This is a genomic window from Delftia sp. GW456-R20 (assembly GCF_001622915.1).
In the GTDB taxonomy this organism is placed as follows: Bacteria; Pseudomonadota; Gammaproteobacteria; order Burkholderiales; family Burkholderiaceae_C; genus Comamonas; species Comamonas acidovorans.
The window spans coordinates 1515001-1626779 of record NZ_LWCN01000004.1 but is presented as its reverse complement, the minus strand read 5'-3'; the positions used below and the strand labels follow the sequence as shown (position 1 = coordinate 1626779).

Here is a 111779-nt window from a genome sequence, read left to right as displayed (position 1 = left end):
GTCGAGTTCTTCTGGGATGACCAGGTGCTGAACTTCCGCCGCCTGCTGGACCGCCAGCTGGCGCAGGAAAAGGGCCGTGTCGTGCTGCACCAGACGCCGGGACTCGGCTTCAATTTCGACGAGGCGCAGGTGTCCCGGTTCGGCCGCTGGACCTCGGTGGCGTAAGACCGCCGCCAGCCCATCATCCAAGGAGACAAGCCATGCAACGCAGACAGTTCCTGACCTCGGCCGCCGCAGCCGCCGCCCTGCATGCCCATCCGGGCTTTGCACAGGCCAGGCCGCCGGCGGGCCCGGTCAAAATCCTCGTCGGCTTCTCGGCAGGCGGCGGCACGGACATCCTGGCGCGGATCATCGCCAACCGGCTCAACCAGCTGTGGGCCATTCCCGTCATCGTCGAGAACCGGCCAGGCGCGGCGGGGCTGATTGCCGCTGCCGAGGCCGCCAGGGCCGCGCCCGATGGGCAGACGCTCATGATGGGCCACATCAACGCGCTGGGCATTGCCCCTGCGCTCAACCCCAGGCTCGGTTTCTCGCCGGAGCGGGACTTCTCCGCCATCGCCCTGGTGGGCCAGACCCCGCAGGTCCTGGTTGCCAGCCCCAAGGCTTCCGCCACCATGCAGGGCCTGCTGGCCGCGTTGAAGCAAAAGCCGGGGGAGGTCAGCTTCGGCTCCTCGGGCACGGGGTCGGCCCAGCACCTCGCGCTGGCGCTGTTCGAGCAGACTGCGGCGGTGTCCGCGCTCCATATCCCGTACAAGGGCGCGTCGAACGTGATGACGGATCTGCTGGGCGGCCAGATCGACTATGCGTTCGAGGGGATGACCACGGCGGCACCCTTCATCAAGGGCGGAAAAGTCCATGCCGTGGCTCAGACGGGTGTGAAGCGCGCCAAGGCCTTCGCGGAGATTCCCACCGTGGCGGAGCAGGGCTATTCCGGGTTCAACGCGAGCATCTGGTTCGGCCTGGTGGGCCCCGCAAGAATGCCCGCCGATCTGGTGGCCCGCATCAATGCGGACGTCAACCGCATCCTGGCCATGCCCGATGTGGTGGCCAAGCTCGAAGAGTTCGGCGCAGAGGATGGAGGGGGGACGCCGCAGCGCTTTGACGCCTTCATGCGCGATGAACGGGCGAAGTGGGCCCGGCTGATCCAGGCGCGCGGAATCAGGGTGGAGGGCTGAGGCGGGTTGCCGAGGTGGCCCGGCGCGGCCCTCAAACCGCCTCCAGAAAAGACCTCACCAGCAGGCTGTCGCTGCGCTCGCGCATGCAGTAGACATAGGTGGTGGTGCTGGCCGGGTCGCCCGCGATGCGCAGCGGGCGAAAGCGCGGGTCGGGGATGAATTCGGCTTCGGACACGGCGCCCAGTCCCAGGCCGCGCGCCACGGCCTCGCGTATGGCTTCGCGGCTGCCGATCTCCAGCTCGGTGCGCGGCTGCACCCCGGCGGCCTGCAGCACCGATTCCAGCGCGGTGCGCGTGGTCGAGCCGTGCTCGCGCAGCAGCAAAGGCTGGCCCTGCAGTTCGGACAGCGCGATTTCGCTGCGCCGCGCGAAGGGATGGGCCACATGGGCGAACAGCACGATGGCGTGGCGCGCGTACTCGCGTGCCAGCAGCTCCGGGCGGTCGTAGAGGCCGGCGAGCACGGCCACGTCGGTGTCGTAGCGTTCCAGGTCGGCCAGCACCTGCTGCGAGTTGCCCATGCGGATGGACAGCTGCATGCCCGGGTGCCGTGCGCGGTAGGCGGCCACCATTTCAATCACATGGAAGGGCCCCACGGCGCCGATCTTGAGCTCGCCCTGGTGCAACTGCCCCGAGTCGCGCAGGAAGAACTCGGCCTCGGCCTCCAGCGCCATGATTTTCTGCGCCATGGGCAGCAGTCTGGCGCCTGCGCCCGTGAGCGTCATGCGGTAGCCGCGGCGGTGGAACAGCTCGATCTGGCTTTGGCGCTCCAGCGTGGCGATCTGGGTGGAGATGGTGGGCTGGCTTACGCCCAGTGCGCGGGCGGCGGCGCTGAGGCTGCCATGGTGGGCGACGGCGATGAAGGCGCGGTAGCGGGCGTTGCTCACGAAAGTCGGTATCTCAAGGTTTTGTCTATGGATGCTGTCAAAACCGATTCTGAAACTTTCACATGGCAGAAATATGTCGCTCCTAGCATTCAGCCATCCCCACCCGCCTGGCGATTTGGCCGGCGATTCACGGATCCACCGATCTGCCGATGTGCCTGACCTGATGCAAAGGAACGCTCCCATGAAGATGAACCGCAAGACCTGGCTGCGCCATGCCGGCGCCGTGCTGGCCCTGGCCGCCACCGCCGCCACCGCTACTGCTGCCGCCTTTGCCCAGAGCGCCGAGCTGCGCGTGGGGCTGATCCCCTCGGAGGACGCGCAGGCCATGATCCGCGCCAGCCAGCAGGTCATGGACCAGCTGGCCACCCGCACCGGCATGAAGGTGCGGCCCTTCGTGGCCAATGACTACAACGGCGTGATCGAGGCGCTGCGCTCCAACAAGATCGACATCGCCTTCCTCGGCCCGTTCTCGTACGTGCTGGCCAGCCAGGTGGCAGGCGCCGAGGCCTTTGCTGTGGCCGTGACCAAGAAGACGGGCAAGAGCGCGTACCACAGCATGGTGATCTCCCGCAAGGACAAGGGCCCGGCCAGCGTGGCCGATCTCAAGGGCCGCAGCTTTGCCTTTGTGGACCCGACCTCGGCGTCGGGCCACCTGTTTCCCAAGGCCGGGTTGATGGCCGAGGGCTTCGATGCGGACAAGGGCTTTTCGCGCGTGATCTTCTCGGGCTCGCACGACGCCAGCATCATGGCCGTGGCCAACGGCAAGGTGGATGCGGCAGCCGTGGCCGACCGCATCTTCGACTCGGCCGTGAGCAAGGGCCTGGTCAAGCGCGAGGACTTCCAGATCGTCTGGCGCTCCCAGCCCATCCCCGAGTCGCCCATGACCTGGCGCAAGAACCTGGACGCCGGCACCAAGCAGAAGGTGGCTGCGGCCCTGGCCGAGGTCAAGGACCTGCCCTGGGGTGACCAGGGCGTGCTCGACGGCTTCGCGGCCACGGATGACAAGGCCTATGACGTGGTCCGCCAGACGGCCAAGGCCCTGAAGCTCGACCTGGGGAGCATGAAATGATCCGCATCCGCCAATTGCGCAAGAGCTATGGCAGCAACCACGTGCTGCATGGCATCGACCTGGATGTGCAGCCCGGCGAGTTCGTCGTCATGCTGGGCCTGTCGGGGGCCGGCAAGTCCACGCTGCTGCGCTGCATGAACGGCCTGGCCCGCGCCGACAGCGGCACGCTGGAGGTGGGCGGCATGGACCTGATGCTGGGCGGCGGCAGGCACAGCCGGCGCGAGCTGGCTCGCCACGTGGCCATGGTCTTCCAGCACCACAACCTGGTGTCGCGCCTGTCGGTGCGCAAGAACGTGCTGACCGGGCGCCTGGGCCAGACCGGCACCCTGGCCTCGGTGCTGCAGCTGTTCCGCGAAAGCGATATCCGCCTGGCCGACCAGTGCCTGGAGCGCGTGGGCCTGGCCCACAAGGCGCTGGAACGCACCGAGGCACTGTCGGGCGGACAGATGCAGCGCGTGGGCATTGCCCGCGCGCTGGCCCAGCAGCCCCAGGTCATCCTGGCCGACGAGCCCGTGGCCAGCCTGGATCCCAAGACCGCGCGCAGCGTGCTGCAGTACCTGCGCGATGCCACGCGCGAGCTGGGCATTGCCGTGGTCTGCAACCTGCACCAGGTGGACTACGCGCGGGAGTTCGGCGACCGTGTGCTGGGCCTGGCCCAGGGCCGCATGGTCTATGACGGATCGCCGCAGGCGCTGGACGAGGCCGCGCTGCAGGCCATCTACCATGCGCAGCCCACTGCAGGGCAAGGCGCAGGGCAAGGCGCAGGGCAGGGCGCAGAGCCGGACACACCACCGGGCACGGCGGCCATAGGGCCTGCCGGCCTGCATGCGCAGGCGCCGGTGCCTGCCTCGTGGATGCGGGCCAGCGCGCCCGCAGGAGGACTGTGATGAACAGCGCCAATTCCTGGAGCCCCGAGCCGCGTGACCGCTGGCAATGGACCGCGCCGCGCCCCCACGGCACCCTGGGCTGGACAGGCTATGCGGCTGCGGCCCTGGCCATCGCCTGGGTGCTGCACTGGAGCGCGGGCGGCGCGCAGATGAGCTGGGGCGAACTGGCGGCAGGCATGCCCCAGATCGCGGATTTCGTGGCGCGCTCCGTGCCGCCGGACTGGAGCATGCTGCCGCGCCTGATGGCGCCCGCGCTGGAGACGGTGCAGATCGCCATCTGGGGCACGCTGCTGTCCGTGGTGCTGGCGCTGCCGCTGTCCTTCATCGCGGCCAGCAACCTGCATGGCTGGCACTGGCTGCGGCGCATCACGCGGCAGTTCCTGAACGTGGTGCGCAGCATCAACGAGCTGATCCTGGCGCTGGTCTTTGTCTCGGCCGTGGGCCTGGGGCCGTTTCCCGGCGTGCTGGCCCTGGCGCTGCATGGCATGGGCATGCTGGGCAAGTTCTTCGCCGAGAGCATCGAAGAGATCGACGACGGCCCGCTGCAGGCCCTGCGCAGCGCAGGCGCCACGCAATTGCAGCTCATCGTCTTCGGCGTGATACCGCAGGCCATCACGGCCTGGATCGCGGTCGTGCTCTACCGCTTCGAGGTCAACCTGCGCTCGGCCACGGTGCTGGGCATGGTGGGCGCGGGCGGGCTGGGTTTCGAGCTGGTCGGCAGCCTCAAGCTGTTCCGCTACCAGGAGACGGCCACCTGCATCGTGGTCATCACCGTGATGGTGATCGCCGCCGATCTCGTCTCCCACTGGCTGCGCCGCCGCATCCAGCAGGGCACTCGCCATTGAGGGCTGCGCTTTTCCCGGCGCCCCCCGTTTCATTCAAAGGACCGATTTGTGTGGACCTATCACAACCCCGTTGCCATCCATGCCGGCCCCGGCCGCCTGGACCGCCTGCCCGAGCTGCTGGCCGGTCGCGACTGCCTGCTGGTGACGTTTCCCGAGGCCGAACCCCTGGGCCTGGTGCAGCAGCTGCGCCAACGGCTGGGCAGCCAGCTGCGCGGCGTGGTGGACGGCATTGCGCCCAACCCCGATGTGCAGTGGCTGGCCCCGCTGTATGACCGCGTGCACCGCGAATACGCCGAGGTCCCGTGCATCGTGGCCCTGGGCGGCGGCAGCGCCATCGACTCGGCCAAGGCGCTGATGTGCGCCACGCCCACGCGGCGTTTCGGCGAACTGCTGCAGGCCTTGGAGCAGGGGCTGGCCCTGCCGGCCGCAGGCCACAAGGCGCTGATCGCCATTCCCACCACGGCCGGCACGGGCAGCGAGGTCACGCCCTGGGCCACGATCTGGGACCAGGCCGCTGGCCGCAAGCACTCGCTGCACCAGCACTGGACCTGGCCCGAGGCCGCCATCATCGACGCGCAGCTCATGCAAAGCCTGCCGGCCGGCGCCACGCTGGCCTCGGGGCTGGATGCGCTGTCGCATGCGCTGGAGTCCATCTGGAACCGGCACCGCAATCCCGTCTCCACCACCTTGGCCGTGGGCGCCGCGCGCCGCACCCTGGCCACGCTGCCCGCGCTGATGCAGGACCTGGGCAGCCTGCCGCTGCGAAGCCGCATGGCCGAGGCCGCCCTGATGGCCGGCCTGGCCTTCTCCAACACCCGCACGGCGCTGGCGCATTCGCTGTCCTACGACATCACGCTGCGCCATGGCGTGGCCCACGGCATTGCCTGCTCGTTCAGCCTGCCGCTGGTGCTGGAGATGGCCCTGGGCGCCGACGACGAGGCCGACGCGGCCCTGCTGTCCATCTTCGATGCGTCCACGGGCGAGCTGGCCGTGCAGCGCCTGCGCAACTTCCTCGAAGGCCTGGGCGTGGCCACCGATCCCGCCCACTACGGCGTGCCTGGGGATGAGTGGCAGCAGCTGCTGCAGTCGGCCGCATCCGGCCCGCGCGGGCGCAATTTCATCCGCACGCTGGAATGAACAGGCGCGTGCGGCCCTCTTCTGTTTGAACCTCTTTCCTAGTCAAAAAGCACCATGAACCACACCACCGTCTCCACCGCCGCCGATCTGTCGCCGCTGCAGGCCGTCATCTTCGACTGGGCCGGCACCCTGGTCGATTTCGGCTCGCTGGCGCCCACGCAGATCTTTGTCGAGGCCTTTGCCAGCTTCGGCATCACCATCACCCTGGCCCAGGCGCGCGGTCCCATGGGACTGTCCAAGTGGCAGCACATCCACGAGTTGCTGCAGGACGAAGGCATCCGCGCGCAATGGCACAAGGCCTTCGGCCAGCAGCCTGGCGACGCCGACGTGGACGCCATCTACGCCCGCTTCATGCCCATGCAGATCGCCAAGGTCGGTGAGTTCTCGGCACCCATCGAAGGCGCGCCCGAGCTGCTGGGCTGGCTGCGCGCGCGGGGCCTGAAGGTGGGCTCGTGCTCGGGCTATCCGCGTGAAGTCCTGAACCAGCTGCTGCCCCAGGCAGCGGCCAACGGCCTGGCTCCCGACCATGTGGTGGCCGGCGATGAAATGGCCGCAGGCGGCCGCCCCGGCCCCTTCATGGCGCTGGCCAATGTGCTGGCGCTGGGCATCGGCGACGTGCGCGCCTGCGTGAAGGTGGACGACACCGTGCCCGGCATCGAGGAAGGCCGCAACGCCGGCATGTGGACCGTGGGCCTGACCCTGTCCGGCAACGAAGTCGGCTACTCCCCCACCGAACTGGCCGACGCCCCCGCCGAAGAAGTGCGCGAACGCGTAGCCCGCGCCGAGGCCAAGCTGCGCGCAGCCGGCGCCCACCACGTGATCGCCAGCGTGAAGGACCTGCCGCAGGTGCTGGAGCGTATTGCGCAGGACATGCGCGCTGGCCATAGGCCAGGTTGAGGCAATCTGCCCTGCACCTGTTGGGCTCATCACCCTTTGAAACTGGCGCGGCCAAAAAAACGGGGACGCCGAGCAAGAGCCGCCTCGCGGCGATGGCGTCGTCCCCCTCCCGCGAAGCGAGAGAGGGGGAAGGCGCGAAGCGCCTCAGGGGGTGTTCAGTTGTTCTGCATGATGGCGCAGATGGTCATCAATGAAGCTCTGGATGAAGTAGTAGCCGTGGTCGTAGCCGCCGTGGCGGCGCAGCGTCAGCGGCTGGCCGGCCTGGGCGCAGGCGGCCTCGAAGGCTTCGGGCAGCAGCTGCTTTTCGATCAGGAACTTGTCGGCCAGGCCCTGGTCCACGAGGATGCCGGCCGGGTAGGGCGCCTGGGTCTGCGCGGCCATCAGGCAACTGGCGTCATGCGCTTCCCAGGCCTTGCGGTCATCGCCCAGATAGCCTGAGAAGGCTTTCTGGCCCCAGGGGCAGTTGACGGGGTTGGCGATGGGCGCGAAGGCCGACAGGCTCTTGAAGCGGCCCGGATGGCGCAGCGCCAGCGTGAGCGCGCCGTGGCCGCCCATGGAGTGGCCGAAGATGCCCAGCCGCTGCGCGTCGATGGGCAGGCGTGCGGCGATCAGCGGCAGCAGTTCGCCCAGCAGATAGCTTTCCATGCGCCAGTGCAGTGCCCAGGGCTTGGTGGTGGCGTCCAGGTAGAAGCCCGCGCCCACGCCGAAGTCCCAGGCATCGGCCTCGCCGGGCAGGCCTGCGCCGCGCGGGCTGGTGTCGGGCGCGATCAGCGCAATGCCCAGCTCGGCGGCCAGGCGCTGGGCGCCGGCCTTGGTCATGAAAGTCTCTTCGGTGCAGGTCAGCCCGGCCAGGTAGAGCACGGCGGGCACCTTCTCGCCGGCCACGGCCTTGGGCGGCAGGAAGACCGAGAACTTCATGTTCAGGCCGATCTCGGCGGAGAAATGCTCGTAGAAACGCTGTGCGCCGCCGAAGCAGGCATGGGCGTTCTTGAGTTCCAGGGGCGGCAGTGCGGACATGGTGTTCCTCAAAAAGAAAAATGCTACGGGCACCTTGGCAAGCGGTGCGTGCAGCATTCAAAGATGGGAGTTGATACGCTATACACGGTCAACGGCCCATGAAACTGGCGCTGCCCGGGCGTGCAGCGCCTCAGGGGGAGCTTCAGTACACGACGACGGAGCGGATGGACTTGCCTTCGTGCATCAGATCGAATGCTTCGTTGATCTCCGGCAGGCCCATGGTGTGCGTGACGAAGGGGGCCAGCTGGATCTCGCCGCTCATGGCCTGCTCGACCATGCCGGGCAGCTCGCTGCGGCCCTTGACGCCGCCGAAGGCCGTGCCCAGCCACTTGCGGCCCGTCACCAGCTGGAAGGGGCGTGTGGAGATTTCCTGGCCCGCGCCGGCCACGCCGATGATGACCGACTGGCCCCAGCCGCGGTGGGCGCATTCCAGGGCGGCACGCATCACGTTGACGTTGCCGATGCACTCGAAGCTGTGGTCCACGCCCCAGCCCGTCATCTCGACGATGACCTGCTGGATGGGCTTGTCGAAATCCTTGGGATTCACGCAGTCGGTAGCGCCGAAGGTGCGGGCCAGGTCGAACTTGGAGGGGTTGGTGTCCACAGCGATGATGCGGCCGGCCTTGGCCAGCTTGGCGCCCTGGATCACGGCCAGGCCGATGCCGCCCAGGCCGAACACGGCCACGGTGTCGCCTTCCTGGACCTTGGCGGTGTTCTTGACGGCACCCAGGCCCGTGGTCACGCCGCAGCCCAGCAGGCAGACCTGCTCGGGGTTGGCATCGGGGTGGATCTTGGCCAGCGAGACTTCGGCGACCACGGTGTATTCGCTGAAGGTGGAGCAGCCCATGTAGTGGTAGATGGGCTCGCCGTTGTACGAAAAGCGCGTGGTGCCGTCGGGCATCACGCCCTTGCCCTGGGTGGCGCGCACGGAAACGCACAGGTTGGTCTTGCCGCTCTTGCAGAACAGGCATTCGCCGCATTCGGCGGTGTACAGCGGGATGACGTGGTCGCCGGGCTTGACGCTGGTCACGCCTTCGCCGACCTCGACGACGATGCCCGCGCCTTCATGGCCGAGCACGGCGGGGAAGATGCCTTCCGGGTCGTCGCCCGACAGCGTGAACGCGTCGGTGTGGCAGACGCCGGTGTGGGTGATCTTGATCAGGACCTCGCCCTTCTTCGGGGGGGCCACGTCGATCTCGACGATCTGCAGGGGTTCTCCAGCCTTGAAGGCGACGGCGGCTTTGGATTTCATGGGCGTGTCTTTCTGTCGGGGTGGCTCAGGAACGGCAGTGCGCGCGCTCCGCGAAGCCTTGAATGTAGGCCATGGCCGGGCGGCCCGGCCGCATCATGGCCGCAGCCCCAGGTGATATGTCCGAATCTGAGGGGTGTGGCCGGCTTCGGCCGGGCCTGCTGGCCGTGGGTGCTTGCGTCTTTTCGTATAGTCCGCCCCATTCTTTCCACCCTGACCGCCTCCGAGCCCGCCGTTTCCCATGGACCACCGCCACGCCAGCGCCCACCGCATCGATCTTGTCGTCTACCCCGGCTTCAAGGCGCTGGAGGCCATAGGGCCCATGTCGGTGTTCGACTATGCCAACGTGCACCTGCGCGCGCGCGGCCAGAGCGACGGCTACGAGGTGCGCGTGGTCTCGCAGCGGCAAGGGCCCGTGCGCTCGGACACGCTGATGTCGCTGGAGGCCACGCATACGCTGGCCGGGCTGGAGGCTGCAGGCATGGGCTGCACCGTGGTCGTCGTGGGCTCGCGCCATATCGAGCAGGTGCTGGGCGGCTCGGCCGAGCTGGTCGCCTGGCTGGGCCGCGTGGCGCCGCGCGTGCAGCGGCTGATTGCGCTGTGCTCGGGCAGCTTCTTCCTGGCCGAGGCGGGCTTGCTGGACGGCCGGCGCGCGGCCACGCACTGGAGCGTGACGGCGCAACTGGCACAGCGCCATCCGCGCGTGCAGGTCGATGCCGATGCCATCTACCTGCGCGAGGAAATCCGCGATGGCGCAGGCAGCCGCCAGCTGTGGACCTCGGCCGGCGTGACGGCCGGCATCGACCTGGCCCTGGCCGTGGTGGAGGAGGATTTCGGCCACGCGCTGGCGCTGGAGGTGGCGCGCGACCTGGTCATGTACCTCAAGCGTCCCGGCGGCCAGTCGCAGTTCAGCGTGCCGCTGGCGGCCCAGGCCGCGCAGCACGGCGGCGTGCAGGCCGTGCAGCAATGGGTGATGGCCCACCTGGCCGAGCCCCTGACCCTTGCGCAGATGGCCGAGCAGGCGCACATGAGTGAGCGGCACCTGCGCCGCGTGTTCCAGCAGGAAACCGGGCAAAGCCCCACGGCCTTTGTGGAGAGCGCGCGGCTGGAGGCGGCCAAGCAACTGCTGGAAAGCCAGGCCCATCTGCCGCTCAAGACCGTGGCCGCGCGCGTGGGCCTGGGCTCGGAGCAGGCGCTGCGCCACCTGTTCGTGCGCCACCTGGGCATTACCCCGGTGGCGTACCGGGATCGCTTTGGTGGGCGAGGCGGCGCGGGCTGAACCGGAAACGCTCAGTTCTTTTTTGCGGTCTCGGCTGCTTCGGCGGCCGCGGCGCGCAGCTTGTCCTTCTTGCTGGGGCGGCGACCCTTGATGCCGCCATTGCCGTCCTGCGCTACCGGAGGCGGCGGCATGGGCTCGGTGGGCTCGAAGCCCGGCAGCTGCTCCAGTTCAAGGTCCAGCTGGTTGCGCTTGCAGATCAGCGCCCAGTGCGCCTGGTCGGCCGGCGTGACAAAGCTGATGGCCGTGCCGTCCTCGCCCGCGCGGCCCGTGCGGCCGATGCGGTGCACATAGTCGGTGGCCGAGCGCGGCAGGTCGTAGTTGACGACCAGGGGCAGCTGGGTAATGTCGATGCCGCGCGCCGCCAGGTCGGTGGTGATCATCACCTGCCAGCGCTTGGCCTTGAAGTCGGCCAGCGCTTCCTTGCGTGCGCCCTGGCTCAGGTCGCCATGGAAGGCCGTGGCAAAGATGCCGGCCTTGTAGAGCTTTTCCGCCACCAGTTCGGCCGTGTGCCGCGTGGCCACGAAGACCAGGGCACGTTCGAGCGTGACAGGGTCGGTGCCCGCAGCGGTGTCGCCCTGCACCAGCTGGCGCAGCAATTGCGTGCGGCGGGCGCGGTCCACGGCAATGGCGCGCTGGGTGATGCTTTGCGGGCTGGCGGCATCCTGGCCTTCGGCGGCATCGACGCGGGCCTGAACGGGATCGTGCAGCAGGCCCGTGGCCAGCGATTGCACGGCGTCGGGATAGGTGGCCGAGAACAGCAGGGTCTGGCGTTGCTTCGGCAGCAGGGCCAGCACGCGCTGCAGCTCTTCCTGAAAGCCCAGGTCCAGCAGGCGGTCGGCCTCGTCCAGCACCAGGTGGCGCACGGCGGACAGGCGCACGGCGTTGTGCTCCACCAGGTCCAGCAGGCGGCCCGGCGTGGCCACCAGGAAGTCGGCACTGCCGCGCAGCATCATCATCTGCGGATTGATGGACACGCCGCCATAGACCACGCCGATGCGCGGCGGCTGCTTGAGCGCGCGGCCCAGGTCGGACAACGTCTCGCCGACCTGCTGGGCCAGCTCGCGCGTGGGCACCACGATCAGCGTGGTCAGGGTTCGCACAAAGCCGCCCTGGGCACCCTGGGCCTTGCCGCCATCCATCCAGCGCTGCAGCAGCGGCAGCAGGTAGGCGGCCGTCTTGCCCGAGCCCGTGGGCGCACAGGCCCAGAGGTCGCGGCCCGCAAGCACGGGGGCGATGGACTGGGTCTGTATGGGCGTGGGATCGACCAGGCCCAGGTCTTGGAGGCTGGAGACCAGCGCCGGGCTCAGGCCGAGGGAGGCAAAGTTCATGGTGTGCAGGGAGTGGCTGGGGCCGGAACCCCGGCGCAAGAAAGGGCCGGCCACGAGGGCCGGGGGGGCATTGTCGGCGAAACCGCGCCGCTGCGTGAAGCAGGGGGCTTGGCCCCGGTGCTCAGGCCAGGCGGCGCAGCCGGCCGGCGGGCTGTTCACCAGGCCACCTGCCGTTGCAGCCGGGTCGGTGGCGCGTGCCTGAGCGGGGATCGGGCATCGCCGAAATGAGTGCCCAGAAGATCGAATGGAGGTGGCTCATGGAGGAAGTCTTCCCTGCCTCTTCAGCTCCTTGAGCCGCCGTTCGGTTGCGCGGTCCAGGGCGTCCTGCAGCAGGTCCATCTTGCGTTTGTTGCAGGGTGGGCAGTCGTAGAAGCTTCCGGGTACTCCAATAGGGTCCAGCTTTTTGTTGGCCTCGAAAAGATTAATACGTCCTGTGGGCTCGATTCCCATGACGATGATTTTTCCGCTCTTGAACTTGACGGACGCCCCTCCTGAACACCCTGTTCTTTCCATATATTCACCGAAGTAGTGCTTCTCTGAAATTTTGCGCATGTGCTGCAGCGCATATCGCACATCCTCTTCGGTCAATATCACATCGTTGCAATCAAGCCAGTTTTTGTCTTCCCAAGAAGAGCCGCCTGAGGGCTCGATGATGTCGATTTTCTGTACTTGCCTGACTGGGTATCTGGCATCGGCCGCATGGAGCATCGATGCCATGGCCATTGCCGAAATCACAGTCACAGTGCGAATGAAAATGAAGCTCATGGTGCCATTTCCCAGTTTGCGCCTTCTGCCTCGGACAGGTTCTTCCGGCTTACTTCAGGGTGCTTGAAGACTTCACTGGGCGATAGTTGCATGGAATCTTGCAGTGCTTCAACCAGCCATGTCAGAGCACGGTTTTGTGCCTCAGTCGGTGTGGGGTAGACGCCAAATTCTCCCCGAATCCCTTCCGGACTCAGTTCCTTTCGCCGTTGAGGGGGCTTGAACCCTTTCGGCAACACAGCCCTGCCAACCATCTCGATGCCTATGGCTTCCATGTTGCTCGGATAGCGATCGCTAGGGGCTTTCATCATCTCGATGCGGTGCATTCCCTTTACGCCTGCTCCTTCATAGTCCCTGGCCTTGCATTTCCCCACAAGCAGGCACCTCGCCTTCAGCGGGCCCACATGGTTGGCACGCTGATAGATGGCAGCAGTCTGGTAGATGGTGCCGTCCTTGTCGATCAGGAAATGCGCCCCATTGGCCTTCGGGTTCCTGTAGCTATTGAGCGAAGACTGGGCCGTGTTGGCATCGGTCTGGTGCACGACGATGCCGGTAATGGCGGCGGTCCGCTTTCCTCTCTCGATGGCGGGGCTGCGCGCATTCCTGACGCGCGCATGGATGAGCATTCCGTCCTTGTTGATCTCGACAAGCATGTGAGTCCCGGGGTTGCGTTGAATGGCAGCGGGCATTGCGCTGCGGCTCCATCCCGTTTGAGGGAGGGTCAACGGCCACCTTAAGGTGGATAGGCTCAATCAATGGGCATGCCACTATAGGGGAAATGGTGTTCCTAGGACTGGCGCGGCCTTCTGGAGCGGTGGGCTCGCCCATGAAAAAAGCCCCATGCCAAGGCATGGGGCTTTTGGGTGCCGGGCCGCTGAGGCCCGGACCTGCGATCAGCGCTGGCCGATCGGCTTGACGTCGCGGGACACGGAGCCCGTGAACAGCTGGCGGGGACGGCCGATCTTGTACTCGGGGTCGGCCATCTGCTCGTTGAGCTGGGCGATCCAGCCCACGGTGCGGGCCAGGGCGAAGATGCCGGTGAACAGGTTCACGGGCACGCCGATGGCGCGCTGCACGATGCCGGAGTAGAAGTCCACGTTCGGGTAGAGCTTGCGCTGCACGAAGTAGTCGTCTTCCAGGGCGATCTTCTCGACTTCCTTGGCCAGGGCGAACAGGGGGTCCTTTTCCAGGCCCAGTTCGGCCAGCACTTCATTGCAGGTTTCCTGCATGAGCTTGGCGCGGGGGTCGTAGTTCTTGTAGACGCGGTGGCCGAAGCCCATCAGCTTGACGCCGCTGTTCTTGTCCTTGACCTGTTCCATGAACTCGCCGACCTTGGCAACGCCGCCGTTGGCCTGCAGGTATTCCAGCATGTTCAGGCAGGCTTCGTTGGCGCCGCCGTGGGCAGGGCCCCACAGGCAGGCCACGCCGGCCGAGATGGCGGCGAAGGGGTTGGTGCCCGACGAGCCGCACAGGCGCACGGTGGAGGTGGAGGCGTTTTGCTCGTGGTCTGCGTGCAGGATGAAGATGCGGTCCAGCGCGCGCTCGACCACGGGGTTCACCTTGAACTCCTCGCAGGGGTTGCCGAACATCATGCGCATGAAGTTGCCGGCGTAGCTCAGGTCGTTCTTGGGGTACATGTACGGCGCACCGATGCCGTACTTGTAGGCCATGGAGACCAGCGTGGGCATCTTGGCGATCAGGCGGATCGCGGCGATGTCGCGGTGCTCGGCGTTGTTGATGTCCATGTTGTCGTGGTAGAAGGCCGACATGCCGCCGACCAGACCCGTCAGGACGGCCATGGGGTGGGCGTCACGGCGGAAACCACGCAGGAAGAACTGCATCTGCTCGTTGACCATGGTGTGCTTGGTCACGCGCTCGACGAAGTCGGCCTTCTCGGACTCGTTGGGCAGCTCGCCGTACAGCAGCAGGTAACAGGTCTCGAGGTAGTCGCAGTTCTTGGCCAGCTGCTCGATGGGATAGCCACGGTACAGCAGCTCGCCCTTGTCGCCATCGATGTAGGTGATGGCGGACTGGCACGAGGCGGTAGAGAGGAAGCCCGGGTCATAGGTGAACATGCCGGTCTGCGCGTACAGCTTGCGGATGTCCACCACGTCGGGACCGACGTTGCCCTGGTAGACGGGCAGCTCGACGCTGGGAGCGCCGTTGCTGAATGACAGCGTTGCTTTGTTGTCTGCGAGTTTCATTTCCAAACTTCCTTCTCTAGATTGCCTAGCCTACTAGCGGGAGAGAACCGGGCTTGCGCTTGCGCACCAGTTCCAGAACTTCCCTGATTTCTTGGGTATCGAGTTCACCTTCAGGCTCCTTGCGGCGCAAGAAGAGGTCCATCAGGTCGTTGTCTGCCAGGTCCATCAAGGCAGACAGACCGCTCGCGTGTCTCCGCGTGAGCTGGTCTCCGTAGGTGGCGAAGAACTGCGCGATGAACAGGTCGTTCTCGACCAGGCCACGCCGGCAGCGCCAGCGCAGCAGGTCTCGCTCGCGTTCGTCGAGCAGAGTATTCGTCATGGTCATCAGATGGCCCGGCGGACCATCAGTTCCTTGATCTTGCCAATGGCCTGCGTGGGGTTCAGGTGCTTGGGGCACACGTCCACGCAGTTCATGATGGTGTGGCAACGGAAGAGGCGGTACGGATCTTCCAGGTTGTCAAGGCGGTCACCCGTGGCCTCGTCGCGGCTGTCCGCGATGAAGCGGTAGGCCTGCAGCAGGCCGGCCGGGCCCACGAACTTGTCGGGGTTCCACCAGAAGCTGGGGCAACTGGTGGAGCAGCTGGCGCACAGAATGCACTCGTACAGGCCGTTGAGCTCTTCGCGCTCTTCAGGCGACTGCAGGCGTTCCTTGGTGGGAGACGCGAAGCTGTCGTTCTGCAGGTACGGCTTGATCGAGTGGTACTGCTTGAAGAACTGCGTCATGTCCACGATCAGGTCGCGGATCACGGGCAGGCCGGGCAGGGGCTTGAGAACGATGTCGCCCTGCAGGGTCTTCATGTTCGTCAGGCAGGCCAGGCCGTTCTTGCCATTGATGTTCATCGCGTCCGAGCCGCACACGCCTTCGCGGCAGGAGCGGCGGAACGAGATGGAGGGGTCCATCTCCTTGAGCTTGACCAGGGCGTCCAGCAGCATGCGCTCGTGGCCGTCCAGCTCGACCTCGACGGTCTGCATGTAGGGCTTGGCATCCTTGTCCGGGTCGTAGCGGTAGATCTTGAAAGTGCGCTTCATTTGTCTGTTCTCTCGTGGGCTGCTGGATTAGAACGTGCGGACCTTGGGCGGCACGCTGTCCACCGTGAGGGGCTTCAGGTTCACGGGCTTGTAGTCCAGGCTGTTGGTGGCGCTGTACCACAGGGTGTGCTTGAGCCATTCCTTGTCATTGCGGCCCAGCGGGAACTCGGCGTGGTCGGCAGGATGCTCGTAGTCGTACACGGTGTGGGCGCCGCGGCACTCGTGGCGGGCAGCGGCCGAGATCATGGTGGCCTGGGCCACTTCGATCAGGTTGTCCACCTCCAGCGCTTCCATGCGGGCGGTGTTCCAGACCTTGGACTTGTCCTTGAGGGTCACGGAGCCCACGCGTTCGCGGATGGCGTTGATCTTGACTTCGCCTTCGTCCATGCTCTTTTGCGTGCGGAACACGCCGGCATGCTGCTGCATGGTGGCGCGGATGTCGCCAGCCAGGTCCTGGGCGTAGGTGCCTTCCTTGGAGTCGTCGAGCTGGTTCAGGCGCGTGAGCGTGCGCTCGGAGCCATCGGCCGGCACGGCCTTGTGGTCGCCGAAGCCGTTGACGAACTGCACGATGTGCTTGCCGGCCGACTTGCCGAAGACCAGCAGGTCCAGCAGCGAGTTCGTGCCCAGGCGGTTGGCGCCGTGCACCGACACGCACGAGCATTCGCCCACGGCATAGAGGCCATTGACCACGTTGTTCTGCTGGCCGTCCCACACCACGACCTGGCCGTTGATGTTGGTGGGAATGCCGCCCATCTGATAGTGGATGGTGGGCACCACGGGAATCGGTTCCTTGGTGATGTCCACGTTGGCGAAGTTGTGGCCGATCTCTTCCACCGAAGGCAGGCGCTTGCGGATGGTGTCTGCACCCAGGTGGTCCAGCTTCATCAGGATGTAGTCCTTGTTGGGACCACAGCCACGGCCTTCCTTGATTTCCTGGTCCATGGAGCGGGACACGAAGTCACGCGGTGCCAGATCCTTCAGCGTGGGAGCGTAGCGCTCCATGAAGCGTTCGCCTTCGCTGTTGAGCAGGATGGCGCCTTCACCGCGGCAGCCTTCGGTCAGCAGCACGCCCGCGCCGGCCACGCCGGTGGGGTGGAATTGCCAGAACTCCATGTCCTGCAGCGGGATGCCTGCGCGTGCAGCCATGCCCAGGCCGTCGCCGGTGTTGATGAAGGCATTGGTCGATGCCTGGAAGATGCGGCCTGCGCCACCCGTGGCCAGCAGCACGGCCTTGGCGTGCAGCTCATACAGGTCGCCGGTTTCCAGTTCGATGGCGGTCACGCCGACCACGTCGCCCTGGGTGTTGCGGATCAGGTCCAGCGCCATCCACTCCACGAAGAAGTTGGTCTTGGACTTGACGTTCTGCTGGTACAGCGTGTGCAGCATGGCGTGGCCGGTACGGTCGGCCGCGGCGCAGGCGCGCTGCACGGGCTTTTCACCGTAGTTGGCCGTGTGGCCGCCGAAGGGGCGCTGGTAGATGGTGCCGTCGGGGTTGCGGTCGAACGGCATGCCGAAGTGTTCCAGCTCGATCACGACGTTGGGCGCTTCGCGGCACATGAACTCGATCGCATCCTGGTCGCCGAGCCAGTCGGAGCCCTTGATGGTGTCGTAGAAGTGGTAGTGCCAGTTGTCCTCGCTCATGTTGCCCAGCGAAGCGGACACGCCGCCCTGCGCAGCCACGGTGTGCGAGCGCGTGGGGAAGACCTTGGACAGCGAGGCCACGGACAGGCCGGCGCGCGACAGTTCCAGCGCGGCACGCAGGCCGGAGCCGCCAGCGCCGACGATGACGACGTCAAACTTGCGCTTGGTGATGTTTGCTTTGGAGTAGCTCATTCTTAACCTTCAATCGTGGAGACCGCGTCTCTATCAGATACGCCACAGGATCTGGATGCCCCAGCCGGCGCAGCCGACCAGCCAGACCAGGGTGAAAACGTTCAGCACCAGGCGCAGGCCCACGGGCTTGACGTAGTCCATCCAGATGTCGCGCACGCCGACCCAGACGTGCCAGGCCAGCGAGACGATCACGGCGAAGGTCAGGAACTTCATCCACTGCGGGGCAAAGATGCCGGCCCACAGGTCATAGCCGACGGAGCCGGTGCTGAAGATCAGCTTGGCCAGCAGCACGATGGTGAACAGTGCCATCAGCACGCCGGTGACGCGCTGCACCATCCAGTCGCGGATGCCGTAGTGCGCACCGACCACGGTGCGCTTGGAGCCGTAATTCACGGACATGGTTCTTTTTCCTTATCGTGAGGGAGAGATCGTGAATCAGTACAGGCCGAACAGCTTGGCACCCAGGATCAGGGTCAGGCCAACGCTCAGGACCAGCACCACCAGGGCCGAGGACTTGCCGAACTGCTTGTTGACGGCGTGGTGGTTCACATCCATGAACAGGTGGCGGACGCCAGCGCAAAAGTGGTGCAGGTAGGCCCAGATCAATGCCAGGCACACGAGCTTGAGGAACCATCCGAAGGGACCCGCGAAAACCGAGGTGAAGCCGTCGAAGGAGATCTCCGAAGTCAGCGACATGTCCATCATCCACAGGATGAAAGGCAGCAGGATGAACATCAGCAGGCCGCTGATGCGGTGCAGGATGGACACGATGCCGGCCGGCGGCAACCGGTAGGTGGGGAGGTCCTTGAAGAAGTTGATGTTGCGGAACTCTGGCCGCTTTTTGGCTTGCTCAGTCATGGCAGGGTACTTTCGTGGATGTAACTGCTTCGTAATCGCTCAGGGGCGGCGATGCAAAATTCTATTGCAATGCAATAAAAACAGCTTTGCTGGGAATTGCGTATTTTCGCCCGCTTCTCTGGGGAACGGATCGTTCAGCTCAGCGCGTTGCGGTAGTGATGGGTGTCGGTGCGGTACAGGCCACGGCGTAACTCCATGGGAACATCGTTGTATGTGTAAGCGGTGCGCTCCACGCTCAGCAGGGGCGTGGTGCTGGGGACATCCAGCAGCAGGGCCTGTTCTGCCTCGGGCAGGACGGCGCGGATCTTTTCGTCGGCGCGCACCATGCGCACGCCGTAGTCCAGCTCGAACATGGCGTAGGTGGGGCCCTGGTAGGCGGACATCTGCTCGGCCGTCAGGCCCTTGAAGGCGTGGCCCGGCAGCCAGATGTCTTCCAAAATGGTCGGGATTGCGGAGAACGACAGCACGCGGCGCACATGCATCACGGCATCGCCGCTGCGCAGCGCCAGGCCGCGCGCCACGTCCGCCGATGCGCGCAGGCGCCGGCAGTCGATGATGCGGCGCTCGGCACGGCCCTCGCCCTGCTGGTCGCCGCCGTCGGGCTGCAGCTTGAGGAAGCGGTACTGCACATGCTGGGCCGCGTGGGTGGCCACGAAGGTGCCCTTGCCCTGGCGGCGCATCACCAGGTTCTCCGCAGCCAGCTCGTCGATGGCCTTGCGCACCGTGCCCTGGCTCACGCGAAAGCGCGCTGCCAGCTCCATCTCGCTGGGAATCAGTTCGCCGGGCCGCCATTCGCCTGCTTCAAGGCTCTGCAGTATCAGTCCCTTGATCTGCTGATACAAAGGGCTGAAGGCCGGGGTCGATGCGCCCGCGCCGATGGTGGGAGCGGCGTTGTCTGAGGCGAGGGGAGGCAGGACTGGCATGGAAAAGTTCGGGGTGGGGAGGCTCCCGGCGACGCAGATGAAAGACTTGGAAACAGACGTCGATCATATCTTATATAAGACATAAGACAAATTGACCGGGCTTCGAAATCGGGAGTACACTTTCGCGTTGTTTGCGGAGCACGGGCTGCTGGTTTCTGACGCTGGTGCGACCTGGCGCCGATAACACCTGATTTTTTCCCCATCCCTGGAGTTTCATCATGAGCAAGAAGCCCGTTCGTGTCGCCGTCACCGGTGCCGCCGGTCAAATTGGTTACGCCCTGCTGTTCCGCATCGCCTCCGGCGAAATGCTGGGTAAGGACCAGCCCGTCATTCTGCAACTGCTGGAGATTCCCGACGAGAAGGCCCAGAACGCGCTCAAGGGCGTGATCATGGAACTCGAAGACTGCGCCTTCCCCCTGCTGGCCGGCATCGAAGCCCACTCCGACCCCCTGCAAGCCTTCAAGGACACCGACTACGCCCTGCTGGTCGGCGCGCGTCCCCGCGGCCCCGGCATGGAACGTGCCGACCTGCTGGCTGCCAACGCACAGATCTTCACGGCCCAGGGCAAGGCGCTGAACGCCGCTGCCTCGCGCAACGTGAAGGTCCTGGTCGTCGGCAACCCCGCCAACACCAACGCCTACATCGCCATGAAGTCGGCTCCGGACCTGCCGGCCAAGAACTTCACCGCCATGCTGCGCCTGGACCACAACCGCGCTGCATCGCAGCTGGCTGCCAAGGCCGGCTTCAAGGTGGGCGACATCCGCAAGCTGACCGTCTGGGGCAACCACTCGCCCACGATGTACGCCGACTACCGCTTCGCCACCGTCAACGGTGAAAGCGTCAAGGCCAAGATCAACGACCAGGCCTGGAACAAGGACGTGTTCCTGCCCACCGTCGGCAAGCGTGGCGCCGCCATCATTGCCGCTCGTGGCCTGTCCTCGGCTGCCTCGGCTGCCAACGCTGCCATCGACCACATGCGCGACTGGGCCCTGGGCTCGGGCGGCGAATGGGTCACCATGGGCGTGCCCTCCAACGGCGAATACGGCATCCCCGCCGGCATCGTCTTCGGCTTCCCGGTCACCACCGAGAACGGCGAGTACAAGATCGTCGAGGGCCTGGAAATCGACGCCTTCTCGCAAGAGTGCATCGACAAGACCCTGGCCGAGCTGCAAGGCGAACAGGACGGCGTCAAGCACCTGCTGTAAGCCGCCGGCAAGCCATGCTCGACTGGAATCCCGCGCTTTACCTGCGTTTCGCCAATGAGCGTACGCGCCCCGCAGCCGAGCTGCTGGCGCGTGTGCCCTTGGCCCAGGCCCGCCATGTGGTGGACCTGGGATGCGGGCCGGGCAATTCCACCGAGCTGCTTGCACAGCGCTATGCCGGTGCCACGATCACCGGCATAGACAACTCCCAGGCGATGCTGGCCACCGCGCGCCAGCATCTGCCTGAGGCCCGCTTCGCGCTGGCCGACATTGCTTCCTGGACGCCCGCCCCCGGCGAGAGCGCTCCCGACCTGATTTATGCCAATGCCTCCCTCCAGTGGGTGGGGGAGCATGAAACGCTGATACCCCGCCTGTTCGCCCAACTGGCGCCAGGGGGCGTGCTGGCGATACAGATGCCCGACAACCGGCAGGAAGCCACGCACCGCGTGATGCGCGAGATCGCCAGCCTGCCCAAGTTCGCCGCCTACATCGGCGATGCCGCCAAGGTGCGGGCCGACATCCTGCCCATCCGCAGCTACTACGACCTGCTGGCGGGCCCGCAGGAGCAGGCCGGCGTCGAGGCCGGCGCCGTCGATGTCTGGCACACCGTCTACCAGCATCCGATGGACTCGGCCGGCGCCATCGTCCAGTGGCTGCGCGGCACCGGCCTCAAGCCCTTCGTCGAAGGGCTGCCCGAAGCCTTGCAGGCCGACTTCCTCACCGAATACGAAAACCGCGTGGACGCCGCCTACGGCGTGCGCGCCGACGGCCGGCGCCTGCTGGCCTTCCCCCGCCTGTTCATCGTCGCCCAGCGCAAGCCATGACCGCCGCCACGTCCACACCCTCTCGCGCACACCCGGCCCAGGTGCTGCTCGATGCGCAGGGCGGTGCCCTGCACCTGCCCGTCTGTGACCACTACAGCGGCGTGGAAGTGCGCATGCGCAAGAGCCTGCAGCTGCAGGCCGAGATGATGGCCGAGTTCGGCACCTGCGTCTTCGACGTCACGCTGGACTGCGAGGATGGCGCCCCCGTGGGCCAGGAGGCGGCCCATGCGCGCCTGGTGGCCTCGCTGGCGCGCGATGCCGCGCCCGGTGCCCGCGTGGCTGCGCGCGTGCATGCCGTGGACCACGCCAGCTTCGCGCAGGACTTGGACATCATCGTCGGCGAGGCCGGCGACCGCCTGTGCCACCTCATGCTGCCCAAGGTGGAAAGCGTGGACGACGTGCTGCTGGCCGAGCGGCATCTGGGTCGCCTGGGCTGCCGCGAACTGCCGCTGCATGTGCTCATCGAGTCGCCCGCCGCCGTGCACCGTGCCTTCGACATTGCCGCGCACCCGCGCGTGCAGAGCATTTCCTTCGGCCTGATGGACTTCGTCTCGGCCCATGGCGGTGCGATTCCTGCCTCGGCCATGGGCTCGGCCGGCCAGTTCGACCATCCGCTGGTCGTGCGTGCCAAGCTGGAGATCGCAGCTGCCTGCCACGCGCACGGCAAGGTGCCTTCGCACTGCGTGGTCACCGAATTCAGGAATCCACAGGCGCTGCAGGCCGCTGCCACACAGGCGTCACGGCGGCTCGGCTATACCCGCATGTGGAGCATCCACCCGGACCAGATCCGCCCCATCCTCGCCGCCTTCGCGCCCCAGGCCGACGAAGTGGCGCAGGCCGCACAAATACTTACCGCCGCCGAGGCCGCCGATTGGGCGCCCGTCAGCGTGGATGGTGTATTACATGACCGGGCGAGCTACCGCTATTTCTGGCAGTTGCTCACACGTGCCCACCAGACCGGCCAGGCGCTGCCCCCACAGGTGCAGCCCTGGTTTGCATCAGAATCACTTGCTTAGCCCACACCGGGAATTTGCAGGAGCCCAACGTATGAAGACAGCTATCGCCTCCATCCTGATCGCAGCCCCCTTGCTGGCCATGGGCCTGGGTGCCAGCGCCGCCGAGCCCGCCACCGCAAAGAAGGCACCGGCCAAGGCCGCTGCCAAGCCTGCGGCCAAGAAGGCCCCCGCCAAGAAGGCCACCACGGCCAAGGCCGCTGCCGGCGCTGCCGCCGTCGGCGGTGCGGCCGCCGTCGCAACTGCTGCCCAACAGCCGCTGTCCGCCGAAGACCTGGCCATTTCCGAGCGCGTGCACACCGGCCGCATCCCCTGCGAGCTGGGCGCCTTCGTCAATGTGACGGCCGACCAGGCCAACCCGGGTTACTTCAACATCGACGGCAAGGGCTTCAAGTACCACATGTCGCCCGTCAAGACCTCGACCGGCACCGTGCGCCTGGAAGACAAGCATGCCGGCGCCGTCTGGCTGCAGATCGCCAACAAATCGATGCTCATGAACCAGAAGGTCGGCCAGCGCCTGGCCGACGAATGCATGAGCCCCGATCAGCTTCAGGTGGCCGAGGCCATCAAGAAGAACCCGCCTCCCAGCCTGCTGGAAGCGCCCAAGCCCGCCGGCCAGTAATCCAGGCCCGGACCTGAGCGTCCCGCAAGCAGCCCCACTTTAGAAAACCATGGAGAGAGAATCATGTTGAAAGCCTACCGTGACCACGTGGCCGAACGCGCCGCGCTCGGTATCCCCCCGCTGCCGCTGGAAGCCAAGCAGGTTGCCGAACTGATCGAGCTGATCAAGAACCCGCCCGCTGGCGAGGACGCCTTCCTGCTCGACCTGCTCACGCACCGCGTTCCTCCGGGCGTGGACGATGCCGCCAAGGTCAAGGCCAGCTTCCTGGCAGCCGTGGCCCACGGTGACATCCAGGTGGCTCTCATCTCCAAGGCCAAGGCCACCGAGCTGCTGGGCACCATGGTGGGCGGCTACAACGTGCATCCCCTGATCGAGCTGCTGGACGACGCCGAAGTCGCCGGCGTGGCCGCCGATGCGCTGAAGAAGACGCTGCTGATGTTCGACTTCTTCAACGACGTGGCCACCAAGGCCAAGGCCGGCAACGCCAAGGCCCAGGAAGTCATGAAGAGCTGGGCTGACGCCGAGTGGTTCACCTCGCGCCCCGAAGTGGACAAGAAGATCACCGTCACCGTCTTCAAGGTGCCCGGCGAGACCAACACCGACGACCTGTCGCCCGCGCCCGATGCCTGGAGCCGTCCGGACATCCCGCTGCACTACCTGGCCATGCTCAAGAACACCCGTCCCGACGCGGCCTTCAAGCCCGAGGAAGACGGCAAGCGCGGCCCGATGCAGTTCATCGACGACCTCAAGAAGAAGGGCCACCTGGTCGCCTACGTGGGCGACGTGGTCGGCACCGGCTCCTCGCGCAAGTCGGCCACCAACTCCATCGTCTGGGCCACGGGCCAGGACATCCCCTTCGTGCCCAACAAGCGCTTCGGTGGCGTGACCCTGGGCGGCAAGATCGCTCCCATCTTCTTCAACACGCAGGAAGATTCGGGCTCGCTGCCCATCGAAGTCGATGTCACCAAGCTGGAGATGGGCGACGTCATCGACGTGCTGCCCTATGACGGCAAGCTGGTCAAGAACGGCGAAACCGTCGCCGAGTTCCAGCTCAAGAGCGACGTGCTGTTCGACGAAGTGCGCGCCGGCGGCCGCATCAACCTGATCATCGGCCGCTCGCTGACCGCCAAGGCCCGCGAATTCCTGGGCCTGTCTGCCTCCACCGTGTTCCGCCTGCCCCAGGCGCCCGCTGCTTCGAACGCCGGCTTCACGCTGGCCCAGAAGATGGTCGGCCGCGCCGTCGGCCTGCCGGAAGGCCAGGGCGTGCGCCCCGGTACCTACTGCGAGCCGCGCATGACCACCGTGGGTTCGCAGGACACCACCGGCCCCATGACCCGCGACGAGCTCAAGGACCTGGCCTGCCTGGGCTTCTCGGCCGACATGGTCATGCAGTCCTTCTGCCACACGGCTGCCTACCCCAAGCCCGTGGACGTCAAGACGCACCGCGAGCTGCCTGCCTTCATCAGCAACCGCGGCGGCGTGGCCCTGCGTCCCGGTGACGGCGTGATCCACTCATGGCTCAACCGCCTGCTGCTGCCCGACACCGTGGGCACGGGCGGCGACTCGCACACGCGCTTCCCCATCGGCATCTCCTTCCCCGCAGGCTCCGGCCTGGTGGCCTTCGGCGCTGCCACGGGCGTGATGCCCCTGGACATGCCCGAGTCCGTGCTCGTGCGCTTCAAGGGCGAAATGCAGCCCGGCGTCACCCTGCGTGACCTCGTGCATGCCATTCCCCTGTACGCCATCAAGGCAGGCGCACTGACCGTGGCCAAGGCCGGCAAGAAGAACATCTTCTCGGGCCGCATCCTGGAAATCGAAGGTCTGCCCGACCTGAAGGTGGAACAGGCCTTCGAGCTGTCCGACGCCTCGGCCGAGCGCTCGGCTGCCGGCTGCACGATCAAGCTCAACCCCGAGCCGATCAAGGAGTACCTGACCTCGAACATCGTTCTGATGAAGAACATGATCGCCGACGGTTACGCCGACGCCAAGACGCTGCAGCGCCGCATCGAGAAGGTCGAAGCCTGGCTGGCCAAGCCCGACCTGCTCGAAGCCGACAAGGACGCCGAATACGCTGCCGTGTTCGAGATCGACCTGGCCGACATCAAGGAACCCATCGTCTGCTGCCCCAACGATCCCGATGACGCCAAGTTCCTGTCCGAAGTGGCCGGCACCAAGATCGATGAAGCCTTCATCGGTTCGTGCATGACTAACATCGGCCACTTCCGCGCAGCAGCCAAGCTGCTGGGCGGCCAGCGCGACATCCCCGTCAAGCTGTGGGTGGCTCCGCCCACCAAGATGGACCAGAACGAGCTGATCAAGGAAGGCCACTACGCTGCCTTCGGCACGGCCGGTGCCCGCACCGAAATGCCGGGCTGCTCGCTGTGCATGGGCAACCAGGCCCAGGTCCGCGAAGGTGCGACGGTGATCTCCACCTCGACCCGCAACTTCCCCAACCGCCTGGGCAAGAACACCAACGTGTTCCTGGGCTCGGCCGAGCTGGCCGCCATCGCATCGCGCCTGGGCAAGCTGCCCACCAAGGAGGAATACCTCAAGGAAATGGGCGTGATCGATGCCGACAAGTCCAGCGTCTACCGCTACATGAACTTCGACCAGATCGAAGAGTATGCGGACGTGGCCAGGGGCGTGAGCGCCTGAGTCCGGCCTGATCCGGCTCCATGAGCAAAGCCCGCTTCGGCGGGCTTTGCTGCTTTCTGGCTCTGTACTTTCCGGTCTACGCAGTCTGCTTCAACCGCCCCAGCACCTCCTGCGTCTGCGCATCCGCCGGAAAGAACGACTCCACGGCCAGCTCCTGCAGCGTCACATCCACCGGCGTGCCGAAGATGGTGATGGTGCTGATGAAGTTCAGCCGGCCATGGTCGGTGTCCAGCGCGAAGGGCACGGCGATGTGGCTGGCAGGTGCTGCGCCATGCGAGTCCGCTTCATCTTCCTTGAACGGGTAGGCGGCAATCTCGTCGTGCAGCGCCTGCAACTGCGCATCCGACGTGGCGGCAATTTGCTGCTGCAGGCGGTGCAGCAGATGCGCGCGCCAATGGGCTGCGTTGGCCAGGCGCGGGCCCAGGCCTTCGGGGTGCAGGCTCAGGCGCAGCACATTGACAGGCGGCTCCAGCAGCCAGGGCGCCACGCCGGCCAGCAGCAGCGGCACGATGGCGTTGGCGGCCACCAGGTTCCAGTGCCGGTCCACGGCCAGGGCGGGATTGGGTTCGTGGCCCTTGAGCACCAGGTCCACGGCCTGGCGCGCGGCGGCCAGGTCCGGGTGGTCCAGCGGCCGGGCCTGGTACATGGGCGCATAGCCTGCGGCCACCAGCAGCGCGTTGCGCTCGCGCAGCGGCACGCCCAGGCGCTCGACCAGGCGCAGCACCATCTCGCGGCTGGGTTGGGAGCGGCCGGTTTCCACATAGCTCAGGTGGCGCGTGGAGATCTCGGCCTCCAGCGCCAGGCCCTGCTGGCTCAGGCGGCGGTGCTGGCGCCAGTGGCGCAGATGGTCGCCGAAGGGCGAGCGCGCGGACGGTGGATGGGCGGTGGAGGTCATGGTCCGCATCGTAGCGGCGGGGCCGGCGTGGCGGCCATGACCTGCGAGGTTATCGACCCTGTGCCGCCTGCGGCGGACCATGCAGTCCATGGCATGCACGGTGTGTGCCTGTTGCTCTCAAGGAGTTCGCCATGTCGATGTTTGCTTCCCCCCGTTTCCTGCCCCGCGTGATGTGGGCCGATGCTGCTTCCTGCGCCGCCTCGGGCGCCTTGCAACTGGTGGCGGGGCAGCCGCTGTCGGATGTGACGGGGTTGCCTCTGGCGCTGCTGCAGTCCACAGGCTGGTTTTTGCTGGGCTATGCGCTGCTGGCTGCGTGGATGGCGGCGCGCTCGCCTGTGCCGCGGCGGTTGATCGGGCTGGTGGTCGTGGGGAATTTCGGGTGGGCTGTGGGCTGTGTTGCGCTGTTGGCGTTTGGTGGGTTGGGGTTGTCTGCCTGGGGGGTGGCGTGGGTGTTGGGGCAGGCGTTGGTGGTTGTGGTGTTGGCTGAGTTGCAGTGGACTGGGTTGAGGCGCACGCGGGGTGTGGTTGGCGGTGCGCGTGTTGCCATGTCATGACTACAGCGGGCTTGTTTTGACCCTGCCGGGCCGTTGTTTTTCGAGACCGGGTCTCGGCCCGGCAGCCGACTGCCCTTTCTTGATTCGCCAAGAAAGGTCAGGCCAAAGAAGGCGACCCGAATGCCCGCGACCCCTTCGCTGCGCTGCGGGGCAACCTGCGTCGGGCCGCCTGCGGGGTTCGCCGTGAAACTCACTTCGCGCTGCGCGCTACGTTCAAACAATCACGGCGAGTCAGATCACGAGGCAGTCCTGTCCTTCGGCAGGACTGCAACCCCGCAGGCGGCCCGACGCAGGCGCTGGCATACGGGGAGCTGGTGCGGACCTTTGCTGCGCTCGGCCGGGTTCAGGGGGCTGTGCTGCTTTTGACGTGGTGGGAGCAGCCCACGGCGACGACTTCGCCGCTGGTTTCGCTGGCCAGCATGTCGGCGCTGTTGCGGATGGTGCGCAGGGCGCTGGCGAGCACGTCCAGGCGGTTGCTGGTCTCGGGCGTTTCCAGCCACAGCAGGGCCATGCGGGAGAGCGCCGAGATCTCGGCACAGCCTTGCTGCACAAGGCGGTCCACCTCGGTCACGACCTGGGTGAAATGCTCGGCGCTGGGTGGGGGTCTGGGTGTTATGGCTCGGCTCTCCGTGCAAAGGTGAGGCGGGCCATCGAGAGGGATGCGATGTACATGGTTCCGTGCTCCTATTCGAGACTGAACCACCAGGCCGGGTTTTCAAGCACAGCAATGGTGGACGGGATGTTGAAAACACGAGAATAGTCGTGCGGGCAGCCTTGCGGTGAGCCCCATCCCGTCCCAAACCGTTCGGATGCAGGCAAGCGCCCACGATCCAAGCAAATCAGACGTGACAAGGCCTCGCTATCGGGGAGGCCGCTCCGCTATTCTTCAAAGGTGTTTTCAAGCACCGGCCCCTTAACAGGGGGCTGGTGCGGATTGTGGCATAGCGACTGGAGTTGCTCCAGCGGGGCTGGCATGACCTGGCAGGTCATGGACTCGGGGTGCGGTGGCGGCGGAGCATCGGTGGGGCCGGCTTGCGAGGTGCATGCCCGGCAATCCACAAGGAGTGCTGATGCCGATGTTTTCCCATGCCCGTTTCCTGCCCCGCACCCTGTGGGCCGACGCCATCTGCTGCGCCGCTGCCGGCGCGGTGCAGCTGGCCTTTGCGCAGCCGCTGGCCGTTGTCACGGGGTTGCCGCAGGCGCTGCTGCTGGGCACGGGGTGCTTCTTGCTGGCCTGGGCCTGCGTGGCTGGCTGGGGCGCGTGCCGCATGCCGCGCAGCAGGGGGCTGGTAGCGCTTGCCGTGTTCGGCAACTTCGGCTGGGCCCTGGCCTGCGGGGTTGTGCTGTACAGCGGCGTGCTGGAGCCTGCGCCCGCAGGCTGGGCATGGGTGCTGGGCCAGGCGGCCATCGGCGTGGCGCTGGGCGATCTGCAGTGCGCGGGGTTGTGGCGCAGCAGGGCTTCGCTGGCCGGTTCGATGACAGCCCAGTGAAAGCCTGCCGCTTTTGCCGCGCGGACAGCGTTGTCCGCGTGTGACTATCGCCAATGGACCACAGCATCCGCGGGCACTTCTGGGCACAATGGAAATCAGAGTCTTGGTGCATGCCCAGCAGCCCGGAAAAGGCGGCGCGCATGTGCCTTCCCAGAGTTTCATCCAGGAGTCTCACGATGCGCCACGAATATGAAAACACCCTCAAGTCCTTTGCTGCGGCGGGGGGCAAGAAGGGCAAGTTCTTCTCCCTGCCTGAACTGGCAAGGCAATATCCACAGGTCCGGCGATTGCCCGTGTCGTTGCGCATCGTGCTGGAGTCCGTGCTGCGCAACTGCGATGGCAACAAGGTGACGCGCGAGCATGTGGAGCAGCTGGCGAACTGGAAGCCCCAGGCCGAGCGCGTGGACGAGATCCCCTTCGTGGTGTCGCGCGTGGTGCTGCAGGATTTCACGGGCGTGCCGCTGCTGGCCGACCTGGCCGCCATGCGCAGCACGGCCGCCAGGCTGGGCAAGAAGCCCAAGTCCATCGAGCCGCTGGTGCCCGTGGACCTGGTGGTGGACCACTCCATCATGGTGGACTACTTCGGCACCAAGAAGGCGCTGGACCTGAACATGAAGCTGGAGTTCCAGCGCAACAAGGAGCGCTACCAGTTCATGAAGTGGGGCATGCAGGCCTTCGACACCTTCGGCGTGGTGCCGCCGGGCTTCGGCATCGTCCACCAGGTGAACCTGGAGTACCTGGCGCGCGGCGTGCACAAGACCAAGGACGGCGTGCACTACCCCGACACCCTGGTGGGCACGGACAGCCACACGACCATGATCAACGGCATCGGCGTGGTGGGCTGGGGCGTGGGCGGCATCGAGGCCGAGGCGGCCATGCTGGGCCAGCCCGTGTACTTCCTCACGCCCGATGTGGTGGGCTTCGAGCTGTCGGGCCAGCTGCGCGAGGGCGTGACGGCCACCGACCTGGTGCTGTCGGTGACCGAGATCCTGCGCCGCGAGAAGGTGGTGGGCAAGTTCGTGGAGTTCTTCGGCGAAGGCACGCGCACCCTGGCGCTGCCCGACCGCGCCACCATCGGCAACATGGCGCCCGAGTACGGCGCCACCATGGGCTTTTTCCCCGTCGATGAAAAAACCATCGACTACTTCAAGGGCACGGGCCGCAGCAAGGCCGAGATCGAGGCCTTCGAGGGCTATTTCCGCGCGCAGGAACTGTTCGGCGTGCCGGCCGCCGGCGAGATCGACTACTCGCATGTAGTGCGCCTGGACCTGGGCACGGTGGCGCCCAGCCTGGCCGGACCCAAGCGCCCGCAGGACCGCATCGAGCTGGGCAATGTGTCGTCCAAGTTCGATGAGCTGTTCAGCGCCCCTGCGGCGCACAACGGGTTCAACCAGCCGATCGAACGGCTGGGCCGGAGCTTTCGCGTAGGCGGTGGCGGCGAGGGCGAGGTGGCGCCCGAGACGCCGGCCCATCCGCCCGGCGCGCAGCGCTCGCTGGCCGAGATGGAGGCCAACAAGCCCAAGCTGGAGGCCGCCCACAGCGAGGCGCCGGTCGATGCCCCCACGCCGCCCAAGCGCCTGAGCATCGCCAACGGCGACGTGCTGATTGCCGCCATCACCAGCTGCACCAACACCTCCAACCCCAGCGTGATGCTGGCCGCCGGCCTGCTGGCCAAGAAGGCGGTGAAGGCCGGGCTCACGGTGCAGCCGCACATCAAGACCTCTCTGGCGCCGGGCTCGCGCGTAGTGACCGAGTATTTGACCGAGGCCGGCCTGCTGCCCTACCTGGAAAAGCTGGGCTTTGCGCTGGCCGGCTACGGCTGCACCACCTGCATCGGCAACGCGGGCGACCTCACGCCGGAGCTCAACGAGGCCATCACCAGCAACGACCTGGTCTGCGCGGCCGTGCTGTCGGGCAACCGCAACTTCGAGGCGCGCATCCACCCCAACATCAAGGCCAACTTCCTGGCCAGCCCGCCCCTGGTCGTGGCCTATGCCATTGCCGGCACGGTGCGTCGTGACCTGATGACCGAGCCCGTGGGCCAGGGCAAGAACGGCCGTGACATCTACCTGGGCGACATCTGGCCGACCAGCGAAGAGATCCACGCGCTGATGAAGTACGCCATGAACGGCAAGGCCTTCCGCGAGAACTACGAGAAGGTGCGCTCCGAGCCCGGCAAGCTCTGGGAAAAGATCCACGGCGTGACGGGCGCCACCTATACCTGGCCCGAGAGCACCTACATTGCCGAGCCGCCGTTCTTCGACGGCTTCCGGCTTGAGCTGGAAGCGCCCGCCGCTGGCGCCGAAGGCTCCAACCCCTACGTGGTGCACGGCGCGCGCGTGATGGCGCTGTTCGGCGACTCCATCACCACCGACCACATCTCGCCGGCCGGCTCCATCAAGGAAAGCTCGCCCGCAGGCCAGTGGCTGCTGGCCCACGGCGTGCAAAAGGCCGACTTCAATAGCTACGGCTCGCGGCGCGGCAACCATGAGGTGATGATGCGCGGCACCTTTGCCAACGTGCGCATCAAGAACCTGATGATTCCCGCGCAGCCCGATGGCTCGCGCGAGGAGGGCGGCCTGACGCTGTACCGCGACGGCACGGGCCAGGTTACCAAGATGCCCATCTACGACGCGGCCATGAAGTACCAGGCCGAGGGCCGTGCCACCGTGATCTTTGCAGGCGAGGAATACGGCACGGGATCGAGCCGCGACTGGGCCGCCAAGGGCACGCAGCTGCTGGGCATCAAGGCCGTGGTGGCGCGCAGCTTCGAGCGCATCCACCGTTCCAACCTGGTGGGCATGGGCGTGCTGCCGCTGCAGTTCCTGGGCACGGACAGCTGGCAGACCCTGGGCCTGACGGGCGAGGAGTTCGTGGAAGTGATTCCCGCCGCCGACCTGGCGCCGCAAAGCGAGGCCCAGCTGGTGATCACCCGTGCCGACGGCAGCAAGCAGACCGTGGTGGTCAAGCTGCGCATCGACACGCCCATCGAGGTGGACTACTACCGGCACGGCGGCATCCTGCCGTACGTTCTCAGGCAGCTCCTGGAATGAAGTTGGAAACCCCCTGAACCGCTATGCGGCTTCCCCCTGGAAAGGGGACGACAGCCTGGCGGCGGGGCGGCCCTTGCTCGGTGTCCCTCGCTTTTGGGCCACGCCAGTTTTGGACATAGTGAACTGAGCAAGGGTGTGGCGTTTATGGCTGCTGCCCCAGCCTGCCCACGCTGTCGCGCAGGTGGGCCAGCAGCGATTCGACCAGGGGCTGCACATGGCCCGGATGCCACATGGCCTGCATCTGCGACTGCGGGTGCCGGCCCTGGATGGGCACGAAGGCCAGCCCCGGAAAGCCCACGCGCTGCAGGCAGGACGGAACCAGGGACACGCCCTGGCCCAGCGACACCATGGACAGCACCGACAGCCAGTGCCGCACCTCGTGGTGCAGGTCGGGCGTGAAGCCTTCGCTCTGGCAGATCTGCCAGATCTGCTGGTGGTAGTCGGGCGAGACCTGGCGCGAGAACAGCACCATGCGCTCGCCCGCCAGCTGGCGCACCTGCAGCCTGCGCTGGCCGGCCAGCGCGTGGCCCGCGGGCAGGCAGGCCATGAATGGCTCGCTCACCAGGGTGTGTGATTGCAGGCCTGGCGCGGGGCGCGTGGCGTGCAGCAGGCCCAGGTCCAGCCGTTCCTGCTGCAGGGAGGCGATCTGCTCTGCGCTGTTGAGCTCCAGCATGTCGATGCGCACCAGCGGGTGCCGGGTGCGAAAGCTCTCCAGCGCCTCGGGCAGCCCGCGGTAGATGGCCGAACCCACAAAGCCCAGCCGGATGCGGCCCTGCACGCCGTCGGCGATGGCACGCATGTCCTGGCGCACGCGCTGGGCCTGTTCCATGATGTCCTGGGCCTGCACGCGCAGGTGCTTGCCGGCGGCCGTGAGCCGCACCTCCTTGCTGGTGCGCTCGAACAGCTGGGCGCCCAGCTCTTCCTCCAGCTGGCGGATGGCCACGCTCAGCGGCGGCTGGGAGATGGACAGGCGCTGGGCTGCGCGGCTGAAGTGCAGCTCCTCGGCCAGCACCAGAAAGTACCTCAGTTGTCTCAGCTCCATGGCGTTCTATCCGGTTTGACTATTGATCAATACATTATCGATATTTGACTCGAATAGGACTGTTTCCAAAAATGGGGGCATCCCCAAGACCCGGAGCCCATGCGCCCGGGCCCGGTTCCCGCACAGGAGACAGACCATGAACCCCGAACCGCAGGCGCTGGCCGCCATGCAGTCTTCCCCCGCCCAGGCTTTCCAGGCCGTGCCCGACCGCCACGGCAGCAACCTGTACACCACCGATTCGCAGTTGCAGCCGCTGCTGGCGCTGTACCTGCCGCCCGAGGTGAACGCGCACCTGCAGCCCCATCTGGAGCGCATGGGCGCCCTGGCCGGCCGCGAGATCGATGAATGGGCGCTGACCGCCGACCGCAACCCGCCCGAGCTGGAGCACCGCGACCGCACGGGGCGCGATGCGCAGCGCATCGTCAAGCACCCGGCCTATGTGGAGATGGAGCGCATTGCCTATGGCGAGTTCGGCCTGGCCGTCATGTCGCACCGCACGGGCGTGCTGGGCTGGGATGGCAAGCTGCCGCCGCTGGCCAAGTACGCGCTGACCTATCTGTTCGTGCAGGCCGAGTTCGGCCTGTGCTGCCCGCTGTCCATGACCGACTCGCTGGCGCGCACGCTGCGCAAGTACGGCGAGCCGGCCCTGGTCGAGAAGTACTGGCCGCGCATGACGCAGCTGCGCTTCGAGGACCAGGCCCAGGGCGCCATGTTCATGACTGAGCAGGCGGCCGGCTCGGACATCTCCAACACCCAGACGCTGGCACGCCCGGCCGCCGACGGCAGCTGGTGCCTGTCCGGTGACAAGTGGTTCTGCTCCAACCCCGATGCCGACTTCGCCATGGTGCTGGCGCGCGTGGAAGGCGCGCCAGCGGGCATGAAGGGCATCTCGCTGTTCCTGCTGCCGCGCCGGCTGGACGATGGCTCGGCCAACCACTACCGCATCGTGCGCCTCAAGCACAAGCTGGGCACGCGCTCCATGGCCAGCGGCGAGATCGTGCTCGACGGCGCCGTCGCCTACCTGGTGGGCGAGCAGGGTCGGGGCTTCGTGCAGATGGCCGACATGGTCAACAACTCGCGCCTGTCCAACGGCGTGCGCTCGGCCGGGCTGATGCGCCGCGCCGTGGCCGAGGCCGAGTACGTGGCGCGCGAGCGCCGTGCCTTCGGCAAGGCCCTGCAGGACATGCCGCTGATGCAGCGCCAGCTCGACAAGCTGCGCATCTACTCCGAGCAGGCCCGCACCATGGTGCTGCAGACGGCCCAGGCGCTGCAGCGTTCGGACGCAGGCGAAGACGGCGCCTACGCGCTGCTGCGCATCCTCACGCCCATGATCAAGTTCCGCGCCTGCCGCGACGCGCGCAAGGTCACGGGCGACGCCATGGAAGTGCGCGGCGGCTGCGGCTACATCGAGGAGTGGAGCGATCCGCGCCTGGTGCGCGACTCCCACCTGGGATCGATCTGGGAAGGCACCAGCAACATCGTGGCGCTGGACGTGATCCGCGCCATCAAGCGCGAAGGCTCGCTGCCCGTGCTGCGCGACCACGCGGCCCAGCTGCTGGCCCAGACCGAGGCGGCCACGGACTTCAAGGCCGCGCTGTCGGCCAGCATGGACAAGGCTGCAGCCCTGGCCCTGCGCGCGGCCGAGGAGGGCGGTGACCGCCTGGCGCGCGCCGCCGCCTCGGGCCTGTACCACTGCTTCGCGGCCACGGCCATGGCCTGGGAGGCCTCATGCACCGGCAGCGCCGAGCGCATGCGCTGGGCCCAGCTGGTGCTGCTGCACCGCGTGCTGCCGCGCGACCCGCTGGCGGCAGGCGACCTGCCCGAAGGCTGGACACGCTGAGCCCATCGACCGCACCGACCCAGAACACACATCCCGTCCACAGGGATGACCGCACAAGTACCGGAGACAAACACCATGCCTTGCACTGACCCGAAGCCGTCCTTCCAGAAACGCCGATTCCTGTGGGCCTGTGCGCTCGCCGCCACCGCCGCACTGCCGGCCGCCGCCCTGGCCGAGCGCTTTCCCGAGCGGCCCATCAGCTTTGTCGTTCCCTTCCCGCCCGGCGGGCCCACGGACGCCATGGCCCGCACGCTGGCGATAGCGCTGACCGAGACGCTGGGCCAGAGCGTGATCGTGGAGAACAAGGCCGGCGCAGGCGGCAACATCGGCGCCGACTTCGTGGCCCGCGCCAGGCCCGACGGCTACACCATCATGTTCGGCACCTCGGGGCCGTTGGCCATCAACAAGCACCTGTACCGCAAGATCAACTACGACCCGCAGACCAGCTTCGCGCCCATCATCCGCGTGGGCCACCTGCCCAATGTGCTGGTGGTCAACCCGGCGACCAAGGCCACCACCGTGCAGGAGCTGATCGCGCAGGACAAGGCCAAGCCGGGCAGCCTGGACTATGCGTCCTCGGGCAACGGCGCCTCCTCGCACCTGGCGGGCGTGCTGTTCAACAAGATGGCCGGCACCTCGCTGCAGCACATCCCCTACAAGGGCACGGGACCGGCGCTCAACGACCTGCTGGCGGGGCAGGTGAACATGACCTTCACCGACATCCTCACCGCCATGCCCTACATCAAGGCCGGCAAGTTCAAGGCCATTGGCGTGGCCACGGAAAAGCGCTCTCAGGCCATGCCCGACATCCCCACCATCGCCGAGCAGGGCCTGCCCGGCTACGACGTGAGCGTGTTCTTCGGCGTGGTGGCACCGGCCGGCACGCCGGCCGACCGCATCGAGACGCTGAACGCGGCCTTCCGCAAGGCCCTGAGCAGCGAGCGCATCCGCAAGACCTTTGCCGACCAGGGGCTGGAGCCGGCTTCCGATCTTTCGCCAGCGGGGCTGTCAACCTTCATCGCGCAGGAAGTGACCAAGTGGAAGGCCGTGGTCGATGCCTCCGGCGCCAAACTGGATTGAATAGATGGAGAACACCCCCTGAGCGGCTACGCCGCTTCCCCCTCTCTCGCACGCGGGAGTGGGACGGCGCCTTCGCTGCGGGGCGGCCCTTGCTGGGCGCCCCAGTGGCTTGAAACACGCCAGTCTTGCACGTTGTGCCAATGAAGAAAGAAACTTTATGAGCAGAGCCAATGGTGCCCTCCAGGGCATCCGTGTCCTCGACCTCTCCCGCATTCTTGGTGGCCCGCTGTGCGGCCAGATCCTGGGCGACCACGGTGCCGACGTGCTCAAGGTGGAGCCGCCGCAGGGCGACGATACGCGCGCCTGGGGGCCGCCGTTCCAGGACGGTGTGTCCTCCTACTACCGGGGCCTGAACCGCAACAAGCGGCTGCAGTTCCTGGACCTGTCCCAGCCCGAAGGCCAGCAGGCCGTGCTGGCGCTGATGGAGCAGGCCGACGTGGTGGTGGAGAACTTCAAGATCGGCACCATGGAGAAATGGGGCATTGGCTGGGAGCAGCTGCGCGAGCGCTTTCCTCGCCTCATCTGGTGCCGCGTCAGCGGCTTCGGTGCCGATGGCCCGCTGGGCGCCTGGCCCGGCTATGACGCGGCCATCCAGGCCATGACGGGGCTGATGAGCGTCAACGGCGAGGCCGGCGGCGATCCGCTGCGCGTGGGCCTGCCGGTGGTGGACATGGTCACGGGCATGAACGGCGTCATCGGCGTGCTGCTGGCGCTGCAGGAGCGCCAGCGCAGCGGCCTGGGCCAGCTGGTCGATGTCTCGCTGTACGACAGCGGCATCTCGCTGCTGCACCCGCATGCGGGCAACTGGTTCATGAGCGGCAGGACGCCGGGGCGCTCGGGCAACGCTCATCCCAACATCTATCCCTACGACAGCTTTGCCACGGGCACCACGCCGGTCTTCCTGGCCGTGGGCAACGACCGCCAGTTCCGCCTGCTGTGCGAGCACCTGGGATGCCCGCAACTGGTGGCCGACGAGCGCTTTGCCACGGCCGGTCAGCGTTCGCACCACCGCGATGCGCTCAAGCCGCTGCTGGAGCAGGCCCTGCAGTCCTGCGACGGCCCCGCGCTGGCCGATGCGCTGATGGCCATCGGCGTGCCCGCCGCGCCCGTGCTGGGCGTGGACGCGGCGCTCAACCATCCGCATACCCTGCACCGCGAGATGGTGGTGGAGATGGAGGGCGGCTACCGGGGCCTGGGCGCGCCCGTCAAGCTCAGCCGCACGCCGGCCAGCTACCGGCATGCGCCGCTGGCCGAGGGCGACAGTTTCGAGTGAGTTGCCTGGTGCGCTCAGGGCACGATGGGGTGCAGTTGCGCGTCAGCCATGCCCACCAGCAGCGCACGCCCGTCGGGCTCCACGCGGAACTCGCCGTAGCGGGCCTGCTCCCAGCGCTGGCCATCGCCTTCGCGGAAGTACCAGGCATCGGTCACCAGCGTCCACCGGCCGCCGCGCGGGGTGAGTTCAAAGCGCTGTTCGCCGGGCGCCAGCGGCTCGCTGGCCGTGCCGGTGCGCAGCCACTGCACCACGCCCTGCCCATCGAGCTTGCCGATGGCGTAGAGGCGTCCGCCGCGCAGGTTCTCTTTCTCCACGTCCCTGTCCTCGGAAGGCAGGCGGAAGTTCAGGCGCATGTAGTCGCCCTGCATCAGGGAGCGCGGGTCCACCGGCGCCAGTTCCACGAACACCTTGCGGCCCTGGGCGATGGTGCGTTCCTTCTGCACAATGCCGATATTGGCCACCGCCAGCGTGCAGGCCGCCGTCAGCACCACCAGCCACGGCGCCCAGCGTTGCAGGGGCGCGGCGCCTGATGCGGCGGCGGTCTCCGCGCTGCCTGGCAGGGATGCGGCGCGCGGCCCTGCCCAGGCCAGCAGGCCCAGCAAGGCGCCGCAGCCGGCCAGCACCATGGCCTTCGTCGCCAATGGCCAGGCCAGCTGGTAGTAGAAGCTGCCCACGATCCAGGCCGCAGCCAGGGCGGCCGCTGCGGCCTGCCGCCAGCGGCCGCTGGTGCCGGTCACCGCCAGCGCCAGCAGGCAGGCGCCCAGCCAGGGCAGGAGGGCACTCAGCACGGCCAGCACCACGGCAGCCACGGCGGCGCGCGGCTGCCGCAGCGTGGGCCATGCGCGCTGGGCGAACCAGGCGGCTGCCAGGGCCAGCACGGCCGAGCCGGCCTGCGTCAGAACGCCCATGGAGATGTTCGGCGCGGCTTCCTGCGCCAGCTCGCCCGCCAGGCCGCCGCCCAGCACGCCGGCCACCATGAAGCTCCTGCCGGACAGAAAGGCCAGGCCAGCCAGCACCGCCAGCAGCCAGCCCGTGGCAAAGGGCTCCAGCGCCGCCGCCATGCGGGTCTGTGCCGCAGACTGCCCCAGCGCGCGCCACTGGGCTGCCAGCAGCAGCATCCAGAGCAGCAGCGCCGCATGCACGATGACCCAGGTCGGCAGGCCTGCGTACAGGGTGGATGGATCGTTGTCCGGCCAGAGCATGGTGCAAAACAGCAGTGCGCAGGCGGCGCCCAGCAACACGCGCAGCCAGGGCCTTGGAATGGCGGCCGTGCAGGCCAGCGCAATGGCCAGGCCTATCGCGCCCGCAGCCTGCCCCGACAGGTCGCGCGCCAGGCCAAAGCCCAGCAGGCCGGCGCCGGTCAGCATGGCAGGCAGGGCCAGCTGCTCCAGGAAGACGGGCAGCTCCTCGGCGCGCAGCACGGCCACGGCTGCGGCCAGCATCATGGCGCCGATCACATAGGTGCCGGCGCCGCGCTCTATCCAGTCGGACAGGGCAAACGCAAACAGAATCAGCAAGGGAAGAAGGGCCAGCCAGGCGCCCAGCGCCGTGAGCAGCACCACCGCCCAATGGCGGTCGTTGGCGGCAGGGCGGCGGTCCTGCAAGGCGGCAGGCGGCAGGATGCCCTGGTCCACGGCCTGGCGCAGCAGGGTGTCGTGTTCGTGGCTCATTGAAGGCCTCCTTCCGCGTTGCGTGACATTCGAAGCACCAGGCTGACCGTGGCCGCCAGCAGGCACGCAGCGCCCAGGCCCACGAGCAGCAGCATGCCCGTGAAGTCCGCCCCCAGTTTCTCCAGCAGCAGGTAGACCAGGCCGCACACCAGCAGCACGTTCAGGCCCAGCGCCGCACCGCTGAGCAGGAAGATGTCGAAATGCCTGCGCAGGCCCGCCAGCGCCGCCGCGCCTGCCAGCAGCACCAGCCCCAGCGGGTACTGCGGCGCCACCGTGCTGTGGAACAGGCCGCTGATGGCGGTGGAGGTGATCATCGCCAGCGCCAGCGCGCCCGCGCCGCGCAAGGCCCACAGCCCGGCGCCCGTGAAGCGCCGCAGGGCCGGTGCCATGACCGCGGTGACGGCAAGGGCGGCGCCCAGGGCCACGGCATGGACGCCCAGGTCGCGCGACTCCACCTCCCAGAACTGCGGCGTATGGGCCTGCGCCCACAGCGCAATGCCCGTCATGGCAACCACCACCCAGGGCACCCAGACGCCATCGCTGCGCGCCGCCAGGGCCAGCGGCAGGGTCAGCGCTGCCCACAGCGCAAACAGCTGCCAGGGGTCAGCTCCCGTCTGGTAGGTCTGCCCGAAAAAGGCGAACAGCGCACCCGTGCCCAGCAGCGCCAGCACCGACAGTGGCACGCGCGCCGCCGCGCGCCATGCCGCGCCAAGACACATCACGAGCACAAAGCCCTGCAGCAGGGCAAAGCGCTGCATGCGGCCCATGCTCTCCCAATTGGCGGCAATCCACAGCACGATGCCCAGCCCGCCCAGCGCCGCGCCCAGCAAGGCCACCACGGGCCACAGGCGGGTTCTGAGCGCAGCCGGTTCCTGCTCGAATCCCGCCAGTGCAAATAGCTGCACGGCGGCCTTGCGGTCCAGGCCATGTTGGCGGACAAGGTCATGCAATAGGGGGCGCAGGTTCATGGTGCGGACGTTCCTTGGCTTGAAGAGTCGGATGCCCGACTGTGCCAGAACCTCGCGTGCATGGATGGCGGCGCAGGACGGCATTCCGGCGAGCCGGGGGAGCCGTGGGAAGATCGCGGCCAGAGTCCTGCCATCCTCTTGCCATTGCTGCCTAGCCCAATCCTGCCGCCATGCCTTTCCTGCCTGCCCCTTGCCCCGGTGCGCAAACGCCCCCGCACCCGCATCTGCATCCGCACCCACAACCTGCAGGGCAGGCGCGATGAAGCGCGGCGATGCGCTGGACGGGCAGATCGAGTGGCAGCCGGTCACCCGGCCTGCCGCCATCGCGCTGACGGCCTTTGCCGCCTGGATCATCTGGGGCCACTTCCTCAGCCAGGGTCACTGGCTGCTGCTGCTAGACAACGCCAACCTGGCACTGCACGAAGCTGGGCATCCGCTGGTGGCCCTGTTCTCGCAGCATCTCTCGGTCTACGGCGGCACGCTGTTCCAGCTGCTGTTCCCGGCCCTGTTCATGCGCCATTTCCACAGGCAGGGCCAGCGCACGGGCTGGATTGCCGCGCTGATGTGGCTGGGAGAGAGCCTCATGAACGTGGCCCACTACATGAAGGACGCGCGCGCCCAGGTGCTGCCGCTGGTGGGCGGCGGCGACCATGACTGGACGGAGATCTTCAGCCGCTGGGGCGTGCTCCAGGCCGATGTGCGCATCGGCACGCTGACGGCGCTGCTGGGTCTGTGCCTGGTGTTGTGGGGGCTGCGGTTTGCCGTTGCGGCGCTGCGCGCGCCGCAGGCCTGACCCGCCATCTGATACGGTCGAATCCGCTGCATCTGCTGCTACCGCCAGGGCAGGGCGCTGGGCATAGTCCAGGCAGCCCCCGGCAATTCATGACAAGCCCGCATCAAGGGCGCACCGGCCGGGGCGAAGGCCCCGCATGTCAGAACGACCGAAACCGCTTCCCGATGAAACCGCCGCAGCCCCCCGGCCGCGGCCCGCGCCACGCAAGGTGATTCCCATCGCCGATGCCAGCGCGGACTCCCCGCTGTTCGAATCGCGCAGGAAGATCCAGCCGCGCTCCATCACGGGGCGCTTCACCCATTGGCGCTGGGCCATGGTCTGGCTCACGCAGCTGTTCTTCTATGGCATTCCATGGCTGCAGATCCATGGCCGGCAGGCCCTGCTGTTCGACCTGGAGCAGCGGCGCTTCTACGTCTTCGGCTGGCTGCTGTATCCGCAGGACTTCATCTACCTGGCGGTGCTGCTCATCGTCTCGGCGCTGGCGCTGTTCCTGTTCACCACGGTGGCGGGGAGGCTGTGGTGCGGATTTTCCTGCCCGCAGACGGTCTACACCGAGCTGTTCATGTGGGTGGAGCGCCGGCTCGAAGGCGACCGCAGCGCGCGGCTGCGGCTGGACGGCAGCGGCTGGGGCGCGGAGAAGATCGCGCGGCGCGGCGGCAAGCATGCGCTGTGGCTGCTGATCTCGCTGTGGACGGGGCTGACCTTCGTCGGCTACTTCGTGCCCATCCGCAGCCTGCTGCCCGAGGTGCTGGCGCTGACCGGCGCATGGCAGATCTTCTGGGTGCTGTTCTATGCGCTGGCCACCTACGGCAACGCGGGCTTCCTGCGCGAGCAGGTCTGCAAGCACATGTGCCCCTATGCGCGCTTCCAGAGCGCCATGTTCGACAAGGACACCCTGGTCGTCACCTACGACACCGCGCGCGGCGAATCGCGCGGCCCGCGCCACAAGGGGGTGGACTACCGGGCCCAGGGGCTTGGCGACTGCATCGACTGCACGCTGTGCGTGCAGGTCTGCCCGGTGGGCATCGACATACGCGACGGCCTGCAGTACGAATGCATCGGCTGCGGCCTGTGCATCGACGCCTGCAACAGCGTCATGGACCGCATGCACTACCCGCGCGGGCTGATCCGCCTGTCCACGCAGAACGGCGTGGCCCGGGGCTGGCGCCAGAGTGAGCTGGTGCGCCGCATCTTCCGCCCGCGCGTGCTCATCTACGGCACGGCGCTGGTGGCCATCTCCACGGCCATGGTGGCCAGCCTGGCCCTGCGCACGCCGCTGAAGGTGGATGTGGTGCGCGACCGGGGCACGCTGTCGCGCATCGTGGCCGGCGGCCAGATCGAGAACATCTACCGCGTGCAGATCGGCAATGCCACGGAGCAGGACCAGCGCTATGTGCTGTCGGCCTCGGGCATCGACGGCCTGCGCGTGGCTTCTGAGACCGAGGTGGACGTGGGCGCGGCCCAGGACCGCTGGGTCGTGGTGCGGCTGCAGGCGCCCTATGGCGCGGCCGGCCCTGGCTCGCACGGCGTGGAGATCACGGCCACGGCGGTGGGTGACCCGGCGCTTACCAAGCAGGCGCACAGCACGTTCCTGGTGCCGCGCTGAAGGGCCGGTTGGATGGATTGATTCAGGAGTACGGCGCAGTTGTTGTGCACGATGCCTGGTCCGCTGCAGCGCGGGCTGGCATCGGTTTTGAGGCCCCGGAAGTTTGTTCCGGGGCCTTTTTTTCCGTCCATCTGGCGCCGAAGGGCGGCTTCCCAGGCGACTCCCGGGCGACACGATCTGGTGTAAATGCTCATAGGGAAATCCGCAGACCCCGCTATGGTGGGCGGCTGTTTTCCGTCCCGCGTATGAACAAGAAACCTGCCTCCCCCGACAACGTCTTTTCCGAGTCCAGCGCCTCCGCATCGCTGGCCGCCTCCACCACCACAACCAGCACCACCGGCAGCAGCCCGGCAGCGGCCACGCCCACGCCCACGCCCACGCCCACGCCCTTTCGCTCCGCCCTGATCCGCTCCGGCACCATCCGTGCCACCACGCGCAGCTTCCTGCATGCCCTGGGCCAGGACGACGAAGACATGGAGCGCCCGCACATCGGCGTGTTCCACACGGGCGGGGAGATGAGCCCCTGCAACCTCAACCTGCGCGACCAGGCCCAGCATGCCAAGACCGGCATCTATGCCGGGGGCGGTACGCCGCATGAATGCCCGGTGGTGTCGGTCAGCGACGGGCTGACCATGGCGCATTCGGGCATGCGGTTTTCGCTGATCTCGCGCGAGCTGATCGCCGACAGCGTGGAGGCCTCGGTGCGCGGCCACCAGTGGGATGGCATCTTCGCCATCGGCGCCTGCGACAAGAACCTGCCGGGGCTGATGATGGGCATGGTGCGCTGCAATGTGCCCAGCGTCTTCGTGCATGGCGGCTCGGCCCTGCCGGGGCAGGCGCCCGGCGTGCACGGGCGCGACCTGAACGTGGTCGATACCTACGAGACCATCGGCCAGGTGCTGGCCGGCACCGCCACGGCGCAGGACCTGGAGGCCATGAGCCGCGCCTGCCTGCCCACGGCCGGCGCCTGCGCAGGCCAGTTCACGGCCAACACCATGGGCATGGTGAGCGAGGCGCTGGGCCTGGCGCCCATCGGCTCCAGCATGGTGCCCGCCGTGTTCAGCGAGCGCGCACCGCTGATGCGCCGCGCCGCCCGCCAGCTCATGCAGGCCGTGTGGGCCAGCGCCGAAGGCGGCGGCCCGCTGCCGCGCGACATCATCACGCGCCGGGCGCTGGAGAATGCCTGCGCCGTGGTCAGCGCCACGGGCGGATCGACCAATGCCGCCCTGCACCTGCCGGCCATCGCGCACGAGGCCGGCATCCGCTTCCACCTGGACGACGTGGCCGAGATCTTCGCGCGCACGCCGCTGATCGCCGACCTGCGTCCCGGCGGGCGCTTCCTGGCGCGCGACGTGTACTACATCGGTGGCGCCGGCGTGATCCTGCGCACGCTGATGGAGCAGGGCTTTGTCCACGGCGATGCGCTCACCTTCACGGGCCGCACCCTGGCCGAAGAACTGGCCGATGCCGCGCCGCCCGATGGCGAGGTGGTGCGCACGCCCGGCAATCCCATCACGCGCGACGGTGGCCTGACCGTGCTCAAGGGCAACCTCTGCCCCGATGGCGCGTTGCTGAAGACGGCCGGCCTCAAGACCCTGGTGCACCGGGGCCCCGCGCGCGTCTTCGAGTCCGAGGAACAGGCCCAGGCCGCCGTGCAGGCCATGCAGTACGCGGCCGGCGATGTCATCGTCATCCGCAACGAAGGCCCGCGCGGCAGCCCCGGCATGCGCGAGATGCTGGGCATCACCGCGCTGCTGTATGGCCAGGGCATGGGCGACAAGGTGGCCCTGCTGACCGATGGGCGCTTCTCTGGCGCCACGCGCGGCCTGTGCATCGGCTACGCAGGCCCCGAGGCCGCCGACAACGGCCCCATTGCCGCGCTGCGCGACGGCGACCTCATTGCCATCGACGCCCGCGCCGATGCGCGCAGCATCACGGTGGAAATCGGCGAGGCCGAACTGGCCGCACGTCTGGAACAATCGGCCGCCGCGCGCCGCCAGGCCCCGCCGCTGGGCGGCGTGCTGGAAAAATACGCGCTCACCGTGCGCCCGGCCCACCAGGGTGCGGTCACGCATTCGGGCCAGGTGGTCTGGCTGCGCGACGACAGTTGAAGCCGCCGGGCTGGCACGCATTTCCCCCGCTGTTCCCCCACTGTTTTTTTCAGAGTTTCAATTTCAACCGGAGACATACGCATGAACATCGACCGCCGCCAATGGCTGGGCACCGCTGGAGCGGGTGCGCTGCTGGCCAGCCTGGGCCAGCAGGCCTGGGCGCAGGCCCAGGGCCCCATCGAGACCCTGAACATCATCACCGGCTTCGCGGCCGGAGGCACCTCGGACGCCATCTGCCGCCGCGTGGGCACCAAGCTGTCGGGCTATGCCAAGACCGCCGTGGTGGAAAACCGCACCGGCGCGGGCGGTCAGATCGCCATCAGCTACGTCAAGGGCCGGCCCGCAGACGGCGCCACCCTGCTGCAGACGCCCACGTCCATGCTGTCCATCTACCCGCACATCTACAAGAAGCTGCCCTATGACCCGGTGGCCGACCTGGCGCCAGTCACCGTGGGCTGCATCTTCGACTTCGGCTTTGCCGTCGGCCCCGCCGTGCCCGCCAGCGTGACCACCGTGCCCGAATTCTTCGCCTGGGCCAAGGCCAACCCCGCAGGCGCCAACTTCGGCTCGCCCGCTCCCGGCTCCACGCCGCACTTCATCGGCGCCCTGCTGGGCCAGCATGCCGGCGTGGACTTCAAGCACGCCGGCTACCGCGGCACCCAGCCCGCGCTGCTGGACATGCTGGGCGGCAACGTCTCCGCCGTCTGCGGCCCCGTGGGCGACATGCTGCAGCACCTGGCCGGCGGCAAGATGCGCATCCTGGGCGTCAGCGGCGCCAAGCGCAGCCGCTTCGCACCCCAGGTGCCCACGCTGGTGGAGCAGGGCTACAAGGACATGGCGCACAGCGAATGGTTCGCCTTCTTCGTGCCCGCCAAGACCCCAGCCGAGACCGTGCAGCGCCTGAACGGCCACATGCGCAAGGCCCTTGCCACGCCCGACGTGGTGGACAGCCTGGCCACCTTCGGCCTGGACGCCCAATCCTCCACCCCCTCCGAACTGGCCGCGCTGCTGCAGTCCGAGCTCGCCAAATGGGGCCCCATCGTCAAGCGCGTGGGATTCACAGCTGAGGGCTGATCAAAACCAGCGGGCCGAGCGAAGCGAAGGCCCGCCCCATGCCCACCCCCGTATGTCAGCGCAGGTTGCCCGCAGCGAAGCGGAGGGGCGCGGACATTCGGGTCGCCTTCTTTGATCTGACCTTTCTTGGCGAATCAAGAAAGGGCAGTCGGCCGCCGGGCCGAGACCCGGCCTCAGAAAAATACCACCCGGCAGGGTCAAAAACAGACCCACGTAAACCAAAGCCTCAGAACGGCAACGTCCCCTGCACATACAACGTCCGAGGCATCCCCACATACTTGCCCCCGTTGTTATCCGTAGACCGCGTGTAGTACCTGCGATCGAACAGATTCTTGACCCCCACGGCCACCCGCAGATTGCTCAGCGACTTGCCAAAGTCATAGCCCGCACGCAGGCCCACGGTCGCAAACCCGGGAATATCACCCAGCCGCCCCGCAGCATCTTCCTGCGTCACATACTGCGTGCCCGACCCCGGAGAGCGCTGCTTCGATTGCGCGGCCAGGTCCGCATTCAGCGTCCACTGCCCCAGCGCATAGCGCGCCCACAGCTGGCCCGTGTGGCGCGAGTACAGCGGCAGGTCGCGCCCCGCGAAATCGCCGGCGCGCGAGACGGCCTCGGTATAGGTATAGGACACACCCGCCGTCAGTCCCTTGAGCGCGGCATTCCACTGGCCCAGGTCGTAGCGCAGCGAGGACTCGATGCCGCGGTGGCGCGTGGCGCCCAGGTCGGTCCAGATGCCGTCCACGCCCACGCGGGTCAGCAGCAGTTCCTTGTCGAAGTCGATGTTGAACAGCGTCAGCTCGGCGTTCAGCGCCGGGCTGTTGTAGTGCGTACCCACCTCATAGGTCTTGGCCGATTCGGGATGCAGGCCGCGCTCGGTCTGGGCCAGCTGTGCGTACTGCTGCGGGCCGAAGGACTTGCCCGCGTTGGCGAACAGCGACCACTGCGCATTCATGCGGTAGAGCACGGACAGCGTGGGCAGGAACTCGCTTGCATCGGCCTTGGGGAACAGCTGGCTGGTGACGGTGCTGCCATCGGCGCCCAGGTTGCTGACGTTGTTGAAGGAGTTGATGCGTTCGTAGCGCACGCCGGGCGTGATGGTCCAGTTGCCGATGTCGATGCGGTCATCGATGTAGAAGGCATGGGCCGTGGTGCCGCCCTGGCTGGTCTGGTAGGGCGTGATCGGCAGGGCCATGGCGTTGGCCATGGTGGTGGGGTTGTAGTAGGCGGTGCGCAGCGCGACCTCGGAACTGCTTTCCTTGAGGTAGCGGTAGCCCACGCTGACTTCCTGCACAACGGAGCCGGTCTCGAACAGGCGCGAGTAGCGCGGCTCGACGCCGAAATAGTGGTAGCTGCGCGGCGCGGCCGTCAGGCGGCGCTGGTTGGCGTTGTCCTGCTCGATGTAGCTGCCGCGGAACGAGTCCACGTAGTAGCCCAGCACCTCGAAGTTGTTGCGCCCGTCCTTGTGGTTGTACTTGAACGAGGCATCGGTGCGGCGGCCGTCGAAGCTGTCGTAGGAGCGCGTGGACTGGAACGGGTCGGCCGCGTACTGCGCCGTGGTCAGGCCGCCGGGCATGCGGCCCGAGCCCTCGAAGTGGTGCAGCGAGACGGCGATGTCGTCCTGGGCCGAGATGCGGTAGGCGCCCTTGAGCAGGATGTCGTCGATGTCGGTCTTGTCATTGCCTGCGCGCCAGCCGTCGCCATGCGTGCCCGAGTACAGCAGGGCCAGGCCCAGGCCGGATTCGTTGGTGCCGCCCACGAACAGGCTGGGCGTGGTCTTGGCATTGCCGCCGTGGCTGTAGATCTCGGTGCCCACCGAGGCCTCGGCCGCGAAGGTCTTGGGAATGGCGCGCGTGACGAAGTTGATGATGCCGCCCACGTTCTGGGGGCCGTAGCGCACCGAGCCCGCACCGCGGATCACGTCCACCGACTCCAGGTTGCCCAGCGACACGGGCGCCAGCGACAGCTGGGGCTGGCCGTAGGGCGCGTAGGAGACGGGCACGCCGTCCATCAGCACATACGAGCGCGGCGACAGGCGCGCCGTCAGGCCGCGCACGCCGATGTTCAGCGACACATCGCTGCCGCCCGTGCCGTTGCTGTCCTGCACCTGCACGCCGGGCACCAGGCGCAGCACATCGCGCAGGCTGGAGGAGCCGGTTTCCTCGATGCGCGCCCGTTCGACGATGGTGCGCGCGCCGGCATGGTCCAGCACCTTTTCCTCGGTGGGGTTGTCCAGCCAGTTGCCCGTGACGGTGATGGCGGACAGGCCGGCCTCGGGTGCGGTGGTGGTGGGGGATGGCGCCTGTGCCGACGCCTGCAGCGACAGCACGGCGGCGGCGACAGCGGCCGCGCAGCGTGTGAGCGTGGCGCAGTGATTGCTGGAAACCATGGAAAACTTCCTTTGTGCCTCTGGGATTGGTGCAGCGCTGAAGGGTCGGCTGGCAGGCTGCAGGACGCGTGGCGGCGGGCGAGGCGGAAGCAGGAGACAAGGACCGGTCAGCATGCATGGCGGCGATGCCGGTTCGGGGTGCGAGTCTAAATGAGAATCATCCAGCTTGCACCAGACTGACAGCAGCTGTGCCGGGCCGCGTTGCCCGGGCGCTACAGCGCAGCAGGTGCTGCCGGCGCAGCGGGCGCTTACCTTGCTGCTTTTGCTGTTGGACGGGGCTGCATTGCGCGGGCCAGCTCGCCCAGCGTGGCCAGGGCCTGCCCGGTCTCGTCGCTCCAGTCATGGCCGTAGTTCAGCCGCAGGCAGTGGCCGAAGGCCTGCGAGGCCGAGAAGATCGGCCCCGGCGCCACGCTGATGCCGCGCGCCAGCGCCGCGCGGTGCAGGGCCAGCGCATTGCAGTACGGCGGCAGCTCTATCCACATGAAGTAGCCGCCCTCGGGCCGCGTGGCCCGCGTGCCTTGTGGAAAGTGGCGGGCAATGGCCGATGCCATGTGGTCCCGCTGCAGGGCCAGGCTCTGGCGCAGGCGGCGCAGGTGGCGGTCGGCGCCGCCGCTTTCCAGGTAGTCGGCCAGCGCCTGCTGGGTGGGCGCATTCGTGGCCAGCGTGGTGGTGAGCTTTTGCCGGGCCACGGCGCGCGTGAAGCGCCCCGGCGCGGCCCAGCCCGTGCGCCAGCCCGGCGCCAGCCATTTGGAGAACGAGCTGCAGTGCAGCACCCAGCCTTCGGTGTCGAAGGTCTTGGCCGGCGGCGGGCGGCGCTCGCCGAAGTACAGCTCGCCGTACACATCGTCTTCGATCAGCGGCACGCGGTGGCGCGTGACCAGCTCCACCAGTGCGCGTTTGCGCGCCTCTGGCATGAGGCTGCCCAGCGGGTTCTGAAAGCAGGTCATCAGCCAGATGGCCTGGGGCCTGTGGCGCTGCAGTGCTGACTCCAGCGCGTTCAGGTCCATGCCCTCGCCCGGATGGGTGGGCACCTCGATGGCCGACAGGCCCATGCGCTCCAGCGCCTGCAGCGCACCATAGAAGCAGGGCGATTCGATGACCACGGCGCCGCCGGGCCGCGTGACGGCGGCCAGGCACAGGTTCAGAGCCTCCAGTGCGCCGTTGGTGATGACCAGATCGGCCGGCGTCAGCGCCAGGCCGTCGGCCAGGTAGCGGCGTGCGATCTGGCGGCGCAGCGCCAGGCTGCCGGGCGTGAGGTCGTCGATGGCGCTGCGCGGGTCGGCCTCGCGCGCGGCATGCGCCAGGCACTGGCCCAGGCGGCGCAGCGGAAACAGGCCCGGCGATGGAAAGGCCGAGCCCAGGGGCACGACATCGCGGTCCATGGCCGACTCCAGCACCTCGAACACGCGCTCGCTCACATCGACCACGGCAAAGCTGTCGCCCTCGGGCGAAGACGGCTCGGTAGGCTCGGGCGGCGCGCTGCGCGGGCGCTGGGCCACGAAGTAGCCCGATCGCTCGCGCGCGCGCACCAGGCCGCGCGCCTCCAGCAGGTAGTAGGCCTGGAAGACGGTGGAGGCGCTGACGCCGCGCCGCTCGCTGGTCTGGCGCACCGAGGGCAGCTTGTCACCTGGGCACAGAACGCCTGCGGTGATGGATGCCTCGATATCGTCGGCCAGCTCCTGGTAGCGCGTCATGGCGGCGTGCGTGCTTGGGTGCGGGCGCCGCTTCAGCCTTGCTCGGCCAGCAGTTCCTGCAGCGCCTTGATCTGCTGGCGCAGGCGCTCGTTCTCGGCTTCGAGTTCGTTCACGCGCTGCTGCAGCTCCTCGGGCGAGGCGGTCACGGCCGCGCCTTCGCCGTCGGCCGCTTCAGCTTCGGGCTTGGCGGCCTTGGGCTTTTTCTTGGCATCGCGCACGCGCTTGGCGGCCTGCTTGAGTTCGTCGGCGCCTGCGGCGGCCACGGCCTGCTGCTCGTCCACGGGCAGGCTGGCGACCACGGCGGCGGTGCTCAGCGAGATGTCGCCCGAGCGCACGGCGGCCACCACTTCGGGCGCGGCCTTTTGCTGGATGGTCTCGATCAGCTTGACCTGGCTGCTGGACAGGCGAGCCACGCGGGCCAGGGCCTCGCGCGTGTCCAGTGCCTCGTCGGGCACCTTGGCCACGCTGGCCAGGGCGGCGGCGACCACGGGGTCGGTCTCGCCTTCCCAGGGGGCTTCACCTTCGGCCTGGGGCGCATCGGCCTTGGCGGCCATCACGGCCGCGGCGGCGGCCGAGCGGCGCGTGGCAATGATCTCGCGCTTGCGCAGCGCCAGCACGCCGCGCTGGAAGTCGGACACGCTGCGGCGACCCAGGTGCTGGTCGATCATCCACAGGTGCACGTCGTCCATGTTCTTGAACTGCGTGGCCTGCACGGTGTTGAAGGGCAGGCCGTGCTTTTGGCAGATGGCGTAGCGGTTGTGGCCGTCGATGAGCAGGTCGTTCCAGAGCACGAGCGCGTCGCGGCAGCCTTCGGCCACGATGCTGCGCTCCAGCGCGTCGAGTTCATCGGGGGTCAGCGGGTCGATGTAGGCCTTGAGTTCTTCGTTGACGACGATGTCCATGGCAGTGCAGAAATGAGGAATGAAAGGAACGGCGGCCGCTCCGGGCCATTGCAGCAATGGCCCTGGACAGCCGCCAGGAAAAAATCAAGGGCAAGAAGAGCAGGGCGGCCTGCGCCCCGGCTTCACAGCAGGCGCGAGATCAGCGCACCCTCGGCCGGCGCATCCAGCGGAATGCGCACGCGGATCGGGTTGCCCTGGGCGACCTGCACGGGTTCGCCGTCGAGGTTGAACATCTTCTCCAGCAGCACCTGGCGGTTGCCCTGCGGGTGGATGATCTCCAGCGTATCGCCCACCGAGAAGCGGTTCTTGGTCTCCACCTCGGCCATGCCGTCGGCATAGCTGCGCACCTCGCCCACGAAGTGGCTGCGCTGCAGCACCGAGTGGCCGGTCTCGTAGTTCTGGTAGTCCTGCGAGGGACGGCGCTCCAGCAGGCCGCCCGTGTAGCCGCGGTTGGCCAGGCCTTCGAGCTCGGTGATCAGGTGCGGGTTGAAGGGGCGGCCGGCCACGGCATCGTCGATGGCGCGGCGGTAGACCTGGGCCGTGCGGGCCACGTAGTACAGGCTCTTGGTGCGGCCCTCGATCTTGAGCGAGTCCACGCCGATCTTCACCAGGCGCTCCACATGCTCCACGGCGCGCAGGTCCTTGGAGTTCATGATGTAGGTGCCGTGCTCGTCTTCCATGATGGGCATCAGCTCGCCGGGGCGGCCCTTTTCCTCCAGCAGGTAGACCTGCTCGGCCTTGGGGTGGCGTGCGCCGTCGCCGCAGGTGCTGGTGAACTGGCTGTCGGCTTCCTCGCGGGCCTTCTCGAAGCTGAAGTCCTGCTCCATGGTCTGGGCCAGGGCCTCGCCGGTATTGGGGTCCACGGCCGCGTCATGCGTCTTGTAGTCCCAGCGGCAGGCATTGGTGCAGGTGCCCTGGTTGGGATCGCGCCGGTTGAAGTAGCCCGACAGCAGGCAGCGGCCCGAGTAGGCGATGCACAGCGCGCCGTGCACGAAGACCTCGATCTCCATGTCCGGGCATTCCTGGCGGATCTTCTCGATCTCGTCCAGCGACAGCTCGCGCGACAGGATGATGCGCGAGACGCCGGCCTTCTGCCAGAACTTCACCGTGGCCCAGTTGGTGGTGTTGGCCTGCACCGAGAGATGGACCTCGGTCTCGGGCCACTTTTCCTTGACCATCATGATCAGGCCGGGGTCGGCCATGATCAGCGCGTCGGGCTTGCACTCGATCACGGGCTCGATGTCGCGGATATAGGTGCGCACCTTGTCGTTGTGGGCGATCAGGTTGCTGGTGACGAAGAATTTCTTGCCCCGCGCATGCGCCTCGGAGATGCCCTGGGCGATCTGTTCGAGGCGGAATTCGTTGTTGCGTGCGCGCAGGCTGTAGCGGGGTTGCCCGGCGTAGATGGCGTCGGCGCCAAAGTCGTAGGCCGCACGCATCTTGTCGAGCGAGCCGGCCGGCAGCAGCAGTTCGGGGGCTTTGAGGGTCATGATCCCCGTATTGTCCCGCATCGCGCTTTCCAACACGGTTCGCTATGGCTCCGCCAGGCCCAGTCCCTTCAGATGCACGAGCAACTGCCTTGCATGGGCGGGCAACTGGTCTTCCCGGGCCGTGCACAGCAGCAGCTGGCGCCGGGCCCAGGCATCGTTCAAGGGCACGGCGCGGGCACCGCTGGCCGGGGCCAGGCGCTGCGCGGCGGCGGCGGGCATGACGGCCACACCCACGCCCTGGCCCACCAGCTGGCAGATGCTGTCCAGGTGCTGCAGCTGGGCGCGCCAGCGCAACTGCCCTCCCGACGGCCCTTCCAGCAAGGCGGCCTGCTGGCGCACCAGCACCTGCAGGGCGGCATCGTGCGGCAGGCCTACCCAGTCTTCGGTCAGCAGGTCCTGCAAGGCCAGCCGTTTGCGCCGGGCCAGGCGGTGGCCGCGCGGCAGCACGGCCACCAGCGGGTCGGGGCGCCAGGGCGTGGCCTGCAGGCCGCGCAGGTCCTGGGCATCGCTGGCCACGCCGATGTCGCACAGGCCCTGGCGCAGCCGGTCCAGCACTTCGGCGCTGCGGCATTCCTGCAGCTCCAGCGCCACGCGCGGATGGCCGCGCAGGAATCCGGCCACGGCCAGCGGCAGGTGCTCGCTCACGGCCGAGGTGTTGCCGCATACGCGCACATGCCCGGCCAGGCCCGCGCCGTACTCGGCCATGTCGCCGCGCAGGCGTTGCATCCGGGCCAGAACGTCACGCGCATGCTGGCCCAGCGTGTGGCCGGCCGCCGTGGGCCGCACGCCGCGCGCCTGGCGCGCGAGCAGGGCGCAGCCCAGTTGCGCCTCCATGCCGCGCACGCGCTCGCTGGCCGAGGCCAGCGTCATGTGCGCGCGCCCGGCCGCCGCCGTGAGCGTGCCGCAGTCGAGGATATGGACGAACAGCTGCAGGTCGGTGAGGTCGAATCGCATGGCCTGTGGTGCTGAAGGATCAGGCCACGCCTGAGCCTTGGTTTGAAGATTCCCGATTGTGATCCCTGTGGTGGTGCGCGAGCATGGCGCCATGAGGTTCAGGAAAGGCCTGAGCCAAGTCAGTGAAAGTGCAGGGTGGCCGTGATGTGGGATGCGTGGTGGGTGCTGGCGGCGGCGGTGGCCGTGTTCGGGCTGGCCGGTGTCGTCAAGGGAGTGGTGGGCCTGGGCCTGCCCACGGTCTCCATGGCGCTGCTGGCGCTGTTCATGCCGGCCGGGCAGGCGGCGGCCTGGCTGCTGCTGCCGTCCCTGGTGACCAATGTGGTGCAGATGCGGCCCATGCCATCGCTGCGGCCTTTGCTGCGGCGCCTGGGCTGGATGCAGCTGGGCATTGTCGCGGGCACGGTGGGCGGCATGCTGTGGTGGGGCCCGGTGGGCGAGGCCGCCGTGGCGCGCACGGCGCTGGGCGTGGCCCTGGTTATTTATGCCCTGTGGGGCCTGTGGGGGCCGGGCCTGCAGTTGCCGCAGAGGCATCAGGCCTGGCTGGGTCTGTTGTGCGGTCTGTTGACGGGCGGGATCACGGCGCTGACCGGCGTGTTCGTGGTGCCGGCCGTGGCCTTTTTGCAATCGCTGGCGCTGGGCCGGCAGGCGCTGATGCAGGCCATGGGCCTGTGCTTCACGGTGTCCACGCTGGCGCTGGGCGCGGGCATGGCGCTGGCGCAGGGGCCGGGCCATGCCGCTTCGTCCTGGACGGGCTGGGGGGCCACGGCCCTGGTTTCCGCACTGATGCTGCTGCCCGCCCTGGCCGGCATGGCCTGGGGCGAGCGGCTGCGCCAGTCGCTGTCGCCCCAGGTTTTCAAGCGCGTGCTGATGCTGGGCCTGCTGGCCCTGGGCATCTACATGTGCGCCAGGGGCTAGCCCCGGGCGTTCAGGCGCGGAACACCTTCACGGGGCTGCCGCGCTCCACCGCCCAGTGCTGCTGGCTGCGCGAGCGCCGGGCCTGGCCCTCGCCCTGCGCGTTGAGGCGCGCCAGCTTCAGGGCCAGCAGCTCGCGCGCCAGCCGCTTGTTGGCGTGCTGGCTGCGCTCGCTCATGACCTTCACCGAGATCCCGCTGGGCACATGCAGGGCATGGACGGCGGAGTCCGTGGTGTTGACATGCTGGCCACCCTTGCCCGAGGCCTTGCAGGCCTGGAAGACGATTTCGCCGTCTGCCGGCAATTGCCGGGGCGGCTCGCACTTCTGCACGGCAACAAACCAGTTCCTGCGCGGGTGGTGGGGCCGCAGGGGACTGTCGAAGACCCACTGGATGGTGCCCAGCCAAGCGCCCAGCGTGCCGTGAAGCGGGCCGGTGTCGCCCTCGCAGCGCAGCAGCACGGACTTGTAGCCGGCCGGCGTGGGTGTTTCTTCCAGCACGTCCACGGCGATGCCGCTGGCGGCGCAGTCGCGCAGCAGCTCGCGCAGGGTCAGGCGCACGGCATGCTCGCACTCGGCGGGGCCGTGGGATGCGGTCAGCTGGATCAGCAGCATTGCATGGCTCCCTTCTTGTAGGTCAGCAGGGGGCGCAGCCGCGCCACCAGTTGCACCAGGCCTGCTTCCTGCAGGCTGGCGACGACGGAGTCCACGTCCTTGTAGGCCTGGGGGGCCTCCTCGTAGACCAGTTCGCGGTCGGCGCAGACCACGGCGCTGCCGAATTGGGTGCGCAGCAGCTCGTCCAGCGTGAAGCGCGGGCGCAGGCGGCCCATGCAATCGGTGCGTGCCCACTTGCGGCCCGCGCCGTGCGCCAGCGAGTGCAGTGCCTCGTCACGCCCGGCCACGGGCCGCACAAGGTAGCTGTAGTCGCCGCGCGAACCCGGGATCACCACCAGGCCCTGGTCGGCTGGCGTGGCGCCCTTGCGGTGCAAAAAGCCATCCTCGCCGCGCCAGTGGTAGGCGATCACGTGGTTGTGGGTGATGTCCAGCAGGGCCTGGCCGCGCGTGCGCAGGGCGCGCAGCAGGCGTGCCGCAATGCTGGCGCGGTTGAGCTGGGCGAAGGCGATGGCGGCCGCGTGCTGGCGCAGGTACTGCGTGGCGGCATCGCTGCTGGCTGCCAGGCCGTCGTGGCTGAAGGCCTCCACATGGGCGCGCAGGATGGCGCCGCCCAGCCCGCGCGAGCCGCTGTGCACCATGAGGTGCACGCGTTTCCTGTCGAGCGCACCGTCCTCGTACAGCGTGTCCACCACCTGCAGTTCGGCAAAGTGGTTGCCGCCGCCAATGGTGCCCAGGCTGTCCTGCAGATACGCCAAGTCGGCCACGCCGCTGGCCTGGGCGATGTGCTCCAGCTGCTGCATGTCAACGGCGTCCAGCAGTTCCTGGGGCAGGGGGCCGTCGATGTTGCCCACCGCCTTTTCCAGCTTGGGGGCCGAGGTCTTGTGCGCTGCCAGCTCCGTGCTGTACAGCGACATGCCGCAGCCGATGTCGCCGCCGACCAGGGCCGGGTAGAAGCGGCCCACGGAAAAGAAGGCCGCCCCTACCGGGTAGCCCCGGCCCGGGTGCAGGTCGGGCAGGCCCACGGCGGCGCGCATGCCGGCCAGGTTGCGGGCCGTCGTTTGAAGTTGTTGGATGGCGGCGTCTTCAATCCAGACGCCGCGGTTGGCGAACACCTCAATGTAGGTGTCCGAAAGGGAATTGCCCATGAATGGCTTTCGATCGAGTGCTTGGGGCACATTCCGGCAGATGCGGAATGCGCAATGAGCAGTCGCCGCAAGCTCGATAGACAGGCATCAGGAAAAGCGCACGCGCAGCCGAAAGCCGGGCCTCAGGGGGCCGGGAATCAGGTCTGCAGCGTGGCCTGGAGGCGCTAGGGCTTCAAGCGTGCACGACTGCAAAGGGACGTGTCGAATGGGACATGGGTTCTCTCCTTTGCGATGGTGGACGGATGCCGCGAATGCGGCAAAGACGGGGATGCTAGGGACAAGCGGCCGGTGCCGCAAGCGAAGTCGCAGGCGCGTGGCGGATTGCATACAACGCAAGATGGAAAAAGCCCCGCAGGCAGGTGCCGGCGGGGCTTTTTGATGAAGGGCCTGTGCCCGTTCAGTCCTGCGGGCGGAATCCGATGACCAGGTCCGAAGGCACGCGGCCATCGATGTCGCGCGGCAGCGTCTCGGTCTTTTGCAGCGCGCGGATGACGGCATCGTCCCAGGCCTTGTTGCCGCTGGACTTGGCAATGGTGGCGCCGGTGATGGTGCCATCGGGCGCGGTGCGCACGCGCACCTCGGCACGCGGGTTGCCGCTGATGGCGTCCGGGTAGACGATGTTGGGCTTGACGCGCGCGGCCACCTTGGCGCCATAGCCGGCCGAGGGGCCTCCGGCCGAGCTGCCCGAGCCGCCGCTCTTGCTGCCACCTGCGCCTTCGCTGGCCGAGCCGCCGCTGCCGGCCAGGCCCTGCATGCGGCGGATGTTTTCCAGGCGGCGTGCCTCGGCTTCCTTGGCCTCGCGGGCTTCCTTGGCGGCCTGTTCCTTCTTGCGCTTGTCCTCAGCGGCCTTCTTCTCGGCTTCGGCCTTGGCGGCCTTTTCCTTGTCGGCCTTCTCGGCCTTCTCGCGCTCGGCCTTGTCCTTGGCGGCTTTTTCCTTGTCCGCCTTTTCCTTTTCGGCCTTGTCCTTCTTTTGCTGCTCCAGGCGGTCCTTGCGGTCCTGCTCGGCCTTGTCCTTTTTCTGCTGCTCGAGCTTGTCGCGGCGGTCCTTCTCGGCTTTTTCCGCCTTCTCGCGCTCGGCCTTGTCCTTGGCCGCCTTGTCGGCCTTTTCCTTGTCCAGGCGCTCCTGGCGTTCCTTCTCGCGCTGCTCACGGGCGGCCTGTTCGGCGCGCTCCTTCTTTTGCTGCTCGATCTTGCGCTTCTTCTCCAGCGCGATCTCGGCCTCGTGGTCGTCGTCCACGGCCTGCGGCTTGGGAGGTGGGGGCGGTGCAATCACGGGCGCGGGCGGCGGCGGTGGCGGCTGGGGAACAGGCTCGGGTGCAGGTGGCGGCGGTGGCGCAGGCACGGGCAGGGCGGGAGCGGGTGCGGCCGTGGACCAGAACTCGGCCTCGACCATGGGCTCGTCGGCCTGCTTCGGGGGGCGCACGGTCCACAGCATGGCGGCCACAAGCAGCCCGTGCGCTGCCGCGGCCAGGGCCCACGAGCGCGTGCGGCCGCGCGTGCGCGGCGGTGCGAACTGGTCGTGGTCTTGCAGGTTGGGCATGGGATCGAAGGCGGGCGGCGCTGCTTACTGGGAGGACTTGACGCCGAAGGCCACGCGCTTGACGCCGGCCGACTGCAGGGCCGACATGGCGGCCATCACGGTCTCGAAGGGCAGCTTCTTGTCCGCCGAAATCAGCACGGCGCTGTCGTCGCTTTGCTGGTCCTGCCAGCTCCTGGCGGCTGCGCCCAGCTCCTTGAGCGTGACGGTCTTGTCGGTGCTGCCGGCCTTGATGCGGATGCCGCCGTCCTTGTCGATCATCACGTCGGCGCGCTTCGGGGGCGTGCGCGCGGCCTTGCCGGCGCTGGGCACGTTGATGGAGCCCGGCGTGAGCATGGGGGCCGTCACCATGAAGATGATGAGCAGCACCAGCATCACGTCGATGAAGGGCACCATGTTGATCTCGTTGACGGTGCGGCGGCTGCGGCCGCCGCGCGAGGCTACTGCGGGCATGTGCTCACTCCTTGCTGGCTTTGAGCGACTTCAATGGCCGGACGGGGTGCTGGAGCCGGTCGCACCCACGTTGCGCTGCAGGATGTTGGAGAACTCTTCGATGAAGGTTTCCTGCTGGCTGGCCACGCGGTCGATCTGGTGGGCATAGCGGTTGTAGGCCGTGACGGCCGGGATGGCGGCGAACAGGCCCATGGCCGTGGCCACCAGCGCCTCGGCAATGCCGGGGGCCACGGTGGCCAGCGTGATCTGCTCCATGTTGGCAAAGCCGGTGAAGGCGTGCATCACGCCCCAGACCGTGCCGAACAGGCCGATGTAGGGAGAGACCGAGCCCACGGTGCCCAGGAAGGACAGGCCCGACTCGACCTCGTCCATCTCGCGCTGGAAGCTGGCGCGCATGGCGCGGCGCGTGCCGTCCATCAACTGGTTCACATCGGCGATGCGGCGCTCGCGCAGCTTCTGGTACTCGCGCATGCCGCTGGCGAAGATGCGTTCCATGGGGCCGCCCTGCTTGGCATGGTGGGCGGCCGAGGCATAGAGGTCGTTGAGGCTGGTGCCCGACCAGAAGTCCTGCTCGAAGCCGTCGTTGAGCGAGCGCACGCGCTTCAAGGTCTGCGACTTGCGGAAGATGGTGGCCCAGCTGGCCACCGAGGCGCCCACGAGGATCAGCATGACCAGCTGCACGACCCAGCTGGCCTGCAGCACGAGGCTGAGTATGGACATGTCATGGGAGTTCATGAGAGTTGCTCCAGGATGCGGTTCGGAATTCTTGCGGGGCGCATGGTCGAGCCATCCACCCATCCAATGCGGATCGTGCCTTCGCACAACAGGGGCGGCGGCGCATTGCCATCGCCGGCGGATGCCAGCAGCGCCTGCTGCCGTATTGTCAGCGAAGCGCGCCCGCTGCTTTGCAGCTCGGCGGTAACAAGGAGTTGGTCATCGAGCCGGGCCGCCCGCAGGTATTGCAGCTGGGCCTGGGTTACGACAAACATGCCGCCCGTTTGTTCCCGCAACTGCTGCTGGCCTATGCCCAGGGCGCGCAGCCACTCGGTGCGGGCACGCTCGAAGAACTTCAGATAGTTGGCATAGAACACGATGCCGCCGGCATCGGTGTCCTCCCAGTAGACGCGGATGGGAAATTCGAAGGCCATGTGCGGCGGGCCTCAGGCCAGCAGGCGCTGCAGGCGGCGCACGGCCTCCTGCAGCTGTTCCATGGAGTTGGCCGTGGAAAAGCGCACGAAGTCGGCGGTCTCGAACGTGCCGAAGTCGCGGCCCGGCGTGATGGCCAGGTGGGCGCGCTCCATGACGGCGTAGGCAAAGTCCCAGCTGCCCTGGACGCCGAGCCTGGCGGCAGCGGCACGGCAGTCGGCCCAGGCGTAGAAGGCGCCGTCGGGCTGCACGGGCACGGGCAGGCCCAGGGCCTCGAGCGCGGGGATGAAGAAGTCGCGCCGGGCCTTGAATTCGGCGCGGCGGCGCTCGTACTCGGCAATGGACTCGGGCTCGAAGCAGGCCAGGGCGGCGCGCTGCGAGACGGTGCTGGCGCAGATGAAGAGGTTCTGCGCCACGCGCTCGACCACGGGCACCATGGCCTCGGGCACCACCATCCAGCCCAGGCGCCAGCCCGTCATGTTGAAGTACTTGCTGAAGCTGTTGATGCTGATCACGTCCTCGCCCAGCGCCAGCGCGGTCTGGCCGAAAGCCGCATCGTACGAAAGGCCCAGGTAGATCTCGTCGATGATGGTCAGCCCGCCCCGGGCGCGCACCACGTCGAGGATGCGGCGCAGCTCGGCCGGCGCAATCGAAGTGCCGGTGGGGTTGGAGGGCGAGGCCAGCAGCACGCCGCGCGTGTGCTCGTTCCAGGCGGCCTCGACCTTGTCGGCGCTCAGCTGGTAGCGCTCGGCCGCCGTGGTCGGCACCATCACGGCCCGGCCTTCGGCTGCGCTCACGAAGTGGCGGTTGCAGGGATAGCTGGGGTCGGGCATGAGGATTTCGTCACCCGCGTCGATGGTCGCCAGGCAGGCCAGCTGCAGCGCGGCCGAGGCGCCGGCCGTGACCACGATGCGCCGCGCCGGCACATCCACGCCGAAGCGCTGCGCATACCAGTGGCTGATGCGCTCGCGCAGCTGGGGCAGGCCCAGGGCCGGCGTGTATTGCGTGGCGCCGTCCTGCACGGCGCGCGCTGCGGCTTCCTGCACCAGCGGGGGGGCGGTGAAGTCGGGCTCGCCGATGTTCAGGAAGATCATCGGCGTGTCGCTGTCCGCGCAGCCGCGCGCCATCTCCTGCGCCGCCTTGGCGATCTCCATCACGTAAAAGGGCTCAATGCGGTCGGCGCGGGTCGAAAACTTCATGACGGGTGAAATCCTGGAAGAGGCGCCCGCGCCCGGCAGGCGCGGGCGGGCCATGGATGGCCGGATGCGGCGGGGCCTGTGCCCCGAAGACCCGAGGCGCGGCGTCAGCCGGCGGCCTGGTCGGCAGCGTCGTCTGCTGCTGCGTCCGTGGCGGCATCTGCTGCCGCGTCGGTGGCCGTGTCTGCCTTGGCGGCGGGCTGCGCGGGCGCGGAGCCCTTGCCCGCACGGTCATGCTCGACTTCGGCCGCACGCAGCGTGGGAGCCAGGCCGTTGAGCACGGCGTTCACGTATTTGTGGCCGTCGGTGCCGCCGAATTCCTTGGCCAGCTCGATGCACTCGTTGAGCACCACGCGCCAGGGCACGTCGGGGCAGTGCTGGAATTCATACACGCCGATCCACATGCTGGCGTGCTCGATGGGCGAGATCTCGGCCATGGTGCGGTCCAGCTTGGGGGCGATCAGCGCGTCCAGGTCCACCTGGGAGTTGATGCAGCCGCGCAGCAGCGCGTCGTAGTGCACCGAGTCGGCCTTGTGAAAGCCGGACAGGTCGCGCGTGAAGCGGTCGATGGCCTCCACGTCGTTGCCGCCCACCAGGTGCTGGTACAGCGCCTGCAGCGCGAATTCACGCGCGCGGCTGCGGTTGGACTTGGAGGCGGCCTTGCGCGCGCCGGTGCTGGTCAGGCCGCCGCGGCTTTGGCGGGGAGGGCGGCCCGAGGCCGGTGTGGATTGTTCGTCGCTCATGTTCGGGCTATGGTTTGGAGCAGGTTGGCCATCTCCACGGCGACCCGGGCCGCGTCGCGTCCCTTTTCGGTCTGGCGCGCGATGGCCTGCTCCGTGTTCTCGGTGGTGATGATCGCGTTGGCGATCGGCAGCTGGTAGTCCAGGGCCAGGCGCGTGACACCCGCGCCCGATTCGTTGGCCACCAGCTCGAAGTGGTATGTCTCCCCACGGATGATGCAGCCCAGCGCCACCAGGGCGTCGTACCGGTCGGACTCGGCCATCGCCTGCAGCGCCACGGGCACTTCCAGGGCGCCGGGCACGGTGACGTGGTCGATGTTTCCGGCCTGCACGCCCAGGGCCAGCAGCTCTTCGCGGCAGGCCTGGGTCAGGCTGTTGGTGATGCTTTCATTGAAGCGGGCCTGGACGATGCCGACGCGCAGCTGCGCGCCGTCGAGGTTCTGGGCCTGGCCCTTTTCTGCGTTCAACATTTCTTATTCCTTGGGGATGTAGCCGCTGATTTCGAGGCCGTAGCCGGCCATGCTGGGCAGGCGGCGCGGCTGGCCCATGAGCTGCATGCGCTGCACGCCGCATTCGCGCAGGATCTGCGCGCCCACGCCATAGGTGCGCAGGTCCATGCGGCCGCGCTCGGGGGCCTGGGCGGCACGGGCGCTGCCGTCGAACTGGGCCATGAGCTGGTCGCCGGTCTCGCCGCAGTTGAGCAGCACGGCCACGCCGTGGCCCTGGCGGGCGATGTATTCGAGGCTGGAGTCCAGGCTCCAGGAATGCAGGGTGCGGCCGGTCTCCAGCGCGTCCAGCACGGACAGCGGCTCATGCACACGCACGGGCACGGGGGTGTCGGCTTCCCACTGGCCCTTGACCAGGGCCAGGTGCACGGATTGGCTGGGCAGGTCGCGGAAGGCATGGGCGATGAACTCGCCATGCGCCGTCTGCAGCGGGCGCGTGCCGACCTTGCTGAGCAGGGATTCGTTGCGGCTGCGGTACTGGATCAGGTCGGCAATGGTGCCGATCTTCAGGCCGTGCTCGGCAGCGAACAGCTGCAGGTCGGGCAGGCGGGCCATGGTGCCGTCGTCCTTCATGATCTCGCAGATCACGGCGGCGGGGCTGCAGCCGGCCAGGGCGGCGAAGTCGCAGCCAGCCTCGGTGTGGCCGGCGCGCATGAGCACGCCGCCGTCGACGGCCTGCAGCGGGAAGATGTGGCCGGGCTGGACCAGGTCCGTGGGCTTGGAGTCCTTGGCCACGGCGGCCTGCACGGTGCGCGCGCGGTCGGCGGCGGAGATGCCGGTGGTCACGCCCTCGGCCGCTTCGATGGAGACGGTGAAGGCCGTGCTGTACACGGTGCCGTTGCGCGCGGCCATGGGCGGCAGCTTCAGGTATTCGCAGCGCTCGCGCGTGAGCGTCAGGCAGATCAGGCCGCGGCCGAAGCGCGCCATGAAGTTGATCGCCTCGGGGGTGACATGGTCGGCGGCCAGCACCAGGTCGCCTTCGTTCTCGCGGTCTTCCTCATCGACGAGGATGACCATGCGGCCCGCGCGCATGTCGGCAATGATGTCTTCCACCGGCGAGATGGGCACGGGGGACGTGGAGTTGTTCATGGAGTGCCTTCTGGAGGAGCCGGGTCGTGCGGACGGGGCGCCGCACACGCGCCGGCTCCCTCGGCCTGGCAGGCGTCAGAAGTGGGCTTCCAAAGAACGTGTGGCGCGGCGCAGCCGCTGTCGGCAATCGGCATGACCCGGAATGACCTTGCGAAAGCGCACATTCTATTCCAGCGGCCATCAGCCGCAGGCGGCGCGGGCTTTGGCCGGATTCAGGGGCCGGGGTCCTGCAGCACCACATCGCCTTCGGGATAGGCGATGCAGGGCAGCACGCAGCCCTCGGCCCGTTCCTCGCGCGTCACGCCCGGCCATTCGATCTCGTAGCGCACGCTGCCCGAGACCAACTGCCCGATGCAGGTGCGGCAGGTGCCGTTGCGGCAGGAACTGGGCCAGTCCACGCCACCCTGCTCCAGCGAATGCAGCAGCGGCTGGTCGGCCCAGGCATCGACCTGCAGGCCGCTGGGCGTGAGGCGGGCGGTGAAGAAGGGCGGGGCAAAAGGGGAGGAGGCGGGGGAGTCCTGGCTCATTGTTATCAAGGGGGAATCAGGGGGGATCAGCAATTCGGTGGGGCGTAGGGTGTTTGTACCCTGTCTCGGGCCATGTCTGGCGCCAGGGGGCTGGGTTGGGGTGGGTCTCCCGGACAGCGGTCAGCGGTCGGCGGTGCGCTAGGCTTGGCGCCATGCATATCAAGCCCTACCTCCTGCCTGTGGTTGTCTTCCTGCTGGTCGGTCCCAGTGTGGGCGCGCTGACCGTGATGCTTGTGGGCGCGGACGGTGCGTCGATCCTGTCGGTGAACTGGCTGCTCGTCCTGTTTGGCTATGGCATAGGAGCTGTTCCTGCCGCTTTGGCGGGGGTGATCTATGTGGTCGGCTGGCCTCTCAGGGGCCTGCTCCAGGTACTGAGTACCAGGGAGTTCGGCGCCGTGCTGGGTGCGGTGAGCGGTGTCGCTGCGCTGGCGGCATGCTTTGCAGCGACCTCCGGCACGCCGTTTCCCAAATCCCTCAGCGTCTATGTCTTTCCCCTGGTTGCCGGTGCCGTCTGCGGGGCGCTTGCAGCGCATGTGCGAAATGAGGCCTATGGGGGAGTGGGCTCGACTAGGGCTGAGTATTAGTTGGCTTGGTGACGAATGGTCAATTGGATATATGGTGATGCGACGAGTTGTGACCCGATCCGCATTGATCAATCCCAGGTCCTTGCAGGCGAGCGGCGCCTTCTCATCCTTCAACGTATCAAGGAGCCAGGAGCGCATTTCGCCCATCAAGCAATGGGAGAGACAGAGGCCATCAGTGTGTGACTGTGGTTGCAAAGATGCTGCAGATGATCCAGCCGACGGTACGCCGGCACCTGGAGTTCCTGAAGCATGCGGGATTTCTTCATGCGACGAAGACTGGCAAGTGGATTTTCTATTCCAGGGATGAGATCGTGCTGGACGGATAAAAGTCCTGGCTATGCAGCCAGACTTGATGCGCGAAGGCATCGAAATGGACAGTGGTGTCCCGGGCGGATGCATGGTGATGCTCTGCTGGGGTGTTTAGGACTTCATGCGGAGTCTGCTGATCGGTTAAATGGACATCGCCGAAAAAACCCTGTGGCTCGCAACAGTGCCACCTTGTCGGTCATCTTGTGCTTGGGCGCTTACCTGTTTTCTCGCAGCAGCTGCACTTCGATGTGGGTGTCGTGCTAGTCATCGCGTGCAGTTCTGCGGCGTGTGTTCTGGGCTGTTGTGCCTAAATGAGGGGATGCAAGGCTGGCAGTCTTATGCTTGTGTCTGCAGCTGCAGCTGCATCGGCATCGGCGTACGGTTTGGTCACTATCTTCTTGTTCATCGTGTTTTTGCGCGAAAAGCCGTCATTTGCGACCTGAGGTGCTATTTTGACAATCTCATATCATAGGCATTGCGATTCCGTCCGGCAATGTGCTTCGTAAACTGTGTGGCGGCTCTCAAGGCCTGCGCTACGCCTTGCTTGCCATGTTGGGTTTCAGTATTGCTTTCTTCATTTTGGCATATCTGCAAATAGTTCCCATGTCACCACTGACTTCTTTTGCTTGGCGTTCCGCCAAGCAGTTTCTTTCATCACTTAGGGAATTTGGAAATGGAGCACTGATTCAGGAGATGCGTGGATGCTGCGATTTGTGGCATTACTTATGCAATCGCTTCTGGTTAATGCAGAGTGGGGCTCTACATCTATGCATCTGGGTTGGCAATCTTTCGCTCGTCGCCCCATTGGTCTGGTTTGAAGTTTGAAGGTGCAGATGTAATGGCCTCAGGCGGGGTTGGATGGGCGTCGCTTTTGTGCTATAAACTGACTTGGATAAATTTTGTTGCAAAATTTGCGTAACGTTAATTTGATTAATATGAAAAAACTAAGTGCTATTGTTTTTGTATGCCTTTTGTCTGGGTGTGCGACGCCATATCAGCCATATAGCTATTTGGGTGGTGGTGGGTATAAGGATGTCCAATTAAGTGAAAATAGTTTCAAAATTACCGTTGAAGCTAATGGTTATACAAGTAAAACTCAGGCGTCGGATTTGGCGTTGCTTCGTGCGGCAGATTTGACGCTAGAGAATGATTTTAAGTATTTTGTGATAATTGGCTCTGCGGATGAGGGAAGTGGAGCGGTATACGCAGCCCCCGCAACCACGTCAATAAATATGTATGCAAATAAATATGGAGCCACAGGAACTGCTCAAACTTACGGGGGCAAACATTTTATGTGGCATTCCCTGCTCCTGTCTTAACCATATTGTCGTTCAAAGATAAGCCAGCCATATCGGGTATGGTTTACGATGCGCAAATTACATCGCGCTCACTTAAAAATCAAATGAATATCAAGTGATTTTATTTAAATAATTGAAAATTTGCAGTGCATGGGTGGCTAAAAGCATCAAATCTGTCATGATAATTTTCGGCTTGATGGCGCCATTCATGTCCTCATGTGCGGAACCTAACATGAACTGCATTTTTCCTGGCTTTGCTTCGGATTCATTGATTCCGCTAGGGCTGTCATTTGAAGCAATCGGGGTGTTTAACTACAATAATTTTCTAAAGAACTTAACTGTTTGTGATGGAATAAGTATCTGGAGAGTTTTTGAATATCAATAGTGCATAGTGTCGAAAAATTGATGGGATCTACTTGAATTTACTTTGCCAATCGGTGGATATGGTCTTATTTTTAAGCGATTCAAGCCATGGCTGAAATTTACTGGGAGGGGCTTCGTATCGGTTTGCGTGGGTCATTGTTGTCTTTGCAAGGCTGACCTGGGCTCGTGAAGCGCCTGATTGAGGCTGTTGAACGGGCTCCAGAGCCTGCTGACTGCCTGTTTTTTGAGCAATTGGCCGGCTTGCATGCCAAATCAATGACTTATGTTGCGAATTTGGCATTTTTGGCGGCTTGTCCACATGCTTGTCCAGTCCGAATGGGGGTAAATGCGTACATGCGGGTTGCGCGGTGGATAAGCGGGACGCGGCCCGAAAATCCGGGGTCTTCTGCCTGTTTTTTAAGCGGATCACATGTTTCCCTTTTGAATCAATGACTTGTGTGGCTTATCCCGCCCGCTGTGAAAGTTGTTCACAAGATTGTTCAGGGTGAGACGGGATAAGTCGGGCAGACGACTTGTGGATTTGATTAAAAAATAGGCAAAAGAAAAAAATCCATTCAAAACAACCGCTTGGGTCACCAGTCCCGGGCCAGCACATGGTTGTCCACAGGCTTGTCACGCAATGGTGGGGACAAGGCTGGCGGGCCTGCCGCAGTCGCTTGGGCAACCGGAATGAAGGCGGCGTCCGTCTACATTGCTGGGTGACCGGCGCCTAGCCATCCGGCGGGCGGAGCCGGCATCCAATGCAACAAAGGGAGCATCTCCATGGCGATTGAGTTTGAAGGCCGCGTGGCCATCGTGACGGGGGCCGGCGGCGGCCTGGGGCGTCTGCATGCGCTGGCGCTGGCGGCGCGCGGCGCCAAGGTGCTGGTCAATGATCTGGGCGGCGCGGTGGATGGCAGCGGCGGCTCGGCCACGGCGGCCCAGGCCGTGGTGGACGAGATCCGCGCGGCGGGCGGCCAGGCGCTGGCCAACGGCGCATCGGTCACTCATTTCGCGGCCGTGCAGGCCATGGTGCAGCAGGCCGTCGATGCCTGGGGCCGCGTGGATATCCTGGTCAACAACGCCGGCATCCTGCGCGACAAGAGCTTCGCCAAGATGGACATGGATGATTTCCGCCTGGTGGTGGAAGTGCACCTGATGGGCGCCGCGCATTGCTGCAAGGCCGTGTGGCCGCACATGCAGGCGCAGAACTACGGGCGCATCGTGATGACCACCTCGTCCACGGGCCTGTATGGCAACTTCGGCCAGGCCAACTACGGCGCGGCCAAGCTGGCCCAGGTCGGCCTCATGCAGACGCTGGCGATCGAAGGCGCCAAGCACGGCATCCATGTGAATGCGCTGGCACCCACGGCGGCCACCCGCATGACGGAAGGCCTGATGCCCGAGGCCGTGCTGGCCGCCCTCAAGCCCGAGGCCGTGGTGCCCGCCATGCTGGTGCTGGCCCACGAAAGTGCGCCCACACGTACCACGCTGTGCGCAGGCGCGGGCGGCTTCGAGGCGGCCTTCATCACGCTGACCGAAGGCGTGTATCTGGGCCAGGGCGATCAGGTGCCGGAGCAACTGGCTGCGCAACTGGCCCAGGTGCTGGATCGCAGCGGCGAACAGGTGCCCGCCAGCGGCGCCGCGCAGGGCACGCTGGAAGTGGGCAAGGCCATGGCCGCTGCCCGTTGATGAAGCGAGGGCCGGCAAGTGATTTCACCGCTGGCCGGCCTGCCCTTGCCCGGCGTCAAGGCAGGGCCGGCCGGGAGGGCGAAACTCTGACATATTCCTTTCGCTCGCGGCGGTGCCATGCGGGGCAACAGGCCAAAACGCGTGGTTAAGCGGACAGGCGCCATCGCGTTTCCTGCCGTTTCTCTATCATTCGGCGTCCGGGTCGGGTCCGCCGGGAATCCTGGTGGTTTCCGTGTGGGCCGGTGCCCATCAACGAATCGGTAAACAAGAATGAAAACATCGCAGGCATCCATGGCGGTTCCCGATCCCCAGCGGCTCAAGGGCATACGCCGTGGCATAGAAAAGGAGGGCCTGCGCGTGCTGCCTTCCGGCAGCCTGGCGCTGACGCCGCATCCCCTGGCACTGGGCTCGGCGCTCACGCATCCGCACATCACCACCGACTACAGCGAATCGCAGATCGAGCTGATCACGGGCGCGCGCCTGGGCGTGCAGGAATGCCTGGACGAGCTGGTGCAGATCCACCAGTTCGTGCTGCGCAGCCTGCGCGATGCGGGCGGCGAGATGCTGTGGTCGTCCAGCATGCCCTGCCAGCTGCCCACGGACGAGACGATTCCGCTGGCGCGCTATGGCTCCTCGCATTCGGGCCGCTCCAAGAGCGTGTACCGCATGGGCCTGGGCCATCGCTATGGCCGGCGCATGCAGACCATCTCGGGCATCCACTACAACTGGTCGCTGCCCGGCGTGGCCAGCGAGCAGTATTTCTCGCTGATCCGCAATTTCCGGCGCCATGCCTTCGTGCTGCTGTACCTGTACGGCGCATCGCCCGCGCTGTGTCCCTGTTTCGTCGAGGGGCGCGAGCATGGCCTGAAGCCGCTGGGCAATACGGGCCAGGCGCTGTACCTGCCCCATGCCACCTCGCTGCGCATGGGCCGCCTGGGCTACCAGAGCGATGCGCAGGCCAGCATCAACGTCAGCTACAACGGCCTGGAAGGCTATGCGAATTCGCTGCATGAGGCGCTGACCCATCCCTACCCGGCCTACGAGATGCTGGGCGTGCGCAATCCGGGCGGCGACTACAACCAGCTGGGCACGGGTCTGCTGCAGATCGAGAACGAGTTCTACGGCACCATCCGCCCCAAGCGCACCGTCAGCCGTGGCGAGCGCCCGCTGCATGCCCTGCGCGAGCGCGGCGTGGAGTATGTGGAAGTGCGCCTGATGGACCTCGATCCCTTCGAGGATGTGGGCATTGCCGCCCCCACCATGCGCATGCTGGACGTGTTCCTGCTGCACTGCCTGAATGCCGACAGCCCGCCCGATACGCCGGCCGAGATCGCCGAACTCAAGCACAACCAGCACCTGACCGCCGAGCGTGGCCGCGAGCCCGGCCTGCAGCTGGTGCGCGCGGGCCGCGAGGTGCCGCTGCGCGACTGGGCCCATGAAGTGCTGGACCAGTGCCGCCCCTATGCCCAGGCGCTGGACAGCACGCACGGCACGCAGGATTACAGTGCCGCGCTGGCCCAGGCGCTGGAGCGCCTGGAGCATCCCGAGCGCACGCCTTCGGCCCATGTGCTGGGCGAGCTGACGGGCGAGTACGGCAACAGCTTCTCGCGCTTCACGCTGGCCCGTTCCGAGCAGGCCCGCGATTCGCTGCTGGCCCTGCCCTGGAGCCAGGCGCAGCAGCAGCGCTTCGAGCAATGGTCGGCGCAGTCCGTGCAGGACCAGCGCGACATCGAGGCCGCAGACACGCTGTCCTTCGAGGAATGGCGCCTGCGCTACATGTCGCCCGAGAACCTGCGCTGACCGTGCCTCAGCCAGGTCCGCCGCTCAGGGCCTGGCCTGCATCCTCGCACCAGAACAGCACGGCGTCGTAGAAGCCTTCCCAGACGCAGCCGTTGCAGCCGCGGCCGCAGCAACTGGTGGGCTGGGGCGGCGCCGGGCGCAGTGCAATGCCTGCAGCCTGGGCGCGCTGCTGCCAAAGCCCGATCTGCGACAGCGCCTGCTCCAGCGGGCCCTGCACCATGCTCAGCGCCGCGCCTTGCTGCGGCGCACCACAAACAGCACGATGAAGGCCGTGCCCAGCAGCAGGGCGAACCAGCCGACCAGGTACGACTGGGCCATCATCTGCACGATGCCCCCGGGTGCCATGAACTGCGGCGCCAGCAGAATCACCAGGCCGATCACGGCGCAGGTCACTCCCTTGATCAACAGTTCGATGTCGGCCTTGCGCGAGGCGGAGCGGGAAGAGGGGGTATCGGGCAAGGACATAGGCAGTGAGGCGGGGCGTAAAAGCGGGGGACAATTGCGGCTTGCGCAAGAAAGAATGAAGCCTGCGGTTTGCGCTGGGGCGCAGCGCGCCGTTCCATCCTGTCTGCGCAAGCCATGAATTATCCTTGCGCCCCTGCCAGTTCCCCCGTTTCCCAGAAAGTAATCCCATGGCCATACAGTGGTTCCCCGGTCACATGAATCTCACGCGCAAGGTGATCACCGAGCGCGTCAAGGAAATCGATGTGGTCATCGAAGTGCTGGATGCGCGCCTGCCGGGGTCGAGCAGCAACCCGCTGCTGCAGGAGCTGACGGGCCACAAGCCGCGCCTGCAGGTGCTCAACAAGCAGGACCTGGCCGATGCCGCGCGCACGCCGCTGTGGCTGGACTGGTACAACGCCCAGAGCGACACGCGCGCCATTGCGCTGGACGCTTCCGAGCCCGCGCCCACGCGCCGGCTGATCGAGGCCTGCAAGCTGCTGGCCCCCAACCGTGGCGGCATGGCCAAGCCCATGCGCGTGCTGATCTGCGGCATTCCCAACGTGGGCAAGTCCACGCTGATCAACTCCATGAGCGGCAAGCGGCAGGCCAAGACGGGGGACGAGGCCGGCATCACCAAGCTGGAGCAGCGCATCGTGCTGGCCGACGACTTCTACCTCTGGGACACGCCCGGCATGCTGTGGCCGCGCATCATCGTCGAGCAAAGCGGCTACAACCTGGCCGCCAGCGGCGCCGTGGGCCGCAACGCCTATGACGAGGAACTGGTGGCGCTGGAGCTGCTGGGCTATCTGCAGAAGAACTACGCGGACCTGCTGGAGGCGCGCTACAAGCTGGGCCTGGACAACGAACGCATTGCCGCCCTGCATGACGACGAACTGCTGGACGCCATCGGCCGGCGCCGCGGCGCCATGATGAGCGGCGGACGTGTCAATCTGCAAAAAGCTGCCGAGCTGGTGCTCACGGATTTCCGCGGAGCGATCCTGGGCCGCATCACGCTGGAGACGCCCGACGAATACGCGCAGTGGCTGGCCGTGGGCCAGGAACGCGATGCCGAGCGCCAGGCCCGCAAGGACGCCAGCAAGGCGCGCAAGCGCCCCCCGCGCGAGCGCAAAAGCGCGCCCTGAGGCACCGCCGGCCGGCGCCGGCATACCCCGTTTGGTGCAAGAGGGCGTCCGACCGGGGCGGTGGCACAACCACCACAGCCGCAGGCGGCGCCGACCGCTAGCATGTTGAGTGTTCTTTCTCTGTTGGGGCTTTTTCATGCGGCGTCATCGAGTCGAGGCGGAAATCCATTTGTCCCTGCGCCGGGTCGTTCTGGTCGGCAGCCTATGGATCACCAGCCTCACCGTGCTCCTGGCCATGGCGCTTCTGACGCAGGACCCCGTTCCCTGGCCCAGCGTGCGGCTGAACCTGGTTGCCGCCGGCGTGAGCTTCGGCGCCGTGCTGCTGGGCTGGCGCCGGCACTGGAAGCTGGCCTCCAATCTTCTGGTCTGGGGCACCTGGGTGGCAGCCGTGACCGTGGTGGCTGCCACGGGCGGCGTGCAAAGCAGCTCGGTGCTGGCCTTTCCGGCCTTGCTCGTCATGTGCGCCTGGGTGCTGGGCGTGCGCACCACGCTGGCCATGCTGGTGCTGTCCGTGCTGGCCATGGCCGCGTTCTGGGTGGCGGGCCGCGAGGGGGTTGACTGGATAGGCCAGCGCGAGACCTCGCCCGTGTTCTCCATGCTGTACTTCGTGGGCATGCTGGGGCTGACGGGCACGGTCACGCTGATGGCAAGGCGCAGCCTGATCCGCCGTGCCCAGGAACTGCAGGACACGCTGGGCTCGCTGGAGCAGCACCAGGACGATCTGCGCAAGTTCTACCGCGCCGTGGAGCAGAACCCCGAAAGCATCGTCATCACCGACGTGCACCAGAACATCGTCTACGTGAACGAGGCCTTCTTGCAGCGCACCGGCTTTGCGCGCAACGAGGTCCTGGGCCAGCCCACGCACCGCTACTCCACCATGGGCCTGGACGCGCCGGCCTGGGAAGAGGCCTTGCACCAGCTGGGCCGGGGCGCGCTGTGGCGCGGCCAGATGACCAACCGCACGCGCCAGGGCGAGGACCTGCCCGAGGCCGTGCTGGTGGCGCCCATACGCGCCTCGGACGGCAGCATCGTCAACTATGTGGAACTCAAGCAGGACCTGTCCGAGCGCATGCGCGCAGAACGCCAGATCCATGCGCTGGCGCATTTCGACGCGCTCACCGGCCTGCCCAACCGCCTGTCGCTGACCCAGCGCCTGCGCGCGCTGGCGCGCGAATTCCGCGAGGGCGGCAAGGGCGGCGAGCCGCGCCACGGCCTGCTGCTGCTGGACATGGACCGCTTTACCGCCTTCAACGATGTGCGCGGCACGGTGCGTGGCGATGCGCTGCTGGGCGCGCTGGCGCTGCGCCTGGCCGATGCCCTGCCCGACGGCGTGCTGCTGGCCCGCATGGGCGCCGATGAATTCGCCGTGCTGCTGGAGAAGGCCGGCCAGGAGGCGGCCGAGGTCGATCAGCACATGCGCGCCCTGGCCCAGGTGCTGCAGGACGCGCTGGAGCGGCCGCTGTGGCTGGAGGAAACCGGCGAGGAAGTGCAGGCCAGCTGCAGCATTGGCGCGGCCAGCTTTGCCGCCTCGCGCACCGACAGCGGTGGCCACGATGTGCTGCGCCGCGCGGGCGTGGCCCTGCACCAGGCCAAGCAGGCCGGCCTGGGCCAGGTCGTCATCTTCCAGCCCGACATGGCCGAGGCCGTGGGCAAGCGCTTTCGTATCGAAAAGGACTTGCGCCGCGCCATTCCTGCCGGCGAGCTGCAGCCCTATCTGCAGTCCCAGGTGGACCACATGGGGCGCTGTGTGGGCGCCGAGGTGCTGGTGCGCTGGAACCATCCGCGCCTGGGCATGGTCGAGCCCGGTGACTTCATTCCCGTGGCCGAGGAATCTGACCTGATCGTGCAACTGGGCGACTGGATGCTGGAGCAGGCCTGCCGCATGCTGGTGCGGCCCGAGTTCGTGCAGCAGGGCTGGCGGCTGTCGGTCAACGTCAGCTGGCGGCAGTTCCGCCAGCCCGACGTGGTGGACAAGCTCAAGCGCACCCTGGCCGCAACCGGGGCCGACCCGCGCCGCCTCACGCTGGAGGTCACCGAAAGCGTGGTCATGCGCGATGTGGACGAGGCGCGTGAGCGCATGGCCGAGCTGCAGCTGCTGGGCGTGGAGATGGGGCTGGACGACTTCGGCACCGGCTATTCATCGCTGGCCTATCTGCAGCGGCTGCCATTCCGTGAACTCAAGATCGACAAGTCCTTTGTGCAGGACTGCCATACCTCGCCGGGCAATGCCGCCATGGTCGAGGCGATCCTGCTGCTGGCCAGACGCCTGCGCCTGCGCGTGGTGGCCGAAGGAGTGGAGACCGAAGAGCAGGCCGGCACGCTGCGGGCCTGGAATCAGGACGTGCTGTTCCAGGGCTACCACTACGGCCGGCCCCTGCCGGCGGTCGAGTGGGTGGATCTGCAACTGGGGGCGCCTGCCGGCGTGTGAAAGCCGGCGTGAGGGCCAGCGCAAGGGCCTGCGTGTGACGGCGTTCAGGTCCTGGACTGTTCCAGCCAGCGGCGCGCCAGCAGGTCCCAGAAACGTGCGCCGCGCCCCAGGTTGTCGTCGTTGAAGTCGTAGCCGGGGTTGTGCAGGCCCACGCCGGGCTCGCCCGTGGCGGGGCCGTTGCCTATCCAGCCATAGGCGCCGGGCACGGCCTCCAGCATGAAACCAAAGTCCTCGGCCGTCATGGCCGGCAGGATGTCGGCGTGGGTGCGGTCCTCGCCCACCGCTTCGCGCATCACCTCGGCCATGAAGCGGGCCTCGTGCGCGTGGTTGGTGGTGTTGGGATAGCCGGGCTTGAGAATGAACTCGGCGCGGCACAGATGGGCGGCCGCCACATGCTCGCTGATGCGCTGCATGCCTTCGATGAACATCTGCTGCGTCTCGGTCCTGAGGGCGCGCACCGTGCCGAAGATGCTGGCCTCGTCGGGAATGATGTTCTCCACCGTGCCGCTGGTGATCTTGCCCACGGTGAGCACGGCGCTGTCCAGCGGATCGGTGCTGCGCGACACCAGGGTCTGCAACTGGCCGACGATGGCGCAGGCCACGGGAATCGGGTCCAGCGTGGTGTGGGGCATGGCCGCGTGGCCGCCCTTGCCGTGCACGCGGATCTCGAAGCGCAGCGTGGAGGCCATGATGGGCCCCACGCGCACCGCCATCTCGCCGGCGGGCAGGGCAGGCCAGTTGTGCAGCGCGAACACGGCCTCGCAGGGGAAGCGGTCGAACAGGCCGTCCTCCATCATGGCCTTGGCGCCTGCGCCGCCTTCCTCGGCGGGCTGGAAGATCAGGTGCACCGATCCATCGAAATCCGGCTGCTGCGCCAGCAGCGTGGCCGCGCCCAGCAGCATGGTCGTGTGGCCGTCATGGCCGCAGGCATGCATGCAGCCGGGGTTCTGGCTGGCGTGGCCGAAGGCGTTGAGCTCCGTCACCGGCAGCGCATCCATGTCGGCCCGTATGCCGATGCTGCGGCCCGGGTTGGCGGCGCTGCGCCCCCGGCCGTGGATGCTTGCCACCACGCCGGTCCTGCCCAGCCCGCGGTGCACCTGCAGTCCCAGCGCCATCAGGTAGGCCGCCACCTTGTCGCCGGTGCGGTGCTCCTCGTAGCGCAACTCGGGGTTGGCATGCAGGTCGTGGCGGAACTTCAGCAGGGAGCCGAGATGGGGGGTGATGTCGGGTGTGGATCGCATACAGGGGCCGCGGCGGCCTGCACGCCCAGCGGGTCCGCAGGCGGTCGCAGCAATTCAATGACAAGGCGGACATGATAGGTCCTGGGGTTTGCCTGCGGCGCCTGCCGGGGCGATAGGCCTTGTGCTGCCCAGGCTTTGCGCTACGTTCCTTGCGAGCAGCCCGCGCAATGCCCGGCTGCCCAGGGTGCACGGGCGCTGGAGCAAGTGCAGGGGAATGGCGCCAGGACCGACAATCGCCCCCATCATGAAAAACACCATCCTGCCCCTGCAATTGTTCGTGCGCCCCGAGCATGACGATCCCCAGCCCCTGATCCTCTACCACGGCCGCCGCTGCCCGGACGGCTACGGCGCGGCGCTGGCGGCCTGGCTGTACTACGGCGGGCAGGCCGAATTCCGGGGTCTGGACCATGGCGAGATCCAGAAGGCCGACGACCTGGGCGAGCTGGCTGGCCGCGCCGTCTACGTGCTGGACTTCGCCTTCGAGCCCGAGCTCATGGCCGAGATCGAGTCGCGCGTTTCCAAGCTCGTGGTGCTGGACCACCACAAGAGCGCTGCCGAAAAGCTGAGCGGCTACCAGTGCCGCTGCGGCGTCGTGCACTTCGACATGAACAAGTCCGGCGCGCGCCTGGCATGGGAGTTCTTCCAGGCCGACAAGCCCGTGCCCGGCCTGATCCGCTTCATCGAGGACCGCGACATCTGGAAGTGGGAATTCGCCGAGAGCGCGGGCTTTCTCGCGGCGCTGGACATGGAGCCGCGCAGCTTCGAGCGCTGGGCCGAGATCGCGGCCTTCACGCCCGAGCAGGAAGCCGCCTTCATGGCGCGCGGCGGCGCCATGGACGAGAAATTCCAGAAGCTGTGCGCCGACATTTCCGAGGCGGCCCAGCCCCTGGTCTTCAACGGCATGCAAGGGCTGATGGTCAACTGCCCCGGCATGTTCCACAGCCAGGTCGGCGACCTGCTGGCGCGCCAGAGCGGCAGCTTCGCGCTGATGTGGCATGCCAGCACCAAGGGCGTGAAGATCGGCCTGCGCTCGCGCTCGGAGTTCAACTGCATACCGCTGGCCGAGAGTTTTGGCGGCGGTGGCCATGCCCAGGCCTGCGGCTTCAAGATGGGCAGCGAGCGCCTGGTGGAGCTGCTGTCTGGCGTGCTCAAGGCCGATGCCTCGGCCGACTACGCCTACGTGGCAGCGCCGCTGATGGAGCAGCCTGAAACGGGCGCGCCTGCCGAAGCTGCCTGATCCGGCCGGGCCGTCGCCGGCAGGCCCGCACAGGCCTGCCAGCCGGGCAGAGCGCACAGCGCGCGCCAGTGCTGCACATCGGCCACATGGCCTAGTTGCCGCCAGTCGGCCTCGAAGCGCAGCGGCTCGCCCGTCATCGGGTGCGCCAGCTCCAGCGCATGGGCGTGCAGCCACAGCCGCTGCAGGCCCAGCCGCTCGGCCCACCAGCGGTTCAGCGGCCCCTTGCCATGCGTGGCGTCGCCAATGATGGGATGGGCCACATGCTTGAGATGACGGCGTATCTGGTGGCGCCGGCCCGTGGCGGGCAGGGCCTCGACCAGTGAAATCCGCGTGGCCGCGTGGCGCGGGTCAAAGGCCTCGGGCCACTCCAGGCGCGCCAGGCAGCGCAGCGAAGTCTGTGCGGGCTGGGCCGGCGCGTCCTCGGGCGCATCGTCGGGTCGGAGGGCATGGTCCACCTCCACCGCATCGGGCAGCCAGCCGCGCACCAGCGCCAGGTATTGCTTGCGCACTTGCTGCCCGGCAAACGCCTGGCCCAGCCGCTGCGCGGCCTGGGCATGCAGGGCCATCACCAGCACGCCGCAGGTGCCCTTGTCCAGCCGGTGCGCAGGGTGCACATGGCAGCCCAGCTGGTCGCGCAAGGTCTGCAGCACGAAGCGCGTCTCGTGCGCGTCCAGTCCCGTGCGGTGCACCAGCCAGCCTGCGGGCTTGTACACCGCCACCAGATGCTCGTCGCGCCAGAGGATTTGCAGGGGCGCGTCGTCGGGCTCTGGCGGCTGGGCCGGGGAGGGGATGGATGAAGGCTGGAACATGAGGGCGTGAGTGTAGGCGCTGTCCGCCCACCGCCCTGCAGACCCACGCGCACTACCCCTGTGCACTACCCCTGTGCACTACTGCCGCGCACTACCCCCGTGCAGGGCAACGCAGTGCTGCCTGCCATTGCACGACTGGCGGCTTCAGGGCGATGCAAGATCGCGCCTGGTTCCGCGCCGCCGCGTGAACCGGAGTTTCTGAAACCCTCTCAAACGCAACGCACCACACCGCATGGACCATCGCAGCACCGCTCCCATCCGCATCGCCATCGTCGGCCACGGCAACCTGGGCCGTGGCGTGGAGGCGGCCATTGCCCGCAACCCCGACATGGCGCTGGCCGGCATCTACTCCCGCCGTGATCCGGCACAGCTGCGTCCGCTGCAGCCCGGCACGCCCGTGCACGGCTTGGACAGCCTGCTGGCACATCGCGCCGGCATCGACGTGCTGGTGCTGTGCGGTGGCTCCAAGGAAGACCTGCCGCAGCAGTCGCCCGCGCTGGCCGCGCATTTCAGCCTGGTGGACAGCTTCGACACCCATGCGCGCATTCCCGAGCATTTCGACCGGGTGGATGCCGCCGCCCGCGCAGCCGGCACCACGGCGCTGATCTCGGCGGGCTGGGACCCGGGCATGTTCTCCCTGCAACGCCTCATGGGCGAGGCCCTGCTGCCCGATGGCGCCACCTACACCTTCTGGGGCAAGGGCCTGAGCCAGGGGCACTCGGACGCCATCCGCCGCATTCCCGGCGTGGCCGGGGGCGTGCAGTACACCATTCCCGTGGACGAGGCCGTGCAGCGCGTGCGCAGCGGCGTGCGGCCCGAGCTGTCTGCGCGCGAGCGCCACCGGCGCGAGTGCTTTGTGGTGCTGGAGCAGGGGGCCGATGCCGATGGCGTGCGCCAGGCCATCGTCGGCATGCCGCATTACTTTGACGAATACGACACCACGGTGCATTTCATCAGCGCGCAGGAACTTGCCCGTGACCATGCGGCCATGCCGCATGGCGGATTCGTCATCCGCAGCGGCCGCAGCTCGCAGGGGCTGCACCACTCCATCGAATACCGCCTGCAGCTGGACAGCAATCCGGAATTCACGGCCAGCGTGCTCGTGGCCTATGCGCGCGCCGTGCACAGGCTGCAGCAGTCGGGGCAGACGGGCTGCAAGACCGTGTTTGACGTGGCGCCCGGCCTGCTGTCGCCCAGGAGTGCGCAGCAGCTGCGGGCCGAGCTGCTTTAGCCCTGGCCCACGCGGGCCGCGTCTTCCAGCCGGTCCACATCACGCAGCGGCTTGAACAGGGTCATCCAGCTGCCGACCACGCCCAGCGTGCACAGGCTGCCCACCACGGCAGCCGGCACGGCGCCCAGCCAGGCGGCGCTGGTGCCGGCGCGGAATTCGCCCAGTTCGTTGGACGAACCGATGAACAGCATGTTCACCGCGTTCACGCGCCCGCGCATGGAGTCGGGCGTGGAAAACTGCACCAGGGCCGAGCGGATGTAGACACTCACCATGTCGGCCGCGCCGGCCAGCATCAGGGCGGCCATGGACAGCCAGAACCAGTGCGACAGCGCAAACACCAGGTTGGCCACGCCGAAGATGGCCACGGCGGCGAACATCACGCGGCCCACATGGCGCTGGATGGGACGGGCCGACAGCCACAGGCCCATGGCCACCTCGCCCACGGTCATGGACGAGCGCAGCAGGCCCAGGCCTTCGGGGCCGACCTTGAGCACCTCGTGCGCATACACGGGCAGCAGGGCCACCACGCCGCCCAGCAGCACGGCGAACAGGTCCAGCGAAATCGTGCCCAGGATGATGGGGCGCGTGCGGATGAAATGGATGCCTTCGCCAAAGCGCTGCCACAGCGAGCCGCCCGCCGGCGCCATGGCCCCGGCAAAGCGCACGGGCACCGTGCCCAGCAGCAGCACGGCCAGCACCAGGGAGACGCCGCAGACCGCATAGGTCAGCACGGCGCCGCCCCAGGCGTAGAGCACTCCGCCCAGCACAGGCGCCGCAATGGCGGCCGTGCGCATCAGCATGCTGTTGGTGGCCAGCGCCTGGGCCAGCTGCTCGCGCGGCACGATCTGCGGCAGCAGGCTTTGCAGGGCCGGCCCCGTGAAGGCGCGGCTGCAGCCGAACAGCACCAGCACGGCATAGATCCAGTGCACATCGTGCGCGGTCGCGCCCTCGTGCCAGGACAGCCACAGCAGCAGCAGGGAGCACAGGGCAGCCACGGTCCAGCTGCCCGACAGCAGGCGCTTGCGGCTCATGCGGTCGCTGAGGTCGCCGGCCGGAATCAGCAGCGCCAGCATGGGCAGGAACTGGGCCAGTCCCACGTAGGCCAGGGACATGGGGTCGCGCGTCAGGTCATACACCTGCCAGGCCACGACCACCGCCTGCATCTGCTGGGCGAACATGGACAGCATGCGCGCCATGACGAAGGGGACGAAGGCGCTGCTGCGCAGGCCGGCAGCGGGGCTGTCGGCCGATGAGGGGGGAAGCGGGGAGGAGGGCAAGATCGGATATCCGTGGAGGAGCACGCGCAGTATCTGCGAAATGCCGGCGCCTTGCTGGCCGTTGTGCCCGCTCCACGCTGCCGACGAAGGCATGCGGTCTGCTCCCACAAACACCCGCGGCGCGGCGCGAGAATATGCCATCACGGGTCAGGCCAGAACCCCGCATCAGAGGAGCAACACACCATGTCCATGTTGTCCATGCAATACGCCGGCACCTTGATCGGGCGCGAAGCGGTCATCGACTTCCCCGACAGCAAGGCTGATGTGCGGTACACGCCGCAAGGCCAGATGGTCTGGCATGTGGTCGATTCCCTGGGCCATGTATCCGATGGCTGCGAACGGCTCAGCTACCTGCAGGTCAGCGACAGCCTGCACTTCCTCAACTGGATCGAGAAAACGGGCTTCACCGTCAGCCAGGTCATCGACACGGCCCAGGGCACGGTGCAGGCCTTCTGGTCGTTTGCCGACCCGGCCAGCGAGGGTGGCCACCGCTCGTCCATGTTCGTCGAAGGCCGTTTCCGCTTCCGTTGAGGCGCCCGCCTGCACGGCGCAGCCCGGCCGCGTGAAACATTGCGGCAGCTGCGCGATCTGCCTGTTTTTTCAGCGCCTGCGGCAAACCCATGGCTGGCGCGGCAATGCAGGGTTGTCCCGAAGCTTGTCCACAGGCAGGCCCACAGTCGCTGGGCATAACCGTCACGCTGCGGTCATTTTCGTCATCCAGCAGAAAAGTTCCTGGAATGTGGGTGTGTACTATCGTTGAATTCCAGCATCGGCGGGTGCATGGAATTCCGGTTCATTGCCTGAGGCGACGCCGGCTGCGCGCAGCTCGAGGTTTGCCGCCGTGAAACATCCCTTCCGCCCAATCCCGTCCGCAGGGCCCCCGGCTATGCTGGCTGCATGACCTGGCTGTTTCTTGCATTGCATCTGCTGCTCATTGCAGGCTTTGGCCTGCGCATCCTGCTGCGCGACGATGTGCGGCCCGACGTGCGCATGGGCTGGCTCACCGTCATCGTGCTGCTCCCCTATGCGAGCTGCGCGCTGTACTACCTGTTTGGCGAGGTGACGCTGCGCCGCCGAGGCCGGGCCCGGTACCGCAAGGTGCAGGACTTTGCGCCCGGCGCCCCGGTCACGGGCAGCGGCGTGCCGGTGGCGGGCATCGCGCCGCAATGGCAGGCGGCCTTTGGCTATGCGGCGTCCATCAACCGCTTTCCCGTGCAGCCGGGCCATGCCGCGCAGCTCATGGCCGATGGTGCCCAGGCCCGCGCGCGCATGCTGGCCGACATGGAGGCCGCCCGGCACGAGATCAACGTGCTCTACTACATCTGGCTGGCCGATGACACGGGAACGGCCGTGGCCCAGGCGCTGGTGCGCGCGGCCCGGCGTGGCGTGGTCTGCCGCGCCATGGTGGACGGGCTGGGCTCGCGCGCGCTGCTGCGCTCCGACCTCTGGCAGCAGATGGCGCAGGCCGGCGTGCAACTGGCCGTGGCCCTGCCGGCCAGCCACCCGTTCAGGGTGATGTTCACCAGCCGGCTGGACCTGCGCAACCACCGCAAGATCACCGTGATCGATGGTGCCATCACATACTGCGGCAGCCAGAACTGCGCGGACGAGGCCTTCGCCGTGAAGGCCCGCTACGCGCCCTGGGTCGATATCATGCTGCGCCTGCAAGGCCCGGTGGTGGCGCAGATGCAGCAGGTCTTTGCCAGCGACTGGGCGCAGGCGCACAGCGCAGACCATGGACTGTCCATGCCCCTGGCCGCCCAACCCGAAGCGGGGCCGGCCGACATGCCCGCCGAAGGCTTTGCCGCCGTCGTCATTGCCGAAGGCCCGGCCGAGCGGCCGCGCTCCACCTCGCAGCTGGTGTCCACCCTGCTGGCCAGTGCACGGCACGAAGTGGTGATCTCCACGCCCTATTTCATCCCCGATGCCACCGTGCTGGAGGCCCTGTGCGCCGCCGCCTGGCGCGGCGTGCAGGTCACGCTCATCCTGCCGGCGCGCAACGATTCCTGGATCGTGGGCGCGGCCAGCCGCAGCACCTACCGCTACCTGCTGCGGGCCGGCGTCATCCTCCATGAATTCCGCCCCGGCCTGCTGCATGCCAAGACCCTGTGCGTGGACGGGCAGGTGGCCCTTGTGGGCTCCACCAACCTGGACCTGCGCAGCTTCGACCTGAACTTCGAGAACAACGTGCTGCTGCAGGACGAGGCCGTGACCCGCGCCATCCGCCAGCGCCAGGGCGAATACATCTGCCAGTCCGACCGCATCACCGCCGCCCAGGTCCACGCCTGGCACTGGGGCCGCCGCATCTGGAACAACCTGCTGGCAATGCTGAGCCCGGTGCTTTGAGCCTGCAAAGAAAAAGGCCTGCGCAATGCAGGCCTTCAGGGCTGTTGGGAGGCAGACGCGCTCAGCGGCCCACGCGCTCAGCGGCCCACGCGCTCGCTCTCGACCACCATGTCCAGCACATAGGCGTAGGCCGATGCGTCGGCGGGCACGTTCTGGCGCTTGTAGCGCTGGATGCGCAGCACGTTGCGGATGCCGGGTTCGTGCTTGTAGCCCTCGATCTCGCTGTAGAAGTTCTCCCACTCGCCGGTGGAGGTCTTCACGCCGTTGTCGCCGTAGCGGATCTCGCGCACGCGCAGGCACTGGAAGTCCTTGATCAGCGGGTGATTGCAGGCCGTGCGCTGGGGTGCCACTTCCAGGAAGATGCGCTCGCCGGCGCTGCCGTACTGGGTCTGGGCCGTGGGCGAGCCGTCGAACTGCCAGCGCGTGCCATCGATGAAGGTGAGCGTCAGGCGCGCAGGCTGCTTGCCTTCGCCCAGTTGCACGGACCATTGCTTGGCCGTGGGCAGGATGCGGGCCACCTTTTGCTCCAGCGCCATCAGTTGGTCGTCATCGCAGGCCATCAGCGTGCTGGCGGCGCGTTGGGTGGCGATGCGGTTGCCTTCGGTGCGGTAGCCCGTGGTCACCACGTTGCACAGGTTCTTGACGGCCAGGCGCTGGTCGGCGAATTCCAGTTGCAGTGGCCGCTTGCGCGAGGCGGCGGTCAGGAACCAGCTCTGGTCCTCGGTGCCCTGGGGCGTGAAGGCCTGGCGAAGATTCCAGTGGTAGGCGGTCAGCGATTGGGCATCACCGGGTGGGCCGGCAGGGGCCGACGCCTGGGTCTTGGCGCCTTCTTCGGCATTGCCACCCTTGTCGATATGGCTGCAGGCGCCGAGCCCCATGGTGACGATCACGGGCAGGCACCAGGTCCAGCTTGGCTTCATGTTGAATTCCTTGGTTGATGGGTACGGAGACAGGCTCAGGCGCGGCGGGCTGGTGGCAGCCCTGGCGCGGCATGTGCCGCGCCGGCCCTGGCCGAACCGGGGCACCATAACGCAGATGCGCGGCGGCGCCTGTCAGAACGGGGCGCTATTCACATTCCTTTGCATCTATTTGATGCAGGCGGAAAAAACGGATTGCTGCAAAGTTGCCGGCCGATGCGTTGCGCTCAGGTGAGAATAGGCGGCCAGCCGCCATGCCATCCGCAGGCTGCGGCGCCGGAGCAAGGAGCAGGTTCGTGTATCGACGTTGGAGTGCAGCAAACAGGGTGCGTGGCATGCGCTACGCGGGAGCTTTGGCCATCATTGCAATGCTTGCGGGCTGCGGCTCGACCATTCCCCAGCATGTGCCCGTGCAGGAGAGCTTCGGCTCCACCGAGACCTTCTCGCGCATGTTCGATGCCTCGCCGGCCCAGACCTGCGAGGCCGCGCGCCGCGCGCTGCTGAGCCAGGGCTACATCGCCATGGCGCGCACGGCCGAACTCATAGAGGGCAGCAAGAGCTTCCAGCCCGACCCCGAACTGAACCTGCAGATGAACATCCGCGTGGTCTGCGTGCCCGAGACAGCCGATGGCCAGGTCAGCATCGGCTTTGTCACGGCGCTGCAGGACCGCTATACCTTGAAGAAGAGCGCCAACTCGGCCAGCCTGGGCGTGGGCGCGCTGGGGTCGGTGTCGCTGCCGTTCTCCTCGGGCAGCGACTCCATGGTCAAGGTGGGCAGCGAGACGATTGCCAAGAGCGGTTTCTACGACAGCTTCTTCGAGCTGGTATCGCGCTACCTGGCACAGGACCGCGAGTCCATCGCCGTGCCCACGCCGGTGGCGCCGCAGAACACCATTCCCTCGGCCAACCACTGACGCCGGCGGGCGCCGGCCCGGTTCACGCCGCCAGGAACAGCGCCGGGTCCACCATGGTGCGGTTGAGCATCACGCCCCAGTGCAGGTGCGGGCCGGTGACACGGCCCGTGGCGCCGACCTTGCAGAAGGCATCTCCCGTGTCCAGCTGATCGCCCAGCTTGCACTGCACGCTGCTCAGATGGCAGTACATGCTCAGCAGGCCGCCGCCGTGGTCCAGCCACACGGTGCCGCCGTTGAAGAAATAGTCGCCCACATCCACCACCTTGCCCGGCAGCGGCGCGACGACGTTGGTGCCCGTGGCTGCCGCGATGTCCATGCCGCTGTGCGGATTGCGCGGCTGGCCGTTGAACACGCGGCGCAGGCCGAAGCTGCTGCTGCGGCGGCCCGGCACGGGCTGGCGCATGCGCAGGTCGCCAGGGCGTGCAGGCGGCTCGGTGAACAGCGCCATGATGGTCTGCTGGTGGGCGCGTTCACGCTGGTAGCGGGCATCGTCCTCGGGTGACAGGTCCACGGTCTTGGGCGAGACCTTCAGGCGCTGCTCGGTGTATTTCTTGTCGCGCACTTCGTAGGGCAGGGTGCGCGGTGCGCCTTCGCCCTTCACCGTCACGCCATGCGTGCCGGGCGCCACCGACAGCGCAATGCCGACCACGGCCGTCCATTCGATCATGTCGCCCACCACCAGCACGGGCACGTCGCCGGCCAGCACCTGGGGCCGCTGGGCGGCTGGCCCCAGCGACAGGCGGGCCACGCCACCGGGCACGCGGCTGTCATGCGGCCAGGGGGATTCCCCGGAGGCCGCAGCGGCCCAGGCCGGGACCATCAGGCCCGCACCTGAGGCGCACAGGGATTGCACAAACAGTCGGCGGGAGCGGGAATTCGTCGTCGGTATCTGCATGAGGGAAGCGGGGGGCTGTGGTCGAGCGCCCCATTGTCCGCCATGCCAGCGCGCCAGCTTGCCAACGCCTCAACGCCATGACGCCATGACGCCATGGCATTCAAATGCGCTTGCGGGCCGCTCAACGGTCCCGGCGCTCGTCGCGCCCGCCGCGCCGCTCCTGTGGACGGGCCGCGTTGGCCATGCGCTGCTGTTGCTGGCGTTGCTCCTGCTGTGCGCGGGCCTGCTGCTGCTGGGCACGCGCCTGTGCCTGGGCCTGCTGTGCTTGCTGGGCCTGCATGCGTTGCTGCTGGGCAGCCTCGAACTGCTGCTGTCTTTGCTGCTGCGCCTGCCGCTCCTGCATCTGGGCCTGTCTTTGCGCCTGCTGCTGGGCCTGTTGCTGGGCCTGTTGTTGGGCCTGCATCCTGGCCTGCATCTGCTCCTGTGCGCGCGCCTGCTGCTGTTGCTGCTGCTGCATTTGTTGCTGCATTTGCTGCTGGCGCGCCTGGTCCTGGGAGCGCTGCTGCAAGGCCTGGCGATCGCGCTCGGCCTGTTGGCGGGCCTGGGCTTGCGCCTGAACTTGGGCCTGGTCACGCGCCTGATCCCGCATCTGCGCCTGGGCCTGCATCTGGGCTTGGCGCTGCTGTTGCTGGCGCGCCTGTTCCTCGCCGCGAAGGCGGGCGGCCTGCGTCTCCATTTGCTGCTGTTGCTGCTGGCGCTGGCGCGCTGCATCGGCCATGGAGCGGTCGCGGTCCTGCCTGTCCTGTGGCCTCATGCCCTGCTGCGTGGCTGCGGAAGACCAGGAAGGCACGCGGGAGTCGCGGCCCCTGTCACCCTGCATGGCTGCCGCAGGCAGTGCTGGCGCGGGTCGCTGCGCGGTGCCCGATGGGGATGAGGGGGCCGATTGCGCAGACTGAGGGGACTGCGGCCACTTGCCGAACTGGCCCGGCTGCGAGGCCGGCACCGGGTTCATCCGGGGCTGCAATGAGGCCTGGGGCCGGTCATCAGGCCTGAGGCCCGGGCGTCCGCGATCGGCGCCATCGTGCCGGGCAAAGCCCTGGGCGCCCCCGGGCGGCACCATGCCTTGGGCGGACGGGGGCGGGCCGCCCTGCGGCGGCCTCAGGCCCAGGCGTTGGGGCATGCCCGAGTGCGCTGCTGCGGCGGCGCCGGCCATGCCTGCGGCACCGGCCAGGGCCGCAGCGGCCATGCCGCCTGAACGAGGGTCACCAGAGCGTGGGTCGCCAGAACGAGGGTCACCGGAGCGCGGGTCGCCCGGGCGAGGATCCCCGCCCTGCTGCGGGAAGTCAGGGCGGCGCGGCTCGAAGTGCGGGTTGTTCGCGATGTGGGTGACGTTGCCAACGTTGTTGATGTGCGTGTTGTGGATGTTCTGCACCACCGTGGTCGAGCGCGAGACGTAGGTGTTGTTGTTGTAGATCACGGCCGGGCGGCGCGAGGGCGGTGGCGGCGGTTCGTTGCGGTGCCAGCGGTAGCCCGGCTCGCCCCAGCGCATGCCCCAGGAGTTCCAGCCCCAGGGGCGGCGGTCCACGGACTCGGCCAGGATCACGCCTGCGCCGAAGCCGATCAGCCCCGCCACCACGGGCGCGGCCGAACTGCCCACATACACGGGTTGCGGCGCCACGATGGGGCGGTATCCGCCGTACATGGGCACGGGCTCGCCATAGACCACACCCGGGTCGTACTGCGGCACATAGACGGTGTCAGGCTGGGCAGGTGCGATCTCGATGAACTGCGGCGGCGTGTCGATCACCGGCACGGGCAGCATGGACGACAGCGGCTCGCCCACGGCCTGCGGTGCGGGCTGGGGCACGGGGGGCGGGGCATCGGCCGTGGCCACGGCCACCTTGAGCCGGCTGGAGTCCTTGAGCGTGCCTGCCTTGTAGGCGCGCTGACGCATCACCTGGATGGCGTTCATCACATCGGCCGGATCGTTGTAGTAGGCCTTGCCCAGGGCCGTGGTCCAGGGAACGTTGGATGACAGCTGTGCCAGCACATTGGGAAACTGCGCCAGCGACTTGACCGAAGGGTCCCAGTCCTGGCTGTTGACGGCGTTTTGCAGTTCCTCGGGCTTGAGGCCGGGGTTCTGCCCCATCCACACCTCGGCGGCGCCGACCTGGTCGGGATAGGTGGAGGCTGCCAGCACCTGGGCCACGAGCTTGTCGGGGTACAGCGCAATGGGCGCCACCATCTGGTAGAGCGTCTCGGCCGAAGGCGGCACATAGGCCACGGGCGTGGCGACGGGCTGGGCGCTTTCGGTGGCAGGCGGCAGCGGCGCGCTGGCGGCCTGCGGGGGCTTGTCCTGGGATTCGTTGCAGGCGCTCAGCGCCAGGGCGGCGGCCAGGCCCAGCACGCTCAGGCGCAGGGCGCCAGCGTGGGAAGTTGAGCGGGCCGTGGTGCGTGCTGTGGGCACGGCGGATTGCAGCATTGCGTTCTCCTGGACAGGAACGCCTTGCGCGCCGAAGCGGCAAGGCACATGTCATTTGAACGCCAAAGTGCGCGCTGCGTTGACACCGGCGTGTCAGCCGATGCCCCCAGTCCGCGCAACTTCTGTGACGCGGTGTGTACCCAGGCTGAATCAGGCCGCGCTCAAGCCGCGCTCAGGCCGCGATCAGGCGGGCCTGGTAGCTCTCGGCACCCTTGGACCAGGCCAGCAGGCGGTCGATGTTGGGGTGCTTGCCGGGGAAGGCGATGGCGTCCTGCGTGTGCTCGGCATACCACTCCAGGCCCAGCTCGGCGGCGGCCGGCGTGATGCTGCCGCCGTACAGCGCGGCCAGCGCGTGGTACACGGCCAGCGAGCCGGTCTGGCCGGGCTTGTTCTCGATGGTGGCCACGACCTGGCCCTGGGCATCGGCCAGCTGCAGCGCGGCGAGGTGGGTGACAGTGGGCAGTTGCTGAAGGCGTGCGGAGAAGTTCATGCTGAAAGGCAAATCAAAGGGGAAAGGGAGAAAGGGACGGGTCCACCGGCGCCGGGCGTTCTGGTGTTTCAGTGGTCAGGCCTTGAAGGCAATCCAGGCACACCAGAACAGGCTGGAGAAAAAGCGCTTGGGCTGCACGAAACCGGCCTGGGCCAGCATCTGCTCCACCACCTCCTCCGAGGCCGGTGGAACCGCGCCCTGCCGGATTTTGCCGAGTTTCGCATGGACGGCGGCCTCGTCCACGCCCGCCATGCGCCAGCGCATGGCCCAGGCTTCAAGGAACAGCGGCTCGCTGTCATATCGGTGGCGGTTGCAGGCCAGGATGAAGGGCGCCCCCGGCGCCAGCCGCGCCGACAGGGCCTGCAGCAGCTGCAGCTTGTCCGCGTCGTCAGGGATGTGGTGCAGCACGCCGATCAGCGTGGCCGCGTCGAACACCGTGCCGGCCGGCAGGTCCTGCACGGCGCAGGGAGCTGCCTGCACCTGGGCCGACAGCCCCGCCGCGGCGATGCGGTCCATGGTCTGGTCCAGCATGGGGGCCGAGGGGTCGGCAGCCGTGAATTTCCACAGCGGCCTGAGGCGCGCCGTGGCCAGGATTTCCTGGCCCGTGCCGCCGGCGCCGCCAATCAGCACGGACTTCGGCCCTGCATCCAGGCTGGCGGCCAGCAGGCAGGCGGCCAGCTCGTGGCAGGCGTCGTAGCCGGCCAGTGCGATGCGGCTTTGCGTTTCGTACTCGGCCGCGCGGGAGGTGTCGAACTTGGCGGCGGAAGCCGCCTGTGGCAAGGCTTGGTTCATGGCCTGGCATTGTGCTGAGGCCACGGTCCCGGCAAAAGCGCCGATGTGCGATGGCCCACCCCTGCAAAGCAGGATGGTGGGCCATCTTCGGGGAGCAGCGGTGCAGGTGCCCGTCAGCGGGCCATGCGCCTACTTGCCCCAGGAGTCCTTGAGACCCGTTGCGCGGTTGAACACGGGCTTGCCCGGTGTGTGGTCCTTGCGGTCGGCCACGAAGTAGCCGAAGCGCTCGAACTGGAACTTGTCGTCAGGCTGCGCGTTGGCCAGCGAAGGCTCCACATAGGCGGTCACCACCTTGAGGCTGTCCGGGTTGAGCAACGTCAGGAAGTCCTTGCCGCCCGCATCGGGCTGCGGGTCGGTGAACAGGCGGTCGTACAGGCGCACCTCGGCCTGCACGCCGTCGGCCACGCCCACCCAGGTGATGGCGGCCTTGACCTTGACGCTGTCCGCACCTGGCGTGCCGCTCTTGGTGTCGGGCACCACGGTGGCCAGCACCTTGGTGACGTTGCCCTCGGCATCCTTCTCGCAGCCTGTGCACTCGATCACGTAGCCGCCCTTCAGGCGCACCTTGTTGCCGGGGAAAAGGCGCTTGTAGCCCTTGGGCGGCACTTCGGCGAAGTCCTCGCGCTCGATCCACACCTCGCGGCCCAGCGTAAAGCGGCGCACCGGCACCTGCTGGCCTTCGGCGGCGTGGGGCAGGGCGGGCAGCTCGCAGGCTTCCAGGTGCTCGGCGCTGCCGAAGACCTCGGCCCAGTTGGTCAGCTCCAGCTTCAGCGGGTCCAGGGCCACCATGCCGCGATGGGCCTGGTTCTCCAGGTCCTCGCGCAGGCAGCCTTCCAGCGTGGAGTAATCGATCCAGGCGTAGTCCTTGGTCACGCCGATGCGCTCGCAGAAGGCCTGGATGCTCTGGGGCGTGTAGCCACGGCGGCGCAGGCCGACGATGGTGGGCATGCGCGGATCGTCCCAGCCGCTGACGATGCCGTTGTCCACCAGGTGCTTGAGCTTGCGCTTGCTGGTGATCACATAGGTCAGGTGCAGGCGCGAGAACTCGTACTGGCGCGGCTGCGGCGCGGCGATCAGGCCGCCTTCGCGCAGATGGTCCAGCAGCCAGTCGTAGAACGGGCGCTGGTCCTCGAACTCCAGCGTGCAGATGCTGTGGGTGATGTGCTCCAGCGCGTCCTCGATGGGATGGGCGAAGGTGTACATCGGGTAGATGCACCACTGGTTGCCGGTGTTGTGGTGCTCGGCATGGCGCACGCGGTAGATGGCGGGATCGCGCAGGTTGATGTTGGGCGATGCCATGTCGATCTTTGCGCGCAGCACGGCAGCGCCATCGGGCAGCTTGCCGTCGCGCATTTCGCGAAAGCGCGCCAGGTTCTCGGCCACGGTGCGGCTGCGGAACGGGCTGTCCACGCCGGGGCGCGAGAAATCGCCACGGTTGGCCTTCATGTCGTCGGCGCTTTGCTCGTCCACATAGGCCAGGCCCTGCTCGATCAGGTACTCGGCCGCGCGGTACATGAAGTCGAAGTAGTTGCTGGCGAAGTACAGGTTCTCGTGGCCGTCGGCTTCCTTCCAGCCGAAGCCCAGCCAATGGACGGCATCGATGATGCTGTCCACGTACTCCTGGTCTTCCTTCTCGGGATTGGTGTCGTCGAAACGCAGGTGGCAGGCACCTTCGTAGTCGCGCGCCAGGCCGAAGTTCAGGCAGATGGCCTTGGCGTGGCCCACGTGCAGGTAGCCGTTGGGCTCGGGCGGGAAGCGTGTGCGGATCTTCGCCACGTCCACCTGGCCCTGGTTGTGGTGGTCGCCATCACCGGGGCTTCCACCCCAGCGGCGCTGGGCGTGGGTACCGTTGGCCAGGTCGGCCTCGATGATTTGGCGCAAAAAGTTACTCGGTTTGACCGGATCTTTGGAGATGGGGGAGGCGTCAGCAGAGCTCATCGCAGCATTGTAGGCGCCCGCCTGCAGACCCGCTCCGGACGGCTTTCGGACAGCCGCGCCAGCCAAGGGTTGAGGCATTTGGAAACAAACTTGTATAAAAGCCTGCCATCCGTAGACCCCTCTCGCGCGTTGAGAATGCAGGGCGTATGCCGTCCCCCTGTGCCAAAGTGCGGGAAGGCGGCACCAGCGGCAATGCCTGCCACGCCTGTCCAACTTCGAGGAGAGACACCATGACAACGACAGCTTCCCCGTGGGTTGCAAAAGCAGCAGCAGCCGGCCTGGCCCTGGCCGCCCTCATGGCTTCGGGCGCCGCCCAGGCCCGGGGCGATGTGCAATGGTCCATCAGCCTGAATTCGCCGGGCATGTATGGCCCGCCCGTCTATGTCGCGCCTGCCCCCGTCTATGTGGCACCGCCCCAGCCCATCTACTACGCGCCCCCGCCGCCGGTCTACTACGCGCCGCGCGCCGTCTACCGTGCTCCGCCCGTCGTGGTCGTTCCCGGCTACGGATACGGCTATGGCGGCGGCTACCGGGGTGGATACCGTGGCGAGTACCGCCATGGCCATGGCCACGGGCATGGTCACTGGCGCCGTTGATCTGAGCTGAACCGCGCTGAACCGACTCTTGCCGCCCCTTGGGGCGGCTTTTTCCGTGGTGCCTGCGCCAAGACCGGGCCGGGGATGGCCCGCATAATCCAGCCCGTTGGAAACCTGGAGTGTCCCCGCCGTGAAAACCGTCTATGTCCTCAATGGCCCGAACCTGAACCTGCTGGGCCTGCGTGAACCCGCCATCTATGGCTCCCAGACCCTGGCCGATGTGCGTGCGCTGTGCGAAGCCGCCTGCGCGCGCTACGGGCTGGCGCTGGAATTTCGCCAGAGCAACCACGAAGGCGAACTGGTGGACTGGATCCACGAAGCCGGCCGCGTGCACGCCGAAGGCCGCCTGGCCGGCCTGATCTTCAACGCCGCCGCCTACACCCACACCAGCGTGGCCCTGCTGGATGCCGTCAAGGGCACGGGCGTGCCGCTGGTGGAGCTGCACATCAGCAACGTGCATGCGCGCGAGAGCTTCCGCCACCACTCCTACCTGTCGGCCGCCGCGCGCGCCGTGATGTGCGGCTTTGGCGTGGCCGGCTACGGCCTGGCCATTGACGCCGTGGCCCAGTGGTGAATACGCCCGCCGCCATTGAGCGCCTGCGCGCCCAGGCGCGGCGCCTGACCACGCCGCTGTCTGCCGCGCAGCCCGAGGACGGCCACATGGTCTGGCATGTCTGGGGCGAGGCACGCGCGGGCGAGTTGCCCATCGTCATGCTGCACGGCGGCAGCGGCAGCTGGACGCACTGGCTGCGCTGCATGGACGCGCTGCTGGCCCAGGGGCGCCAGCTGTGGATACCCGACCTGCCGGGCTTTGGCGATTCCGATGGCGTGCCGGGCGGCCAGGATGCCGACACCCTGGTCGAGCCGCTGCGCCAGGGCCTGCGGCAGCTGCTGGCCGATGGCGGTGCGCCCGCCGCCCCGCTGTGCGATCTGGTCGGCTTCTCTTTTGGCGGCATGACGGCCGGCATGCTGGCCGCCGCCGACGGCACGCTGGCCCGGCGCCTGGTGCTGGCCGGGGCGCCCGGCATGGGCGTGGGCAAGGGCCTGGCCGTGCGGCTCAAGGGCTGGCGCCACCTGGCCACGTCCGAGGCGCAGGCCGTGGCCCACCGCTACAACCTGCAGGCGCTGATGCTGCATGACGCCAGCCTCATCGACGAGGACACGCTGGCCCTGCATGTGCTCAACGTGGAGCGTGACCGCCTTCCGCGCCGCCGCCTCTCGCACACCGACGTGCTGGCGCGTGCCCTGCAGGCCGTGGACGGCCCCGTATGGGCCATCTATGGCGAGCACGACGCGCTCTACCCGGGTCCGATGATGCAGGAACTGGCCCAGGCCTTTGCACGCCATGCGCGCGACTTCCGCGGCCTGGCGCTGGTGCCCGGCGCGGGCCACTGGGTCATGCATGAGCGTCCCGATGCCTTTGTGGCGGCATTGACCGCTGCGCTGGATGCCTGAGCGCATGCGGCCCATCGAGCTGCATGAGGTGCAGTGGACCGCCATGCGCGCCCAGGGCGCGGGCGGCCAGAACGTGAACAAGGTCTCCAGCGCCGTGCACCTGCGCTTTGATGTGCGCGCCTCGCGCCTGCCCGAGGCCGTGCAGCAGCGCCTGCTGGCCCTGCGCGACGGCCGCATCACCAACGAGGGCGTGGTCGTCATCAAGGCCCAGCAATACCGCACGCAGGAGCAGAACCTGCGCGCCGCGCTGCAGCGGCTCAACGTGCTGGTGGCCGCCGCCTATCCCGAGCCCATCCTGCGCCGCGCCACCCGGCCCACGCTGGGGTCGCAGCGGCGCCGCCTGGAAAGCAAGAGCCGGCACGGTGCCACCAAGGCCCTGCGCGGGCGCCCGCGCGACGATTGATTCGGATTGACCCGGCCAGCGCAACAATGTGTGCTGCCGCTGGCGGCTTGGCGCGGCGCCCGGGCGTCCCTACATTAGGGGAATGCAAGACTCCCACGCTCCCCACTCTTCCCGGGTTTCCTCCGCTGCCGGTGCCCGGCTGCCCGTGCTCTATGTCTCCCACGGCTCTCCCATGTTCGCGCTGGAGCCGGGTGAAACCGGCCCCGTGCTCGCGCAATGGGGCAGGGCGCTGCGCCAGGCCCACGGGCCGCTGCGCGGCGTGGTCGTCATGTCGCCGCACTGGATGTCGCACGGCGTGGAAGTCATGACCGGTGCCACTCCCTCCACCTGGCACGACTTCGGCGGCTTTCCGCCCGCGCTCTATGAACTGCAATACCCGGCCCCCGGCGCGCCGCAGCTGGCGCAGGAAGTCATGGACCGCCTGCAGGCTGCAGGCATTGCCTCCACCGCCAACGCGCAGCGGCCCTTCGACCACGGCGCCTGGGTGCCGCTGATGCATTTGCTGCCGGATGCCGACCTGCCCGTGGTGCAGCTGTCCCTGCCTGCCTCGGCCGGGCCGGCCGAAACCCATGCGCTGGGCGCAGCCCTGGCGGGGCTGCGCGATGAGGGCGTGCTCATCGTTGGCTCCGGCAGCATGACGCACAACCTGGGCGAATTCCGGGGCGGTACGGGCGAGGCCACGGTGCGGGTGGACGACGCCGTGCAGGCCCTGCGCAGCCAGGATGGCCTGCCGGGCGACCATGCCGTGGGCGGCTCCAGCGCCTCCTCGCCCTACGTGCAGGATTTCAGCCGCTGGATCGAATCGCGCCTGCAGGCGCAGGACCTGCCTGCGCTGCTGGACTACCGCGCCCGCGCGCCTTCGGCCCGGCGCGCCCATCCCAGCGAAGAGCACTTCATGCCGCTGTACTTCGCGCTGGGCGCGGCCGGCGCGACAGCGCGGCCACGGTATCTGAGCCGCGAAGTCATGTATTCCATCCTGGCCATGGATGCGATGGCCTTCGAGGACGTGCAGGCGGCATAACCTCCTGCTGCCGCGGACTTGGCGAGGCGCCACAATGGCGCGTTGCCCGGGACCACCCCGGTCCTGGAAATCGCTAAAAAACCAAGGAGTCCGTGATGATCGACCTGCCTCTGGTGGCGCTGGAGCGCCCCGCACAACCCGCACCGGGGCAGCAGCCCTGGCTGCTGGTGCTCATGCATGGCGTTGGCAGCAATGAGCAGGATCTGTTCGGCCTCGCATCGTTCGTGCCGCCGCAGTTCCACGTGCTCAGCCTGCGCGCTCCGTTTTCCATGGGTCCCTCAGCCCATGCCTGGTTCCAGTTCACGGTGGATGCCAACGGCACGCGCCACATCCACGCATCGCAGGAAGAGCACAGCCGCGCCCTGGTGGCCCAGACCGTGCAGCAGGCCGGTGCGCGGCTGGACATCCCTGCCCAGCGAACCGTGGCGGGCGGCTTCAGCCAGGGCGGCATCATGGCGCTCAGCCTGCTGCTGACCCAGCCCGCGCTGCTGCGCGCCGCCATGTGCTGGCACAGCCGCCTGCTGCCCGAGGCCTTGCCGCACCAGGCGCCTGACGCGGCCTTTGACGGCAAGTCGCTCTGGGTCAGCCACGGCACCTACGACAACGTCATTCCGCTGACCAGCGCCCACGCCATTCGCAGCCACGTGCAGCGCCTGCCGCTGCAGCTGAGCTACCACGAGTACCCCAGCATGCATGAGATCCGCCCCGACGAGCTGCAGGCCGCCATGGCCTGGCTCCAGGATCTGGGCACGCAGGGCTGAGACGGCCGGGTAAGCCGGGTAACGCCTTGTTGCCTGGCGCGCACTATGGCCTGTGCAGGCAGCGGGGCGGCTTATAAACACAAGGCAGGGGCCGGTGTCAGCAAAGCCGGGGAACCCTGGTTGTGCTTTGCTGTCGCACGTCCTGCGGCAACTGAGCTGCCAGCCCCCTGCCCAAGCCAAAGGACCCATCCATGCCAGAACGCGATCCCCAAGACTTCCGCCCCCGCGCCAGATCCTCCGGCCCATCGGCTTTCGGCATCGCCGCAGCGGTGCTGGCGGCTGCCGCCCTGGGAGGCGCGGCCTGGTGGTACTGGTGGCGTCCCGCCCCCGTGCCCGAGGCGCCGCCGGAAGTGGCGCAGGCGCCCGCCCAGTCCACCCAGCCCTCCGAACCTGAACCCGTCCCCGCGCCCGAGCTGACCGAGCCCCAGAACCCTGTCGATGCGCTGGAGCAACCCGCCTCCGGCCTGCCCGCGCTGCAGGACTCCGACGCCCATGTCGCCCAGGCCCTCAACGGCCTGCTGGGCCGTGACAAGGCAGGCAGCTTTCTGCAGATGGAAGGCTTTGTGCGCCGCGCCGTGGCCACCGTGGACAACCTGACCCGCTCCCAGGCCCCTGCACGGCTTTGGCCCGTGCACCCGGCGCCTCAGCGTTTCACGGTGGAGGGCGCGGCAGAGGCTGGTGAGGCGCAGGCCATCGCCCCCGCCAACGCCGCACGCTACAAGGCCTTCGTGACCTTTGCCGAGTCCATTCCCATGGACGGGGCCGTCAAGCTCTATGCCCGGCTGTATCCCCTGTTCCAGACCGCCTATGAAGACCTGGGCTATCCCAGCCGCTATTTCAACGATCGCCTCATTGCCGTCATAGACCACCTGCGCGCCGCGCCCGAGCCCGCAGGCCCGGTGCAGGTACGGCTGACCAAGGTGGAGGGCGAGGTGCCCTCCATCCAGCCCTGGGTGCGCTACGAATACGCCGACCCTGAGCTGCAGGCCCTGTCCAGCGGCCAGAAGATGCTGGTGCGCGTGGGCCTGGACAACGAGCGCCGCCTCAAGGCCGTGCTGGGCGAGCTGCGCCGCCGCATCGCCACCGGCGAGATGGCCAAGCCTGCGGGCTGAGGCCAGCCTCCTGCCACCTCAGCCTGCGGCCGGCAGGGGCAGGGCGGTCTTGTACCGCACCTGCTTGAGCGTGAAGCTGGAGCGGATCTTCTCTATGCCGGGAATGGGCGTGAGCTGCTCCACGATGAAGCGCTCCAGCGCGCCGATGTCGGCCAGCGCCACGCGGATCAGGTAGTCGGCGTCGCCGCTCATCAGGTAGCACTCCATGACCTCGTCGTGCTCGGCAATGCGGCGCTCGAAGTCGGCCAGCGATTCCTTGGCCTGCGACTTGAGGCTGATATTGATGAACACATTCAGCCCCAGCCCCAGCGCCGACGCATTGGCCAGCGCCACATAGCGCGCGATCACGCCAGCCTTCTCCAGCGCCTTGACACGCGCCAGGCATGGCGAGGGCGACAGATGCACGCGCCGCGCCAGTTCCACGTTGGACAGCGAGCCGTCCGTTTGCAACTCGGCCAGAATGCGCAAGTCGATGGTGTCCAGTTTCATCTGCCGGATTTTATGTAGATACCGGCATGAAATGCTGGAATATGGCGTTTTCCTTATCCATGAACGGCTGCTCATGCCGGCCTGCCAGTCCTAAAGTGGCGGACATGAACGCACCCACGCCACTGGCCGCGCTGGCCGATATCGATACCGATCCCCAGGAAACCGCCGAATGGCGCGAGGCCTTTCTGGCCCTGGTCGCCACAGAAGGTCCGCAGCGCGCGCGCTTCGTGCTGGAAGAGCTGGCGCGCATGGCGCGCGAGCAGCGCCTGGGCTGGCAGCCTGACCTGAACACGCCCTATGTGAACACCGTGGCGGCGCAGCAGCAGCCGGTGTTTCCGGGCGACCTGGCCATCGAGGAGCGGCTGGCGTCCATCATGCGCTGGAACGCGCTGGCCATGGTGGTGCGCGCCAACCAGGCCTATGGCGAGCTGGGCGGCCATATTGCCAGCTATGCCAGCGCGGCCGACCTGTTCGAGACCGGGTTCAACCATTTCTTCCATGCCCGGGAGGGGCTTGCGCCGGGCCAGCACCGGGGCGATCTGGTGTTCTTCCAGCCGCACAGCGCGCCCGGCGTGTATGCGCGGGCCTTCCTGGAAGGGCGGCTGACCGAGCAGGACCTGCAGCACTACCGCCAGGAGATCAGCGCGCCGGCTGCAGGCGCGCAGGGCCTGTCCAGCTATCCGCATCCCTGGCTGATGCCCGATTTCTGGCAGTTCCCGACGGGCTCCATGGGCATAGGCCCCATCAGCAGCATCTACCACGCGCGCTTCATGCGCTATCTCACGCACCGCCGCCTGCTGGACTGCCAGGAGCGCAAGGTCTGGGGCGTGTTTGGCGACGGCGAGATGGACGAGCCCGAAAGCATGAGCGCCCTGACGCTGGCCGCGCGCGAGGGGCTGGACAACCTGGTCTGGGTGGTCAACTGCAATCTGCAGCGTCTGGACGGCCCGGTGCGCGGCAATGGCCGCATCGTCGATGAACTGGAGCGGCTGTTTGCCGGCGCGGGCTGGAATGTGGTCAAGCTGCTGTGGGGCAGCGACTGGGACGGGCTGTTTGCGCGCGACCTCACCGGCACCCTGGCACGCACGCTGGGCGGCACGGTGGACGGGCAGATGCAGACCTTCGCCGCCAAGGACGGACGCTACAACCGCGAGCATTTCTTCGGACAGAACCCCGAGCTTGCCGCCCTGGCCCAGGGCCTGACGGACGAGCAGATCGACCGCTTGAAGCGCGGCGGCCATGACCTGGTGAAGATCCATGCGGCCTATGCAGCGGCTGCCGCCCATCGCGGCCAGCCCACGGTGATCCTTGCCCATACCAAGAAGGGCTACGGCATGGGATCGGCCGGGCAGGGCAAGATGACCACGCACAGCCAGAAGAAGCTGGACGAGACCGACCTGATCGAGTTCCGCAACCGCTTCAACCTGCCACTCAGTGACGAGCAGGCCAAGGGCCTGGCCTTCCATAAACCTGCCGATGACAGCGCCGAGATGCAGTACCTTCGCGATCGCCGCACAGCCCTGGGCGGCGCACTGCCGCGCCGTGAAACCGTGTGCGACCGCGTGCCCGTGCCCGCCCTGGACCAGTACGCGCAGTTCGCGCTGGCGCCTGCCGGCAAGGAGATGAGCACCACCATGGCCTTCGTGCGCATGCTGGGCGGCCTGCTCAAGGACGCACAGCTGGGGCCGCGCATCGTGCCCATCGTGGCGGACGAGGCGCGCACCTTCGGCATGGCCAACCTGTTCAAGCAGGTGGGCATCTACAGCAGCCTGGGGCAGCGCTACGCGCCCGAGGACATCGGCTCCGTGCTCTCCTACCGCGAGGCGCTGGACGGCCAGATCCTGGAGGAGGGCATCAGCGAGGCCGGCGCCATCGCCAGCTGGACGGCGGCGGCCACCAGCTACAGCGTGCACGGCCTGGCCATGCTGCCGTTCTACATCTACTACTCCATGTTCGGCTTCCAGCGCGTGGGCGACGCCATCTGGGCGGCGGCCGACCAGCGGGCGCGCGGCTTTCTGCTGGGCGCCACCTCGGGCCGCACCACGCTGGGCGGAGAAGGCCTGCAGCACCAGGACGGCTCCAGCCATCTGGTGGCGGCCACCATTCCCAACTGCAAAGCCTGGGACCCCGCGCATGCGGGCGAACTGGCCGTGATCCTGGACGCCGGCATGCGCGAGATGCTGGTGGAGCAGCGCGACGTTTTCTACTACATCACCCTGATGAACGAGAACTACGCCCAGCCCGACCTGCCACCGGGCGCGGCCGAAGGCGTGCTGCGCGGCGGCTATGTGTTCGGCCGCTTTGGCGATGCGGACCGTGCCACGCAGCACGTCACCTTGCTGGGATCGGGTGCCATCCTCACCGAAGTGCTCAAGGCCGCCGAGCAATTGGCCAGCGAGGGCATGGCCGCCACCGTGGTCAGCGTGACCAGCTGGAGCGAACTGGCGCGCGATGGCGTGGCCTGCGAGCAGCGCATGCTGGCAGGTGAGGCACCTGGGCAGCCCTGGATCGCCCAACTGCTGGACGGCACGCAGGGCCCGGTGATTGCCGCCACCGACTATGTGCGCGCCGTGCCCGAGACCGTGCGCGCCTTCCTGCCCGCAGGCAGGCGATTCCTCACCCTGGGCACGGACGGCTTTGGCCGAAGTGACACGCGTGCCGCGTTGCGCGGCCACTTTGGCGTGGACGCGCACAGCGTGGCGCAGGCGGCGCGCCGCTGCAGCCAGGCGGCCTGAGCCCGGCGGGCGAGCCGCCACCCCATACACTGACGGATACACCGACGGTGAAATCAGCGGCCCCTTGCGGGCCGCTTTTTCGTGCGCACCCGAGAAGGCTGCGCGCGCTTTTTCCCTGCATTGATTAAGCCCGCGTTAAATGCGCTATTGGCTTATCGTTTTCGTCGGCTTGCATGGAAAAAATAGGGAGATACCACTAGAATTCGTATATATAAGAAGATATTGCGCAAAGAGGTGATCATTTGCTGCAATGGCTGCAGGCGTTGGGTTGAATATCTCGTCAATATCCATTTTTGCCTCTTTCAATAATAATTCATTTCAGTGGATCGAAGACGATGAAACTCTCGCTCAAGCAAGGCCTGCTGTGCGTAGCCGTGCTGTCGGCCGCCGCCTGGCAACTGGCCATTTCGGCGCCGGCGCCCGGAGTGGACCATGCGCAAATGCCACAAATCATTGATGACCTGCCTGCCGATTACGCGGCGGACCTGACGGCGGAGCAAAGAACCCTGGTCGATCGCGGCCGATATATCGCACGCCTGGGCGATTGCGTTGCCTGCCACACCGGCAATAAATCCCAGCCCATGGGTGGTGGGCTGGCGCTGGAGACGCCATTCGGCAAGATCTATTCCACCAATATCTCGCCCGACGCCGATACGGGCATGGGCAAATACAGCTTCGAGCAGTTCGACCGCGCCATGCGCAAGGGCGTGGCGGCCGATGGCCGCAACATGTACCCGGCCATGCCCTATCCCTCCTACGCCAAGATGACGGCCGAGGACATGCAGGCCCTGTACGCCTATCTGCTGCAGGGCGTGGCGCCCGTGAAGGCGGCCAACAAGGAGTCCGACCTGGGCTTTCCCTTCAACCAGCGCTGGGGCCTGGCGCTGTGGAACTGGGTGTTTCTGGATGACACGCCCTTCCAGCCCCAACCGCAGCAAACTGCCCAGTGGAACCGGGGTGCCTACCTGGTACAGGGCCTGGGCCACTGCGGCGCCTGCCATACGCCGCGCGGCGTGGGCTTCCAGGAAAAGACCATGACCGGCGAGGGCGGCAAGGGCGAGTATTTCCTGGCCGGCGAGACCGTGGAGAACTGGCGCGCGCTGAGCCTGCGCAATCTGTGGACACCCGAGGAAACCGCCCAGTTGCTCAAGACCGGGCGCAACAGCCACGGCACGGTCTCCGGCAACATGGTCGACGTGGTGCAGCACAGCACGCAGTACATGAGCGATGCGGACCTGCTGGCCATTGGCACTTATCTGAAGTCGCTGCCCGCAGGCAAGAACGACCTGCCCATGCAGGTGGCCCAGGGGCCGGGGCCGGTCATCGCCCCGCATCCGGCGCCGCAGGCCTCCGGGCATGCGCCGTCCCCCGCCTCGGCAGTGACTTCCGACGTGCCTGCCGATCTCTACGCCAGCCGGGGCGGCCTGGGCTATCTGCAGTTCTGCGCCGACTGCCACCGTGCCGATGGCGGTGGCGTGAAGGACGTGTTCCCGCCACTGGCCGGCAATTTCTCGCTGCAGTCGCAGGACCCGTCCACGCTGATCCATCTGATGCTGGTGGGCTGGAAGGCGCCCGTCACGCAAAGCCATGCACGGCCGCTGACCATGCCGGCCTTCGCACAGCTCAAGGATGCGGAGATCGCCGACATCCTCAACTTCGCCCGCAAGAGCTGGGGCCGTGCCGATGCGCGCGAGATCCATGCCAGGGAGGTGCAATCCATGCGCAAGCAGCTCGATGCCAAGGGCGAAAGCGCACGCCCCTTCGAGACGCCGCGCCTGGCCGCCATGCTGGACGAATCCAACGCGAAGCAACTGGTCTACGGCGCCCGCCTGAACATAGAGACGCGTGACCTGCTGCCCAGGAATGTGGGCAATGCGCTGAACTGCGCCAGCTGCCACCTGAACGCGGGCACGGTGGCCGATGGTTCGCCCTATATCGGTGTCTCGGCCTTCTTCCCCGGCTATGCGCCGCGCGCGGGCCGCGTCATCACGCTGGAGGATCGCATCAATGGCTGCTTCCTGCGCTCCATGAACGGCAAGCCGCTGCCGCTGGAGTCCGACGAGATCAAGGCCATGGTCGCCTACTTCGACTGGATGCGCCGCGAAACCAAACCCGAAGACAAGGTCGAAGGCCGGGGCGTGGGCAAGATCAGCCAGTCCATCGTGCCCAACGTGGACAACGGCAAGAAGGTCTATGCGGCCCAGTGCGCGGTCTGCCATGGCGGCGAGGGCGAGGGCGTGAAGAATGCCAAGGGACAGTGGGTCTATCCGCCGCTGTGGGGTGACGAGTCCTTCAACATCGGCGCGGGCATGGCGCGCACCTACACGGCCGCGGCCTTCGTCAAGCGCAACATGCCCATCGCCTTCCATGGCAACTTCCCGCTGGGCCAGGGCGGCCTCAGCGACCAGGAGGCCGTGGACGTGGCCGAGTACTTCAGCCACCAGCCGCGCCCGGACTTTGCCAACAAGCACAAGGACTGGCCCAAGGACAAGAAGCCGGCCGATGCGCGGTACTGAGGTGCTGATTGAATCCTGAAAACACAAGGCCCGGCGCTGGGCCCGCGCCACGCGGCACCATCAACCGTGGCGCAGGCAAAAGTGTGATGCGCTGGTGGTGCGGGTTCCCGCGTCGGGCGGTGCCAACTCGCGCGCCACGGTGGCCGCGAAGCTGGCCAGGCTGGCCGTGCGCAGCGCGATGAAGGGCACGCCATGCCGCTCGCTGAGGCGCTTGAGGTTGACCACGGAATCATGGTCCACGCAGTCCACGGGGAACACCACCAGATCGACGCGCGGCAGCTGCGCGGCCAGCAGGCCCTTGCGCGTCTCCAACCCGCCGTCGTGGTGCAGGAATTCGCCGCCATGGCGTTGCACATGGTCGCGTATGGCAGGGGTAGAGCTGGGGCGCCCGCCCACGTAGAGCAGCTTGCGGCCCTGCAGCGCCTGCTGCTGCGCGGCATCAGGGGCCTGGGGCTGGGTGGCGGCGCGATGCAGTTCCTTTTCGGCGGCGGCCAGTTCCTCGGCCAGCCATTGCACGCGCTGCTGCAATTGCTCGGCCATCTGCTGCAGGCGGCCAGCCTCGGCCCAGGCCTGTTCGGCAGCGCGTTCTGCACGCTCGCGCCGTTCGGTGTGCATCCCGACCAGGGCGCCGGCATCGGCGGGGCGGGTCTCGCCGCCAGGGGCTGCCCCTGCCCTGAATTGCGACAGGCGGGCTTCGAAGTCCAGGGACTGCTGGCGCAGCTGGCCGGCCAGCGCATCACGTTCGAGCTGGGATTGGTGGTGGCGCTGGCGTTCGCGTTCCAGCTTGTCCTGCAGTTCCAGGTTTTCCTTTTCCAGTGCCACGAAGCGCTTGAGTTCATGCCGGTTGGCCGATCCCATCAGGTGCGACAGCATGTGCACCTCGCCAAAGGCCATTTGCCGCAGCGCAAAGCTGGTGCACTTGTGCGTGAGCAGGGCCCAGTAGGCGCCCGGAATCTCGCCCTGCTGCCAGGCCTGCTTCCACGCGGCCTCCAGTGCAGCCTCGTCCTGGGCGGCGGCAAAGCCCTTGATCACGGCGGCATGGCGCTGGTCCAGCGCCTTGTGGATGGCCTTGGACAGGTCGCCGTTCTCATGCGCCAGGCCCACGGCCTGGTGGTGCAGTTCCAGGTCGGTCTTGCCCTTGATATCCATGTGCCGGCCCATCAGCTTGCGCAGCTCGGCCGGGCTCAGGCAGGTGCCTATCACCGAGCAGTGCAGATGCGTGTCCAGCTGGTAGAGCCGGGTGCGCGCCTGGGCGTGCGCTGCGCCGCCATGCTCTTCGCGGACATGGTCGTGCCCGCAGCACTGGCCGTCCCCGGACTGCAACGCGCCGGCCGACACGGCGGCGCCCAGGGCGGCCATGCCGCCTGCGCTGAGTTTGAAGGGGGGCGTCAACATCGGAAGGCCTCTCATGGAAGGGCTGGTGCAGTTCGTAATATACGATTAAGCATAGCGAGGCGTGTGCCAGAGGTTCACATAGTTGACTGCCGTTGGCCGATGGAGTGTGGGCGCGCGGCGCGCTCAGGCCACGCGCTGCAAAAGTACGGGCACGGAAGACGCCAGCAGCGCCACGCCGGACAGGCACAGCAGGCCCAGCACGATCTGCCGGAACCGTGCCTCGCTGATACCGATATAGAGCCTGGAGCCCAGCAGCGATGGAATGAGCATGGCCGGCGCCACGATGGCGAACAGCGGCAGCATGCTGCGCGTGACCATGCCGGTGCCCAGGTAGGTGGCCATGGTCACGGCCAGCATGGACAGGTTGAAGTTCTGGATGACGGAGCGCTGCTCATCCTTGGGGTAGCCGCGCAGCGTGCACCACAGCGTGGGCAGCGTGCCCGTGAAGCCGCCCAGTCCGCCCATCACGCCGCCCGCCAGGCCCACGGCAGCATCGGCCAGGCGGCCGCCGCGCGCCAGCCTGGGCAGCCGGGCCGACAACAGCATCACCGGGCACCACAGCACCAGCATGCCGCCCAGCAGGGCCTTGAACCAGGCCATGTCCAGGTGCGGCAGCAGCAAGACGCCCAGCGGAATGCCGGCAAGACCGCCCAGGATGAAGGGCAGCAGCTTTGCCAGCGCAAACCCGCGCCGCACGGTGATGGCCGACAGCACCTGGCCCAGCAGCGAGCCGAAGACGGTGAGCACGGCCGCATCGCGCGGCTCCAGCACCCAGGCCCAGAACGACATGGCCACCATGCCGAAGGCAAAGCCCGACAGGCCCTGCACGAATCCGGCCGCCGCCGCGCCCAGCGCGATGATGAAAAACATGCCATCCATGGTCTGCCTGGTCCTTTCGTTTTGGGTGTGCAAGACGCAGGAATTCTGGAGCGCGTGCATAAGCAGAAATTCGTTTGTTTTTATTGTTCAATATGGTTTTGCTTATGCCGCGCCACGCCTGAATCCATGCCGCAAAACCGCACTGCATCGTCCGCTGCCCAACTGGCCCACCGCATGGCCACGCGCCTGAAGATGAAGCATTTGCTGCTGCTGCGCTCCATCAGCGAGCTGGGCACGCTAACCCGCGTGGCCGAGCGCATGGCCACCAGCCAGCCCGCCGTGACCCAGGCCCTGGCCGAGCTGGAGTCATTGTTCGGCGCGCCGCTGTTCCTGCGTTCTGCGCGCGGCATGGAGCCTACGGAGCTGGGCGCGCTGGTGCTGGCGCGCGCCCGGGGCATGCTGGCCGATCTGGACCATTGGGCCCACGACATCGAGGCCGTGGGGCAGCAGCGTGCGGCGCACCTGCAGGTGGGTGTCATCCCCTTCCTGCCGGCGCGCATGCTGGCCGATGCCATCGGCAGGACGCGGCCACAAGGCCGGCGCATCACGGTCACGCTGCATGAGGACACCAGCGACCGCCTGCTGCAAAAGTTGCGTGCACATGAGCTGGACTGCGTGATTGGCCGCGCCTCGGCCGTGCTGGACATGAGCGGCATACGGCACAGCGTGCTTTATGAGCAGGAGCCTCGCCTGATCGCCCACCGCAGCCTGGCCACGCGGCTGGGGCGCCGGCCTCTGCAGTGGGCCGAACTCACGGGGCTTGACTGGGTGCTGGGCCAGCGCCGCACGCCCATGCGCGAGCAGATCACCGACTTTTTTCTGCGCGCGGGCGTGGAGCCGCCGCCGCCGTTTGTGGAAACACTCTCGGCCAAGGTGATCGGCGAGCTGGTGGCGGCCAATGAGCGGGCCGTGTCCATCGTGCCGGCCGACATTGCCGAGGAACTGGTGCGCATCGCGGGCGTGGGCATTGTGCGCCACCGTTTTGGCTGGACCCTGCCACCCATCACCCTGTTCGAGCGCAAGGCGGGCGGGCAGTACGAGGAGCAGCGCCTGTTCGCCCAGGCGCTGAAGGAGGTTTGCTCCGATCAGGGTTGACTGGTGGCCGGCTTGAAGAGCGCAGCCAGCAGCGGCGCCAGCGTGGGAAATTCCAGGGCAAAGCGGGCGCGGTCCACGAAGAAGGCCTCGCAGGCCACGGCGAAGAATTCGGCGGGCGCCGTGGCGCCATAGCCGTCCAGCCAGGGCCATTCGCCACCAAAGCGCTCGGCGATGGTGATCTGCTCACGGAAGGCGTCGTAGGCCGGTGCCCAGGCGGCCTGCCATATCTCGCGGGCCTGGCGCGCGGAGCTGCTGCCCATGAAGCCCGGCGGCAGGGGCGGGCAGCCGTCGGCACCGCCGTTGCGCATGTCGATCTTGTGGGCGAATTCATGGATCACCACGTTGGCGGGCTGGCCGCCGTGGCCATGGTGGCTGGCATGCGGCCCGCGCCCTGCGCCAATGGCCTGCCAGCTCAGCATGACGGGGCCGCCATGCATGGCCTCGCCCATGATCACTTCGTCGTAGTCGTGGATGACGCCGGCCTCGTCCATGCTCTGGCGCCGCGCCACGGCATCGCCCGGGTGCACCACGATGCCGACAAAGTCGTCATACCAGGACAGCGCGCCCTGCGGCTCGCCCCAGTGCAGCAGGGGCAGGCAGGCCTGGGCGGCAATCTCCAATGCCATGGCATCGCTGACTTCCAGGCCGTGTGCGCCGTGGAAGCGCTTGCGCTGCAGGAAGACGGCGGCCAGGGCGCGCAGCTTGGATTGCTCCTCCAGCGTCAGCGACGCGAGAAAGGGGTAGGCGGCCAGCGTGGACAGCCACAGCGGCGCAGGAATCTCGGGCACCGGCGACACCGTGGAGCGTGCGCGGCGGCCCAGTCTGCGGACCCAGCGGCCCATTTGTTGCCAAAGGCTCATGGCGGGCTGGCCTGTTCAAGAACATCGGACAGCGGCAGGCGCTGCAGGCCCATGCCGCGCTCCCAGCGCAGCACCTCGGCGCGGGGCACGGGCGCCGCCAGATCCCAGTCGCTGAGCACGATGCGCCGCAGGCCATCGCCCAGGTCATGGTCGGCCGGGCGGTGCGTGTGGCCGTGGATCAGGGTGGCGGCACCTGCGGCATGCAGCCAGCTGCGGGTGGCCTGCGCGTCAAGGTCGGCATAGGTGGGCATGGCGGCGCCATGGCCGTCCGATTCCCGCTTGCGCGATTCGCTCTCCTGCCGAATGCCGCGTGCCTGGTCGCGGCGCACCTGCAGCGGCTGGGCCAGGAAGCCGGCCTGCCAGGCCGCCGAGCGGGCCATGGCGCGAAAGCGCTGGTAGTCCACATCGTCCAGGCACAGGGCATCGCCATGGCTGAGCAGGATGCGCTGGTCGCCGCAGTCAAGCACGGTGGGATCGGTCAGCGTGGTCGTGCCGCACAGCGCATCGAACTGCGCGCCGGTCAGGAAGTCGCGGTTGCCCTGCATGAAGAACAGCGGCGTGCGGGTGGCTGCCGCGCGCATGGCGGTGGCGCATTCGGCCTCGAAGCTGCCCGGCTCCAGCAGGGCGTCGTCACCCACCCAGACCTCGAACAGGTCGCCCAGCAGAAAGACGGCATCGGCCCGCGTGGCGGCCAGGTAGTTCAGGAAGGCCTGCACGGTGGCGGGCTCGCTGGCCTGCAGGTGCAGGTCCGAGATGAACTCCAGCGTGCGCCAGCCCGCAGGCAGTGTCCACTCGGCCGCAATGGGCGGCACGGGAAGAGGGCGGGGCGCGGCGGTCTGGGCCATGGGACGGGGCACCCGGCAAGGGCGCTGCATGAAGGGCTGTAGGAGCCTTGGGACGGCTCTGGAGCGGGTCTGTTGTCCATGCGCACGGCCTGGTGCCATGCGCATGGACAACAGGGCGGCCGGACCCGAAAGGGCACGGCCGCCGAGTGTGCGCAAGCGCCTGATTACAGGGCCACGGCCTTTTCGATGATCACGTCATCCTTGGGCACGTCCTGATGGCCGCCGTTGCGGCCTGTCTTCACGCCACGCAGCTTGTCCACGATCTCGGTGCCCTTGATCACCTTGCCGAACACGGCATAGCCCCAGCCCTGGGCGCTGGGCGAGGTGTGGTTCAGGAAGCCGTTGTCGGCCACGTTGATGAAGAACTGGGCGGTGGCCGAGTGCGGGTCGCCGGTACGGGCCATGGCCAGGGTGTACTTGTCGTTCTTCAGGCCGTTCTTGGCCTCGTTCTCGATGGGAGCGTCCGTCTCCTTTTGCTTCATGCCGGGCTCGAAGCCGCCGCCCTGGATCATGAAGCCATCGATGATGCGATGGAAGATGGTGTTGTTGTAGTGGCCCTTGTTCACATAGGCCAGGAAGTTCTCTGCGCTCTTCGGGGCCTTGGCGGCGTCGAGTTCGATGGTGATCACGCCGTGGCCGGCGATGTGGAGTTCGACTTGGGGATTGCTCATGGCGATTCCTTGTTGGATGGAGGGGAAGGGCGTGCCACGCAAGGCGCGGCGCGCGGTTTACTTGACTTCGGTGGCCGAGAGGATGGTCACCGGCTTGGTGGGTACATTCTGGTGCATGCCCTGGTTGCCCGTGGCCACCGTGCGGATTTTGTCCACCACATCCATGCCCTGGACCACGCGGCCGAAGACGGCGTAGCCATGTCCGTCAGGCTTGGGCGCGTTGAGCATGTCGTTGTTCACCACGTTGATGAAGAACTGCGAGGTGGCCGAGTTGGGGTTGCCCGTGCGCGCCATGGCGATGGTGCCCCGGTCATTCTTGAGGCCGTTGTCCGCCTCCAGCGGAATCGGCGCGCGCGTGGGCTTTTCCTTGAGGCTGGCATCCATGCCGCCGCCCTGGATCATGAAGCCGTCCATCACGCGGTGGAACACCGTGCCGTCGTAGTGCTTGTCGCGCACGTACTGCATGAAGTTGGCCACGGTCTTGGGGGCCTTGGCTTCGTTCAGCTCCAGCACGATGTCGCCCATGCTGGTCTTGATCTGCACCTTGGGCGTGGCGTTCTGCGCCATGGCGGGGGCGGTGAAAAGGGAAGCGGCCAGGGCCATGCCGGCCAGGGAAAGCGACGCAATGCGGCGTGTGGTCATGCGAATCTCCTGTGAAAGCCAAAGGGCTGGGGGATGGAGTGGGGAAAACCGGGCAGGTTCCTGCGGGTGCGCGCCAGGCATGGCAAGACCCGATCGACCGCCGCACGCGCGCTGGCGCAAGGGCTGCGCGCGTGGGCCGGGGCCTACTTGGCGGCGGTGACGGGCGCCAGCAGGTCGCGCAGCAGCTTGAGCTTGGGGCGCACGCTGGCCGCGCGGCCATCCAGGCCTTGCGCCTTGGAGTAGGCCTCGTAGGCCAGGCGGGCATGGATGTCGCCCAGGTTCTCGTAGGCGACGCCGTAGTTGGGGTTGTTGCGCACGGCGGATTCGAGCGCGGAGCGCGCCTTGTCGAGCTGGTTCTGGCCGGCATAGATGACCGCCAGATTGTTGTAGGGCTCGGGCAGCTCGGGATAGTCCTCGATGAGCTGGTTCAGCGCGGCGATGGCCTCGTCCGTCTTGCCGCTGTCGGTCAGTGCAACCGCCTTGAGAAAGCGCATCTGCGGGTCGCGTGCGTTCTTGGCCAGATAGGCATCGGCGCGTGCCAGCGCCTGGGTGCTCTTGCCGTTGCGCAGCAACTGATTCACTTCCGTATAGTCGTCGGCGTGGGCGTGGCCTGTTGCGAGCAGGGCCGCCATTGCCGCGAGGCGCAGGGCGGAGCGAAACGAGTTGCGTAGAGGCATGTAGGTGCTTTCGGGGCCTCGGGGGAATGCCCCGCGGCGCGGGCTTATACTGCGGTCAATTGTAGCTGAGGGGTGTGCTGGGTCACACGGGCTCTGCGCCTGCCGCTCCTGCTCCCTGCTGAGCATGCCTGCATCGGCGCCAAGGGTCCGGCGGCGCGTGGGACGCGCCCCCTGCAGCGACCCTTTCTCCCCTGATAAACATCCATGAGTTTGCGTATCTACAACACGCTGTCGCGTGCATTGGAAGCGTTTTCGCCAATCGAACCGGGCCATGTGCGCATGTATGTGTGCGGCATGACCGTGTACGACCTGTGTCACCTGGGACACGCACGCTCCATGGTCGCTTTCGATGTGGTGCAGCGCTGGCTGCGTGCCAGCGGCCATCGCGTGACCTATGTGCGCAACATCACCGACATCGATGACAAGATCATCCGTCGCGCCGTCGAGAACGGCGAGACCATCCGCTCGCTGACCGACCGCATGATCGACGCCCTGCACCAGGACGCCGACGCCCTGGGCATCGAGCGCCCCACGCATGAGCCGCGCGCCACCGAATACGTGCCGCAGATGCTGTCCATGATCGGCCGTCTGCAGGACAAGGGCCTGGCCTATCAGGGCACGGATGGCGACGTGAACTTCGCCGTGCGCAAGTTCCCCGGCTACGGCAGGCTGTCGGGCAAGTCGCTGGACGAATTGCAGGCCGGCGAACGCGTGGCCGTGCAGGATGGCAAGCAGGATCCGCTGGACTTCGTGCTGTGGAAAAGCGCCAAGCCCGCCGAGCCGGACGAGGTCAAGTGGGCCAGCCCCTGGGGCGTGGGCCGTCCCGGCTGGCACATTGAGTGCTCGGCCATGGGCTGCGAGATGCTGGGCGAGAGCTTCGACATCCACGGCGGCGGTGCCGACCTGCAGTTTCCGCACCACGAAAACGAGATCGCCCAGAGCGAAGGCGCGACCGGCAAGCCGTTCTCGCAGGTCTGGATGCACAACGGCTTCATCAACGTGGACAACGAGAAGATGTCCAAGTCGCTGGGCAACTTCTTCACCATCCGCGACGTGCTCAAGGAGTACGACGCCGAGACCGTGCGCTTCTTCGTCGTGCGCAGCCACTACCGCAGCCCGCTGAACTACAGCGACGTGCACCTGAACGACGCACGCGGCGCGCTCAAGCGCCTGTACACGGCGCTGAGCCTGGTCGCGCCCGCCGAGGTTGCCATCGACTGGAATCATCCCGCTGCCGCACGCTTCAAGGCGGCTATGGACGAGGACTTCGGCACGCCCGAGGCCGTGGCCGTGCTGTTCGAGCTGGCTGCCGAAGTCAACCGCAGCAAGAGTGCCGAGATGGCGGGCCTGCTCAAGGCATTGGCCGGCTGCCTGGGGCTGCTGCAGGGCGACCCGCAGGCCTTCCTGCAGGCGGGCACTTCGGAGATGGATGCCGGCGCCATCGAGGCGCAGATTGCCGCACGCGCAGCCGCCAAGGCGGCCAAGGACTGGGCCGAGGCCGACCGCATCCGCAAGGCGCTGCTGGAACAGGGCATCGTGCTCAAGGACTCCCCCGCAGGCACGACCTGGGAGGCAGCCGCAAAGGGCTGATCCGTATGCCTTGCCAGATGTGCCGCGCCAGGTGCGGGGAGGTGCTTTGATGGCCTCCGCCAAACCCCTGGACACCATGGATTTCGAGCAGTTGCCGCTGGTGGCCGATCTGCCCGTGCCCGAACAGCAACCGGCCCCGCTGCCGATGGTGACGCTGGGCGCGCGCGCAGGATCGGCGCCTGCGGCAGCCGCTGCCGCTGCCTCCGCTCCCAAGGCTAAGATATCCTTGCCCGCACCGCCCGAGGGTGCCCCGAGCTACTGGGCCGAGGCCTGCCGCCAGCTGGTGCGGCGCGATCGCGTGATGAAGCGCCTGATCCCGCGCTTTGCCCACCTGGCCCTGCAGCCCGGCGGCGATGCCTTCGCCACGCTGGCGCGCTCCATCGTGGGCCAGCAGATCTCGATGAAGGCTGCGCAGACGCTGTGGAACAAGTTCGCGCGCCTGCCCGCCCGCATGGCGCCTGACCTGGTGCTCAAGCTCAAGGTGGACGACATGCGCGCCGTGGGCCTGTCTGCCCGCAAGGTGGACTACCTGGTGGACCTGGCCATGCACTTCACCGAGCACCGCCTGCACCAGGACGACTGGCAGGGCATGAGTGACGAAGCCATCGTGGCCGAGCTCATGTCCATCCGCGGCGTGGGCCGCTGGACCGCCGAGATGTTCCTCATCTTCTACCTGCAGCGGCCCAATGTGCTGCCGCTGGACGATGCAGGCCTGATCTCGGGCATCAGCCAGAACTATTTTTCAGGCGACCCCGTCAGCCGCAGCGAGGCGCGTGAGGTTGCCGAGGCCTGGAAGCCGTGGTGCACCGTGGCGACTTGGTATATTTGGCGCTCGCTCGAACCGCAGCCTGCAGCCTGAAGACAAACCGATCACACCCGATCAACCCCCGTTTTCCGGCCGGAACGCATGCACCGTGCCTGGCTGGGACAAGGAGAAACAAGTTGGCGAAAAAGAACTTTCTGGATTTTGAGCAGCCCATCGCCGAGCTCGAATCCAAAATCGAGGAACTGCGCTACGTGCAGACCGAAAGCGCAGTCGATATCTCGGAAGAGATCGAGCAGCTCAGCAAAAAAAGCCTGCAGCTGACCAAGGACATCTACAGCGACCTCTCGCCCTGGCAGATCACCAAGATCGCGCGCCATACCGAGCGTCCCTACACGCTGGACTATGTGCGCGACTGCTTCACCGACTTCATCGAGATGCACGGCGACCGGCACTTCGCCGACGACCAGTCCATCGTGGGCGGGCTGGCGCGCTTCAATGGCATTTCCTGCATGGTAATCGGCCACCAGAAGGGCCGCGACACCAAGGAGCGCACGCTGCGCAACTTCGGCATGACGCGCCCCGAGGGCTACCGCAAGGCCCTGCGCCTCATGAAGACGGCCGAAAAGTTCGGCCTGCCGGTCTTCACCTTCGTGGACACGCCTGGCGCCTTCCCCGGCATCGAAGCCGAAGAGCGCGGCCAGTCCGAAGCCATCGGCCGCAACATCTACGAAATGGCCCAGCTGCAGACCCCCATCATCACCACCGTCATCGGTGAAGGTGGATCGGGCGGCGCCCTGGCCATTGCCGTCGCCGACCAGGTGTTGATGCTGCAATACGCCGTCTACTCCGTCATCAGCCCGGAAGGCTGCGCCTCCATCCTCTGGAAGACCGGCGAAAAGGCCCAGGACGCGGCCGATGCCATGGGCATCACAGCCCACCGCCTCAAGGCCCTGGGCCTGGTGGACAAGATCGTCAACGAGCCCGTGGGCGGCGCCCACCGCGACCCCAAGCAAATGGCCGCCTTTCTCAAGCGCGCGCTGGGCGATGCCTATCGCCAGCTGGCGGACCTCAAGCCCAAGGAACTGCAGGACCGCCGTTACGAGCGCCTGCAAAGCTACGGACGCTTCGCCGATACCAAGGCCGACAACCGCTGAAGGCCCGCGCCACGCTCTGGCACACTGAACGGCTCCCCCTGGGAGCCGTTTGCTTTTTGCGCCAATCCCTGGCCCGCGTCCTGATACCTCTGATCCAAGCCTGTGGAAATTCCGATCACCGACCCGCCGCGCAATGTTCCGGCAGCCGCTACAGATGCTGCACCGGGTGCCGCTTTGGACGCCGTCATCCATCGCTTTGCGCCGCAACTGCCGCTGGCCGTGGCCTTCAGCGGCGGTGCGGACTCCACGGCGCTGCTGCTGGCCTGCGCCGAGCGCTGGCCGGGCCAGGTTGTGGCCATCCATGTGCACCACGGTCTGCAGTCTGCGGCCGACGCCTTTGTCGGCCAGTGCGAGAAAGTCTGCGCGCAGCATGCCGTTCCTTTGAAGATTCGCCGCGTGGACGCGCGCCACGCGCCGGGCCAGAGTCCTGAGGACGCCGCACGCCAGCTGCGCTACGCAACGCTGATAGAGGCCGCCCGCGAACCCTGGCCTGGGCAGGGCGCTGGCGGAGAGCCCTTGCCGCCCGTGCGCAGCATGGCGCTGGCGCAACATGCGGACGACCAGGTCGAGACGCTGCTGCTGGCCCTGTCTCGCGGCGCCGGTGTGGCCGGGTTGGCCGCCATGCCGGCGCAGTGGAGCAGGGCGGATCTCGAATGGCATCGTCCGCTGCTTGATCTGCCTGGCCAAGTCCTGCGTGACTGGCTTGCGGCGCGTGGCCAGGCGTGGGTGGAAGACCCGACCAATGCCGACGCGCGCTATACGCGCAACCGCATCCGCGCCCAGTTGCTGCCCGCGCTGCAGCAGGCCTTTCCCCAGTTTCGCGCCACGTTCGCGCGCAGCAGCCGGCATTGCGCTGAGGCGGCCGAGCTTCTGCAGGAGATGGCGCAGGCCGATCTGGCGGCCATCGGCACCCCCCCCGGCATCACCGCCTTGCAGGCGCTGAGCCCCGCGCGCCAGGCCAATGTGCTGCGCCACTGGCTGCGCAGCGTGCATGCCACCACGCCCAGTGCCGCGCAGCTCGATCAGCTGCTCGCGCAGATCGGCGTTTGCCTTACGCGAGGCCACCGCATCCATCTCAAGATGGGGCGGGGTTTTGTGCGGCGCCTGGGGTCGGT

At 67.3% G+C, this 111779-nt stretch carries 103 protein-coding genes (2 of these 103 only partly in view); 50 read left to right on the top strand and 53 right to left on the bottom strand.

Annotated features, from left to right (window positions below):
* Both A4F85_RS12660 and A4F85_RS12655 read left to right on the top strand, forming a co-directional pair.
* Positions 1–165, top strand: partial view of a mandelate racemase/muconate lactonizing enzyme family protein gene (locus tag A4F85_RS12660; protein WP_063326768.1) — the 3' portion only. The gene continues 960 nt to the left of window position 1, outside the view; the window shows 165 of its 1125 coding nt (coding positions 961–1125); the start codon falls outside the window, past its left edge; the stop codon is at positions 163–165.
* Between the two features lie 35 nt (positions 166–200).
* Positions 201–1175 carry a Bug family tripartite tricarboxylate transporter substrate binding protein gene (locus A4F85_RS12655; protein WP_013803447.1) on the top strand — a complete coding sequence of 325 codons (975 nt, stop codon included), beginning with the start codon at positions 201–203 and terminating at the stop codon, positions 1173–1175.
* A gap of 31 nt (positions 1176–1206) precedes the next feature.
* Here the strand turns inward: A4F85_RS12655 and A4F85_RS12650 are convergent, their stop codons facing one another.
* Positions 1207–2058 carry a LysR substrate-binding domain-containing protein gene (locus A4F85_RS12650; protein WP_013803446.1) on the bottom strand — a complete coding sequence of 284 codons (852 nt, stop codon included), beginning with the start codon at positions 2056–2058 and terminating at the stop codon, positions 1207–1209.
* A 181-nt stretch (positions 2059–2239) separates the two neighbouring features.
* Here A4F85_RS12650 and phnD point away from each other — a divergent pair, with 181 nt between their 5' ends.
* From phnD to phnX, 5 genes are read left to right on the top strand one after another with little or no spacing between them, the layout of a single operon-like run.
* Complete coding sequence (gene phnD, locus A4F85_RS12645) at positions 2240–3127, top strand: phosphonate ABC transporter substrate-binding protein (protein WP_063326767.1); 888 nt, start codon at positions 2240–2242, stop codon at positions 3125–3127.
* Positions 3124–4014, top strand: a complete 891-nt coding sequence (gene phnC, locus A4F85_RS12640; protein ID WP_063326766.1) for a phosphonate ABC transporter ATP-binding protein — start codon at positions 3124–3126, stop codon at positions 4012–4014. The genes phnD and phnC overlap by 4 nt, the downstream gene beginning before the upstream one ends.
* Positions 4014–4859 (top strand): phosphonate ABC transporter, permease protein PhnE, encoded by an 846-nt coding sequence (phnE, locus tag A4F85_RS12635; RefSeq protein ID WP_063326765.1) that lies wholly within the window; start codon positions 4014–4016, stop codon positions 4857–4859. The genes phnC and phnE overlap by 1 nt, the downstream gene beginning before the upstream one ends.
* A 48-nt stretch (positions 4860–4907) precedes the next feature.
* Positions 4908–5996: an iron-containing alcohol dehydrogenase PsrA gene (gene psrA, locus A4F85_RS12630; protein WP_063326764.1), complete on the top strand. Its 1089-nt coding sequence runs from the start codon at positions 4908–4910 to the stop codon at positions 5994–5996.
* Between the two features lie 54 nt (positions 5997–6050).
* On the top strand, positions 6051–6893 hold the full coding sequence (gene phnX, locus A4F85_RS12625; RefSeq protein ID WP_063326763.1) for a phosphonoacetaldehyde hydrolase: 843 nt from the start codon (positions 6051–6053) through the stop codon (positions 6891–6893).
* Positions 6894–7037: 144 nt separating this feature from the next.
* Here the strand turns inward: phnX and fghA are convergent, their stop codons facing one another.
* Both fghA and A4F85_RS12615 read right to left on the bottom strand, forming a co-directional pair.
* Positions 7038–7910: an S-formylglutathione hydrolase gene (fghA, locus tag A4F85_RS12620; protein WP_063326762.1), complete on the bottom strand. Its 873-nt coding sequence runs from the start codon at positions 7908–7910 to the stop codon at positions 7038–7040.
* 142 nt (positions 7911–8052) lie between these two features.
* Positions 8053–9162, bottom strand: coding sequence for an S-(hydroxymethyl)glutathione dehydrogenase/class III alcohol dehydrogenase (locus A4F85_RS12615; RefSeq protein WP_012204334.1), 1110 nt, complete (start codon positions 9160–9162; stop codon positions 8053–8055).
* Positions 9163–9400: 238 nt separating this feature from the next.
* Between A4F85_RS12615 and A4F85_RS12610 the strand changes: the two genes are divergently transcribed.
* Positions 9401–10438, top strand: a complete 1038-nt coding sequence (locus A4F85_RS12610) for a GlxA family transcriptional regulator (RefSeq protein ID WP_012204335.1) — start codon at positions 9401–9403, stop codon at positions 10436–10438.
* 11 nt (positions 10439–10449) lie between these two features.
* On the opposite strand, the gene A4F85_RS12605 is transcribed toward A4F85_RS12610, so the two are convergent.
* From A4F85_RS12605 to A4F85_RS12560, 10 genes are all read right to left on the bottom strand, one after another.
* A complete protein-coding gene (locus A4F85_RS12605) occupies positions 10450–11766 on the bottom strand; it encodes a DEAD/DEAH box helicase (protein ID WP_197485487.1) in 1317 nt (438 codons plus the stop codon).
* A gap of 255 nt (positions 11767–12021) precedes the next feature.
* Positions 12022–12531, bottom strand: a complete 510-nt coding sequence (locus tag A4F85_RS12600) for a hypothetical protein (RefSeq protein ID WP_063326760.1) — start codon at positions 12529–12531, stop codon at positions 12022–12024.
* On the bottom strand, positions 12528–13181 hold the full coding sequence (locus A4F85_RS12595; protein WP_231890540.1) for a peptidoglycan recognition protein family protein: 654 nt from the start codon (positions 13179–13181) through the stop codon (positions 12528–12530). Before A4F85_RS12595 ends, A4F85_RS12600 begins: the two co-directional genes overlap by 4 nt.
* A 240-nt stretch (positions 13182–13421) precedes the next feature.
* Entirely contained in the window at positions 13422–14732 is a 1311-nt protein-coding gene (locus tag A4F85_RS12590; protein ID WP_012204342.1) for a citrate synthase, read from the bottom strand.
* 25 nt (positions 14733–14757) lie between these two features.
* The gene (locus A4F85_RS12585) at positions 14758–15057 is read right to left on the bottom strand and encodes an FAD assembly factor SdhE (RefSeq protein WP_012204343.1); all 300 of its coding nucleotides are present in this window, start codon (positions 15055–15057) and stop codon (positions 14758–14760) included.
* Positions 15057–15761 carry a succinate dehydrogenase iron-sulfur subunit gene (locus A4F85_RS12580; protein WP_012204344.1) on the bottom strand — a complete coding sequence of 235 codons (705 nt, stop codon included), beginning with the start codon at positions 15759–15761 and terminating at the stop codon, positions 15057–15059. Before A4F85_RS12580 ends, A4F85_RS12585 begins: the two co-directional genes overlap by 1 nt.
* 27 nt (positions 15762–15788) lie before the next feature.
* Positions 15789–17594: a succinate dehydrogenase flavoprotein subunit gene (sdhA, locus tag A4F85_RS12575; protein ID WP_012204345.1), complete on the bottom strand. Its 1806-nt coding sequence runs from the start codon at positions 17592–17594 to the stop codon at positions 15789–15791.
* A gap of 33 nt (positions 17595–17627) precedes the next feature.
* Positions 17628–17993 (bottom strand): succinate dehydrogenase, hydrophobic membrane anchor protein, encoded by a 366-nt coding sequence (gene sdhD / locus A4F85_RS12570; RefSeq protein WP_012204346.1) that lies wholly within the window; start codon positions 17991–17993, stop codon positions 17628–17630.
* Between the two features lie 36 nt (positions 17994–18029).
* Positions 18030–18452, bottom strand: a complete 423-nt coding sequence (gene sdhC, locus A4F85_RS12565) for a succinate dehydrogenase, cytochrome b556 subunit (RefSeq protein ID WP_012204347.1) — start codon at positions 18450–18452, stop codon at positions 18030–18032.
* A 134-nt stretch (positions 18453–18586) separates the two neighbouring features.
* On the bottom strand, positions 18587–19375 hold the full coding sequence (locus A4F85_RS12560) for a GntR family transcriptional regulator (RefSeq protein WP_012204348.1): 789 nt from the start codon (positions 19373–19375) through the stop codon (positions 18587–18589).
* Between the two features lie 218 nt (positions 19376–19593).
* Between A4F85_RS12560 and A4F85_RS12555 the strand changes: the two genes are divergently transcribed.
* The 5 genes from A4F85_RS12555 to acnB all read left to right on the top strand — a co-directional run bounded on the left by A4F85_RS12555 (position 19594) and on the right by acnB (position 25691).
* Positions 19594–20580 (top strand): malate dehydrogenase, encoded by a 987-nt coding sequence (locus A4F85_RS12555; protein ID WP_013803435.1) that lies wholly within the window; start codon positions 19594–19596, stop codon positions 20578–20580.
* 14 nt (positions 20581–20594) lie between these two features.
* Positions 20595–21401: a trans-aconitate 2-methyltransferase gene (gene tam / locus A4F85_RS12550; RefSeq protein WP_013803434.1), complete on the top strand. Its 807-nt coding sequence runs from the start codon at positions 20595–20597 to the stop codon at positions 21399–21401.
* Positions 21398–22417 carry an HpcH/HpaI aldolase/citrate lyase family protein gene (locus A4F85_RS12545; RefSeq protein WP_012204351.1) on the top strand — a complete coding sequence of 340 codons (1020 nt, stop codon included), beginning with the start codon at positions 21398–21400 and terminating at the stop codon, positions 22415–22417. The genes tam and A4F85_RS12545 overlap by 4 nt, the downstream gene beginning before the upstream one ends.
* Positions 22418–22448: 31 nt before the next feature.
* Positions 22449–23036: a hypothetical protein gene (locus A4F85_RS12540; protein WP_013803433.1), complete on the top strand. Its 588-nt coding sequence runs from the start codon at positions 22449–22451 to the stop codon at positions 23034–23036.
* Positions 23037–23099: 63 nt separating this feature from the next.
* Positions 23100–25691 carry a bifunctional aconitate hydratase 2/2-methylisocitrate dehydratase gene (acnB, locus tag A4F85_RS12535; RefSeq protein ID WP_012204353.1) on the top strand — a complete coding sequence of 864 codons (2592 nt, stop codon included), beginning with the start codon at positions 23100–23102 and terminating at the stop codon, positions 25689–25691.
* A 76-nt stretch (positions 25692–25767) separates the two neighbouring features.
* Here the strand turns inward: acnB and A4F85_RS12530 are convergent, their stop codons facing one another.
* Positions 25768–26586, bottom strand: coding sequence for a helix-turn-helix domain-containing protein (locus tag A4F85_RS12530; RefSeq protein WP_063326758.1), 819 nt, complete (start codon positions 26584–26586; stop codon positions 25768–25770).
* Positions 26587–26717: 131 nt separating this feature from the next.
* Here A4F85_RS12530 and A4F85_RS12525 point away from each other — a divergent pair, with 131 nt between their 5' ends.
* Entirely contained in the window at positions 26718–27140 is a 423-nt protein-coding gene (locus tag A4F85_RS12525; protein ID WP_063327972.1) for a hypothetical protein, read from the top strand.
* A 343-nt stretch (positions 27141–27483) separates the two neighbouring features.
* Here the strand turns inward: A4F85_RS12525 and A4F85_RS12520 are convergent, their stop codons facing one another.
* Complete coding sequence (locus A4F85_RS12520; protein WP_231890539.1) at positions 27484–27711, bottom strand: hypothetical protein; 228 nt, start codon at positions 27709–27711, stop codon at positions 27484–27486.
* 499 nt (positions 27712–28210) lie between these two features.
* Here A4F85_RS12520 and A4F85_RS12515 point away from each other — a divergent pair, with 499 nt between their 5' ends.
* The gene (locus A4F85_RS12515) at positions 28211–28630 is read left to right on the top strand and encodes a hypothetical protein (RefSeq protein ID WP_063326757.1); all 420 of its coding nucleotides are present in this window, start codon (positions 28211–28213) and stop codon (positions 28628–28630) included.
* A 176-nt stretch (positions 28631–28806) separates the two neighbouring features.
* Positions 28807–31683: an aconitate hydratase gene (locus tag A4F85_RS12510; RefSeq protein ID WP_063326756.1), complete on the top strand. Its 2877-nt coding sequence runs from the start codon at positions 28807–28809 to the stop codon at positions 31681–31683.
* A gap of 142 nt (positions 31684–31825) precedes the next feature.
* On the opposite strand, the gene A4F85_RS12505 is transcribed toward A4F85_RS12510, so the two are convergent.
* Positions 31826–32725, bottom strand: coding sequence for a LysR family transcriptional regulator (locus A4F85_RS12505; RefSeq protein ID WP_063326755.1), 900 nt, complete (start codon positions 32723–32725; stop codon positions 31826–31828).
* 136 nt (positions 32726–32861) lie between these two features.
* On the opposite strand from A4F85_RS12505, the gene A4F85_RS12500 reads away from it, so the two are divergent.
* From A4F85_RS12500 to A4F85_RS12490, 3 genes are all read left to right on the top strand, one after another.
* Positions 32862–34565 carry an acyl-CoA dehydrogenase family protein gene (locus A4F85_RS12500; protein WP_063326754.1) on the top strand — a complete coding sequence of 568 codons (1704 nt, stop codon included), beginning with the start codon at positions 32862–32864 and terminating at the stop codon, positions 34563–34565.
* Positions 34566–34640: 75 nt separating this feature from the next.
* Complete coding sequence (locus tag A4F85_RS12495) at positions 34641–35645, top strand: Bug family tripartite tricarboxylate transporter substrate binding protein (RefSeq protein ID WP_063326753.1); 1005 nt, start codon at positions 34641–34643, stop codon at positions 35643–35645.
* Positions 35646–35802: 157 nt separating this feature from the next.
* Positions 35803–36918, top strand: coding sequence for a CaiB/BaiF CoA transferase family protein (locus A4F85_RS12490; protein ID WP_043792364.1), 1116 nt, complete (start codon positions 35803–35805; stop codon positions 36916–36918).
* 14 nt (positions 36919–36932) lie between these two features.
* On the opposite strand, the gene A4F85_RS12485 is transcribed toward A4F85_RS12490, so the two are convergent.
* A complete protein-coding gene (locus A4F85_RS12485) occupies positions 36933–38588 on the bottom strand; it encodes a GDYXXLXY domain-containing protein (RefSeq protein ID WP_063326752.1) in 1656 nt (551 codons plus the stop codon).
* Positions 38585–39556 (bottom strand): DUF2157 domain-containing protein, encoded by a 972-nt coding sequence (locus tag A4F85_RS12480; protein WP_034398293.1) that lies wholly within the window; start codon positions 39554–39556, stop codon positions 38585–38587. Before A4F85_RS12480 ends, A4F85_RS12485 begins: the two co-directional genes overlap by 4 nt.
* Positions 39557–39815: 259 nt before the next feature.
* On the opposite strand from A4F85_RS12480, the gene A4F85_RS12475 reads away from it, so the two are divergent.
* The 4 genes from A4F85_RS12475 (at position 39816) to A4F85_RS12460 (ending at position 45140) form a co-directional block, all read left to right on the top strand.
* Positions 39816–40349 (top strand): hypothetical protein, encoded by a 534-nt coding sequence (locus tag A4F85_RS12475; protein WP_063326751.1) that lies wholly within the window; start codon positions 39816–39818, stop codon positions 40347–40349.
* Positions 40350–40485: 136 nt separating this feature from the next.
* Positions 40486–41955, top strand: a complete 1470-nt coding sequence (ccoG, locus tag A4F85_RS12470) for a cytochrome c oxidase accessory protein CcoG (RefSeq protein WP_063326750.1) — start codon at positions 40486–40488, stop codon at positions 41953–41955.
* 245 nt (positions 41956–42200) lie between these two features.
* Positions 42201–44066 carry a dihydroxy-acid dehydratase gene (gene ilvD / locus A4F85_RS12465; RefSeq protein ID WP_082848195.1) on the top strand — a complete coding sequence of 622 codons (1866 nt, stop codon included), beginning with the start codon at positions 42201–42203 and terminating at the stop codon, positions 44064–44066.
* Positions 44067–44147: 81 nt separating this feature from the next.
* A complete protein-coding gene (locus tag A4F85_RS12460) occupies positions 44148–45140 on the top strand; it encodes a Bug family tripartite tricarboxylate transporter substrate binding protein (RefSeq protein ID WP_063326749.1) in 993 nt (330 codons plus the stop codon).
* A gap of 226 nt (positions 45141–45366) precedes the next feature.
* Here the strand turns inward: A4F85_RS12460 and A4F85_RS12455 are convergent, their stop codons facing one another.
* From A4F85_RS12455 to A4F85_RS12435, 5 genes are all read right to left on the bottom strand, one after another.
* Entirely contained in the window at positions 45367–47529 is a 2163-nt protein-coding gene (locus A4F85_RS12455) for a TonB-dependent receptor family protein (RefSeq protein ID WP_063326748.1), read from the bottom strand.
* A 248-nt stretch (positions 47530–47777) separates the two neighbouring features.
* Positions 47778–49223 (bottom strand): aminotransferase-like domain-containing protein, encoded by a 1446-nt coding sequence (locus A4F85_RS12450; protein WP_063326747.1) that lies wholly within the window; start codon positions 49221–49223, stop codon positions 47778–47780.
* A gap of 32 nt (positions 49224–49255) precedes the next feature.
* A complete protein-coding gene (locus A4F85_RS12445; RefSeq protein ID WP_012204374.1) occupies positions 49256–50125 on the bottom strand; it encodes a hypothetical protein in 870 nt (289 codons plus the stop codon).
* A gap of 122 nt (positions 50126–50247) precedes the next feature.
* Positions 50248–51636: a prephenate-dependent tRNA uridine(34) hydroxylase TrhP gene (gene trhP, locus A4F85_RS12440; RefSeq protein WP_012204375.1), complete on the bottom strand. Its 1389-nt coding sequence runs from the start codon at positions 51634–51636 to the stop codon at positions 50248–50250.
* 21 nt (positions 51637–51657) lie between these two features.
* Positions 51658–52569 (bottom strand): LysR substrate-binding domain-containing protein, encoded by a 912-nt coding sequence (locus A4F85_RS12435; protein ID WP_063326746.1) that lies wholly within the window; start codon positions 52567–52569, stop codon positions 51658–51660.
* Positions 52570–52713: 144 nt separating this feature from the next.
* Here A4F85_RS12435 and A4F85_RS12430 point away from each other — a divergent pair, with 144 nt between their 5' ends.
* Positions 52714–53484, top strand: a complete 771-nt coding sequence (locus A4F85_RS12430) for a sulfite exporter TauE/SafE family protein (RefSeq protein ID WP_012204377.1) — start codon at positions 52714–52716, stop codon at positions 53482–53484.
* Between the two features lie 10 nt (positions 53485–53494).
* Here A4F85_RS12430 and prfH read toward each other — a convergent pair whose 3' ends face one another.
* The 11 genes from prfH to A4F85_RS12375 form a co-directional block, all read right to left on the bottom strand.
* Positions 53495–54094 (bottom strand): peptide chain release factor H, encoded by a 600-nt coding sequence (gene prfH, locus A4F85_RS12425; protein WP_063326745.1) that lies wholly within the window; start codon positions 54092–54094, stop codon positions 53495–53497.
* Complete coding sequence (locus A4F85_RS12420; protein ID WP_063326744.1) at positions 54085–55239, bottom strand: RNA ligase RtcB family protein; 1155 nt, start codon at positions 55237–55239, stop codon at positions 54085–54087. The genes prfH and A4F85_RS12420 overlap by 10 nt, the downstream gene beginning before the upstream one ends.
* A gap of 397 nt (positions 55240–55636) precedes the next feature.
* Positions 55637–56779: a cell envelope integrity protein TolA gene (gene tolA / locus A4F85_RS12415; RefSeq protein ID WP_063326743.1), complete on the bottom strand. Its 1143-nt coding sequence runs from the start codon at positions 56777–56779 to the stop codon at positions 55637–55639.
* A 24-nt stretch (positions 56780–56803) separates the two neighbouring features.
* Positions 56804–57229: an ExbD/TolR family protein gene (locus A4F85_RS12410; RefSeq protein WP_012204381.1), complete on the bottom strand. Its 426-nt coding sequence runs from the start codon at positions 57227–57229 to the stop codon at positions 56804–56806.
* Positions 57230–57259: 30 nt separating this feature from the next.
* Positions 57260–57964, bottom strand: coding sequence for a protein TolQ (tolQ, locus tag A4F85_RS12405; protein ID WP_012204382.1), 705 nt, complete (start codon positions 57962–57964; stop codon positions 57260–57262).
* The gene (ybgC, locus tag A4F85_RS12400; RefSeq protein ID WP_016450455.1) at positions 57961–58377 is read right to left on the bottom strand and encodes a tol-pal system-associated acyl-CoA thioesterase; all 417 of its coding nucleotides are present in this window, start codon (positions 58375–58377) and stop codon (positions 57961–57963) included. Before ybgC ends, tolQ begins: the two co-directional genes overlap by 4 nt.
* A 12-nt stretch (positions 58378–58389) precedes the next feature.
* Positions 58390–59574, bottom strand: coding sequence for a pyridoxal phosphate-dependent aminotransferase (locus tag A4F85_RS12395; RefSeq protein WP_061289592.1), 1185 nt, complete (start codon positions 59572–59574; stop codon positions 58390–58392).
* A 104-nt stretch (positions 59575–59678) separates the two neighbouring features.
* Positions 59679–60314 carry a transcription antitermination factor NusB gene (gene nusB, locus A4F85_RS12390; RefSeq protein WP_013803409.1) on the bottom strand — a complete coding sequence of 212 codons (636 nt, stop codon included), beginning with the start codon at positions 60312–60314 and terminating at the stop codon, positions 59679–59681.
* Positions 60311–60781: a 6,7-dimethyl-8-ribityllumazine synthase gene (ribH, locus tag A4F85_RS12385; protein ID WP_012204386.1), complete on the bottom strand. Its 471-nt coding sequence runs from the start codon at positions 60779–60781 to the stop codon at positions 60311–60313. The genes nusB and ribH overlap by 4 nt, the downstream gene beginning before the upstream one ends.
* Positions 60782–60784: 3 nt before the next feature.
* A complete protein-coding gene (gene ribBA, locus A4F85_RS12380) occupies positions 60785–61906 on the bottom strand; it encodes a bifunctional 3,4-dihydroxy-2-butanone-4-phosphate synthase/GTP cyclohydrolase II (RefSeq protein WP_013803408.1) in 1122 nt (373 codons plus the stop codon).
* A 212-nt stretch (positions 61907–62118) separates the two neighbouring features.
* Positions 62119–62433 carry a 2Fe-2S iron-sulfur cluster-binding protein gene (locus tag A4F85_RS12375; protein WP_013803407.1) on the bottom strand — a complete coding sequence of 105 codons (315 nt, stop codon included), beginning with the start codon at positions 62431–62433 and terminating at the stop codon, positions 62119–62121.
* Between the two features lie 152 nt (positions 62434–62585).
* On the opposite strand from A4F85_RS12375, the gene A4F85_RS12370 reads away from it, so the two are divergent.
* From A4F85_RS12370 to gshA, 5 genes are all read left to right on the top strand, one after another.
* On the top strand, positions 62586–63017 hold the full coding sequence (locus A4F85_RS12370; RefSeq protein WP_063326742.1) for a hypothetical protein: 432 nt from the start codon (positions 62586–62588) through the stop codon (positions 63015–63017).
* A 179-nt stretch (positions 63018–63196) separates the two neighbouring features.
* Complete coding sequence (locus A4F85_RS31425) at positions 63197–63343, top strand: ArsR family transcriptional regulator (protein WP_442856599.1); 147 nt, start codon at positions 63197–63199, stop codon at positions 63341–63343.
* 885 nt (positions 63344–64228) lie between these two features.
* Entirely contained in the window at positions 64229–64645 is a 417-nt protein-coding gene (locus A4F85_RS30600; protein ID WP_156517016.1) for a CC0125/CC1285 family lipoprotein, read from the top strand.
* Between the two features lie 1125 nt (positions 64646–65770).
* Complete coding sequence (locus A4F85_RS12365; protein ID WP_063326741.1) at positions 65771–66679, top strand: SDR family NAD(P)-dependent oxidoreductase; 909 nt, start codon at positions 65771–65773, stop codon at positions 66677–66679.
* A 270-nt stretch (positions 66680–66949) separates the two neighbouring features.
* A complete protein-coding gene (gshA, locus tag A4F85_RS12360; RefSeq protein ID WP_043823768.1) occupies positions 66950–68479 on the top strand; it encodes a glutamate--cysteine ligase in 1530 nt (509 codons plus the stop codon).
* 7 nt (positions 68480–68486) lie between these two features.
* Here gshA and A4F85_RS12355 read toward each other — a convergent pair whose 3' ends face one another.
* Positions 68487–68699, bottom strand: coding sequence for an oxidoreductase-like domain-containing protein (locus A4F85_RS12355; RefSeq protein WP_012204391.1), 213 nt, complete (start codon positions 68697–68699; stop codon positions 68487–68489).
* Between the two features lie 2 nt (positions 68700–68701).
* Positions 68702–68944, bottom strand: coding sequence for a hypothetical protein (locus tag A4F85_RS12350; RefSeq protein WP_043823769.1), 243 nt, complete (start codon positions 68942–68944; stop codon positions 68702–68704).
* A 167-nt stretch (positions 68945–69111) separates the two neighbouring features.
* Here A4F85_RS12350 and ylqF point away from each other — a divergent pair, with 167 nt between their 5' ends.
* Positions 69112–70065 carry a ribosome biogenesis GTPase YlqF gene (gene ylqF, locus A4F85_RS12345; protein ID WP_012204393.1) on the top strand — a complete coding sequence of 318 codons (954 nt, stop codon included), beginning with the start codon at positions 69112–69114 and terminating at the stop codon, positions 70063–70065.
* Between the two features lie 136 nt (positions 70066–70201).
* The gene (locus A4F85_RS12340) at positions 70202–72493 is read left to right on the top strand and encodes a putative bifunctional diguanylate cyclase/phosphodiesterase (protein ID WP_063326740.1); all 2292 of its coding nucleotides are present in this window, start codon (positions 70202–70204) and stop codon (positions 72491–72493) included.
* A gap of 44 nt (positions 72494–72537) precedes the next feature.
* Here A4F85_RS12340 and A4F85_RS12335 read toward each other — a convergent pair whose 3' ends face one another.
* Positions 72538–73734 carry a M20 aminoacylase family protein gene (locus A4F85_RS12335; RefSeq protein WP_012204395.1) on the bottom strand — a complete coding sequence of 399 codons (1197 nt, stop codon included), beginning with the start codon at positions 73732–73734 and terminating at the stop codon, positions 72538–72540.
* A 244-nt stretch (positions 73735–73978) separates the two neighbouring features.
* On the opposite strand from A4F85_RS12335, the gene A4F85_RS12330 reads away from it, so the two are divergent.
* A complete protein-coding gene (locus A4F85_RS12330) occupies positions 73979–74971 on the top strand; it encodes a DHH family phosphoesterase (RefSeq protein WP_063326739.1) in 993 nt (330 codons plus the stop codon).
* On the opposite strand, the gene A4F85_RS12325 is transcribed toward A4F85_RS12330, so the two are convergent.
* On the bottom strand, positions 74911–75780 hold the full coding sequence (locus tag A4F85_RS12325) for a pseudouridine synthase (protein WP_063326738.1): 870 nt from the start codon (positions 75778–75780) through the stop codon (positions 74911–74913). The two genes, A4F85_RS12330 and A4F85_RS12325, sit on opposite strands and share 61 nt — an antisense overlap.
* Before the next feature lie 232 nt (positions 75781–76012).
* Here A4F85_RS12325 and A4F85_RS12320 point away from each other — a divergent pair, with 232 nt between their 5' ends.
* Positions 76013–77011: a diaminopimelate dehydrogenase gene (locus A4F85_RS12320; RefSeq protein WP_063326737.1), complete on the top strand. Its 999-nt coding sequence runs from the start codon at positions 76013–76015 to the stop codon at positions 77009–77011.
* On the opposite strand, the gene A4F85_RS12315 is transcribed toward A4F85_RS12320, so the two are convergent.
* Entirely contained in the window at positions 77008–78381 is a 1374-nt protein-coding gene (locus A4F85_RS12315) for an MFS transporter (RefSeq protein ID WP_063326736.1), read from the bottom strand. The genes A4F85_RS12320 and A4F85_RS12315 overlap by 4 nt on opposite strands.
* 90 nt (positions 78382–78471) lie before the next feature.
* Between A4F85_RS12315 and A4F85_RS12310 the strand changes: the two genes are divergently transcribed.
* Both A4F85_RS12310 and cls read left to right on the top strand, forming a co-directional pair.
* Positions 78472–78819: a MoaF-related domain-containing protein gene (locus A4F85_RS12310; RefSeq protein ID WP_012204400.1), complete on the top strand. Its 348-nt coding sequence runs from the start codon at positions 78472–78474 to the stop codon at positions 78817–78819.
* 366 nt (positions 78820–79185) lie between these two features.
* Positions 79186–80634: a cardiolipin synthase gene (cls, locus tag A4F85_RS12305; RefSeq protein WP_063326735.1), complete on the top strand. Its 1449-nt coding sequence runs from the start codon at positions 79186–79188 to the stop codon at positions 80632–80634.
* 77 nt (positions 80635–80711) lie between these two features.
* On the opposite strand, the gene A4F85_RS12300 is transcribed toward cls, so the two are convergent.
* Positions 80712–81554: an META and DUF4377 domain-containing protein gene (locus tag A4F85_RS12300; RefSeq protein ID WP_013803395.1), complete on the bottom strand. Its 843-nt coding sequence runs from the start codon at positions 81552–81554 to the stop codon at positions 80712–80714.
* A gap of 332 nt (positions 81555–81886) precedes the next feature.
* Here A4F85_RS12300 and A4F85_RS12295 point away from each other — a divergent pair, with 332 nt between their 5' ends.
* On the top strand, positions 81887–82465 hold the full coding sequence (locus tag A4F85_RS12295; protein ID WP_013803394.1) for a DUF2242 domain-containing protein: 579 nt from the start codon (positions 81887–81889) through the stop codon (positions 82463–82465).
* Positions 82466–82487: 22 nt separating this feature from the next.
* Here A4F85_RS12295 and A4F85_RS12290 read toward each other — a convergent pair whose 3' ends face one another.
* The 5 genes from A4F85_RS12290 to A4F85_RS12270 all read right to left on the bottom strand — a co-directional run bounded on the left by A4F85_RS12290 (position 82488) and on the right by A4F85_RS12270 (position 89002).
* The gene (locus A4F85_RS12290) at positions 82488–83360 is read right to left on the bottom strand and encodes a peptidoglycan DD-metalloendopeptidase family protein (RefSeq protein WP_063326734.1); all 873 of its coding nucleotides are present in this window, start codon (positions 83358–83360) and stop codon (positions 82488–82490) included.
* Between the two features lie 121 nt (positions 83361–83481).
* Positions 83482–85782, bottom strand: coding sequence for a DUF3300 domain-containing protein (locus A4F85_RS12285; protein WP_063326733.1), 2301 nt, complete (start codon positions 85780–85782; stop codon positions 83482–83484).
* A 172-nt stretch (positions 85783–85954) separates the two neighbouring features.
* Entirely contained in the window at positions 85955–86272 is a 318-nt protein-coding gene (locus A4F85_RS12280) for a DUF2322 family protein (RefSeq protein WP_013803391.1), read from the bottom strand.
* A gap of 75 nt (positions 86273–86347) precedes the next feature.
* Positions 86348–87064 (bottom strand): class I SAM-dependent methyltransferase, encoded by a 717-nt coding sequence (locus A4F85_RS12275; protein ID WP_063326732.1) that lies wholly within the window; start codon positions 87062–87064, stop codon positions 86348–86350.
* A 129-nt stretch (positions 87065–87193) separates the two neighbouring features.
* Positions 87194–89002 carry a glutamine--tRNA ligase/YqeY domain fusion protein gene (locus A4F85_RS12270; RefSeq protein WP_043823783.1) on the bottom strand — a complete coding sequence of 603 codons (1809 nt, stop codon included), beginning with the start codon at positions 89000–89002 and terminating at the stop codon, positions 87194–87196.
* A gap of 230 nt (positions 89003–89232) precedes the next feature.
* On the opposite strand from A4F85_RS12270, the gene A4F85_RS12265 reads away from it, so the two are divergent.
* The 7 genes from A4F85_RS12265 (at position 89233) to A4F85_RS12235 (ending at position 94350) form a co-directional block, all read left to right on the top strand.
* Positions 89233–89598: a hypothetical protein gene (locus tag A4F85_RS12265; protein WP_043823784.1), complete on the top strand. Its 366-nt coding sequence runs from the start codon at positions 89233–89235 to the stop codon at positions 89596–89598.
* Positions 89599–89728: 130 nt separating this feature from the next.
* Entirely contained in the window at positions 89729–90172 is a 444-nt protein-coding gene (gene aroQ / locus A4F85_RS12260) for a type II 3-dehydroquinate dehydratase (protein WP_016450549.1), read from the top strand.
* On the top strand, positions 90169–91053 hold the full coding sequence (locus A4F85_RS12255; protein ID WP_063327970.1) for an alpha/beta fold hydrolase: 885 nt from the start codon (positions 90169–90171) through the stop codon (positions 91051–91053). Before aroQ ends, A4F85_RS12255 begins: the two co-directional genes overlap by 4 nt.
* Entirely contained in the window at positions 91046–91456 is a 411-nt protein-coding gene (arfB, locus tag A4F85_RS12250; protein WP_013803386.1) for an alternative ribosome rescue aminoacyl-tRNA hydrolase ArfB, read from the top strand. The genes A4F85_RS12255 and arfB overlap by 8 nt, the downstream gene beginning before the upstream one ends.
* 82 nt (positions 91457–91538) lie before the next feature.
* Positions 91539–92477: a DODA-type extradiol aromatic ring-opening family dioxygenase gene (locus A4F85_RS12245; protein WP_063326731.1), complete on the top strand. Its 939-nt coding sequence runs from the start codon at positions 91539–91541 to the stop codon at positions 92475–92477.
* 95 nt (positions 92478–92572) lie between these two features.
* Positions 92573–93238, top strand: a complete 666-nt coding sequence (locus A4F85_RS12240; protein WP_013803384.1) for an alpha/beta hydrolase — start codon at positions 92573–92575, stop codon at positions 93236–93238.
* Between the two features lie 191 nt (positions 93239–93429).
* Positions 93430–94350: a DUF3014 domain-containing protein gene (locus A4F85_RS12235; RefSeq protein ID WP_063326730.1), complete on the top strand. Its 921-nt coding sequence runs from the start codon at positions 93430–93432 to the stop codon at positions 94348–94350.
* A gap of 18 nt (positions 94351–94368) precedes the next feature.
* On the opposite strand, the gene A4F85_RS12230 is transcribed toward A4F85_RS12235, so the two are convergent.
* On the bottom strand, positions 94369–94839 hold the full coding sequence (locus A4F85_RS12230) for an Lrp/AsnC family transcriptional regulator (protein ID WP_012204416.1): 471 nt from the start codon (positions 94837–94839) through the stop codon (positions 94369–94371).
* Positions 94840–94943: 104 nt separating this feature from the next.
* Here A4F85_RS12230 and mdeB point away from each other — a divergent pair, with 104 nt between their 5' ends.
* On the top strand, positions 94944–97574 hold the full coding sequence (gene mdeB / locus A4F85_RS12225) for an alpha-ketoglutarate dehydrogenase (protein ID WP_063326729.1): 2631 nt from the start codon (positions 94944–94946) through the stop codon (positions 97572–97574).
* A gap of 335 nt (positions 97575–97909) precedes the next feature.
* Entirely contained in the window at positions 97910–100090 is a 2181-nt protein-coding gene (locus A4F85_RS12220) for a c-type cytochrome (RefSeq protein ID WP_063326728.1), read from the top strand.
* Between the two features lie 60 nt (positions 100091–100150).
* Here A4F85_RS12220 and A4F85_RS12215 read toward each other — a convergent pair whose 3' ends face one another.
* Positions 100151–101485 (bottom strand): DUF2325 domain-containing protein, encoded by a 1335-nt coding sequence (locus A4F85_RS12215; RefSeq protein WP_063326727.1) that lies wholly within the window; start codon positions 101483–101485, stop codon positions 100151–100153.
* A gap of 123 nt (positions 101486–101608) precedes the next feature.
* Positions 101609–102364 (bottom strand): sulfite exporter TauE/SafE family protein, encoded by a 756-nt coding sequence (locus A4F85_RS12210; RefSeq protein ID WP_231890537.1) that lies wholly within the window; start codon positions 102362–102364, stop codon positions 101609–101611.
* 126 nt (positions 102365–102490) lie between these two features.
* Here A4F85_RS12210 and A4F85_RS12205 point away from each other — a divergent pair, with 126 nt between their 5' ends.
* Positions 102491–103459 carry a LysR family transcriptional regulator gene (locus A4F85_RS12205; RefSeq protein WP_063326725.1) on the top strand — a complete coding sequence of 323 codons (969 nt, stop codon included), beginning with the start codon at positions 102491–102493 and terminating at the stop codon, positions 103457–103459.
* Here the strand turns inward: A4F85_RS12205 and A4F85_RS12200 are convergent.
* From A4F85_RS12200 to A4F85_RS12180, 5 genes are all read right to left on the bottom strand, one after another.
* Entirely contained in the window at positions 103450–104319 is an 870-nt protein-coding gene (locus tag A4F85_RS12200; protein WP_063326724.1) for a zinc-dependent peptidase, read from the bottom strand. The genes A4F85_RS12205 and A4F85_RS12200 overlap by 10 nt on opposite strands.
* Positions 104316–105164 (bottom strand): UDP-2,3-diacylglucosamine diphosphatase, encoded by an 849-nt coding sequence (locus A4F85_RS12195; RefSeq protein WP_063326723.1) that lies wholly within the window; start codon positions 105162–105164, stop codon positions 104316–104318. Before A4F85_RS12195 ends, A4F85_RS12200 begins: the two co-directional genes overlap by 4 nt.
* A 164-nt stretch (positions 105165–105328) precedes the next feature.
* On the bottom strand, positions 105329–105835 hold the full coding sequence (locus A4F85_RS12190) for a peptidylprolyl isomerase (protein WP_063326722.1): 507 nt from the start codon (positions 105833–105835) through the stop codon (positions 105329–105331).
* Between the two features lie 57 nt (positions 105836–105892).
* A complete protein-coding gene (locus tag A4F85_RS12185; protein WP_063326721.1) occupies positions 105893–106477 on the bottom strand; it encodes a peptidylprolyl isomerase in 585 nt (194 codons plus the stop codon).
* Positions 106478–106620: 143 nt separating this feature from the next.
* On the bottom strand, positions 106621–107154 hold the full coding sequence (locus A4F85_RS12180; protein WP_063326720.1) for a tetratricopeptide repeat protein: 534 nt from the start codon (positions 107152–107154) through the stop codon (positions 106621–106623).
* Between the two features lie 204 nt (positions 107155–107358).
* On the opposite strand from A4F85_RS12180, the gene cysS reads away from it, so the two are divergent.
* From cysS to tilS, 4 genes are all read left to right on the top strand, one after another.
* On the top strand, positions 107359–108744 hold the full coding sequence (gene cysS / locus A4F85_RS12175; protein ID WP_063326719.1) for a cysteine--tRNA ligase: 1386 nt from the start codon (positions 107359–107361) through the stop codon (positions 108742–108744).
* A gap of 49 nt (positions 108745–108793) precedes the next feature.
* The gene (locus A4F85_RS12170) at positions 108794–109603 is read left to right on the top strand and encodes a DNA-3-methyladenine glycosylase family protein (RefSeq protein WP_063326718.1); all 810 of its coding nucleotides are present in this window, start codon (positions 108794–108796) and stop codon (positions 109601–109603) included.
* Positions 109604–109686: 83 nt separating this feature from the next.
* A complete protein-coding gene (locus A4F85_RS12165) occupies positions 109687–110664 on the top strand; it encodes an acetyl-CoA carboxylase carboxyltransferase subunit alpha (RefSeq protein WP_012204428.1) in 978 nt (325 codons plus the stop codon).
* A gap of 174 nt (positions 110665–110838) precedes the next feature.
* Positions 110839–111779 carry the 5' portion of a tRNA lysidine(34) synthetase TilS gene (tilS, locus tag A4F85_RS12160; RefSeq protein WP_197485519.1) on the top strand. It continues 19 nt past the right edge of the window, so only the first 941 of its 960 coding nucleotides appear in the window; its start codon is at positions 110839–110841; its stop codon lies beyond the right edge, outside the window.

Coding starts and splice junctions, on each gene's coding strand:
- A4F85_RS12540 (WP_013803433.1), top strand. CDS start 22,449: ATGAAGACAGCTATCGCCTCCATCCTGATCGCAGCCCCCTTGCTGGCC.
- A4F85_RS12605 (WP_197485487.1), bottom strand. CDS start 11,766: ATGAACTTTGCCTCCCTCGGCCTGAGCCCGGCGCTGGTCTCCAGCCTC.
- prfH (WP_063326745.1), bottom strand. CDS start 54,094: ATGCTGCTGATCCAGCTGACCGCATCCCACGGCCCCGCCGAGTGCGAG.
- A4F85_RS12455 (WP_063326748.1), bottom strand. CDS start 47,529: ATGGTTTCCAGCAATCACTGCGCCACGCTCACACGCTGCGCGGCCGCT.
- A4F85_RS12170 (WP_063326718.1), top strand. CDS start 108,794: ATGGCCTCCGCCAAACCCCTGGACACCATGGATTTCGAGCAGTTGCCG.
- A4F85_RS12615 (WP_012204334.1), bottom strand. CDS start 9,162: ATGAAATCCAAAGCCGCCGTCGCCTTCAAGGCTGGAGAACCCCTGCAG.
- A4F85_RS12480 (WP_034398293.1), bottom strand. CDS start 39,556: ATGAACCTGCGCCCCCTATTGCATGACCTTGTCCGCCAACATGGCCTG.
- A4F85_RS12325 (WP_063326738.1), bottom strand. CDS start 75,780: ATGTTCCAGCCTTCATCCATCCCCTCCCCGGCCCAGCCGCCAGAGCCC.
- A4F85_RS12435 (WP_063326746.1), bottom strand. CDS start 52,569: ATGCGATTCGACCTCACCGACCTGCAGCTGTTCGTCCATATCCTCGAC.
- trhP (WP_012204375.1), bottom strand. CDS start 51,636: ATGCGGGACAATACGGGGATCATGACCCTCAAAGCCCCCGAACTGCTG.
- A4F85_RS12395 (WP_061289592.1), bottom strand. CDS start 59,574: ATGAAGTTTTCGACCCGCGCCGACCGCATTGAGCCCTTTTACGTGATG.
- phnE (WP_063326765.1), top strand. CDS start 4,014: ATGAACAGCGCCAATTCCTGGAGCCCCGAGCCGCGTGACCGCTGGCAA.
- A4F85_RS12560 (WP_012204348.1), bottom strand. CDS start 19,375: ATGCCAGTCCTGCCTCCCCTCGCCTCAGACAACGCCGCTCCCACCATC.
- A4F85_RS12495 (WP_063326753.1), top strand. CDS start 34,641: ATGCCTTGCACTGACCCGAAGCCGTCCTTCCAGAAACGCCGATTCCTG.
- A4F85_RS12355 (WP_012204391.1), bottom strand. CDS start 68,699: ATGGTGCAGGGCCCGCTGGAGCAGGCGCTGTCGCAGATCGGGCTTTGG.
- A4F85_RS12350 (WP_043823769.1), bottom strand. CDS start 68,944: ATGTCCTTGCCCGATACCCCCTCTTCCCGCTCCGCCTCGCGCAAGGCC.
- A4F85_RS12580 (WP_012204344.1), bottom strand. CDS start 15,761: ATGAAGCGCACTTTCAAGATCTACCGCTACGACCCGGACAAGGATGCC.
- A4F85_RS12515 (WP_063326757.1), top strand. CDS start 28,211: ATGCCGATGTTTTCCCATGCCCGTTTCCTGCCCCGCACCCTGTGGGCC.
- A4F85_RS12180 (WP_063326720.1), bottom strand. CDS start 107,154: ATGCCTCTACGCAACTCGTTTCGCTCCGCCCTGCGCCTCGCGGCAATG.
- ribBA (WP_013803408.1), bottom strand. CDS start 61,906: ATGAACAACTCCACGTCCCCCGTGCCCATCTCGCCGGTGGAAGACATC.
- A4F85_RS12190 (WP_063326722.1), bottom strand. CDS start 105,835: ATGAGCAATCCCCAAGTCGAACTCCACATCGCCGGCCACGGCGTGATC.
- A4F85_RS12500 (WP_063326754.1), top strand. CDS start 32,862: ATGAACCCCGAACCGCAGGCGCTGGCCGCCATGCAGTCTTCCCCCGCC.
- A4F85_RS12280 (WP_013803391.1), bottom strand. CDS start 86,272: ATGAACTTCTCCGCACGCCTTCAGCAACTGCCCACTGTCACCCACCTC.
- A4F85_RS12545 (WP_012204351.1), top strand. CDS start 21,398: ATGACCGCCGCCACGTCCACACCCTCTCGCGCACACCCGGCCCAGGTG.
- nusB (WP_013803409.1), bottom strand. CDS start 60,314: ATGAGCGACGAACAATCCACACCGGCCTCGGGCCGCCCTCCCCGCCAA.
- A4F85_RS12270 (WP_043823783.1), bottom strand. CDS start 89,002: ATGAGCTCTGCTGACGCCTCCCCCATCTCCAAAGATCCGGTCAAACCG.
- A4F85_RS12655 (WP_013803447.1), top strand. CDS start 201: ATGCAACGCAGACAGTTCCTGACCTCGGCCGCCGCAGCCGCCGCCCTG.
- A4F85_RS12285 (WP_063326733.1), bottom strand. CDS start 85,782: ATGCTGCAATCCGCCGTGCCCACAGCACGCACCACGGCCCGCTCAACT.
- A4F85_RS12300 (WP_013803395.1), bottom strand. CDS start 81,554: ATGAAGCCAAGCTGGACCTGGTGCCTGCCCGTGATCGTCACCATGGGG.
- A4F85_RS12510 (WP_063326756.1), top strand. CDS start 28,807: ATGCGCCACGAATATGAAAACACCCTCAAGTCCTTTGCTGCGGCGGGG.
- tolA (WP_063326743.1), bottom strand. CDS start 56,779: ATGCCCAACCTGCAAGACCACGACCAGTTCGCACCGCCGCGCACGCGC.
- A4F85_RS12490 (WP_043792364.1), top strand. CDS start 35,803: ATGAGCAGAGCCAATGGTGCCCTCCAGGGCATCCGTGTCCTCGACCTC.
- ccoG (WP_063326750.1), top strand. CDS start 40,486: ATGTCAGAACGACCGAAACCGCTTCCCGATGAAACCGCCGCAGCCCCC.
- A4F85_RS12235 (WP_063326730.1), top strand. CDS start 93,430: ATGCCAGAACGCGATCCCCAAGACTTCCGCCCCCGCGCCAGATCCTCC.
- A4F85_RS12410 (WP_012204381.1), bottom strand. CDS start 57,229: ATGCCCGCAGTAGCCTCGCGCGGCGGCCGCAGCCGCCGCACCGTCAAC.
- A4F85_RS12215 (WP_063326727.1), bottom strand. CDS start 101,485: ATGTTGACGCCCCCCTTCAAACTCAGCGCAGGCGGCATGGCCGCCCTG.
- A4F85_RS12195 (WP_063326723.1), bottom strand. CDS start 105,164: ATGGCCCAGACCGCCGCGCCCCGCCCTCTTCCCGTGCCGCCCATTGCG.
- gshA (WP_043823768.1), top strand. CDS start 66,950: ATGAAAACATCGCAGGCATCCATGGCGGTTCCCGATCCCCAGCGGCTC.
- A4F85_RS12335 (WP_012204395.1), bottom strand. CDS start 73,734: ATGCGATCCACACCCGACATCACCCCCCATCTCGGCTCCCTGCTGAAG.
- ybgC (WP_016450455.1), bottom strand. CDS start 58,377: ATGGCCTTCGAATTTCCCATCCGCGTCTACTGGGAGGACACCGATGCC.
- A4F85_RS12220 (WP_063326728.1), top strand. CDS start 97,910: ATGAAACTCTCGCTCAAGCAAGGCCTGCTGTGCGTAGCCGTGCTGTCG.
- A4F85_RS12185 (WP_063326721.1), bottom strand. CDS start 106,477: ATGACCACACGCCGCATTGCGTCGCTTTCCCTGGCCGGCATGGCCCTG.
- ribH (WP_012204386.1), bottom strand. CDS start 60,781: ATGTTGAACGCAGAAAAGGGCCAGGCCCAGAACCTCGACGGCGCGCAG.
- acnB (WP_012204353.1), top strand. CDS start 23,100: ATGTTGAAAGCCTACCGTGACCACGTGGCCGAACGCGCCGCGCTCGGT.
- A4F85_RS12430 (WP_012204377.1), top strand. CDS start 52,714: ATGTGGGATGCGTGGTGGGTGCTGGCGGCGGCGGTGGCCGTGTTCGGG.
- A4F85_RS12610 (WP_012204335.1), top strand. CDS start 9,401: ATGGACCACCGCCACGCCAGCGCCCACCGCATCGATCTTGTCGTCTAC.
- A4F85_RS12310 (WP_012204400.1), top strand. CDS start 78,472: ATGTCCATGTTGTCCATGCAATACGCCGGCACCTTGATCGGGCGCGAA.
- ylqF (WP_012204393.1), top strand. CDS start 69,112: ATGGCCATACAGTGGTTCCCCGGTCACATGAATCTCACGCGCAAGGTG.
- A4F85_RS12600 (WP_063326760.1), bottom strand. CDS start 12,531: ATGAGCTTCATTTTCATTCGCACTGTGACTGTGATTTCGGCAATGGCC.
- phnX (WP_063326763.1), top strand. CDS start 6,051: ATGAACCACACCACCGTCTCCACCGCCGCCGATCTGTCGCCGCTGCAG.
- mdeB (WP_063326729.1), top strand. CDS start 94,944: ATGAACGCACCCACGCCACTGGCCGCGCTGGCCGATATCGATACCGAT.
- phnD (WP_063326767.1), top strand. CDS start 2,240: ATGAAGATGAACCGCAAGACCTGGCTGCGCCATGCCGGCGCCGTGCTG.
- A4F85_RS12530 (WP_063326758.1), bottom strand. CDS start 26,586: ATGACCTCCACCGCCCATCCACCGTCCGCGCGCTCGCCCTTCGGCGAC.
- tam (WP_013803434.1), top strand. CDS start 20,595: ATGCTCGACTGGAATCCCGCGCTTTACCTGCGTTTCGCCAATGAGCGT.
- A4F85_RS12370 (WP_063326742.1), top strand. CDS start 62,586: ATGCATATCAAGCCCTACCTCCTGCCTGTGGTTGTCTTCCTGCTGGTC.
- A4F85_RS12445 (WP_012204374.1), bottom strand. CDS start 50,125: ATGGACATCGTCGTCAACGAAGAACTCAAGGCCTACATCGACCCGCTG.
- A4F85_RS12330 (WP_063326739.1), top strand. CDS start 73,979: ATGAAAAACACCATCCTGCCCCTGCAATTGTTCGTGCGCCCCGAGCAT.
- A4F85_RS12205 (WP_063326725.1), top strand. CDS start 102,491: ATGCCGCAAAACCGCACTGCATCGTCCGCTGCCCAACTGGCCCACCGC.
- A4F85_RS12475 (WP_063326751.1), top strand. CDS start 39,816: ATGAAGCGCGGCGATGCGCTGGACGGGCAGATCGAGTGGCAGCCGGTC.
- tolQ (WP_012204382.1), bottom strand. CDS start 57,964: ATGAACTCCCATGACATGTCCATACTCAGCCTCGTGCTGCAGGCCAGC.
- A4F85_RS12505 (WP_063326755.1), bottom strand. CDS start 32,725: ATGGAGCTGAGACAACTGAGGTACTTTCTGGTGCTGGCCGAGGAGCTG.
- A4F85_RS12485 (WP_063326752.1), bottom strand. CDS start 38,588: ATGAGCCACGAACACGACACCCTGCTGCGCCAGGCCGTGGACCAGGGC.
- A4F85_RS12295 (WP_013803394.1), top strand. CDS start 81,887: ATGCGCTACGCGGGAGCTTTGGCCATCATTGCAATGCTTGCGGGCTGC.
- cls (WP_063326735.1), top strand. CDS start 79,186: ATGACCTGGCTGTTTCTTGCATTGCATCTGCTGCTCATTGCAGGCTTT.
- sdhD (WP_012204346.1), bottom strand. CDS start 17,993: ATGTCCGTGAATTACGGCTCCAAGCGCACCGTGGTCGGTGCGCACTAC.
- A4F85_RS12210 (WP_231890537.1), bottom strand. CDS start 102,364: ATGGATGGCATGTTTTTCATCATCGCGCTGGGCGCGGCGGCGGCCGGA.
- A4F85_RS12420 (WP_063326744.1), bottom strand. CDS start 55,239: ATGGGCAATTCCCTTTCGGACACCTACATTGAGGTGTTCGCCAACCGC.
- A4F85_RS12315 (WP_063326736.1), bottom strand. CDS start 78,381: ATGCCTTCGTCGGCAGCGTGGAGCGGGCACAACGGCCAGCAAGGCGCC.
- A4F85_RS12275 (WP_063326732.1), bottom strand. CDS start 87,064: ATGAACCAAGCCTTGCCACAGGCGGCTTCCGCCGCCAAGTTCGACACC.
- A4F85_RS12245 (WP_063326731.1), top strand. CDS start 91,539: ATGCAAGACTCCCACGCTCCCCACTCTTCCCGGGTTTCCTCCGCTGCC.
- A4F85_RS12595 (WP_231890540.1), bottom strand. CDS start 13,181: ATGCTTGTCGAGATCAACAAGGACGGAATGCTCATCCATGCGCGCGTC.
- A4F85_RS12375 (WP_013803407.1), bottom strand. CDS start 62,433: ATGAGCCAGGACTCCCCCGCCTCCTCCCCTTTTGCCCCGCCCTTCTTC.
- A4F85_RS12450 (WP_063326747.1), bottom strand. CDS start 49,223: ATGACGCGCTACCAGGAGCTGGCCGACGATATCGAGGCATCCATCACC.
- sdhC (WP_012204347.1), bottom strand. CDS start 18,452: ATGACTGAGCAAGCCAAAAAGCGGCCAGAGTTCCGCAACATCAACTTC.
- A4F85_RS12230 (WP_012204416.1), bottom strand. CDS start 94,839: ATGAAACTGGACACCATCGACTTGCGCATTCTGGCCGAGTTGCAAACG.
- A4F85_RS12590 (WP_012204342.1), bottom strand. CDS start 14,732: ATGAAACTCGCAGACAACAAAGCAACGCTGTCATTCAGCAACGGCGCT.
- phnC (WP_063326766.1), top strand. CDS start 3,124: ATGATCCGCATCCGCCAATTGCGCAAGAGCTATGGCAGCAACCACGTG.
- ilvD (WP_082848195.1), top strand. CDS start 42,201: ATGAACAAGAAACCTGCCTCCCCCGACAACGTCTTTTCCGAGTCCAGC.
- A4F85_RS12585 (WP_012204343.1), bottom strand. CDS start 15,057: ATGACCATGACGAATACTCTGCTCGACGAACGCGAGCGAGACCTGCTG.
- A4F85_RS12460 (WP_063326749.1), top strand. CDS start 44,148: ATGAACATCGACCGCCGCCAATGGCTGGGCACCGCTGGAGCGGGTGCG.
- A4F85_RS12200 (WP_063326724.1), bottom strand. CDS start 104,319: ATGAGCCTTTGGCAACAAATGGGCCGCTGGGTCCGCAGACTGGGCCGC.
- A4F85_RS12555 (WP_013803435.1), top strand. CDS start 19,594: ATGAGCAAGAAGCCCGTTCGTGTCGCCGTCACCGGTGCCGCCGGTCAA.
- A4F85_RS12290 (WP_063326734.1), bottom strand. CDS start 83,360: ATGCAGATACCGACGACGAATTCCCGCTCCCGCCGACTGTTTGTGCAA.
- cysS (WP_063326719.1), top strand. CDS start 107,359: ATGAGTTTGCGTATCTACAACACGCTGTCGCGTGCATTGGAAGCGTTT.
- arfB (WP_013803386.1), top strand. CDS start 91,046: ATGCCTGAGCGCATGCGGCCCATCGAGCTGCATGAGGTGCAGTGGACC.
- A4F85_RS12340 (WP_063326740.1), top strand. CDS start 70,202: ATGCGGCGTCATCGAGTCGAGGCGGAAATCCATTTGTCCCTGCGCCGG.
- A4F85_RS12240 (WP_013803384.1), top strand. CDS start 92,573: ATGATCGACCTGCCTCTGGTGGCGCTGGAGCGCCCCGCACAACCCGCA.
- sdhA (WP_012204345.1), bottom strand. CDS start 17,594: ATGAGCTACTCCAAAGCAAACATCACCAAGCGCAAGTTTGACGTCGTC.
- A4F85_RS12525 (WP_063327972.1), top strand. CDS start 26,718: ATGTCGATGTTTGCTTCCCCCCGTTTCCTGCCCCGCGTGATGTGGGCC.
- A4F85_RS12265 (WP_043823784.1), top strand. CDS start 89,233: ATGACAACGACAGCTTCCCCGTGGGTTGCAAAAGCAGCAGCAGCCGGC.
- A4F85_RS12320 (WP_063326737.1), top strand. CDS start 76,013: ATGGACCATCGCAGCACCGCTCCCATCCGCATCGCCATCGTCGGCCAC.
- A4F85_RS12365 (WP_063326741.1), top strand. CDS start 65,771: ATGGCGATTGAGTTTGAAGGCCGCGTGGCCATCGTGACGGGGGCCGGC.
- fghA (WP_063326762.1), bottom strand. CDS start 7,910: ATGTCCGCACTGCCGCCCCTGGAACTCAAGAACGCCCATGCCTGCTTC.